The organism is Rhizobium sp. 05L419 (genome assembly GCF_056397845.1).
This window is the reverse complement of sequence record NZ_JBFTOF010000025.1, coordinates 1-81,698: the sequence shown is the minus strand read 5'-3', so window position 1 is coordinate 81,698 and position 81,698 is coordinate 1. Positions and strand designations below refer to the sequence as shown.

Genomic DNA, 81,698 nt, shown 5'->3' with positions numbered 1-81,698 from the left:
CTCGTCGGACTTCTGCACCGACAACGGACGGGCAATCAACAACGGGGCAACCAATTGGCCGGAAACGCTCCAGGGAAAGGCCAAGGAATTCTACGAGCGATTCGAGAAATTTGGCCGGCCCCAAGGGTACAAACTGAATGCTGCCGTCGTCACTTTTCCCAGCGGAATGCCTGGCGATGTGGGTTTTTTTCTGAGTTGGGAACCCGACAAGGCCCCTGACTAATACGTGCCGGCAATCAAGCGAACAGCCGGAGGCGACGTCGAACGACAGACTGCCGCCGAAATGTACGATCCACGGCAGTGCACTTTCACAAGGCCAACCATGTCCGCATGCGGCTGCGCAACGCTGTTATTGACCTGCTGGCCGAAACGCCCTGGTTCGTCCTGGAGGCCAGCGCAATTTTGACGCCGTCCACGCGGACCCTCCCGCGCGGGCATTACCTTTGGCGCGGCCGCTGAGACCTCGGTACGGCTAGGCGTTCCGTGGGAGAAGGTAAAGTTCAATGAACCCCACATTTGCAAGCCAGCGCGGCCAAATCACAGGCGGCGTCCTTGACGGCCCGCTCGCCATCGATAACGCGACAAGCCCGGAGGCTGCTCAAATCGAAGGGCTCACTTCGCCGGTGCCCGGCCACGAGGCTGGGAACATGTTGGCCAAGAGCCAGACTTTTCAAGCTCACGCCGACGCAGATGGCATCGTTCTTGGCGCGCGCATACCCATCGTCCTGACATCAAGGGCGGACTTGGTTCGCAGCCGTCTCGCTTCGTGCGCCTTCGCCGCCCTCTACGCATCCGGCCGGCGACGGCTGACGTCAGTGACGGGTTAAAGCATGGACGCAATCCTTGTGGTCAACGCGGGCTCGTCGAGCCTCAAATTCCAGATCTTCGGGGTCGTCGGCGATTGCCTGTCATGTCAGGTTCGCGGGCAGATTGGCGGCATCGGCACAAGGCCCCGTTTGCTGGCGAAAGGCGCTGACGGAGCAGTGATTGTCGATCAAACCTATGCGCCGGAAGCTGTCGGCGACCTGCCGACGGCAATAGCTAAAGCCCGTACCTGGCTGCAGTCGCTCGGCGGTTTCACGCTCTTGGCCATAGGCCACCGGGTTGTCCATGGCGGTCCGGACTATGCAACAGCGGTTCTGATAGATGATGACATCCTCGAAAAGCTCTCGATCTTCCAGGAGCTTGCGCCTTTGCACCAGCCGAACAACCTGGCTCCGATCCGCCTCGCCATGGACATCAATCCGGACATTCCACAGGTCGCCTGCTTCGATACAGCCTTCCATCGTGGCCACGCCCAGCATACGGACTGCTACGCCTTGCCGTTGTCCTTCTACGAGGAAGGGGTTCGGCGATACGGCTTTCATGGCCTGTCCTACGAATACGTCGCCGAGCGGTTGGCGGAAATCGCTCCCAGTATCGCTGGCGGACGTGTCATTGCTGCCCATCTCGGAAGCGGCGCGTCCATGTGCGCAATACGCGACGGGCGCAGTGTGGAGACGACGATGGGTTTCACTGCACTCGACGGCCTGCCGATGGGGACGCGGCCGGGCCAAATGGACCCCGGCGTCGTGCTTTACCTGATCGAGCACAAGGGCTTGAGCGTCGGGGAGGTTACCGATCTCCTTTATAGAGCCTCCGGCCTGAGAGGACTTTCCGGGATTTCGAGCGACATGCGAGAGCTTCTCGCTAGCGACGATCCGCGCGCTTCCTTCGCGATCGACCACTTCATCCATCGCTGTGCGCTGAGTTCCGGCATGCTTGCCGCCGCGCTCGGGGGTCTTGACGTGTTTGTCTTCACAGCTGGTGTGGGGGAAAACTCGGCCCCGATCCGCGCCCGCATCAGCGAGCGGCTTGCCTGGCTGGGCGCCGAACTCGACCCTGCGGCGAACGAAGCGGGCGAGGCTGTCATTTCCACTCCGACAAGCCGGGTTGCACTCTACGTTTTGCCGACGGATGAAGAGTTGATGATCGCGCGCCATACCCTTGCAGTCGTCACAGCGCCGTGACGCCAAGCTCACAGGGAACAGGCAATATCCATTCCGGCCATCTGTGCGCACAGTCTCATGGGCAAGGGCTGATCGTCGCCAACGATGGGTCGATTGTCAAAGCCACCCCCCTGAAAATCCCGCACGTCTCAATCCGGTCACGATGGGTTTGCATCGGCGCATGATGTTCCAGAGCAAGCCGGTCCGATAGTTTTCGATCATGAGCACCACCGGCCCCTGGTCGATGCCGAAGTGATAGGGACTCACCCACGATCCGGATTGACTGTTCTCGGCGGCACATGTCTGGTTGAACGACGGTTTGAAGCCGTAAAGCCGTGTCATCCCGAGGTTCAGTCGCGCAAAGTTGCGTACAGTTGGCACGACAATCTCCGGCGCGAACGGCAGCGAGGCAACAACGACCCATGGCGCGACAGTCCCATCGTCAGGTCCGAACGGGGCGCCACGGGCAATGTAGTCGAAGACCTCCCGCTCGACCCCATCGATCGTCCGCTTGCCCCAACCCGGTCCGTCGCACGCGGTGAACCCCCAACAATGTTCGCCATACCCTGCAAAATTCATCGGGTTGCGGATCGCATATTCTTGCTGGATATATGTCGCATGCCGGCTGTTTTCGAAATAGTCGCTGTCATGCTTGCGCATGAACGCATCGCGGATGCCTCGAAAGTCTATCCACATGTGCGACAGTTGATGGGTAAAAAGCGGGCCGGAATACAGTAGCTCGCGGCCGTAGATATTTCTCCATTCGTAGCTTTCGGTGTAGGCGGCATAGGATTGAGGGTGCAAAGGGTGAGTTGGGGATCCCAAACCAATGATGTAGAGCAACAGGCCTTCATCATAGCCACGCCACCGATAGGGAATGAAGCCGCTCTCCGGGCGCCACCCGTGCGTTAGAGTTGCACCGCCATCGCAGGCCCAATTCCAGTCAGCACGCTCGTAAAGCGCCATCGCGAGCTGGCGGATTTCGGCCTCGTCGGCCGTGTCGCCATCAAAGTATGTTGCAACGGTCAGGGCGCCTGCGAACAGAAAGGACGAGTCGATCGTCGACAACTCGCATTGCCAAACCCGGCGGCCCGTTTCGATGTCGAGGAAATGATAGAAAAAGCCTTTGTAGCCCGATGAATCCGGTTCCGGCCCCTGCGGACATGCCATCAAATATCTCAAGCGGGTGCGCGTAATCTTTGCCGCAAATTCGCGGATCAGGACGCCGCGTTCGACGATCACGGGGATGGTCGCCAACGCCATGCCGATCGCCGCGATGCTGGCCGGGGCGTTTGGTTCTGTCTTGTCGCGCACCAGGCCGTTATCCGGGTTCGTGCATTGGAGGTAGTACAACAATGTCGTGAATTGCAGCCGAGCGAGATCCTGGTCTGTTGGAAGGCGGTCGAGAGCGGCGCCGGTCGAGAGCGTTTCGGACATGACCGCTAACCGATTATGACGTGGACGTCGTGCGTCCGTGCGTCGTCAGCCAGAGGGACGCTTTTGTTGGCGGCAGGTTCACCGTCCAGCGTGACGGAGAGGACGCCTCGGCCGATGCCACCGGCGTTGTCGAAACGGACGCGGTAGGTCGCCGATCCATACCGATATGTAATCTCATAGGCTGCCCAGCTTGGCGGAACGCATGGTTCAAACCGCACAAATCGCCCTTGCTGGCGAAAGCCGAGKATCGCCTCGAGCGCGACGCGATAGAACCAACTGGCCGCTCCTGTGTACCAGCTCCATCCACCGCGCCCGATGTGTGGGTGCGCGCCATAGACATCGGCGCTGACCACATATGGTTCCACCTTGTAGCGTTCGACTTGTTCTCTCGTCACGCCATGACAAATCGGATTGATCAGGTTCCAAAGCTTCAAGGCGAGATCGCCGTCACCCTGCAAGGCTGTCGCCCAGACGACCCAGGTTGCCGCGTGGGTGTATTGGCCGCCATTTTCGCGGATGCCGGGGACGTAACCCTTGATATAGCCGGGCTGCAGCACGCCGTCGTCAAACGGCGGATCGAAGAGCTTGATAAGCTTTTCCTCGTGGCATGCGAGCCGGGCGTGAACCGCGCGCATTGCCTGCGTAGCGCGTTCCACATTGGCCTCGCCGGAAATGACCGCCCAGGCTTGCGGGATGGCGTCGATCTGGCATTCGTCGTTCTGGGACGACCCGAGTGGTGTGCCATCGTCAAAATAGGCCCTGCGATACCAGCCGCCGTCCCAAGCGTTTGCCTCAAGCGCTATGCGCAACGTCTCGGCCCGTTCGCGACACCAGGCGGCACGGCTTTGATCTCCGCGTGACGCTGAAATCGTAGCAAATGCTTTGAGGACCGTGAGAAAGAACCAGCCGTTCCAGACGCTCTCTCCCATGCCATCCGCGCCGACCTTGTTCATGCCGTCGTTCCAGTCACCTGTTCCCATCAGAGGAAGACCGTGCCTGCCCAAACGATAGCCATGCTCCAGCGCACGGACGCAATGCTCGTAGACCGTACCGGACTGCTTGCTGGTTGCCGGCTGGTTATATTCTTTCTCCTGGTCGTCTTTCAGCACCGGCGACGTGATGAAGGGTACGACTTCATCAAGCAGTTCATCGTCGCCTGTCGTAGTCACGTAGTGGTGAACGACGAGAGGCAGGAAATACAAGTCGTCGGTGATCCGGGTACGCACGCCGACGCCGGACGGTGGRTGCCACCAGTGCTGGACGTCCCCCTCCTCAAATTGGCGTGCTGCCGATCGCAGGATGTGGGATCGGGTCTCACCCGGTTTACTGTAGACCAGCGCCATCACGTCCTGGAGCTGATCCCTGAAACCGTATGCACCACCGGACTGGTAATTGGACGTGCGCGCCCAGACACGGCATGCCAAGACCTGGTACAGCAACCAGCGATTCATCATCAGGTTCATTCCGACGTCCGGCGTCGAGACTTGGATCGTGTTCAGAATGTCATCCCATTGGCGGGAAACAGCCGAAAGACTTGCTACTGCGCGTTCGGGGGCGGCATGCTCGTGAACTAACCTGCCGACCTCGTCGGAGCCGTCAGCCTCTCCAAGGACAAAGACGACTTCCCTGCTTTCGCCGGGTGGCAGAACAATATCCACCATCAGTGCGGCGCAGGGATCCAGCAATGGCCCGAAACGCTCTGCAAGATTTGTTTGGAGCAGGGCTGCCGGGTGAAACACCGAACCGTATTTGCCAAGAAACTCCATGCGGTCGGACGTAGATGACCTTACCGGCTGGCTGGCGGCTGCAAAAGCCAGCTTCCCGGCAAAGTCGCCGGCCCAGGGGTTCTTGGCGACGATGGCACCTGATCTGGCATCTCGCTCGCAGATGACCTGCGTTGCTGTCTCTTCGCGGTGGGTCCCAAGCACCAACTCGGCGAAATAGGTCGCCGTCACATGCTGAACTCGGGTGTCGTTGTTGCTGAGTTTGAGACGTATGATCTTGACCGGATCGTTTGTTGGAACGGTTACTGTCAGCTCTTGGCGGAGGTGACGGCTGTCGGTTTCGTACCGGCTGTAACCCTGGCCGTGACGAACAGTGACGACCGCACCGGGTCCGAGCGGTAGCGGCGTCGGCGTCCAAACGTCTCCGGTTTCTTCATCTCGCAAATAAAGAACCTCGCCTGGCGCATCCGTAACCGGATCGTTCGACCACGGCGTCAGCCGGTTCATTTGGCTGTTCTCGGACCAGGTGTAGCCAAGACCGGCTTCAGTCGTCAGGCAGCCAAAATCAGGGTTTGCGAGCACATTGGTCCACGGCGCCGGCGGCAGGGCGGGGGCTCGCGGTCTGGTCGCGTCCACGCGCACAACATACTCGCGTCCGCCGGGCGTGAAGCCCCCGAATTCGTTCCAGTACTGCAAATCCTCGATCGGGTCAGGACGGCGGGGTTCGGGTCGCCCGCCCCATGCGGCTAAAGTCTGCGCGGCAGGTGATAGGATGGAGGAGGGCTGGCCGAGCTGATCTGCGAGTTCGCCGTCGCTACCGAGCAGGACTATGCGCGCCGCCGCAGCGATGGCCGCCAAGTGATTGCCGGCATCGGGCTCGGAAAGGACAAATATTCCACCGGGTTTGCCAACTATGTCGGCTTGCGGTCCCAACTGCAGCTTTTTGGCCAGTCGCTTGGCGCTGCCTGCACCGCCCTCGTCAAGCAGGACGAGGTCAAATGCCAAGCCCCTCCGACGAGCGAAATCGTGGCTGCCCGCTACCTGACGAATGAGGGCATTGTGACTGTCACCATTGGCGCGGACCAGCACGATGGGGAGGTCGCCGGAGATACCATGGGCCCAGAGATCCGCCCGATCTATTCGATCACTCGTCAGCGCCGTCGCCTGTCGCATGGCCGGGTTCACCAATACGACGCTCCCGGCCAGCCGATTGAACAGCGAGATGTCGTCAGGCGTAAGGCCAAGCGTCCGGAGCTCGCTTTGATATCTTTCCGATGCATCGGAAAACGCTCGCTCGGCTGCATCCATCTTGGCGTATCTTTCGGCGATCACCTCCACGGTCGACTGATCGTCCGCAGCGCCTGTAACGAAGGCGACGCGCGCTTGGGCGCCCGGAGCCAGGCGAACCGGACGTCGCAAAGAGAAGAGCGGGTCGAGGACGGGGCCGGTCGTCCCGGTGAGGGATGCACCCGCGTCGAACACCACGGGGCTCGCCGCTGTCCGGCCGCGGCCAAGAAATCTCAGCCGATCAGTCTCAAAAGAGACCTCTGGGGGAGGGGTTAGGTCCGATGATGAAACGTGAACTGCCCAGGAGGCCTTTTCCCCTGCAGCACGTGGCCTGCGGCGTGCAAACAGAGCGCCTGTCGCCTCGTTATAGCGTGTTTCGACAAAAAGCTTGGCAAAACCCGGATGCGCCATGTCTGCACGGCGATTGTTCAGGCAGACTTCGGCATAGCTCGTTAGTTCGAGGGTTCGGTCCACTGAGCCATGGTTTTTTACCGTAACCATACGCACTTCCGCGTCCAGATTGGGGGCGACACAGATTTTCCAAAAGATTTCGATGTCACCCGCAATGCAACGGAATTCGGCCCTGTCTCCGTAAAAGGCATGCTCGTAGACATTCGAGGGCCGAAATAATGGCTGCTTTCCAATGGACCAGAGGTCGTTATCGGTCAGATCCCGAAGGTAGCAAAACTGGCCCCAGCAATCACGGGTACTGTCTTGGCGCCACCTTGTAATGTCGAGGCCCTGCCATGTCGCGCGCCCAGCCCCGGCGGCTGTGACCAGGACACTGTAGCGGTCGTTGGAAAGCAACGCGGCCGCGGAACTCGGATGCGCCAACTCCGCAACGCTATCATGTCGTGCCGACCTGGAAGCGCTCGTTGCCACTGGAACCTCCTTTAGATTGGACCATGCGAGCTCAAGCGTTGTCCCCTTCGGTTGAGGTTTTCTGGCGCGCGCCTGGCTGGCTTTTCAAGCCCCATTTCCAGCCGACTATTGATGGCATGTCGTCGCCGTACTTCTCGATGTACTGTCTGTGTTCGATCAGCTTCTCATGGATTGCCTGTTTGAAATAAGCAGCGCGCGCGCCAAGTTGCGGAAGCCGGTCGATGACGTCCTCGACCAGATGGAATCGATCCATTTCATTCAGCACCACCATGTCGAACGGCGTCGTTGTCGTTCCCTCTTCCTTGTAGCCGCGGACGTGAAGGTTGCCGTGGTTGGTGCGGCGATAGGTGAGCCGGTGGATGAGCCACGGATAACCATGGAAGGCGAAGATGATCGGCTTGTTCTTGGTGAACAGGGCATCAAAATCGCAATCCGACAGCCCGTGCGGATGCTCGGACGACTGTTGGAGCTTCATCAGGTTCACCACGTTGATAACGCGCACCTTCAGTTCCGGGAGGTGCTCCCGGATCAGTTCAACTGCAGCGAGCGTCTCGAGTGTTGGAACGTCGCCGCAACATGCCATGACGACGTCAGGCTCGGTGCCTTTGTCGTTGCTTGCCCATTCCCATATGCCAAGGCCTTCACTGCAATGCTTGATTGCCTGATCCATCGTGAGCCACTGCGGGGCAGGCTGCTTACCCGCCACAACGACATTGACGTAGTTGCGGCTGCGCAGGCAATGATCGGTAACCGAGAGAAGTGTATTGGCGTCCGGCGGCAGATATATCCGCACGACGTCTGCCTTCTTGTTGACCACATGATCGATGAATCCCGGATCTTGATGGCTAAAGCCATTGTGGTCCTGCCGCCATACATGCGAGCTCAGGAAGTAGTTAAGCGAAGCGATCGGTCGCCGCCATGGAATGTGGTTGCACACCTTCAGCCATTTGGCGTGCTGATTGAACATCGAGTCGATGATGTGGATGAAGGCTTCATAGCAGGAAAAGAAGCCATGCCGACCGGTTATCAGGTAGCCTTCCAGCCAGCCCTGGCATTGGTGCTCGCTGAGAACCTCCATCACTCTTCCGTCCGGCGAAAGATGGTCGTCTTCCGGATAGATCTCGGCCATGTAGCAGCGGTTGGTGACTTCCAGCACGTCCTGCCAGCGATTCGAGTTGTTTTCGTCAGGGCTAAAAAGGCGGAAGTTCTGGCCCTCCATGTTCATCTTCATGATGTCACGGAGAAAAGTGCCCATCATCCGCGCAGACTCGGCGATGGTTGCCCCAGGACTCGGCACGGATACGGCGTAATCCTGGAAGTCTGGCATCTTCAGGTCGCGCAGCAGCAATCCGCCGTTGGCATGCGGGTTGTCGCTCATTCGGCGATGCCCTGCCGGGGCAAGCGCTGCCAGCTCTGGCTTGAGCCGGCCACCGTCGTCAAACAGTTCCTCGGGGCGGTAGCCCTTCATCCATCCTTCGAGAATACGGATGTGCTCCGGCTTGTCCATGTCGCCCATCGGCACCTGATGGGACCGCCAATAGCCCTCGGACTTCTTGCCGTCTATCACAGGCGGGCAAGTCCAGCCCTTGGGTGTGCGGAAGACGATCATCGGCCACATAGGACGTTTCAGGTTGCCTTTGTCGCGGGCATCCGTCCAGATTTCCCGGATATCCGCCATTGCTATATCGAGGACGCCGGCCAGTTGCTGGTGAACGCTCGCGGGGTCGTCACCCTCGACGAAATACGGCGTGTAGCCCATCCCTTCGAAAAATTTCCTCAGCTCATCGCGGGGAATGCGGGCAAGGAAGCAGGGGTTGGCGATCTTGTAGCCATTTAGATGCAGGATAGGCAGCACGCAGCCGTCGCGCGCAGGATTTAAGAACTTATTGCCTTGCCAGCCTGTCGCAAGTGGTCCCGTTTCGGCTTCTCCGTCACCGACGACACAGGCGACAATCAGATCTGGGTTGTCGAACGCCGCCCCGTAGGCGTGGCTGAGGGCGTAGCCCAGTTCCCCGCCCTCGTGGATACTGCCGGGTGTTTCCGGAGCAACGTGGCTCGGGATGCCGCCGGGGAAGCTGAACTGCTTGAACAGCCGCTTCATGCCCGCCGTGTCCTGGCCAATATTGGGATAGACTTCGCTATAGGTGCCTTCGAGGTAGGCGTGTGCGACCAACGACGGTCCGCCATGTCCCGGTCCAATCACGTAGATCACGTTAAGATCATCGCGCTTGATGACACGATTGAGGTGGACGTAAAGCATGTTCAAACCGGGCGACGTCCCCCAGTGACCAAGGAGCCGTGGCTTTATGTGCTCCCGTCTCAGGGGCTCCTTCAGCAGCGGATTGTCGAGAAGGTAGATCTGGCCCACCGACAGATAGTTCGATGCGCGCCAATAGGCGTCCATCGATCGCAACTCTTCTGCCGAAAGCGGGCCGGTCGTTGCCATGTTCTCGTTTATGGCGACCTTTGTATTTCCTGCCGTTTTAAGCGAAACCATGGGTGCCTCCTGCTCTTAGCCCAGATTGCTACGGTAAGATCTTCCAAGGTGAGAATCGTCGAATTTTCTGGCTGTTTGCGACCTAAGCGCGTGTCGCTTCGTAACTTGAGATGCGACCGCGCGCCCACATTCAGCGGCGGTGAACCATCGTCTATGCCTGCAATTCAGCGCGTTGCCGTTCAGTGAAGAACGACTGGGTGCCAAGGTACGAGTATCGAATTATCCAGTATTAGCACAAAAGGCACTTAAGATGTAACCGAAGAGACAAGCCAATAGCGAAGAAACGGCAGCGTGGTCGAGTGTCCACCTTTAAAGGGTCACAGGAGGCTATGAACAACCGTATGGCGCCTGGACGAGGAATACGACGGTTCAGGTGAATAAGCGCAGACTTTCGAGCGTTCGATACCAGTGGCATTGACGCCCGTGGTTTTTGTTCATTAGACGCCGCCGGGCGATGTCGACCCGAGACGAGCGTCTCCACGCTTTTTCTATCCGCTTGGCACGATCAAGTGTGCGGGGTCTCCGCTCTTGGAGCCAGGACGCCCGCGACTTCGCCTGCCTTCGACCTAGATCGGGATGTCGACCGTTGGACGTGCGACGGCGTCGAGCTGTCTTGCGGCGGCGAGACCTACTTGACCGACTTCGTCGTACGAGCATCGATAACCAAACCTTCCTGGTCGACATCGCTCAAGGCCGCCAAGTCCGCCTACGGCTTCTATCGGGGCCGCGCTCGGCGACAGGATTCGTCTGTTGGCCGCTTCTTGAGGATATGGGAACGCTGACCATCGCGGAATCCATGTGTTGAGCCAGCTTTCGCCGAATACGCGCCACCGCTCTCTGCCCTCATCATGATCGTTGTCTTTGCGGTCCAATCGAAAGGTTCGACAAGGATCGATCATTGCGTGAAGACGCGGTGACCGCTTGCATGCATGGTTAAAAAAATTCGCGCGTCATCCGACAGACGGAAACACGGATCCCGGCGGTGTGGGAGGGGCCGTCACCGGATGTGCTCGGTCTTCTCACAGTCAATAGCGTTCATCTGGAGCTCGGGCGCTGGCGTATGTTCACGTATCATACGCCTCCAACGTTGCGGATCGGCGTATACTTCATGTTATGATGTTCTTGTCGGATTTGCAGCGGTCCTCGTGGACACTGGATGGTCTGCATTCGAACGTTGCCAGTCGAGCCACTTCAAACGAGGCCCATCGATATCAGTTTAAGCACCGAAGGAGGCCAATGCCGTGCAAAGATCTTTCAGGGTTCTCGTCGGGTTGTCGGTGCTGGCAATCATATCGGTACAGCCAGATCTGCCAGCATTTGCTCAGGTGCCCATGCCGACGGCCAAGCCGGCAGCCGCGACGCCGGCCGAGGAAGGCGATCTCCTCGGCGAAAAGGAGCTCGAAATCCTCGTCGCGCGAATAGCGCTTTATCCGGATGACCTTGTGGCGGCGATCTCTGCAGCCTCGCTTTTCCCACTGCAGATGGTGGAGGCGGCGCGCTTCTTGGAGGCCAGGAAAAAGGATGCTGATCTCAAGCCGAAGGATGACTGGGATGGAAGCGTCATCTCGCTCCTGAACTATCCTGATGTCGTCAAGATGATGAGCGATGACCTCGACTGGACACAGTCGCTCGCCGACGCCCTGACGAACCAGCAGAAGGACGTGCTGATCGCCATCCAGCAGTTGCGCGACGAAGCTGTGGCAAAGGACATTGTTAAGACCGACGACAAGCTTACCGTGGTGGTGGAAAACGAGAACGTCGTCATCCGACCAACCGACCCACAGAAGGTCTACATCCCCCAGTATCCGCCCGAAATGCTCTACGAGCCGGGCTATGCCGTCGAGCCGATCTCCTACTATCCTGACTACTACGACAACTACTATTATCCAGGAGCCGGGTTCTTCGCCGCGGCGGTCACCGGCGTTGCGTGGGCGGCAATCGTCAACTGGGACGACTGGGGCGTGTGGGGCGGTGACTGGGACGGCGATCTCGACATCGACTGCAACAATTGCTTCAACGACCGGAACTTCAATGGCAAGGTGAAATGGAACGACGTCGACTGGACCAAGGTAGACCGGAGCAAGATTAGCATCGGCAAGGATCAGCTTGCCAATCTCGATCGTACGGCCATCAAGTCCAGCCTGCAGTCTGACAACCGCAACCAGCTCAAGAACAAGGTCAGCGACCGTCAGGGCAGTGTCGGACCAGGGAGCAGGGAAAACATCGGGACCCGCGCCGCAGACATCCGCAAGGGAACGGTAGAGGGCTTGAAGGCCAAACCGAATTCGAAAATGGCAAACGCAGCCGCGAACCGGCCCGCAGCATCACGTCCGGATGTCCGCCCCGGCAATTCGGGAAATCGCCCAAGTAACGCGACGAACCGACCTTCAAAGGCGACAGCTAAAAACAGGAAGTCAAGCGCACCGAAGATGGCTGCGCGACCCGACAACCGTCCACGCCAGCCAAGCGCCCTCGGAAACGTCCAGTCCGGTCGCCGCGAGGCAGTTGCCTCCCAGCGCGGAGGGCAGAGCATGGGAGGCGGGCAGCGTGGCGGTCCCCGTGCATCTGCGCAGCGCTCGCGCCCGATGCCACACGGTGGCGGTCGCGGGGGCGGCGGTCGCGGGGGCGGCGGGGGTCGGGGCGGCGGCGGCCGGCGATAGGCGGACAGGTTAGGCTTCTCAGGTTACCGGAGAGATGTCATGAGACTACTGTTAAGACTGATCCCGCTGCTGCTCGAAACGGCACTTTCCGTGGCGATCGCAATCCCGTCCGTGGCCCAGATGCAAACGGACCTCTCGCAATTCGAGGCTGGAACCCCACCATCGTTCGATGACCCGTCGGCGGCCCTTGACCGGCTCAGGGCCGTGCTAAGCGCCAACGATGTGGACGGTTTGGCAGGTCTCCTTGGCCTGGACGCTGCCAAGCTGCGGTCCAGCAAGGAGGCCATGGAAAGCTACGATCTGATCCGGAAGGGCGCTGCCCGGCAGTTGCGCGTTCAGGATCTTGGTGGTCGTATGATCATCGCCGTGGGAGACGTGCTTTGGCCATTGCCATTCCCACTGGCCAGGGACAAGGAGGGCAAATGGGCATTCGACACCGAGGTTGGCCTTCAGGAGATCGTCAACCGCCGGGTGGGCCAAAACGAGCTTGCGACGATCCAAACGATGCATGACTACGTCAGCGCCCAGTACGAATACGCCCGGATCGACCAGGACGAAGACGGCCTCTACGAATTTGCACAGAAGCTGATCAGTAGCGCTGACCGGCGCGATGGTTTGTACTGGCAGCCCGGTCTCTTTGACGAGGATAGCCCGGTCGGGGATCTGTTACAGGCGGCGGCGTTCGACAAGGCTAAACGCGGCGAGGGATATTACGGCTATCGCTATCGAATCCTGACGGGTCAGGGTTCGAATGTGATCGGCGGAAAACAAAGCTACATCATCAACGGCAACATGACGGGTGGCTTTGCGCTGATCGCCTGGCCGGTAGCGTATCGGATGACGGGAGTGCAGACATTCATCGTCAACAACGCGGGTATCGTCTATGAGCGGGATCTGGGACCGCAGACGGAGCAGCGTGCTGGGGCGATCAAAGAGTTCAACCCCAACGACAGCTGGACGATCGTGCGCGACTAGCTCATGCTGTCTTGCCCAGACGATGCGTTCAGGGGAGCCTGAGGCGTATGCTACCGTATGATACCGACAGAGACTGAAGCTCGCTGAGATCGGCACGATGACGAGATCAGGGCCCGCGAAGCGAAGAGGCATTCCGAGTTTGTCGAAGATTTCTTTCGCAAAGCACATAGGCGACTTCGTGTATGCGATCATAAGACGCGTCGTGACAAAAGCGGCGGAGGACGAAGTTCAAGGCGATGGTCACGACAATGGCCAGAGCTTTCAACAGTAGTCTGCCGGGTTGGCAGAACACATTGCAGGGCAAGGACAAGGAAGTCTAAGAGCTGTTCGAAGCTGCGGGGAAGCCACAACGCTACACGCTGACAGCAATGGTCGTCAGTTTTCCGGTTGGCACCGCCTGTCGAGCGAGCAACTCGACCAACACTGCATAATCAATCGGGATGGGCGCCATGAAGACGATTGAGATCGAACGGAAGTTCCTGGTGCGCAATGACGACTGGCGTACGAGCGCGACGTCGGCTCATGTCTTTCGTCAGGGCTACCTCACCCGCGGCAGCAAGAACACATTTCGCGTCCGCACGATTGACGGCGTGTCGGCGCGCCTGGCCTTAAAGTTCGGCAAGCGAAGCCTGAGCCGCGAAGAATACGAGTACGACATACCCTACGAGGAAGCGGTCGAGCTCCTCTCCCATGCAACAGGTGGGGTCATCGAAAAGACGCGCTACACCGTCCCATATCGTGGATCGATATGGGAGGTTGATGTATTCGGTGGCAGGCACCATGGTCTGACGATCGCCGAGATCGAAATGAACAGCGAGTAAAGCAAGCCTTCGATCCCACCTTGGATCAGCAGGGAGGTCACTGGTGACAAACAGTACTCCAATCGATCTTTGGCGACGAGCAATATGGCAGCCGCGATGAGATGTACGCCACTCGCATCGAATGCTCGTCAGCGACCGTACGGTTCTTGTTAGGATTGAAGTCGCTAGCAGCGAGCGCTGTTTAGGCGGAACCCGTAAGCGAATAGGGAAAAGTGAAACGATGGTTCAGTCGCAGGGCGCTGACCAACCGATCCGGCCGCAGGACACAAGCCCCCGCTTGGATCTTGTCGCAGGTCTCACGGCGGCCGCAGTCGTCCTGCCGAAAGCGATGGCCTACGCAACAGTCGCCGGCCTGCCAGTGAGTGTCGGTCTCTACACCGCCTTCGTACCGATGATCGTCTATGCATTCTTGGGAACGTCGCGCGTGCTGAGCGTCAGTTCGACGACCACCCTCGCAATCCTGACTGCCACCGAACTCGCACTGGTCGCCCCGGATGGAGACGCCGGACGGCTGATCACCGCGACGGCAACACTTACAGCCCTCACGGGTCTGCTGCTGCTCACGGCCTCCGTCCTGCGGCTGGGGTTCGTTGCAAACTTCATTTCTTCACCGGTACTGACCGGCTTCAAGGCAGGCATCGGGCTGGTGATCGTGCTCGACCAAGTGCCGAAGCTGTTCGGCCTCCACATCGCGAAGGAAGGGTTCTTCCGGGATGTGCTGAGCCTTGTTCATCATCTTCCCGAAGCGTCTGTTGTGACGGCGGTGATCGGGGCCGCCGCACTGTTGCTGTTGCTCATCATGGAGCGGATCTGGCCCCATTCGCCGGCACCGCTCGCGATAGTGGGCGGCGGTATTGTCGTCTCATGGCTCTTTGAACTCGGTGCGGCTGGCGTCTCGACTGTGGGCCACATCCCGCAGGCGCTGCCGTCGTTGACGTTGCCGGACGTGGATATGGCCATCCAAATGCTGCCGGCGGCGATCGGTATCGCGCTGATGAGCTTTACCGAAACTATTGCCGCAGGGCGCGCCTTCGCGGCTCCAGCCGAGCCTCCGATCAGGGCCAATCGCGAACTTATAGCCATTGGCGCGGCCAACGTTTCCGGAGCACTTTTCGGTGCGATGCCTGCGGGCGGAGGCACGTCGCAGACTGCCGTTGTTCGGGCAGTCGGAGGACGGACACAGAAAGCCTCGCTTGTCACCGCATCCGTCTCTGCGGCAACGATGCTCGTTCTGGCCCCGCTGCTCGCGCTTTTGCCGCAAGCAATGCTCGCGGCCATCGTGATCGTCTATTCCGTCGGTCTGATCCAACCTGCCGAATTCCGCTCTATCCTCAAGGTTCGACGGATGGAGTTTCTATGGTCGCTTGCAGCCTTTTTCGGCGTGCTTGTCTTTGGCACGCTTCAGGGGATCATCGTTGCCATCATCCTGTCTCTTGTCGGTCTGTCCAGCCAGGCGGCACATCCCCAGATCCGCGTGATGGGCAGGAAGCGAGGCGAGGATGTCATGCGCCCGATGTCACCAGAGCATCCGGACGACGAGACCTTCGAGGGACTGCTGATCCTGCGGCCGGAGGGCAGGCTATTCTTTGCCAACGCCCAGCAGGTTGCAGACCGGATCGGCGGCTTGGTCGCCGAGGCGAAACCCACTGTTCTCCTGCTTGATCTCAGCGGGGTCTTCGATATCGAATATTCGGCGCTTCAGATGATGATGGAGTGCGACCAACGTCTCGCCGAGCAAGGGGTCGGTCTTTGGCTCGCGGCCCTCAATTCCGATGTGCTCGCATATGTCCGGGCGTCGGGATTTGCTGAACGGCTCGGCCGGGACCGCATGTTTACCACGACGGGCGCCAGCATCCGCCATTACCAGGACAAGGCCCAGGCTCAAACAACACCACGCGTCGAAATGATTTCGCCGCCGCCCGGAGGATGACATGGACGACAGTTCGTCTCCCGCCTCGACGGAACACAAGGTGGACAGTCACTCGGCCATCGAGCCCCGGATCACCGATCTCGTGCGGTTTGGCGTTATCGGCTTGTTTGCCTATTGGTCGTTCACCCTTGTCGCGCCCTTCCTCGTTATCGTCATCTGGGCAGCCATCCTGGTCGTTGCCTTGAACCCTGTCTATCAGGCGCTTCGCAGCTTCCTCGGTGGCAGAAGCACTCTTGCTGCAATCTTGGTGACGATCTTGTGTCTTGGTGTCATCATCGGTCCCCTCGCGGCGATTGCGCTCAATTTCGTTGATGCGGTACAATTGTTGTTGTTGAAGGCCCAGGACGGATCGCTTCACCTGCCTTTGCCCGGCGAAAGCGTACGCGACTGGCCGTTGATCGGGGAGCGTGTCTATGCGGCATGGAGCCTGGCATCCAGTAACCTTACGGAGTTGTTCCGTCGGTTCGAGCCGGCCCTCTTGGAAACAGGCGGGTTTGTTCTCGGCAAGGTCGCCAGAGTCGGTCTGGGGCTGGTGAGCTTCGTTGCGTCAGTGATCATCGCCGGGTTCTTGTTCGGACCGGCGCCACGCCTGGCAATCGGCGTCAGAACATTTGCGCACCGGGTGGCGGGAGAGCGGGGGGTAGGGTTTGTGGCTCTCGCGGGCGCGACGATCCGCAACGTCGCGCGTGGCGTCATCGGCGTCGCCTTGCTGCAGACACTGCTTGCCGGCCTTGTCCTTTCCATTTTTGGCATCCCGGCCGCCGGTGTCCTGACGTTTGTCGTGCTGATTTTGTGCATCGTCCAGATAGGTCCGGCGCTCGTCCTGTTTCCCGTCATAATCTGGGCGTGGGTGGCGAACGACCCTGTGTCGGCACTCATTCTGACGGCGCTTCTGGTGCCGATCGGACTGATCGACAATGTAATGAAGCCCATTCTGGTCGCGCGCGGTCTCTCGACGCCGATGCTGGTCATTCTGCTCGGCGTCCTCGGCGGCACGCTCTCCTACGGCCTGATAGGCCTGTTTCTCGGACCCATCGTCCTCAGCGTGTTCTACGACCTTCTCGTGGCCTGGATGCGCGTTTCGCCGCCATCGTCCGGAAATGCCAGCAGTACTGAACCACAGGCTCCAACCGCTGACATCTGAGGCACGATATGTCGTCGCTTACTCGCTTGGGCATCCAGTCAGATCACACGCGGCCTGCGTTTTATCCGACAAGCGACCTGTTACGCGGAACTCTCCATCGCCGGCGTTGTGCGTTGTGGGCGCATGCTGGGCGGTAGCGACGCCGTCGTCCTTTCCGCCAGAAACCTGTACTGTCGAGCGCTTTCTTGATGCCATTTTCGTTGAATGCCTAATGGATCATCCGCAGTACCCCAGATGTCGATACCCTGCATCTTCAGCGGCTCGACGGTGGTCGCCTTGAATTCCGGGTCCTCGAACAGCTCCAGACCAATCTTCTTGATGATCTTGCGGGCCTTCTCGATATCGGCGTCATAGGTTACGGTGATCGTCATCTTCTCGATTACCCAGTCGCGGCTCGTCGCCGCTCTGGATGTGTTATGATCGTCTGCACAACCTGCTAACCACGAGCCGGTATGATACCGTAGCATACTGCACAGTCTAACATCCTCCACGTACGTCTTGCGTGCGAACATCTGGAAGTGAAATATGGACGAAGGCTTTGACGCTTCTACGCGGCGGTTTCCATTCCGTACACAGGCGATCGAAGGCCTGGCAGCTCGGGATGAAACGTCCCGTAAGATCTGCGTGGACTACGGAGATGTCAAAGCAGAGCTCGCTAGGTGGGAGACCCCGATGGATCCGAAGCGGGACGAGCGATGTAGCGTCCAATCAAAAGAAATCGAAGAGGCGCCTGACGGGCCTGCCCAGCAAGCAAGACATACGACCTTCAACAGATTTGGGTGGTAGCAATGGAGCAATCAGTTCATCCAGCGGCAATCGAGCATTTGCCGATTTTCATCACGCCGCCCGGACAGACAGACTACCTTTTCGTCGTTGTCGTTGTCTTTCTGCTGGCGGCGGTGCTCGCAGTTGGAAATTTCTATTTCCAACTGCATGCGCTTCCCGAACGCAGGGCTCACCGTACGAGTAAGGTGCAGATGGAGATCGTGGCTCTCCTGGCGCTGATCTCGCTGTTCACCCACAACCATATCTTCTGGATTGCCGGGCTGCTGCTGGCCTTCATTCAAATTCCCGACTTCTCCACCCCGCTCTATTCCATTGCCCAGTCCCTCGCTAAGCTCTCTGGCCGCGAGGCTGGGACGACAGGTGATCCTGCTCTCATTACGGAGAATACTGGGGAAATGCAGCCAATACAGCCCCAGTCCAAGACCGACGCACATGGTGAGGATATCTGAATGTTCGAGCTCATGCTTTGCTCCATGCTGACGATCCTCCCCGACTATCTTTTTCGACGCTACGTTCAAGGAAAGCGGATTGGTCGGGACATTACGCTTTACACAGTGTGGTACGAGCTCAGGTGGGGCATTTCCGCCTGCTTGCTCCTCACTGTTTCGCTCATCACGATGATCTTCTACTTTCACCCTTCGACCAAGAACGTCACCGCGATATTTCGGACCGTCTCGATCTTGCCTGAAGCGAGCGGCCGCGTCGAAGAGGTGTTCATTGGGCTGAACCAGAAGGTTGAAGCCGGAGCGCCACTGTTCAGGCTCGATAGCTCCGAGCAGGAGGCAGCGCTGGAGACGGCGCGTCGGCGCATTGCCGAAGTCGAGGCCGAGATGAAGGTCACTCAGACCGAGCTTGCTGGCGTCGATGGCCAGATCAAGGAGGCTCAGGGTGCCTATCAGACGGCCGTCGAAGAATACGAGATGAAGGCGCAACTCCTGACTAAAGATGCTGTTGCCCGGCGTGAGGTCGAGCGCCTTGCAACAACTATTGATAGCCGCAAGGGAGCGCTTGACTCAACAGTTGCGGAAAAGAAGACCCTGGAGACACAGATTTCCACACTCTTGCCGGCTCAAAGAGCAAGCGCAGAAGCCGCATTGGCGCAGGCGCAGGTCGAACTCGACAAGACCATTGTCCGGGCAGGCGTCACGGGCACCGTGCAGCAGTTCACGCTGCGTCGCGGCGACGTCGTCAACGCGATGCTGCGGCCCGCTGGCATTCTCGTGCCGGAAGGCGCTGGACAAGGCACGCTAATCGCCGGCTTCGGGCAGATCGAAGCGCAGGTGATGAAAAAGGGGATGATCGCAGAGGCCACCTGCATCGGAAAGCCGTTTACGATCATTCCGATGGTCGTGACTGAAGTCCAGCAGGTTATCGCCGCCGGACAACTGCGCGTGACGGATCAACTCGTCGATGTTCAGCAGACGGCGCAGCCGGGAACCCTGACCGTCTTTCTACAACCCCTCTTTCCCGGAGGGCTCGATGGCATCCCGCCGGGCAGCAGTTGCATTGCCAACGCCTACACGAACAATCACGACGCGCTCGCCGACCCGAACATTGGCACGGTCAAGTGGTTTGCCCTGCATATGGTCGACACCGTCGGACTTGTGCATGCGATGATCCTGCGAATACAGGCGCTGCTCCTGCCAGTTCAGACGCTCGTTCTGACGGGTCATTGAAGCCGCTGCCGCGGTGGATATAGGGTGTTGCCCGTGCAGGCGCAGAGAAGGACATCCCATGCCTCGTGCAGGATGGATCAAGGCGTATGCTAAGGTATATTATGTTCGTCGCGGCTGCCGCCATATCCGCACATGGCGCCGAGACGACCGATGATTTCGTCGAGGTCTGGAAACACTGCGATCTTGCATATCCTTGGAGGGACCCGCCCGATCTCAAGGCCTTCAACAAGTGCATGAAACGGGCGCGCAATCGCCTTCGTCGCTTACCCACGTGCCAAACCATATGCCGAAGGGCGCAAAGCTACGAGCCGCAGCCCTAGGCTTTTACGCAAAGGATCATTCCGGAGCAGAGCTCGCGTGTGGAAGTGCGTGAACGACGAGGAAGGTCCCAAGCGTTCAGAAACGAAGCTTTCCGATCATCCAAGGGAGCGTGTGATGGGACAAAAAGAGACCAGACTGGCATTTTTCAGGGCGATGTTCCGCTTGTTGCAGGTGGTGTGGCCAATCCTGTCCGGGGTCTTGATGGTCATGATTGCGTGCGGGGTTCTCGCCGGACGAATAGAAGGCTGGTCACTGACCGACGCCCTCTATTTCACCTTCGTTACCGGCCTCACGATTGGCTACGGGGATTTCACGCCGCACTTCTTTTCATCGCGTGTTCTGACAGTCGTCATCGGCTTTTCCGGCATCGTTTTCACCGGGCTTGTCGCGGCCGTGAGCGTACAGGCGCTACGCGGGGCCGGGATCGGCCCTAACTCCTGAATTCGACTTCATTCGTGCTTTCCGCGGGAGGTCTTCTATGAGTTATGTATGGAGCGAAATCCGACAGAACCGGCTCCTGTGGCTCCTCGTCATGGTGCCGGTCGTAATTGCAGCACAGAAAATCAGCCCCGAGGCGCATACACTCCTTTTCGTGCTTGCGCTTCTAGCGGTGGTCCCTTTGGCCACTTTGCTCAGCAGCGCCACGGAGTCAGTGGCGGCCAAAACGGGCGATGCAGTTGGAGGTCTCCTCAACGCGACGCTTGGCAATCTCACAGAACTGATCATCGCACTAACCGCGCTGCGCCTCGGCCAATTCACCCTGGTGAAGGCGTCGGTGGCCGGAGCTATCGTCGCCAACACACTATTCCTGTTGGGCGCGTCGTTCCTGCTTGGCGGGTTGAAACACCACGTCCAGGACTACAACCGAGGCAATGCCCGTCTGCAGACAAGCCTACTGTTTCTGGCGACAGTCGCCTTGATCATCCCTTCGGCCGTTGGTTCGGCCGATTCGGAAGCCGCGCCCGAATTCCTGCAACAACTGAGTGTCGGCCTGTCGGTGCTCCTGATCCTAGCTTATGGGCTGGGCCTCCTCTTTTCGCTGAGGACCCACCGGGAACTCTTCGGCGCGACCGAGGTGACCACGGAGGAGCACGCTCCTTGGCCCCTTAGAGTGGCACTCGTTGCGCTGGCCGGAGTGACCGTTCTTGTCGGACTGGTCAGCGAAATATTCGTCGAGTCCGTTCAGGCGGCTGCCGAGACGTTTGGAATGACGCCGGCGTTTGTCGGTTTCGTCGTCGTGGCCCTGGTGGGCGGCGCGGCCGAAATGGCCTCGGTCTTTTCGGCGGCCCGCAAGAACAGACTGGATCTAAGTGTGGGGATTGCCCTCGGTAGCGCCGCCCAGATCGCCCTGTTCGTCGCTCCGGCTCTGGTGCTTCTCAGTTATGTGATCGGCCCGACCCCGATGAATCTCCAGTTTTGGCCAGGGGCAGTCATCATGATTTTAATAGCCACGATGACTGCGACGATCGTTACGAATAGTGGCCGTTCGACCTGGTTCGTAGGAGTGCTGATGCTGATAGTCTACCTCATCCTCGCAATGACGCTTTATTTGTTGCCTCCAAACAGCGCGTAGGCCGTGGCTGCTGGCCCCCTTGCGCCAGCCTTAAGAGGAGAATTCCAGATGAGAGGCATACATACAACTATACTGGCTGGAGCGCCGAAAGGTCTTGCGACAATCACATTGTGAATAGCCCCGAGTTTCGTAGACGCCCTCGGCTTGCGTTTTCTGCTGCTTTTCGAACTCGACGGGAGACAGCATGCCGTTTCAGACATGTTTGCGCTTCGGGTTGTAGAACATCTCGATGTAGTCGAACACATCCTGCCTGGCTTCGTCCCTTGAGCGGTAGATCTTTCGGCGTATCCGTTCTCGCTTCAACAGGTTGAAGAAGCTTTCAGCCACGGCATTGTCGTGGCATTTCCCGTGCCGGCTCATCGAGTTAATCAGATTGTGGTGCTTCAGGAACGATGTGAGCGCGACGAACGCCCCACGTTGCGGAAACGATGAAGATGGTGTTGGACCCCATTGGTGAGCGGCGCGGGTGATCGCGTCGAGCTGGGTGACTGCTGCTCGAATATGGTGATGAGCAGTCGCGCGAACTTTTCGCCTCTATTTCTTCTTTGATGCGCCGAAGCCAGCGAAACCGCATGTCTTGGGATCGTTTGCAAAGGCCGCTTCGCAAATACCTACCGCCATGTCGGCTGTTGCATCCGCATCCAGATTCTCGGTTCACCGTCAAAACATCCGATAGGAGCCGTATGCGGAAGTGCCGCGCGTACGGATCTGGCCGGGGGCGATGGGCAACCATCGTCCCTGCCGGGACCTGTTCAAGAACATCTACTCGACGACAAAAGGCTCGCTTCAGCGGGCCTTTTTACTGTCCGCTGAATCGTTGCCAAAATCGCTGATCTCGCTGATAACAAAATCGCTGATCTCGCTGATAATAAAATAAGCGCCCGTCGGATCGCTTTTCCGGCGAATGTTGGGGGAACACGGTTGATTAGACCTCGCACACTCTTGCTATTATGCGCTGCGCTGTATGTTGCCGTCGTATTTGTCGCCATCGTGTGAAGCAGTCCGCGATCCCGGCGGCGAGCAAAGGCTTTCCTGCCACAGGGGAATCCCGGTTTCGAAGGAAACGATCGGGTCTGATGTGAAGATCGGATTACCCGCCGCGAGCAATCGCTCTAAAATAATTCTGTCCATCTGAACGTGCAGCCTGGTCAATCCTGCGCTGTTATAGGCATGTCCAGATGAATTCGGATTGATGCCGGTGATGATCACCGCTGGGGCGCCGTGAAAAAGGGCGAAAAGAACCGCATTCACTCCATTCGAACACTTCGCCTCTGCGTCGACTTCCAATGAGCACAACCCTACCACCTTTTCGAGCAGCGCCATTCGTTCGTAGCGGTCCACGATATAGAGGTGCTCATACTCATAGCTAAAAGACCTCAACCCTCGCTCCAATCGCGAGAGGTCGTCCTTCCTCCAAAGGAGTACGTACAGCGCCTTGGTGCGTTGTCCGGACAAAACCCTTCTTACTTCCTGCGCGTTTTGCGTGGTGCCTTCAATTTGATTAAACATCATCAGCGTGATGTCAGGCGAGTTGCATCCCCAGTTCGACGTGACTGATTGCGAACCGTTTATCGTGATGAGAGAAAATTGATCATTGAACCCCGCCGGTCGGTGTGACACTGGCGCCGAACCGACGACAACGACGGGACCATTGAAGTCAAAATGCATAGGAGGAGGCATTGGACGGGAGATTTTATATTTTAGCCACCTGTACACACAAGTTCTAAAATCTGCAAATGAGTTTACCATAAGGTCGCCTTCGGTGAGCTTCGTTGCAGTTGCTCTACTAGACTTCCGGTATTACTATTGCCGTACGCTACGCCACATTTCCGATGTCAGAACCAGCTTAATCAATTCTGTGTGAGCTCGCAACTGCGGAGTTGATACGAATACTATACAAGTGGCAAGGGAATCGTCAGCCTACCCCCAATTKTCACTTTAGCTTTTTCGCATGTGTGGCATAGTTGCAATGCTCGAGTGTGCACGCCCAAACCTATTCTGGCCTTGACGTATTCATTGCCTAGACAACAACTGAAAGACGTGCGGCTTTCGCCAAGCGTGGGACGCGGCAATGAATGAAGATGACGCGAAAGCGAGCCGCAAAGAGCTGAAGGGATGGGACGGTTGCCCTTTCATCGGCAACGTCGTGCTGGCCGTCTCCGCGCTTTTTGCCGTTGCCTATCTTCTCGTTTTCTTATTTCAGATCTTGACGTGACGAGAGTGCTGGGGGGCCGAATTGCGGATTGCCCTTCGAAGTCGAATGGGCTTTGTCGAATCGCGATCCTTTAGTTGGTCGATCGGTGATCCACTCAAGGTAAAGGGCGACCAGTGCGACTGTCGAGCGGATGGTGGAGGGACGTTTCTCATGGAGGCAGCGAGCACTAAAAAACCATTCTCTCAGAAGATCCGCATCGGCGCGCTTTGGCTCGCAACGACGACCTTTATGGTACTCGTGTTCCTTACTCGTCCGCTGTATGCAGGAACAGCGTTGCACGAACTATTTGAGAACATCGGCGTGGTTTTCGTCATCGCGGGTGTCTTGGGCCGCCTTTGGTCAACCCTATATATCGGCCAACGCAAGAATCGACACCTGATCATCGCCGGTCCGTATTCGATAACGAGGAATCCGCTTTACGTGTCGTCGATGCTGGCGATCCTGGGCGTGGGTTTGATGATCGGTTCCGTATTGATCATAGCCATTTTCGTGCCAATTTACTTTTTTCTGTTCGCCTACGCAGCGCGGCGCGAAAGCGAATATCTGAGATCAAAATTCGGCTCTGCCTATGACGATTATGCGGCACGAACTCCATTCTTCGTGCCGAATCCGCTATTGATGAAGCTCGACGCAGAAGTCACCTTCCGCACTTCGGCTTTGTCTACCGCGTTCCGTGACGCTCTCTTCTTAGTAGCACTGATCCCCTTGTGTGAGCTGCTGGAGTTCCTGCACAACGAGGGATATCTCCGAGCGGTTTTCTATATTCCATGAGGCGATGCCGCCGGTTGCCAACGCCATCATCTAGAACTCCCGCCCATTCCGGCCAACAGGCTGAGCGTGCCATGACGTTGATATTCAAAATCGCGCGCAAAGGTCGTATCGACGCCTGGCACGGGGAAAATTCGGCGCCGTCGTCGCGATTGCCTGGATTCCAGGCTTCTCGTCGTAAGAGACGATCGCGACCCGCTTGGCCGATTTGGCTGCGGCCTATTTCAAGATCTGCACCTGCCGATAGACACACAAGACTTCCGCCATCTTCTGCTCGAACTCGCTGTCGCGACGTTCCAGATAGTAGCGCATCTTGTGGGGTTTGATTTCCTCCTGGCGAAGAAGCTTGCTCACCGTGCCCTGAACCAGACGGCCCAGACAGGGATGTCCGGCCTCCGGTCGGTGCTCGCGCGCATGGCGGGCCAGCAGCTGTGTCGTCCACAGTTCGTGCGGATAGCCATGCTCGCTGGACTTGTCGCATGCCAAAGACACCAACCAGGCTTCGGCCTCCGGCGTGATCACCGGCTCCTTGCCCGGCCGCGGCCGGTCGTCGAGTGCCGAAAGCGGGCCATAGCTCTCGGCCCGCTCAAGGCAGCGCCGGACGGTCTGATGATGTACGCCAAGTCTTCGTCCCACGGCAAAGAACGACGGGTTGTCACGGTAGGCCAGCAGCATAGCGGCCCGCGATACCCGGCTCGCAGGCTCGCTTCGAGACGGCGAAAGCGCCGCCAACGTTTCAATCTCTTGCTCGCTCATCGTCAGCTCGATTACGCGCCGCCTTGGTGCCATGATGAAATTCCCCGTTTGAATAATCTCAAACGAGGAATCCGCCAACACGTCGCTGGTTCCGAAACTGCCGCATTCATGGAATCGGTCGTCTAGAGTTCGACGCGGCATCGAGGTGCGAGCAAACCCGCCGGTTGATCTATACGCTGGCGGCTCCTTCAAAACGCCGCTATTGGTGGCCCATCTTGGACAATGCGACCCGCAGCGGATCATCTGAGACGTGGATCAGCCCGGCATAGGGATGGGCCATGTCGTTCACGATGAAAACCGCGCCGCCGACCGACACCGCGCAGATGATGATGATGGAGATGACCGTGGGATTGTGGGGCGACAGGAGCCCGAACGTCAGGAAGATCACCGTCAGCCAGAAGGTCAGAACGACCAGAAAGGCAGTGGGAAGGCCCTCATTTCCGCTTTCGAGCACCAGCCAATGGCCTTCGGCAATTGCGCTGCTCACCTCCAGCGCCCGGGTCCTCAGAAGCCTGTGGACTTCGTCCTGGGGCATCATCGCCCTCAACAGCTTCTGGACAGGCTCTATCCCCACATCATCCTGCAAAGCGCTTTTCGGGCTGTCGCCGCCCTTGCTGCCGAAGGTATCATTGATGCGCACCTTGACGAGGTCGGCAAGCCGCTCGCGGGCCTCGTCCATTTCGGGGCCGTACTGCGCCAGTACCCGATCGAGCAGGACGAGGCGGGCAGCCGACGTCTTGAGTTCCGTTTCGGCGTCGTCGAATGTCGTCTTGGCGGACGCAACCAGGAAGCCAAGCGCAAGCGCTGACAGCGTACCCACGACCGCCGTTGCAAGCTTGATCGCGTCCTTCGATTCGATCGAAAGATGATGGTGTGGCAGACGCTTGCTAATCCATGCGCCGAGCATGGTGGCCGCTGATAGAAGCAGCGCGATGATGCCGCCGGTTGCCAACGCCATCATCTAGACCCCCCATCCATTCCCGTCGGGATCGACCTTAATCGCGTTCGGGATATGCATCGGCGGTCGCCACGGCTTAAGGCAAAACGAAGCATCTGGGCCCAGTCCTCAGGTTTCGAAAATGAGCAGAAAATATGCAACGAACAAGACAAGGTGAACGGCGCCCTGCATGAGGTGCGTGCGACCGCTGGCGAACGTGATCACGCTGAGCGCAAGCGTCAATATCAGCATCACGGGATTGCTGTGGTCCAATCCAAGCACGATCGGATTGCCGCTGAGATGGCTGATCATCAGCATCGCGGGAACGGTCAATCCGATGGTCGAGAGCACGGAGCCCAGGAAGATGTTTACAGAACGCTGGAGATGATTTGCGACCGAAGCGCGTACGGCGCTGATAGCTTCGGGCGTGGCAACGAGCACTGCCATCACGACACCGCCGAGCGCTGCGGGTGCGTGCAGCGTCTCGATGAAATAGTCGATCGGCGGTGCCAGCTGTTCAACCAGGAACACAACCAGCGCCATGTAGGCGAAAAGCAGCACGACGGACAGCCACAGGGGGCCTGCGTGTATGGCGGTATGGGCGGGCGAAGCGCCTTCCTCGCCATCATCAATGAAGAAGCCGCGGTGCCGGCCTGTCTGTAGGACGAGGAACACGCTGTAGAGCCCGACGGAGATGAACGCCAGGACCGTCTGCTGGATGGTGGAATAGGCGGGTCCGGTTGGCCCGTGGGTGAAGTTCGGCATGATCATGCTGAGTACCGCCAAGGGCACGATGACCCCGAGATAGGCGTTGGCGCCCTGCAGGTTGTGTCGCTGCTCGTGCCGTCTCCAGGCGCCTACGAGCAGTGACAGGCCAACCATCCCGTTGAGGATGATCATGACCACGGCAAACAGGGTGTCGCGAACAAGGGTGGGGTTGTTTTCGCCATGAGACATGACGGCGGAAATGGCCATGACCTCGATCGAGGTGATCGCCAAGGTCAGGATAAGCGTACCGTAAGGTTCGCCCAGCCGCACCGCGAGGTGGTCGGCGTGGCGAACCACCGATAGTGCCGAACCGAGCACCACGGAGAATAGCCACAGGAAGATGACTGTCAGCCAGAAGGGATTTTCGAGCAGCCTGAAAAGGTCCGCGCCGTAGCCGAGGAACACGATACTCGTCAGCAAGCTGACGGCAAGAAACCATTCCTGACGCGCCAATCCTCCAGCGCCTGCGTGTCGTAGCATGCCTTTGCCCACCGTCACCTTACCGATCATTCACAGTCACTCGGCGAAAGGGGCGGGTAAAATTGCCCGGCACCGACTGCGCTTTGGCGTGGCCGTGTCGCGCCGATGAATGCGCGACTTCGCTTGCGCTCAATTCCACGTCGCCAGGAACGGAAGGGATACCGGGTGGATGGATTGGTGATCCGCGCATTGTCCTATTCGGTTTTGCAGCTGGTTGCGGCGCCGCTTCGGGTCAGCGTCGCATTCCTGCCTTTTATCCAGAACTCGGTATCGGCATTGGCGTATCTGCTGCCATCAGCCGATACGGCCAGAGGAAGCGCAACGCTATCGCCAGATCCTGCAAAGGTCAGCTGTGCCGTGCCCGAAGGATCGTCGGGCGGGCTGAAATGCGCCATGATGGCGGAACCGTCGGCACAGCGATACTTGACGTCTGTTGCAACCGCCGTCATCGGCGCCAGAGCAACCAGAATCGATGCTGCGCAAACCGTTGTCATGCGGCTCATCTCCATCGTCTCCTGGAATCGCCCCGGGCCCACAGCCAGACAGATTATTCGAGGTTATTGATACACTTGGCCGATCGTTCCGGCTACGTGAAATATCGTGGGTTTGCCTACTTACTTCGGGCTGCCGTCTGGTATCTGCGCATGGTCCGGCGCGGGGCAGCCATCCGTCAGCATGTGTCGACGCGAGACGGGTATCGTGCCTCGCGTCACGATCATGTCAGACGAGTTTGTCGCACGCCTCGCGAATGCGACGAAGTGCCTCCAGGAGGTCGGTCTCGGCGGAAGCGTAGGAAATCCGGAAAAACGGTGAGAGGCCGAATGCCGAGCCCGGCACGACGGCGACATGCGCCTCGTCGAGGAGGTAGGCACAGAAGTCGCTGTCCGTCGCAATCCTGCGTCCGTCCGGTGTCATGCGACCGAGAATGCCGCCGCATCCGGAGAAAGTGTAGAAGGCGCCCTCGGGAGCGCGGCAATCCAGACCGTCGATAGCGTTCAGCCCGCAAACGACGAGATCGCGCCGGCGCCGGAAGCTCTGCGCGCGTTCCGCCAGGAAATCCTGGGGGCCGTTGAGTGCGGCGACCGCTGCAGCCTGGCTGATGGAGGAGGGGCAGGACGTGGATTGGCTTTGCACCACTGACATTGCCTTGATGAGCGCCTTTGGACCGCCGGCATATCCGATCCGCCAACCCGTCATGGCGTAGGCCTTGGACACGCCGTTGACGGTGAGTGTCCGTTCGCGAAGCCGCGGCTCCATCTGCACCGGGGTCACGAACCGGAAGCCGTCATAGACGATGTGTTCGTACATGTCGTCGACCATCAGCCATACATGCGGGTGTCTGAGCAGCACGTCCAGGATCGGCCTGTAATCCTGAGCGCTGTAGGCAGCCCCCGATGGGTTCGACGGTGAATTCAGCATCAGCCAGCGCGTCCTGGGCGTGATTGCCGCCTCGAGCTGTTCTGCCCTTAGACGAAACCCGTTTGCGGCATCGCCGGCAACCAGTACTGGTTTTCCGCCACAGATCTCGACGATGTCGGAATATGAGGTCCAGTAAGGCGTCGGGATGATCACCTCGTCCTCCGGGTCGACGGTCGCCATCATGGCGTTGAAGAGAATTTGCTTGGCGCCGGTGGCGACGGTGATCTCGTCAATGCCGTAGGAAAGCTCGTTCTCCCGCGCGAACTTGGCGCGGATTGCCTCTTTCAGCGCCGGTGTGCCGTCCAGCGCTGTGTACCTCGTATCGCCACGCTGCATCGCCTCCCAGGCGGCCTGCTTGACGTGCTCCGGCGTTTCGAAATCGGGCTCGCCGGCGCCGAGAATGATCACGGGCTTGCCGGCCCGCTTCATGGCCGCAGCGCGCGCGCCGATCTGCAGGATTTCGGAGACGCCGATCGTGAAGATTCTGGAGGCAGGCCTGAACCCTGCCTCCTCGACCCGTGTGCTGATGGTCATGGCCGATCCTATTCGATCTCGAAGGACACGCCCTGAGCAAGCGGCAGCGCCCTGGAGTAGTTGATGGTGTTGGTGGAGCGGCGCATATAGGCTTTCCAGGAATCCGAGCCGGATTCGCGGCCCCCGCCGGTTTCCTTCTCGCCGCCAAAGGCGCCGCCTATTTCGGCGCCTGAGGTGCCGATGTTGACGTTGGCGATACCGCAATCGGAGCCGTCAGCGGCGAGGAAGCGTTCGGCTTCGCGCAGGTCGAGCGTGAAGATCGATGACGACAGGCCGGCGCCGACGGCATTGTGATCGTTCAGGACCTGATCGAAATCGCTGTATTTCATGACATAGAGGATCGGCGCGAAGGTCTCTTCGAACACTGGGCCCACCTGTGCCGGCATCTCGACAAGGGCAGGCTTGGCGTAAAAGGCTTTGTCGTGGGTCAGATCGACGCGCTCGCCGCCGACGACCACGCCGCCATGGGCACGAGCCTCACCGAGCGCTGTCTGCATGTTGTCAAAGGCGGACTTGTCGATCAGCGGACCGACCAGCGCTGTGCTGTCCAGCGGATTGCCGACCGATACGTTGGCATAGGCTTTTTTCAGCCGCGGTACGAGTTGATCGTAGACGCTCTCGTGCACGAAGAGGCGGCGAAGCGTCGTGCAGCGCTGGCCGGCGGTTCCCATGGCGCCGAAGGCGATGGCGCGAAGCGCCATGTCGAGATCGGCCGAGGGGCAGACGATGCCGGCATTGTTGCCGCCAAGTTCCAGGATGGCGCGCGCAAAACGGCGCGCAAGGCGTGGTCCGACGTCTCTTCCCATGCGTGTCGACCCCGTGGCGGAAACGACGGGAACCTTCGGGTGATCGACAAGCGCCTCGCCGACGACGCGATCGCCGACCAACACCTGGCTGAGGCCCTCTGGTGCATCACCAAAGCGCGCGATCGCGCGATCGAGGATGGCCTGGCAGGCCAACGCCGTCAGCGGTGTCTTCTCGGACGGTTTCCAGACGACGGCATTACCGCAGACAAGTGCGAGTGCTGCATTCCATGCCCAGACGGCGACCGGGAAGTTGAAGGCGGAGATGACCCCGACAACGCCGAGAGGATGCCAAGTTTCCATCATCCGGTGTCCGGGGCGCTCGGTTGCGATGGTCAGGCCGTAGAGCTGGCGCGAGAGACCGACTGCAAAGTCGCAGATGTCGATCATTTCCTGGACTTCGCCAAGACCTTCGGACGGGATCTTGCCGGCTTCGATCGACACCAGACGGCCAAGCTCGACCTTGAAGGCGCGCAGTTCCTCGCCGAGCAGCCGGACGAGCTCGCCGCGCTTTGGCGCAGGCACAAGTCGCCAGCTCTGGAAGGCGAGATCCGCCTTCTCGATCTTGGCCACGGCGGCCTGTTGACTGTCGCTCGGCAGGCGGCCAAGCTGTTCGCCGGTCACCGGGCTATAGGAAGCCATGTCGCCGCCGGTGTAGAGCGCCTTTTCGACACCCATTTTTTCAAGGAGCGCCGCGGCTTCCTGCACAATGTTGATCGTTCTTGTCGCTATGGTCATGTCACGACCCTTTCCTGTTCTGTTGAAACGTCAGCGATCCCGCAAGCGAATCTCGCAAAGGACCGCCACGCGGATCACCGTCATTTCTGTTTATTCGGCCGCCTCTGCGCGCACGAAACGAGCACGGCAATCGGCGATCGATGCCTGCTCGATGCCGGCGTAGTGATCGAATTCGTTGAGAACCGCTGCGCCGAGGTCGCGCTCGAAGCGTTGCTGGTTCGGACTTGCGGTGAACTCCTGCGCGGTCTCGCCGCCGAGATTGGACTGGAAGATGCCGGCCGCACTGACGGGAAGGAAATCTTCGTAAACGATGGGATCGAAGCGGACGAGGCCATCCTCGACCAGACGGTCGATGCTGGCATCTGCCGACGCCGTTGCCATCAAGCCTTTCTCCGTCAGTGAGTAGCGGAAAAAGCCGAGGCCTTCGTTGCGGATGCCGGCCCAGCTGTCGGGGAAGGGGGTAAAAGCATCGGCGAGCGCCTTTTCGTATGCGGCGGCATTGGATCCGTCGGCGGCGGGGCGGACGCGCTTGCGTGAACCCGAAAGCAGTACGTCGTAGAGCGCCCGGCCCTTCGGCGTCAGCGCGACACCGCGGCTTTCGATCTCGCCGAAACGCGCCGTATGGGTGCCCTCCTGCCAATGCCCGTCGGCATCCCTGAAGGACACGGCCTCCTCGAGCGCCTTGAATGATGTCTGCCGAAGCAGGATCGGGCACGCCCGGTTCGGGGGACCTTCGACGACTGCCTTCGGTGCAATGCCGTATTCGGGCATCAGTTGCTGCACCCTGTCTATATCGAGCGCGCGTGGCGTCAGGTGGTTGATGTGCGGTCCCTTGAACGAGACGACATCGGCAATCAGCCGGTGGGCGTCATGCAGGCGGTCGTACATCGCGAGATCGACATTGGCACGATCGTGCCAGCGGAATGTTTCCAGTACCTCCGCGACGAAACGCTGTGCGTCTTCCGCCTCCAGGCCGCCCTGCCGCTCGGCCTTGCCTGTCAGCTCGACGGCAGCAGGCGTGAAAATTGCGCGGTTCTGCAGGATCGCCTGAGCCTCCACACGAAGCGCGCCGTCGGCGATCAGGTCGAGGCGCAGAAGCGACGTGAAAACCCGAAACGGATTTCGCTTCAATGCCGCATCGCCAACCGGCCGGAACGCGGTGGAATGAACCGGCACGCCAGCCTCGCTGAGGTCATAGTAACCGACAGGGAACATTCCCATGACAGCGAAGACGCGTCGCATCGTCTTGAGCTCGTCTGCCGTGCCGAGCCGGATTGCGCCGTGGCGCTCCTGCGAGACGCGCTCCAGCGAACCCGTTTCCTCAAGCCTTGCATGCAGTGCGGGATCGGCTGCCAAGGTTTCGGCGTTTACTGTAGCGACGATATCCATCAAGGTCCCATATGCCGGGACCTCGGCGCGGTACATGGCGGACATCGCAGCCGAAAACGCAGAGCGGATGGAGCAGGAAGAGACAAAACTGCTGGTCGACATATCTTCTCTCGATTTCAAGGTTGTTCCGGGAGTTCATTCTGGATTGCGATCATATCGCGCCTGGAGTAGAGAAATAGCGACAATTAGAGCTGACATGATGCGGTTTCGGAATGATCATATCCCGACGGCTGATGCCTGACCTGACGACGTTGCAGTCGTTTGAAGCCGCCGCACGCCACGGCAGCTTCACGCGCGCCGCCCTTGAACTCAATCTGACGCAAAGCGCCATCAGCCGCCAGATCAAGGAGCTCGAGGGCCAGCTGGGCGTTCTTCTGTTCGAGCGCGTACGACAGCGGGCGATCCTGTCGGACGCCGGCAAACGCTTGCTGCCGGAGGCGAGGCGCTTGCTGCACCAGACGGAGGAGATGATGATCCGGGCGGCTGCCGGTGCCGACGCGACCGCCACTTTGTCGGTGGCGACACTGCCGACGTTCGGGAGCCGATGGCTGACACCGCGGMTGCCAGATTTCCTGTCGGCCAATCCGGGCGCACTGCTCGATATTTCGTCACGGTCGGAGCCATTCGATTTCGAGCTGGAAAGCTTTGATCTTGCCATCCACTATGGCCAACCGATCTGGGCGCGCGCCATTTGTACGTTTCTCTGTGGAGAGGTCGTTGTCCCCGTAGCCAGCCCGCGATTGCTGCAGGCGATGCCCGTTTTCGAGCCGGCTGAACTCGCTGGCAGGCCGCTCCTGCACCTTGCCACCAGGCCGCGCCTTTGGCCGAAATGGTTCGAAAGCTCAGGCATGGACAGCGCTCCGTCTTATCGGGGGAACCGCTTCGACCAGTTCTCCATGATCATCGAAGCCTCTGTCGCCGCCATGGGCTTTGCGCTTCTTCCGCTCTATCTGATCGAAGACGAGCTGAGTTCAGGCACGCTGCAAATTGTCTTCGATCGGCCGATGCCGACGGAAAACAGCTACTACGTGGTGACGCCGGACGGCAAGCGGGAGCATGCGCTCGGTCTCTCCTTCACGGCGTGGCTCTTGTCACAGGTCTCCCGCGACAAATCTGCCTGATCGGCAACGCGCCGCTTGGGCCTCGCGGCAGGTCATTCCTGTCCTTCACCACCGTCCCCCGAAATTTTTCGAATGCCTGATTGACCGCGTTCAAAAATCGTAGTTTGATTAAATCAAATTGATTGACTAAATAAAATCAAACACAAAACGGGAACATAATGACATGAAAACAATGCGTTATGCTACGATTACGCGTCGCAATCTGCTTTTGGCGGCCACAGGCGTCGCGGCGTCTCTAGCCTATAGCGGCGCCTTCGCCACGGCGGCGAGGGCGGAGGCGACGCTGTCGATGCACATCGAGGAACAGACGAGCTGGGTTCGGAATTTCAACCCCTTCGATCTCGCCGGGCGGCGCCAGAGCACGATGGATTTCATCTATGAGCCGCTGGTCATCTTCAACGGTGATGATGCGGGCAAGCCGATCTTCCGGCTGGCGACAAGCTACAAGTTTTCCGATGACTTGAAGTCGATCACCTACGTGCTGCGTKACGGCGTCAAGTGGTCGGACGGCAAGCCCTTCACGTCGGCGGACGTTAAATACACGCTCGAGCTGATGCTCAAGAATCCCGCGGTCGACACGGCTGGTGTCGGCGACACGATCGCTTCGGTCGAGGCGCCATCACTGAGTGAGGTCAAGATCAACCTCAAGGACGTCAACACCGAATTTCCAGAATCGCTGGCCGACCTGGCTGTCGTGCCCGAGCACGTCTGGAAGACCGTTGCCGATCCGGTTGCGTTCAAGAACGAAAATCCCGTCGGCTCGGGGCCGATGACCGAGATCCGCCGGTTTACGCCGCAGGTCTACGAGCAGTGCAGAAATCCGAACTATTGGGACGCGGCATCGCTCCACGTGGACTGCCTGAAGCTGCCACAGATATCGGGCAACGACCAGATGCTCGCTCTGTTGCCCGAAGGGACGATGGACTGGATCGGCTCATTCCTGCCGCAGATCGACAAGACCTTCGTGGCGCTCGACCCTGAACACAATGGCTACTGGCAGCCGCCAGCTGAAACCGTCGCGTTCCAGATGAACCTGAAGACCGAAAATGCCGCTAACGCCAAGGCCTTCAACGACCTCAACTTCCGCCGCGCCTTCAGCCTTTCGATGGACCGCACGGCCATGGTCGATGTCGCAGGCTTCGGCTACCCGGTGGCAAGCCAACATGCAAGCGGCCTGCCGCCGCGCTTTGAGGCCTGGCGCAACAAGTCGGCGGAAGGTGCTGCCGACGAATGGATGGCCTATGACGTCGACAAGGCCAACAAGATCCTCGACGATGCCGGGTACAAGAAGGGCGACGACGGTTTCAGGGCAAACCCCGCCGGCAAGCCGATCGCGTTTACGATCATCATCCCGAATGGCTGGACCGACTGGATCGACGACGCGCAGATCGCGGCTGAAGGATTGCGCGCCGCCGGCCTCAACGTCTCGGTGGCGACGCCGGAATACGAGCAGTGGCAAAAACAGCTGCTCGACGGCAGCTTCGACGTCGCCTTGAATTCGCGTGCTGACGGCTCGACGCCGTTCCGCGGCTACTACCAGTCGATGTCGACGGCCTTTGCCGGACGCATCACCAGTGCCGCGACGCGCTATTCCAATCCAAAGCTTGACGAGGCCTTCAATGCCTATCGCAAGGCAACGACGGATGAAGACCGCAGGAAGCTGTTCGATGAGGTCCAGGTGATTGTCGCCGCCGATTTCCCGATGGTGCCGGTGTTCAACGGCCCGACCTGGTACCAGTTCTCGACGAAGCGCTTCACCGGCTGGGTCACCGACAAGGAGCCGGTGATGAACCCCGAGAACCACGACAACAATCGCATGCGGTTGATGCATCTCCTGCGTCTGAAGCCCGTGCAATAGCACAAAGGCCGAAGGAAACGACGGAATGCGTATCTCCTCCCGACGCCTTAGCGTCTATGCGGTGGCATTGCTTTTTGCGATCGTCATGAACTTTACGGTTCCCCGGCTCATGCCGGGGACCCCAGTCGATGCGATGATCGCGCAACTGGGATCGCGTGCAACCCCTGCCGCGATCGAGGCGATCAAGGCCCGTTTCGGCGCAGTCGATGCGCCCCTTTCAACCCAGTTCATCGACTATCTGAAGGGATTGGCAACGCTCGACCTCGGCGTCTCGGTGAAATACTATCCACAGACCGTGGTCGAGGTCCTTGGCCGATCGACGCTCTGGACGGCGTTTCTGGTCATCACGGCCATCAGCTTCTCACTCGTTGTCGGCGTGACGCTTGGTGCGGTCGCTGCCTGGCGGCGCGGCGGGCGCTTCGACACCGTCGTTTCGCCACTCTCCGTCGTCATGATCGCGGTGCCGCCCGTCATCGTCGCACTGACCACGCTCTTCGTTTTCGGCGTGTCGCTGCGCTGGTTTCCGGTCGGCTATGCCTATGATCCGAGTATGGACCCCGGATTGAACTTTGCCTTCGTCGGCAGCGTGTTCTTTCATGCGATCATGCCCGTCCTCACGCTGTCGCCATACCTCATCGGCGAATTCCAGACGACGATGCGGTCTTCGATGATTTCGGTGCTCGGCGAAGACTACGTGACGATGGGCAGGGCAAAGGGCCTGCGCTCCATATCAGTCATGTTCGGCTACGGCGCACGAAACGCGATGCTGCCTGTGCTGACGAACCTGGCGCTGATGCTCGGTGCTGTTTTCGGTGGTTCGATCGTCACCGAGATCGTCTTCAACTATCCAGGTCTCGGCCTGACGCTGTTCACGGCGAGCGTCGCACGGGACTATCCCGTCATCCAGGGGCAGCTCCTTTTGATGACGCTTGCAACCCTCGGGGCAAACCTACTCGTCGACATCATTTATGGTCTGGTCGATCCCAGATTAAGGGAGGCCGGCGCATGAATGCCGCTCTGAAACTTATCCGTCAGCAGAAAAAAGCGCTCTTCGGGCTGGTGATCATCTGCACACTGTGCCTGATGGCCATCTTTGCCCCGATCATTGCACCGGGGGCGCCCGCCGCCCGTGTCGGCCGCTCGCACCAGGCGCCGACCATCGAGCACGTCCTCGGCACCACGAAGATGGGGCGCGACGTCTACACCCAGTTCGTCTGGGGCGCGCGCACCTCGATTGCGGTCGGTTTTGCGACAGGTATAGCGATCACCGTGGTCGGCACGGTCATCGGCCTGATCGCCGGCTATGTCGGCGGCAAGACGGATGCGGTGCTCGATCTCGCGACCAATGCCGTGCTCGTCATACCGAACATCCCACTGCTGATCCTGCTCGCCTCGTTTGCCGGTACGGTCGGACCGATGGCGATCATGACCATCATCACGCTGACCTCCTGGCCGTGGGGCGCGCGCATGACACGCTCACAGACGCTTGCCCTGCGCAGCCGCGATTTCGTCACGGCTGCCAAGATGATCGGCGAGCCGCGCTGGCGCATCATCTTCGTCGAGTTATTGCCGAACCTCCTGCCGCTGATCGGCATCAACCTCGTCGGCAGCATCATCTATGCGATCGTCGCCCAGACGACGCTCGAATATCTGGGCTTCGGCGATCCCCTTCAGGTGAGTTGGGGGACCATGCTCTACAACGCACAGAATTCGTCGGCGATCATCGTCGGTGCATGGTGGGACATCGCCACACCGGCCGCCGGCATCGCGCTGATCGGGCTGGGGCTGGCACTCGTCAACTTCACCTTTGACGAAATCGCCAATCCGCAGCTGAGATCCGGCCCGGCGCTCAGCCGCTGGCTCCGCCTCAATCGTGCGCGCAAGCGCCAGCTGGAGGCTGCCCGATGAGCAATCATCTGCTTGAGATCCGGAACCTAGACGTCGACTACCTCCTCGACAAGGGCGAGTTCAGAGCGGTCAAGAACGTGTCGTTCAACATCGGCCGCGGCGAACTGTTCGGTCTTGCCGGCGAATCCGGTTGCGGGAAGAGCACCATCGCCTACGCGATCACCCGCCTCTCGAAGGTGCCGGCCTGGGTCGCCGGTGGCGAGATCATGCTGGACGGACACGACCTGTTGAAACTGCCGGAAGGCGACATGCAGAAGATCCGCTGGAAGCGGGTCGGCATGGTCTTCCAGAGCGCCATGAACTCGCTCAACCCGCTGATGCGCATCGACGCGCAGTTTCACGACGTGCTCGCCAGGCACACAGGCTGCTCGAAGAGCCAGTCGCGCGAGCAGGCGGAGGCGATGTTCAAGCTGGTCGGCATTCCCGTCAGCCGGATCACCGACTACCCGCACCAGTTCAGCGGAGGCATGCGCCAGCGGATCGTGATTGCCATCTGCCTCGCTCTTCGTCCTGAACTCATCATCATGGACGAGCCGACGACGGCGCTCGATGTCGTGGTGCAGCGCGAGATCCTCGAGCAGGTGATCGATCTGCAGCGGACTTACGGGTTCTCGGTGCTGTTCATCACCCATGACCTGCATCTGATGGCCCAGCTCTGCCACCGGATCGGCGTCATGCTGAAAGGGGAACTCGTCGAGGTCGGGGACGTCAAAAAGGTCAGCCAGTCGCCGGAGCACGCCTACACGCGCAAACTGTGGAACGCCATACCGCAGCTTCCGGCCCATCGCCATCTGGCGGGAGAGACCGCATGAGCATTCATCCTCAGCCTTCCCCGGCACCATCCGAAGCGGTCATCCGGCTGGAAAGCATCGAACGCCGCTTTGGTCCGGTTCATGCGTTGCGCGGTATCTCGCTCGCCCTCAGTCCGGGCAAAGCGCTTGCCTTGGTCGGAGAATCCGGCTGCGGCAAGACGACCTGTGCCCGCATCATCGCGCGCATGGATCAACCCACTGCCGGCAAGCTCCGATTTCGCGAGCGCGATTTTACCGCAATCGGCACGGCACAAGACGAGCGCGCCTATCGCCGCGAGGTCCAGATGGTGTTTCAGGATCCGTTTTCGTCGCTCAACCCGGTGTTCTCGATCGATCATCACCTCGCAAGGCCGCTCATTTTGCACGGGCACGCTGCCGCCAAGGCAGCGCTCTCGAGCGCGGTATCGCAACTCCTGGCCGACGTCGGGCTCGATCCTGCTGTCACGAAACATAAGTTTCCCCACGAACTCTCAGGCGGACAGCGACAGCGCGTGAATATTGCGCGTGCGCTTGCCGTACAGCCAAGTGTGCTCGTGGCCGACGAACCGACATCGATGCTCGATGTATCGATCCGCATGGGGATCCTAGCGCTGCTTGCGCGCATCAAGCGTGAAAAGAACCTGGCGCTGCTCTACATCACCCACGATATCGCGACAGCGGCCCACGTGGCGGAGGAGGTCGTCGTCATGTTCGCCGGCCAGATGGTCGAATGGGGTGAGACCAACGCCGTCATCGGTGATCCGCGGCACCCGTATACGCAGCTTTTGCTTTCGGCGGTCCCCGATGGCAGTCGCCCTTTCGTCACAGGGGGCAGCGCGCGCTTTCTGGAGCAGGCCGAAAGGGTGCGCGCGCTCAGCCGACCGCCATCGACAGAGGTCGAAAAGGTCGGAGCGAACCATTTTGTCCGCTCGCTTGCGGCATCGAACTGAAGGAGGCCAGCCCTTGGACTATCTCGTCAATCTCTCGGTCCTGGAACCGAACGCCGTACTTGAAGCCAGGATGAAGGATGCCGGCGTAACCATCAGGCGCGTGCTCGCGCCGGAAGCAAAACTCGTCACCAAATGGGTCGCCGACGAATTCGGCGACGGATGGGCAAGCGAAACCGCCGTGGCGCTGGCGCGTCAGCCGCCGACTTGCTTCATCGCAACCCGCAATCAAGAGCTCGTCGGCTTTGCCTGCCACGAATCCATCGCACGCGGGTATTTCGGGCCAACGGGCGTTCAGACGGAAGCGCGCGGGCTTGGGATTGGCCACGCGCTGCTCGTCGCCTGTCTCTTTGATCTCAAAACTATGGGCTATGGCTATGCCATCATCGGAGATGTCGGCCCAGCAGCCTTCTACGAGAAAGCGGTCGGCGCAATACCGATCCCCAATTCCGCGCCCGGTGTCTACGCCGGGATGCTCAAGGTCTGACCTTCCAACACAATCAAGAGATAATCATGTCCAAATCACGCCAACCCGCCCTGCGGCTCGAAAGCTCATGGCTCCCCGCTTCGGACGAGAGAGCCCAGGCCTATACGCTCAGCCTGAAGAACCTATCTTCCAAGCCGATCTCCAAGTTTACGCTCTGCATCAGCGGCCCTGGCCGCGTCGACCCTGCCGTTCAGATCGAGGGCGGAACGATCGGTCGTAGGCTTTCGAACTTCACCGAGTTTCTGCCCCCCGAAGACTTCATGCTGGAGGCGGGCAAGACCTGGACGCTCTCGATTTCGGCGCTCAGCTGGGCATTCCAGCATTGGACGGATGGAGCGATCGGCGCCTACGTTGCATTTGCCGACGGCAGCACCTTGTCGCTGGCTGTGGAGCCGACACGCTCCCTTGCCAACAATGCGCCATTGAAGCGCGGTGCGGAAATCTATCCCGTGCCCGTCAACCCGCCGGTACCCGTTTCGATCGTGCCGTGGCCAAATCAGGTATCGGTGTCGGGCAGGCGTTCCCTGCCGCCGGGCTTTGCGATCAATGCGAGCGATCCGAGCGCGGTTGCGGCCGCAGAGGCCTTCACGGGTCTCGTTGACGATCTCTTCGCCGTCGAAGGTATCGTCCGTCCTGCATCCGAAGGCGGCATGCCGGTGATGCTGGAAGTCGTCGAGGGGCTTGCGCCCGAGGCTTATGCCGTTGCGTTTTCGAGCGACCGCGTGCGGATTTCAGCGACCACGCAGACCGGGCTGCTCTACGGCCTGATCACGCTCGGACAGATCTGGCGCGGCGCCCACCTCTACCCGCATGCATTCAAATTCCCGGCCGATGGAACCATCGCAGACGAGCCCTCGATGGGATGGCGTGGCCTGCATCTTGATGTCGCGCGGCAGTTCTACGGCAAGGCGGAGATCAAAAAACTCCTGAGCATCCTTGCGTGGAACAAGGTCAATCGCTTCCACTGGCACCTGTCGGACGATGAAGCGTGGCGCGTCGAGATCGACGCCTATCCAGCACTGACGGAGATCGGCGCATGGCGTGGGCATGGCCTTGCGGTTCCACCGCTGCTGGGATCGGGCCCAGCGCGGAGCGGAGGCTACTACACCAAGGCAGCCGTTCGCGAGATCGTCGCCCACGCCAAGGAGCTCGGCATCGAGGTCGTGCCGGAGATCGACGTGCCCGGACACTGCTTTGCCATGCAGCAGGCAATTCCTGAGCTCCGCGATCCGGCCGAAATCGGCAGCTATTTCTCCGTCCAGGGTTTCCCGGACAATTGCATCAACCCTGCCCGCGAAAAGACTTACGAGGTTCTGGAAACGATCTTCCGTGAGCTGATCGAGCTCTTCCCGTTCAAGACGATCCATATCGGTGCCGACGAGGTCCCGCTCGGAGCGTGGTCTGGTTCCCCGGAAGCGCTCGCCCGGTTGCGCGAAATTGCTGGCGACGCAACGGCCGAGACGCACGCCAAGCGCCTGAACGTCATCACCAATACCCACGGCGCCGACGACATTGACGGATCCGGCGCCGCCGTCCTGCAAGCCGTGTTCCTGGAGCGCGTCCAGAAGTTCCTGGCCGCGCAGGGCTGCATCACCGGTGGATGGGAAGAAGCGGCGCACGGCAATGTCATCGACAAGACGAAGAGCTATCTGTGCGGATGGCGCAGTGTCGAAGTCTCGGCAGCTCTTGCCGGGGAGGGTTACGAGATGGTCGTCTGCCCCGGTCAGGTCTACTATCTCGACATGGCCAACAGCCCCGACTGGGACGAGCCGGGCGCGAGCTGGGCGGGCTGGTCCGAACCCGAAAAGCTCTACAACTTCGATCCGGTGGAAGGCTGGACCGATGAACAGAAGAAGAAGCTGCGCGGCATTCAGGCCTGCATCTGGTCCGAGCCGATGACGGACCGTGCCGTCTTCGATCGCCTGGTTTTCCCGCGCATCTCAGCCCTTGCGGAAAGCGCCTGGACAAAGCCCTCCGACAAATCGTGGGAGCGTTTCAAGGCCGTCGCAGGACTGATGCCGATCCTCTATGCCTATCCGTGATGGTATCAGGCTAGAGGTTTCTGCAGGACGTCGAACTGTGGGTTCGTCTCCGAAAAGATCGGCAGTGCCGCGGCGCCCAGGATCGCCGTGTCCCTGCCGGTCGCGCCCACCATTATGCGGGGAATGGCGCGCTCGGCGGTCGGATTGACGGGCTCAGGCAGCGGCTCCAGCCGAAGCGCAAGCCGCCCCAAGAGGGAAGGGGGCATCGATCCGCCCAGGACGATGGTCTGCGGGTCGAAGGCAAGTTCCAGAAAGTCGATCGTCTGGCGCATTGGCTCGACCGCGGCGTCGAGCCATGCGTCGAGCGATGTCCCCGCATTTTCGATCAGTGTGTCCAGCTCTTCGAGCGAGCCGTTGTCCGGATTGCGAATGCCGAGATGCTCATAGGCCGTTCCGAGCGATACGTACTGATCCAGGCAGCCGCGCTTGCCGCATGTGCAGAGCCTGCCATTCGGAACCGCAATCATGTGGCCGATCTCTCCGGCATTGTTCCGGCTGCCCTTATAGAGATGACCGTCAAGAAACATTCCGGCGCCGATGCCGCCACCGAGGAAGAGATAGACAAAGCTGCTGAGACCGCGTGCAACGCCGTAAAGCCGCTCGCCGATCGCTGCAGCCGTCGCATCGTTTTCGACAAGAACCGGCACCCCTACGAGGCGATGAAGTTCTGACGCGACGGGAAAATTCTGCCATCCGGGGAGCGTAACCGGGCTCAAGGACGTTACCCCCTCGGAGGCATAGCGACCGGGCATGGCAATGCCGACACCCAGGAGGCGGCTTCGATCGAACCGGAAGCTTGTTTGCAGGTCCGCCGCAATACCGGCGAGGATGGGTATCGCCTCTTTTGGCGTCGGCCGGTCGACAGCACGCTCGATCCTCGCCCGGACGCTTCCCGACAGGTCCGTCAGGACCCCCACCGCGTGGTGGCGTTCCAGCTCCAGGCCCACCGAATAGCCACCGTTTGGATTGATGGAGTAGGGTGTGACCGGTTGGCCGCGCGCCGCCTTTTGCGGAGTTCCCGCCTTCAGAAGCTTCGAACCCTCGAGTTCTTCGACAATGTTGGACACTGTCTGCGTGCTCAACGCCGTCAGACGTGCCAGCGCTGCGCGCGACAGCGGGCCGTTCGTCCTGATCGCCTCGATCACCACACGCCGATTATGCGACTTTGCCTGCTCGAGATTTGTACCTGAAATTGCCTTCATATCTTCAACTTGCAGCGCCGGGCAAATTTGCGCGGACATGTGGAGGCCTTTGCCTGTTGCCTACCGCATACGGGCTTAGCGCGAGGATATCCAGTGGATTGCTTTGGGGCGACAACAGCGACATCACTGGCCTTCGTCCGGAATGTTAAGCAGGTGTCCGCACGCCTTGCAGTGCACCGCGTCCGCATCGTGGCGCTGTAGCCCGCACTGGGGACAGGCAAAGCGTACCTTGTAGGGGCGCACGACTGCCTGGGCGAGGCGCACGAAGAGTGAGATGCCGATGATCATCGTGACGATCGAGGTCAGCTTTCCCGCGGTTCCAGGCAGGGTGATATCGCCAAACCCGGTGGTCGTCACAGTGGCAACCGTAAAATAGAGCGCATCGACAAAGCCTACTGCGCCTTGCTGGCCGTAGAAGAAGAAGGTGTAGACGAAACCGGTGACGATAAACAGGAAGACAACGAGATTGAGACAAGCACGAACGACATCGAGCCACTGATTGTAGCCGAGCCTTCGCAATCCCTCTTTCAAAAGGCTGCTGTGCCCGATCGCCCAGATCCGCATGGCACGCAGGAAGGCAAAATTGAACAGCAGGTCCGGGAACAGCAAGGTCGCCAGTATGAAAACATCGACCCATGTCATGAACCTTTTTATGAAGGTTTTGGCATCGCCGGCGATGATGGCTTGGGCAACGAGCTCGATCCCGATCCAGACGGCGATCGTGAAATCGAGAACCAGATAGGAACGTCCCTCTCTCAGGTAAGGGCCGAATATGAAGAAGGCCAGGATCGCCAGATCGAAGACAGCAAGCACGCCCTGCAGACGAAGAGAGCGGATATCCTTTCCGCGCTGCAGCCAGAGCAGCCATTTTCTGAGGGTCTTCAGTCGTTCGGGCAGGGTACCTTGATCGAGGCGGGCGTTGCTCATTGCGGGAAAACTAGCGGTCGCAGACAGCGTTGCAATGAGGACGCACGCAATTCACGGCTGCGCGACGCCAATGGCGCACACAGTTCTGCGATCGAATGGAGAAGGCTTGCCTTTCCTCAAATCGCCTTGGGCCCTTCGACGCCTAGCCGTTCTGCGTGCTGCAGCAATGGTTGAAGTATGCCGGGAAACAGCACGACGCCCACGGCCTGCGCTTGGCGCCTGCGCGCAAGTCCATTTTCGCCGGGCAAGCGGACGCGCTCGACATCTGGGCGCGGCGGATTTTCATGGCAGGCACGGACCAGCCAGTCGGTCTGACGCAGGAACGCGTCACGTCCGCCGAAGGCATCAGGGTCGAAGACCTGTACGGTCACGGCTGCATTGGTTCCGTTGGGAGCGTCCGCTCGTCCGAAGCCGGCAAGGCCCTGTGTGAATGCCTCGACATGGAGCGCCATCCCGTAGCCCTTTTGCCCGTGGTCGACGCCTCCGGTTGGCAGCAGCGTGCCACCGCGTTCGATCACCCGAGGATCGCGGCTCGGCTTACCATCCTCGTCAAGCAGCCAGTCGTGATCATATTGCCGCCCCTCGCGGACCAGTCGCTGTGCCATGTTGACTGTGGTGATCGATGCGCTGATGTCGATCAGGATGGGATCACCTGTGGTCGGGATTCCGTGGGCCACCGGATTGGGGGTGTAGACACCCTTGCGCCCGCCGAAGGGCGCAACCTGCGCACCGGAAGGACTGGAGGATGCGATGCTGACCATATAACCGCGCTCGGTGGCGATTGGCAGGTAGGCGGCGAGGCAGCCGATATGATGGCTGTCGGCGATCGCAATCGTCACCGTCCCGTAAATCGCGGCACGGTCACAAGCAAGTTTGACGGCTTCAGACGTCAGCCAGGCACCCGGCAGGCGCTGTCCGCGCCAGGCAACGGAAGGGCCGCGATCGGAGACGACGTCTGGCCGTCCCTGGCGCTTCATCACACCGTCGGCAATGCTCTGAAGGTACCAGCCCGCCAAAGCAAGGCCGTGTGTGGTATGGCCCATCAAATCGGCTTCGACGAGATAATAGGCCACAGCAGCTGCCTTTTCGCTTTCGAGACCGGCGGCGACAAAAAGAGCGTTTGCAAAGTCGCGCAGCGCTTCAGGCAGATAGCGGATATCAGAGGCATCAGGCATGGATCTCTCCGTGGTTATGCCGACCGCTGCGCGGTCAGCGCGCAAGCAATCGCGGCGCAAGCGTTTGGCCGCTGAGCGCAGCCAGAACGTTCTGTGCTGACATGACGGAAACGGCGCGCTTGGCATCCAGCGTGACGCCGGCCACGTGCGGCGTTACGAGCGTGTTGGAGAGCTGAAGCAACGGGTTTGCGATGCCAGGCGGCTCGACCGCGAAACTGTCCAGTCCCGCACCTGCGAGATGGCCTTCCGCCAGTGCCGAGACGAGTGCTTTCTCATCGACGACTTCGCCCCTCGCGGTGTTGATCAGGAACGCGCCGGGTTTCATCAGCCGGATGCGTCGGGCATCGATCAGCCTGGTCGTTTCAGGGGTAAGCGGGCAATGCAGGCTGACGATGTCGGAAGTTGCAAGGAGCGTGTCGAGGTCGTTGGTCCGGCTGACGCCATCGGCAAATGCGCTGTCTGGGGCATGCGGATCGAAGGCGGATACGATCATGCCGATCGCGCCCGCCATTTTGCCTAGCGTCTGGCCGATGAAGCCGAAGCCGACCAGACCAAGGTGCTGACCGCGCAACTCTCGTCCTCTGTACTGGCCCTTGTCCCAGATGCCGTCACGGATCAGCGCATCCTGCCTCGGAAGCTCCTTGACCAGCGCCATCATCAGAGCGAGCGCGTGCTCGGCAACCGATTGCCCGTTGCTGCCTATCGTCATTGACACGGCAATGCCAAGCCCCCTCGCGGCGTCAACGTCGATGTCGTTCGTGCCGACGCCGTGCTTGGCAATATGGCGAAGCCTCCCTCCGGCCCGCATTTCCTCAGTTCCTAAGATGTCCGCAAGCAGACGCACGATCACGGCTTCGGGACGGTTGGCGTTCATGACCTCGATGACGGCTTGCCGGTCGAGATAGGGGGGCGTTGCCACGACTGTGACACCGGCTGCTTCCAGGAGCGCGCGTCCCTCGGGTGCGAGTTCTCCCCCGAGTATGACAACTGTCTCGTCCACCAGGCATCTCCTATGCAGGCACAGATTTTCGCCGGCGCAGGCGCGCACCGATGGCGAATGATAGTCTCCTTGCGAAGCGCTCAGGCCGCCTGGCGGCGCGGCGATCGGGCCATCAGCCGCGCATAGGCGATGGCCGACAGCATGTTGTGGTGATTGGCCTTGCCGGTTCCGGCGATGTCGAAGGCGGTGCCGTGATCGACGGATACACGGTCGATCGGCAGGCCAAGCGACACGTTGACGGCAGTCTCAAAGGCAACGAGCTTTATCGGGATGTGACCCTGATCGTGATACTGCGCGATCACCAGATCGAAGGCGCCATTGTAGGCGCGGGCAAACACGGTATCTGCCGAGATCGGCCCGACGACATCGATGCCTTTTGCCTGTGCCTGCTTTACGGCTGGCGCCAGGAATTCCATGTCCTCGGTACCGAACAGTCCGTTTTCGCCGCAATGTGGATTGAGACCGGCAACCGCAATGCGCGCCTTCTTGCCGAGCCGCATGAAATGATTGTGCCCGGCCTCGATGGTGGCGAGCACCCGCTCCGTCTTGGCTCGCTCGATCGCGCCCCTCAGCGAGATATGCGTCGAGACGTGAATGGTGTTCAAACGTTCGGAGGCGAGCAACATGAAGGAGCTCTTCGATCCCGTCAGATGCGCCAGCAGGCCGGTATGTCCGTCGAAATGATGCCCGGCAAGGTTCATCGCTTCCTTGTTGATCGGTGCAGTCACGATAACATCGGCCGCTCCGGACATGGCGAGATCGACTGCCCGCGTGATGTATCTTACGGAGGCGTCGCCCGCGACCGGGCTGACCTTGCCGATCTCGGGCAAGGGTGCGCCGAGGTCGACTTCGTCGACGGCGATCTTGCCGGCGTCGGGGGCATCGGCGGGCGCAAACATCAAGCCGGTGGAAGCGGCGCGGTTGGCCCTCTCCAGGGCTTCGGTGTTGCCGACGATCACGAAATCGCGGCGTTCGTCATCGGGCATCGCTGCCAGCGCCTTGACGATCACCTCAGGTCCGACGCCTGCCGGATCGCCCAGCGTCACTGCGACTTTCGCATTCCTGTCCATCAGTCACATTCCTTTTCGCGTGGCACGCGCCTAGTAGGCGGCCTCATAGATCGAGCGGATATCGGCGCGCGACAGATCGCGCGGATTATTGTCGAGCAGGCGACGGATGGCAAAGGCATCGTCGGCCATGGCGTCGAGATCGCTTTGCGGCACACCGAGGCCTGAGAGCTTCATTTCAATGCCGAGCTCGGCACAGAACGAATAGGCGGCATCGAAGACCGAACGGATATCCACCGACGCCCTGCGGCCGAGCGCATCCATGACCGCGCGGGTCTTCTCCGGAACCGACGGCGTGTTGAAGGCAAGTACATGCGGAAAGATCAGCGCGTTCGCCGCGCCGTGCGCCACATGCCAACGCGTGCCGAGCGGATAAGCCAGCGCATGGCCGCCGGCGGTATTGACCGGACCAAGGCAGAAACCGCCATAGAGCGATGCGAGCGACAGGCCGGCGCGCGCCTCGGCGTCGGAACCGTCCTTGACCGCCCGCGCCAGATATTTGCCGACCAGGCGCGTTCCTTCGATCGCATAGAGGTCGACCATCGGGTGCGCCTTGCGATTGGTGAAGGCTTCGACACAGTGCGCCATGGCATCGACACCGGTTGCAGCCGTCGTACCGGCCGGAACAGTGAAGGTCAGCGCTGGATCGATAACGGCGATGTCGGCGAGCATGTGAATGCTTTCGACAGCAAGTTTGGCCATCGTCGTCGGATCTGTGACGAGCGCGCGGATACCGGCTTCGCTGCCTGTTCCCGACGTGGTCGGCACCTGCGCCAGTGCGACGCGGCGGGGACCATGGACCTTGTTCGGGCCGACGACCTCATGCAGCGTCTGCGACGAGCCGGCAAGCACGGCAGCAAGCTTTGCAAGATCCATGGCGCTGCCGCCGCCGAACCCGACCACCAGCTGGGCATCGGCGGCATTGGCCGCGGCAAGAACCTTGTCGAGATTGGCCGTATCCGGCTCCGGTGTCACATCGGCAAAGACCGTGACGTCGCCCTTGAGCGCGAGCGTCTCGACGCGCCTGGCATTGAACGCATCGGAGATGACAAGAATGCGGGCATAGCCTTTTTCGCTCGCCCACTTGCCGAGCCGATCGGCGGTGCCGACACCGAACTCGATCAAATGCGGCCGGACTATTGTGATAGGCGAATCCAAGCTGACCACTGGACCACTCCTCCCTGCAAGATCACACGGCACCTGTAGCTGCCGTTAAGATGTAAAGTTGTTATACAAAGCTAGCTTGCTTGGCAAGCCGTACCATCGAATATGTCGAAGAATTCATCTGGATCGCTGCGGATGGGTATGCGATAGAGGTGAGGTATCGGCTTTAGTACCTTGTTATTGAATGCTTTAATGTTGCCACCCTTATCGTTGGCATGGACTGGATCGAACTGTCGCCAGTCGTCCAAAAGCAGAGCAGAAAATTGTCAACTCTTGGCTTGTCGATAGGCGAGCCGACGCGAGAATCTGTCAAAAGACCGCGCGTCAGCCCCCAAACGGTATCCCCAACTGACAAGCTGTCAGGCGTCAGCCGATCGCGTCTTGCGAAAGACGCACATATTTGATCGCCCGGCGATAGTAGGTGTAGGCAACGTGCACGACGCCATCCGGCCCTTCGACGATCGAAGGGTAGGAAAATTCACGATTGATCGCGTCCTTCGAGTTGTTGCTGAGGCAGTACCCGTCTCCTGTGTCTAGGTCGACGCGGCGCGGGAAGCTTGCGCCGCCATCATTGGAGAAGGCAAGACTGAGCGGTGCACGGGGAACGCCCCAGACGGCCTTCTGCCGCGCCGTCGCCGGTTCCAGTGCCGCTTCGACGCCTTCGTTGCCCCCGATCTCGTCGTAGAGCGAATGCCTTCTGGCATCGGATGTCAGCGCATTGGAATGGTTGTAAACCATTGCGATAACGCCATTTCTTAGCTTCACCGCCTGGATCGAGGAATTGTTGTTGGGCAGGTCGATGGGCTCGGGCGCGCTCCAGCGCCTGCCGCCATCCGTCGACCGGCTGGACAACACGGATTGCGAAAAGCGGTTGCGGTAGAACGCGACGAGACGATCACCGTCAAGCGGCACGATGTTCATGTGAACAGCGCCCAGACTGTCCGGTACGTCGGTCATCTCAAACGTCTTGCCCTGGTCGCTGGAGATCAAGACGCCAGCTGTGTCTGCGTCTCCGGTCCAGCGTTCTCCTGGCAATCCGACGCAGCGAAAAACGGGAAGAAGCCAGTCTCCGTGGCCATTGACGATGATCGGCTGCCGGACGAAGGTGCCGGGAAGATCGCAGAGAACGCCGACGTCTCCGAATGTCTTGCCGCCGTCGGCTGAAATTCGATATTTGACAATCGAGCCATCCTGATTTCCGGAGGTCTGAGACGTGTAGAGCAGCCACACATTTCCGTCAGGAGCCTTGAAAATCAATGGGTTCTGCTCGGATTTGACCGGATCGTCGGACATCTTTTCGGCCTGCGACCAGCGGGTGGCGCCAGGCGCGAGGCGCGACATGTAAATCGAAATGTCACCCATCCCCTCCATCGTGCCGCCAAACCAGACGCAGGTGAGCGTGCCATCCGGCAGAAAGGCGAGATTGGCGGCGTGGTTTTGGATGCATGGGGACGGCAGGTAGGCGTCCGCGCGTCCCTTTTTACGTCTGTTGGCGACAATGTCGCCCGTCATCAGTGGCGGAACCGCGTCCGGCTGCAAGCCCGTGAAGGTCATTGTCGTCATCCTTACAGCTTGGCATAGGCCTCGGAGAGGGCGGCATAATCAGCCTCGCTGATCGGCATCAGCGGCGCGCGGGTGCGTTTCCACGATGGGGTGCCGGTCTTCAGTCCCACCATCGCCTTGATCGTCGGGATCTGCACATAGGAATTGGACAGGGTGCGGAAGGCATTGATCCTGTTCTGGGCGACGTCGACGTCGGCGGTCCGCTCTGCGTCATGAACGTTGTCGTAGACGGTGCGCAGCGAGCCTGCGACGAGATTGGACGTGGCGGTGATGCAGCCGGCTCCACCGGCTTTTAAGAGCGGCAGCAGCAGCGGGTCGGCGCCAGCGAGAACGGAGAAGCCGGGATAGGCGGCGATGATCGCCTGCATGTTATTGAAATCCCCAGCGGATTCCTTGATGCCGACGACGGTCTCGGGGAAGGCTTCGATCAGCCGGCCGATCAGCGGCACGGAAAGCGGCACGCCGGAAACCTGCGGAATATGATAGAGAATGACCTGCAGGCGACTGTCTGCGACCTTTTCCAGGACCTGCGAATAGGCGGCAAACAGCCCGTCATCGGACACGCCCTTATAGTAGAACGGCGGAAGCATGACGACTTTGGTCACGCCAAGCGAAAGTGCGTGCTTGGTGAGTTCGACCGTTTCGGGAATGGCCACCACGCCGGTGCCCGGAAGCAGAGCGTCAGCAGGAATTCCCGCCTTCAGGGTTGCTTCGAGGATTGCGCGGCGTTCGCTCGACGAAAAGGAATTCGCTTCGCCCGTGGTGCCAAGAAGTGCCACCCCATGACAACCCTCATCAAGAAGCGTCCGGCAATGGGCCGTAAACAGACCGAGATCGGGGCTGCCATCGGCGTTCAGCGGCGTCGCCGCCGCACTGAATACGCCTGTAATCTTGTGATTGTTCATATCGTCCTCCTCGGATGAACGCCGCGACGGGCGGCAAAGGCGGGGCGTCAGGCCCGCAGGGTCGCGTTTTCTTCATCCTCGCAAACGTTGTTGTCAATATGACAATAGACGGAAGAGGAGCTTCGATTTTTTAAGCCATTGAAAAACCGTTATAAAATATTTTGTCGCATTGCTGAAGCCTGCATGAGATTAATTTTTGTTGACATATTTACATTATCGCGCGAGTGTCTGCGCCATACATGACGCACTTTCGGGATAGAGTGAGAGCGAGGGCGTCACGGATATTGTCATGGGAGGAACAGATGACTGATCGGAATGAACGGAATGCTGCGCAAAAGACGCAGATGTCGCGCCGCGATGCGCTGAAGCTCGGCCTTGCTGCCGGCGTCGGCCTTACGGTTTTCGGGATGAATGCCCGCATCGTGCTTGCCGATGAAGGCCAGGTCCTGAAGGTCGCCAACCCGGCTTTCAACCAGGACTGGTCCCCGTTGCGCGGTGGCGGCGTGCCCTACCGCTGGAACTCGATCTGGTGGGCGTCGCCCATGTATTTCGACAGCGAAGGCAAGATCAAGCCCTACGTCTTCACCAGCTGGGAATCGGCCGATAACAAGGTCTGGACCTTCAAGATCGACCCCAAGGCCGTCTTTTCCGACGGTAGCAAGATCACCGCGGCTGACGTCAAGGGATCGTGGGAAGTGGCCTCGATGCCCAACACCAAGAGCCAGCGCGCCGACCAGGTTCTGAGCAAGGTTCAAGGCTACAAGGACATCAGCGGCGGCTCGGCAACCGAACTTTCCGGCGTTGCAACGCCTGACGAGGGAACTGTCGTCGTCACACTGGCGGACGTCGATCCGATCTTCTTCATGCGCCTTGCCAACCACATCGCTCCGATCACCAAGGCGGCCCAGTCGCGCGGCAGCGACGGCGAGGAAATCGCCGACTGGTACAAGCCCGAAAGCGGCGCTGTCTTTTCCGGTCCGTTCAAGCTGACCAGCCTCGATATCGACGCTGGCAAGCTGGTGTTCGAGCCGAACGAGAATTTCTTTGGCCCCAAGCCGAAGCTGGCGCGCATCGAAATCACCTCGATCGAGGACAACGTCACCGCGACGTCGCTGATCAAGTCGGGCGAATTCAATGCCCACACCGAATTGGTGACATCGACGATCATCCAGGATCTCGGCCCCGAATTTTCAGCCGGCCCGATCATTCCGACGAGCCAGCACTTCTGGTTCAACGTCACGCGTGCACCGATGGATGATCCGAAGGTTCGCCAGGCGCTCATCATGGCAATCGACCGGGAYGGCCTCTTCAAGGCGTCTTATCCGGATGGTCCGCACAAGAAGGCCGATCAGATCCTAAATTCTGTGCCGGGTGCGGAAAACTCGGGGTTCGAACCCTATCCGTACGATCCGGCAGCGGCCAAGAAGCTGCTTGCCGAATCCACCTATGGTGGCCCGGACCGTCTGCCGAAGATCCTGTTCGTCGGCATTTCTGCGCCGGCGATCCAGGCAGCAGCCCAGTTCATCGCCGAGCAATGGCGCCAGAACCTCGGCATTACCGCCGTCGACATGAAGCCGCAGCAGGATTCCTATGCAGGCCCCGACCAGAATGCGGTCCAGATCTTCCGCGATGACGTCGGCACGCGCGTTCCCGATGCCGTTTCCTATCTCGCCGGCTGCATCGCGTCGACCTCGTCGAACGCGCAGAACAAGCTCGGCGGATACAAGAACGAGAAGGTGGATGCATCGCTTGCGCAAGCCGCGACCAAGGCTGCTGACGATCCCGAGCGCATCAAGCTTGCGCAGGATGCCCAGAAGGCATTCCGCGAGGATTGGGCCTTCATTCCGTGGTACTCTCAGGCGATGTCGCGCTGGGCTACCAAGGAGGTCAAGGGCATGGACAAGAACCTCGACTGGCAGGTCGTGGCGCCCTGGGACATTTCGATCGGCTGAGCCGAGCAAACGCTCCAAAGATAGCCCTTTGGCATCTCAACAACCGCGCGAAGACCGCAAGGCCTTCGCGCAAATTTCAAGAAGACATCGCATGTCCGCGCCAACGCGGAAACGTGTCTACCAACCGGTGGGAGGTGACCTTGTTACGCTATGTGCTAACCCGGTTTGCCATCTGGATTCCGTCCGTGCTGATCGTGATGCTGGCCGTTTACGCGCTGGCCTTCTACGGCGCCGGCGATCCGATCAAGCTGATCTTTCTGCGTGCACCCGGCGATGTCGCCTATAATCCGCAGCGCATCGAAGCCATTCGCGAAAGTGCCGGCCTCAACAAGCCGTTCATCGAGCAGTTCGGCCTTTACATCTGGAACCTGCTGCATGGCCAGTTCGGCAATTCGCTGACCTCGGGCCGATCGGTCTGGGCCATGGTGTCTGCTGCAGCACCCGTCTCCTTCAAGCTTGCGCTCTGTTCCATCATCCTGACGACGATCGTCGCCATTCCGCTTGGCATGATCGCCGCGATGAACCAGAACAGCCGCATCGACTATGCCATCCTCGGCTCGGCGCTGTTTCTCTGGGCGATCCCGGCCTATGTCGCCGGCCCGCTGTTGATGGTCGGTCTGATCGTTCTCCTGCCGCACGCCAATGTACCCTACGGCTGGGGCGGCGTGTTCGAGGTGCGCATCGTGCTGCCGCTTCTCGTCCTCTCCTTCCAGCCGATCGCGCTGATTGTGCGCCAGACGCGCGCCGCCGTCATCGAGGTGCTGTCGGAGGACTTCGTCCGTACCGCGCGCGCCAAGGGCGTACCGGAGATCGTCGTGGCGCTCCGCCACATCCTGCGCCCGGTGCTGACACCCGTCGTCACCCAGCTCGGCCTGATCATGATCACCATCGTCAACGGCGCGATCTTCGTCGAGCTGGTGTTCGGTCTGCCAGGCCTTGGCCGGTTGACGGTTCAGGCGCTGATCAACTCGGACTATCCCGTCATTCTCGCGATTACGCTCATCGGATCCTTCCTGGTCATGCTGTCGAACCTTCTGGTCGACGTGCTCTACCCGCTGCTTGATCCGCGCGCCAACGATGCAAGAAGGAGCCGCTGACCATGTCCGCCATCCCTCTCTCACCGACAGCACCGCTGGACGAAGCACCGGTCAGCCTGTGGCGCGATGCCTGGTATCGCCTGAAGCGCAACAGGCTCGCCGTCTTCGGCCTGATTGTCGTGCTCATCCTCGCCTTTGCTGCGATCTTCGGGCCTTACCTGACGCCCTACGATTATCTCAGCCAGGACCTTCAGGCACGAAATGCCGCGCCCTCGCTGCATCACCTCTTCGGGACCGATGATCTCGGCCGCGATGTCTTCAGCCGCGTGGTCTTTGGCACCCGCACAGCTTTCATGGTCGCCGTCGTCGTCACCTTAATCGCCGTTTTGATTGGCGTCGTGCTCGGCGCCATCGCGGGCTTCTTTGGCAATCCATTCGACCGCGTCATCATGTGGCTAACGGACATGACGATGTCTGTACCGAACCTACTGCTCGTCGTCGTCATCAACGCGTCGCTGAAGTCGCCGATCACGAAATGGATGGAAGCGCAGTACCTCGCGACGCTCAATCCGTTTTATCGCCAGACCATCTGGGTCGATTTCATGCTCGTTTTCGGCTCGATGGCGCTGATCTCCTGGCCGCCCTATGCGCGTCTCGTTCGCGCACAGGTGCTGTCGATCCGCGGCCGGCCCTACATCACCGCCGCCCAGGCGCTCGGTCTCTCCAACTGGATCATCATGAAGCGCTACGTCATTCCGAACGCACTCGGACCGCTGATCGTTTCCGTCAGCGCCGGCCTCGGCACCGCGATGGTTCTGGAAAGCGCCTTCAGCTTCCTCGGTGTCGGCGTCAACCCGCCGACGCCCAGCTGGGGCAACATGATCTCGGACGGTCTGCGTGTCTGGCAGCACTATCCCCACCTGCTTGCTGCTCCGGCAGCGGTACTCGGACTTGCCTCCGTTGCCTTCAGCTTCCTCGGCGATGGCCTTAACGACGCACTCAATCCTCGGGGGAACAAGTGATGACCGTCACCAAATCCAACGAACGACTTCTTGATGTTCGCGACCTGACGGTCGAGATCGACGGCCGAAACGGTCCGGCGGTGGTGGTCGATGGCATCGACCTCTACGTCAACAAGGGCGAAACGCTGGGCGTCGTCGGCGAATCGGGTTGCGGCAAAAGCCTGACGATGCTGAGCCTGATGCGGCTCCTGCCCAACAAGATCAAGGTTACGAAGGGCTCGGCGACGTTCGACGGAAAGGATCTGCAGACGATGTCGAACCGCGAGCTGCGCAAGGTGCGCGGTGGCGATATCGGCTTCGTTTTCCAGGATCCGATGACCTCGCTGAACCCGGTGATGCGTGTCGGCGACCAGATCTGCGAGCCGCTGATCTACCATCGCAACATGAAGAAATCGGAGGCACGCTTGCGCGCGGTCGAACTTCTGCGCCTTGTCGGCATTCCCGGTCCCGAGGAGCGTCTGCAGGCGTATCCGCACGAGCTCTCCGGCGGCATGCGCCAGCGTGTGATGATCGCGATCGGCCTTGCCTGCAATCCGAAGCTCCTGATCGCCGACGAGCCGACGACTGCACTCGACGTCACCATTCAGGCGCAGATCGTCGATCTCGTGAAGGACCTGCGCGCCAAGCTCGGCATGTCGGTGGTCTGGATCACCCACGATCTCGCCCTGATCGCTGGTCTTGTCGATCGAGTGGCTGTGCTTTATGCCGGCACCGTGGTCGAGGACGCACCGGTCGATGAGCTCTACGCTCGCCCGAGCCACCCCTATACGCGAGGTCTGCTTGCCTCGATCCCGAAGCTCTCGGACGCACCGGCAAGTCGGCTGAGCTCGATTGGCGGCACGCCGCCCGAACCCGGCCGCCGGCCGAAAGGATGTCCGTTTGCGCCGCGTTGTCCGCTGGCCGAGGCCATCTGTCATGAGAGCGTGCCGAAGCTGGAGCCGCTGAGCGGCGCCGGCAACCATCGCACCGCCTGTTTCGTCGTCCAGAAAATGCAGGAGGCCGCGTGATGGGTGCCCAACCGCTGCTGAAGATCGAAAACCTCGTCAAGCATTTCCATGTCAAGCTCGGCGCCTTCGGCGAGCGCTCGGCGACCGTCTATGCGCTCGACAACGTCAATCTGGATATCATGGAAGGCGAAACGCTGAGCCTCGTCGGCGAATCCGGTTGCGGCAAGTCGACCACCGGCTTCACCATCCTAAACCTCTACAAGGCGACCAGCGGCAAGGTCGTCTACAAGGGCCAGGATCTTGCGACGCTCGATGAGAAGCAGATGCGGCCCTTCCGCCGCGATCTGCAGATCGTCTTCCAGGATCCGTATTCGACGCTCAATCCGCGCATGACGATCGGCGAGGCGATCGGCGAGCCCATCCTGTTCCACAAGCTTTGTACAAAGGCAGAGCTCAAGGACAAGATCGCAACGCTGCTCACCGACGTCGGTCTGCCGACACGCTTTGCGCAACGCTATCCACACGAACTCTCCGGCGGTCAGCGCCAGCGCGTCGTCATCGCCCGGGCGCTCGCATGCCAGCCGAAGTTCATCGTCTGCGACGAAGCGATTTCCGCCCTCGACGTATCGATCCAGGCGCAGATCATCAACCTGCTGCTCGACCTGCAGGAAAAGTACGGCCTGACCTATCTTTTCATTGCCCACGATCTGGCCGTCGTCCGCCACATCAGCACCCGTGTCGGCGTCATGTATCTTGGTCGCCTGGCGGAGCTCGCAACGCGCGAAGAGCTGTTCGACAACCCGCTGCATCCCTACACAAAAGCGCTGCTGTCGGCCGTTCCGGAGACGGATCCGGAGCTGGAGCGCACCCGAACCCGCCAGATCCTGCAGGGCGACGTGCCGAGCCCTCTCAACCCGCCGAGCGGCTGCCGCTTCCACACAAGGTGTCCGATCGCCATGGATGTCTGCAGCAAAGTCATCCCGGAGTGGAAGGAAGCCCGGCCTGGCCATCTCGTCGCATGCCATGCCGTCAACACAGGTCAGACTGCATGACGCTGAAGGTCGCGATCATCGCCGACGATCTGACTGGCGCACTCGACACGGGCACGCCCTTCGTCGATGCTGGCCTTTCCGTCGCGGTTGCGATCGATATCGAAGCCATATCGCAGGCGCTTGCGTCAGGCGCTGACGTCGTCGTGGCCAACACGGCCTCTAGGGCACTTCCTGCGGAGGAAGCGGCAGGAAGGGTCGGCCTTGCGGCCAGCGCATTTCTTGCCGCCTCGCCGGACATCATCCTGAAGAAGATCGACTCGCGACTGAAGGGCAATGTGGCCGCAGAAAGTGCGGCACTCGCAGCCGTTTTCGGTCATCACCAGATCGTGCTCGCACCTGCCATTCCCGATCAGGAACGCTTCACCCGCAACGGGCATGTGGTCGGTCGCGGTGTCGATGAGCCACTACCGATCGCCGATCTCTTCAAGCCCCGTCGCGAGAAGGTGCTGATCGTCGATGCGGAGAGCGACGGTGATCTCGACCGACTGATTGAAGAGCACGATTGGAAGACGACGCTCGCCGTTGGCGCACGCGGCATCGGGAGCGCGTTTGCCCGCAGCATCGGCAAGGCGAACAAACCCGCAGGCGACTTCAAGGCAACGCTGAAGACCGTCTTTGCGTTTGGATCCCGCGATCCGATCACGGCGGCGCAGATGACAAGGCTCGAGGCTTCAGGGATGCTCCACGACAACATTGAAGCGCCGCTGGGATCAATAGAGTATGTCGATGGATTGGCCTTGCCGGTTCTCTTGCATTGTACAGGAGAAATCTCCGGTGAGGCGGAGGCTGTTGCCGATCGCTTTGCGCAAGGGGTGAAATCGGTGATAGAGGATACGCGGCCGGACATGGTGATGGTCGGCGGCGGCGATACCGCACTGGCAGTCTTCCGGGAACTCGGAATTCACGTTCTGATACCGAAGGGTGAGATCGAAGCGGGCATTCCCTGGTTTGACGTGATCGCGGCCGATGGTGCCGCCTTCAGATGCTCCGTCAAGTCCGGGGGCTTTGGGAATCCGGATAGTTTGCTAAGAGTGATACCGCAGAATCAGCTGGCATGAGACGATGCCGGCGGGGAGAATGAACGTGGATGAAGCAAACGGTGCATCGGCGAGCGGGCAACCTGCTCCAGTGGCCAAGCCGGAGCGCGGCAAGGCGGTGAAGCTGGTCGATCGCGTTTTCGACCAGCTGCTGGAGCGTATCCGCTCCGGAAACTACCCGCCGGATTCGCGTCTGCCGGGCGAGCACGAGCTTGCCTCGTTGCTTGGCGTGTCCCGCCCGATCGTGCGCGATGCATTGGCCAAGCTGCGCGACAAGGGCATAGTCTATGCCCGTCAGGGTGCGGGCACCTTCGTCAGCGCGCACGGTTCGTCCACCACGCAGCTTTCCTATTCTCCGGTCAAGACGATTGCCGATATTCAACGCTGCTACGAGTTCCGCCTGACGATTGAACCGGCGGCGGCCTATTTCGCGGCAAAGCGGCGCGATGACGCCGCCATCCAGAAAATTGCCTCAGCGCTCGCCGACCTTCGAGAAGCGACCAGCCATCAGCTCCACCGCACCGACGCAGATTTCAATTTTCACCGTTCTGTCACGGAGGCTGCAAACAATCACTACTACACGGCCTCGATCGATGCCCTGAAGGCACATATCGCGGTTGGCATGCATCTGCACGGGCTGTCGCTGCTGGGTCCACGGCCCGGGCTGGAACAGGTGTTCCAGGAGCACAATGCGATCTATAAGGCGATTGCCGAGGGCAGGGCAGAGGACGCGCGTGACCTGATGAAGGCTCACCTGGAGGGGTCAAGGGATCGACTGTTTGAGGGGCGCGCCCTGGACCTGTCGTTTTAGAGCAATTCCAGCAAAAATGCCCAGCGGTTTGCGTTAGGAATTGTGTGAAAACAAAAGGTTAGAGCGTTTTAGCGATTCGGAACTTTAACGGCCCACCACCGTCTCACGACACCAATATATTGGAGCGGCAGCGAAGCACGCTGCCGCCGTTCGCCATTCCGCCTAGACCAAGGACAGCTAGTTCGGCTGAGACCCGAGTGCATGGAGGATGCCGCGAAGCTCGGCCAGGCCACGTAGGCGTCMGATGGCGGGATAGCCGGGTGTCACCTGCTTGTTGAGATCGTCGAGCATGCGGTGGCCGTGGTCGGAGCGAAACACGATCGTCTCATTGGCCGTCCGGCGGCTATCTTCGGCAACGAGTTCCTTGAGCACTGCGACCATGTCGACATCGCCGTCCAGATGGGCGCTCTCATGGAAGCTTCGGCCATCCCCCTCACGCTTGGTGGCACGCAAATGCGCGAAATGGATGCGTGAGGCAAATTGCCGGGCAATCGCCGGAAGATCGTTGTCGGCGCGCACGCCAAGGCTGCCGGTGCAGTAGCACATTCCGTTTGCCTTGGACGGCACGGCGTCGAAAAGTGCCGCATAGTCCTCTGCCGTCGAGGCTATGCGCGGCAGGCCGAAGAGCGACCGCGGTGGGTCATCGGGGTGCAGTGTCAGCTTCACCCCCCGGGCTTCGGCGGCAGGCGTTACGGCCTGCAGGAATTCGATCAGATGCTGACGCAGTTTGGCGGCATCGATACCGGCATAGGCCGAGAGCTTGTCGCGAAACTCCGGTATGGTCAGCGGCTCGGTCGTCGAACCCGGCAGCGCAGAGGTGATGTTTCGCGTAATATCGGCGATGTCATCCTCAGACATCGCATCAAAGACGATCCGGGCGCGTGCCTTATCCTCGGCCGAGTATGCCTGCGCCGCTCCGTCGCGTTGCAGGATGAAGAGGTCGAATGCCGCAAACTTCTCGTGATCGAAGCGCATTGCGGTCGCACCCGTATCGATCTCATAGTCGAGATCCGTGCGGGTCCAGTCTACAACAGGCATGAAGTTGTAGCAGACGATTGGAATCCCGCAGGCGGCCACGGCTTCGAGGCTTGCAATCCACGCCTCGATTTCAGCCTTTGCCTGCCCGCCCTGGCGCTTGACGGCGTCAGGGATCGGAATGCTCTCGACGACCGACCAGGTGAGCGCCGAACGCCCGGGCGTCGTCGTCTCGATCATCGTCTGGCGCTCGCCGACCTCGGCCTGTGTCCAGGCACGGCCGATCGGCACATGATGCAGCGACGAGACGATATTCGTTGCCCCGGTCTGCCTGACCTCATCGAGTGTCACCGGTGCTTGAGGCCCGAACCATCTCCAACCCTGGCGCATCTGTCTCCTCCTTCATGCCTGCTTTTGTTTTTGGGTCTGCTGCCGTGGTCAGCAGAAATAGTCGGGATAGCGCGTACGAAGTTCAGCCACATCAGGTATGACCGCACTCAGGTGATGGGTCATTGCGTTGCGCGCTGCCTGAAGATCATGGGCGGCGATCGCGTCGCGGATCAAGATGTGTTCGCACACGACGTTGCTCATTCGTCCGAGTGCCGGAAGCGTCAGCCGCCGTGCGCGGTCAATCTGCACCTTGACGGTTTTCAGAATTGTCCAGATGCCGGGATAGCCGGCAATCTGCGTGATCGCTTCATGGAAAGCCTCATCCTCGCCATGGAAGCCGGACGTATCGTCAAGAGCCTCAAATGCCTTTTGTCTGGCAATGATGGCGTCCAGGCGGGCGAGATCAGATGACGTGGCGATCTCGGCTGCCCGCTCCACCGTCGTTCCCTCAAGCGCCTTGCGCACGACAACGGCTTCGGGGATGGCGCCGACCGACACCCTGGACACGACGGTGCCTGACTGCGGGTAGATCTCGACCAGTCCGCTTTCAGAGAGCCGCAGCAACGCTTCGCGGACGGGGGTTCGGCTGACACCGAAGGTCTCGGCAATGCGCTTCTCCTGCAGCAGCATTCCCGGTGGCATGCGAAGGGACAGGATATCCGCATAGAGCCGATCAAAGATTGCGTCTGCCGTCGTCACGCGCCGCAACTTCACCGGCCTTTCGGCAAGAGCCGAAAAGGAGGTCGCTGCGGAACCGGCTGATGACTGCATGACATATCCCAATTGTTGACTTGCTCAATCATACTAGTATATCAATTTAATTCCGCTGCCAAGACGCACCGAGGAGGAACGGTACTTTTGGCAATATATTCAGGAGGTTCTGCAAAGCGAGCGACAGGACGCTTTAACCCTGGTCGACGGGTCAGTACGTGCCGACGCGCAAGGAACGCTTCGGCCGGCTGATGTCCCTACAAGAGAGCAAGAGGAGGAGAGAACAGCATGAAAATCACCCGCAGGACATTTGTCAGCACCGCCGCGAGCGCTGCCGTCGTCGGCATGCTTCCGGTCAGGGTCTGGGCGCAGGCAAAGAAGCCAGCAAGCCCGGTCGCAATCACCATTGCAGATGTGGCCGGCAACCTGGCGCTGACGCAAGGCATGTTCGAGGCCTATGCAGCCGAAAAAGCCGACTGGGTTTCAGGCTTTGCCTTTACCAAGGCGCCGGCTCCCGAGCTGCCGGGAAAGATCAAGGCGCAGCAGGCTGCCGGCAAGGTCGATATCGATCTTGTCCTGACGGGCACCGATGCGCTGTCTGCCGGTCTCGATCAAGGGTTGTGGATCGATCTGTCCGGGCACAAGGCAGAGCTTCCCAATCTTGAGGCAATCCTGCAGCCGCAGGCCTTCAAGATGCAGGCGCTGGCCAAGGATCAGGGCGTCGTCATCACCTATTATCCCTCCGGCCCGCTTATCGAATACATGCCGGACAAGGTCGCAACCCCTCCGAAGTCGGCGCAGGAACTCTTGGCCTGGACGAAGGCCAACAAGAACCGCTTCATTTACGCAAGACCTGCAAATTCGGGTCCCGGCCGTACCTTCCTGATGGGTCTGCCTTACCTGCTCGGCGATAGCGATCCGCGCGATCCGGTCAATGGCTGGGCCAAGACCTGGGCTTACCTTGCCGAACTCGGCGAGAACATCGAATACTATCCGACTGGCACGGGACAGGTGATGAAGGAGCTGGGCGAGGGGACCCGCGACATCGTCGTGTCCACCACAGGCTGGGACATCAATCCACGCGCGCTGGGCATTGTTCCCGCTGAGGCCAAGGTGCAGAAGCTCGAGGGCTTCCATTGGGTCACCGACGCTCACTACGCGGTGATCCCGAAGGGCGTCTCCGATGAGAAGATCGCGGTTCTGATCGACATTCTCAATTACATCCTGCAGCCGAAGCAGCAGGCGATTGCCTACGATGCCGGTTATTTCTATCCGGGCCCTGCCGTCAAGGACGTGACGATCGACATGGCGCCGCAGGAAAGCCAGGATACGATCAAAGAGTTCGGCCGACCCGAATATGCCGACTGGATTGCCAACAATCCGCTGGAAGTGCCGCTTGAACCGAAGCTGCTCGTCCAGGCATTCCGCATCTGGGACGAAAAGATAGGCGCCAAGAAGGGCTGATCTTGAAGAACGCCCGCTGCGGTCGCGACGATCGGAGCGGGCCCTTTCCGTCAGTGAATGGAGATTGGCTTGAATTCGGTTCCAAATGCAACGGTTTCCGCGCGTAGCACCGCGCGCCTCGAACTCAATGGACTGTCCCGATCCTTCGGCGCCTACAATGCGTTGGACGCCATCGACCTTGCGATCGAGCCGGGCGAGTTTGTGGCGCTTCTTGGCCCGTCCGGTTGCGGCAAGTCGACGGCGTTGAACTGCATTGCCGGCCTTCTGGCACTGTCGGGCGGCGAAATCCGGCTCGGTGGCAATCGTATCGACCAGCTGGAACCAGAACGACGCGGTTTCGGCATGGTCTTCCAGAGCTATGCGCTGTTTCCCCATATGAGTGTGCGCAAGAATGTCGGCTTCGGCTTGGCCATGCAGGGCATCAAGGGGCCGGAGGCCGACAAGCGTATCAACGATGCGTTGGCGCTGGTGCGCCTTGAAAGCCAGGCGGAGAAGCTTCCCGGTCAGCTGTCTGGCGGGCAGCAGCAACGCGTGGCGATTGCGCGCGCCATCGTCATCCGTCCACCTGTCGTGCTTATGGACGAACCGCTTTCCAACCTTGACGCAAAACTGCGCCTGGAGATGCGCGCCGAAATTCGGGGCATCCATGACCAGATCGGCTCGACGACCATCTATGTGACCCACGATCAGGACGAGGCGCTGTCGCTGGCTGACCGCATCGTCGTCATGAGCCAGGGGCATATCGAGCAGATCGGTTCGCCGGAGGATCTCTACCAGCGGCCGGTGAATGTCGATGTCGCCGACTTCATGGGATTTCGAACCCGCATTGCGGGCCGGATCATCGCCCTCTCCGGCGACGAAGCCGAGATAGACATCGCCGGCGCACGCATATCAGGCGCCATGCGTACGCCTCTTAAGATCGGCGATGCTGCCATCCTGTCGGTTCGGCCAGAAGATCTGGTCGCATCGGAAGGCGAGGGCATCCCGGCGAGCGTTGCCAGCATGGAATATCGCGGCCGGGCATTCTTTGGCCTGGCGCGTGCGCGCGATGGCTCCGAACTCTATTTCCGCGCCGACCAGATGTTGCCGCGCGGTGCACCGACCCGACTGCATCCGGTTGCAGGACGAGCACTGCTCTTCAAGGACGCGACACGATGAGCGGCCAGTTGCTGAAGACGCGGCTTGCGGCGCGCGGGCTTGACGGCACCACGATGCTGCTGCTGCCCGGCCTTGCGTTCATGATAGCGCTCTTTGTTTATCCGTTTCTCTATGGCGTTGCCGACTCGCTGATGCCGAAGGACGGTGCATGGTACGCCAACTACGCGAAGTTCTTCGGCGATCCCTTTCAGTACAACACCATTGCCGCCACCTTGTGGCTGGCGTTGCCGGTGACGATCATCAATCTCGCCCTTGCCGTGCCGATTGCCTTTCGCGTCCGGTTGCTGCAAAGGCAACGCCTGCTGACCACCATTCTTGTCCTGCCGATCACGCTCGGCACCGTCTTTGTGGCAGATGGTCTTTTGACGTTTCTCGGGCCGCGCGGCTGGTTCAACCATACGCTTCTCCTGCTCGGCATTCTCGACACTCCGGTCAAGCTGACGAACAACTACTGGGGCGTCTTCGCCTCGCTCCTGATCACCGGCTTTCCCTTCGCGTTCCTGTTGACCCTTTCCTACATCACCGGGATCGATCCGGCGATCGAGCAGGCCGCGGCAACACTGGGGGCCGGGCCACGCCAGCGCTTTTTCCGGGTCTTTCTGCCGCTACTGGTTCCCGGGCTTGCGGTGACCTTCTGCCTTGCCTTCGTCCAGGCCTTTGCGGTCTTCCCCTCGGCTGTGCTGCTTGGCGCGCCAGCAGGCCCGACGCGGGTGATCTCGATTGCTGCCTATCAGGCAGCGTTTGAGCAGTATGACCATTCGCTGGGGTCTGCGATCGCTCTGATCATGGGCGGCGTCGAGCTCGCCGTGGTGCTTGCGGTGCTTGGCGCCCGGTCGTTCTTCTATCGCGGCCCCGCCGGCGGCACGAAAGGCTAGTCATGATCCGTGATCAAGGTCTCACCTCAAAGTTATGGCGTGTCTCCATCTGGGCGCTTGCCACGCTCTTCATCCTCAATCTTCTTGCGGTCATTGCAGCTGTTGTCGTCAATTCCTTCGCCACGCGCTGGCTCGGCACATGGCTGCCGGCAGGCTGGACGACCAAGTGGTATTTCAGTGCCTGGAAGGAGTTTCAGCTTTCGAGCGTCGTGCTCGTGACCTTCGAGATCGTCTTTACGGTCGTCATCATATCCGGCATTCTCGGCGTCATGACGGCCTATGCGCTGGCGCGCCGGGACTTTCCTGGCAAGCGACTGGTGATCCTTCTGTTTTTGTTGCCCCTTCTCATCCCGCCGCTGACCTATGGCATTCCGCTTGCAACCGTCCTTTATCAGCTGGGGCTGGGGGGCACATTCTGGGGCGTGGTCCTGATCAATATCGTGCCCTCGCTGCCTTTCGTCGTTCTGGTGATGATCCCTTTCATCGAGCAGATCGATCCCCGCATCGAAGCGGCCGCCCGCGTCTTTGGCGCCGGAACGACAAGCCTGTTCGTGCGCATCCTGCTGCCGTTGCTTTTGCCTGGCATGCTGGCAGCCCTGCTTTTGGTGCTCGTTCGCACGATTGCCATGTTCGAACTGACATTCCTGATCGCCGGTCCGACCACGCAGACCCTGGTGGTGTCGCTCTACTACGCGGTGTTTGCTTCCGGCGTCCGCGCAGGCCAGTCGATCGACGCCATGGCCGTCGTCTACATGGTGACGACCCTCTTCTGGCTGGTTATCGCGCTGCAGTTCGTCAATCCGACGCAGATCGTGGCAAGGGCGAAACAGCAACCGGTGCACTGATCACCCGTCGGCGCGCCTATAGCAGTGAACCGAGTTGATCACGTCCGTTTGCCACGAATTTAAGGATTGTGTCCCGCGTATGCCATATTGCGCACATGCGTTTCCATCTCCTCGTGTGCGCGGGCCGGAAGCCTGCATGCGGGTGGGCTCGGCGATGGCAATGGGCTGGCGCTCCGTTTCGGTAATCTGGTCGCGAACGGTCTGGTCGAGCGCCCGCATCATGGCGCCGACTGCACGCCCCAAGAGGGGTTGGAGGTCATGGGTGGCGCGTGCGCGTCATGCTCCGAGGCAAGACCGTCGCCGATGGGCCGACGTTTACCGGTAAGCAGGGCGCGGGGTGCATTTAAAAAGAGAGCGGACATTCCGTCCCGCCCAATGAGGGCGGAGGCGGGATCCGCATCGCCCATCATGGTCAGCGCCTTCGACCTTGGCGCGAACGGCACCATCGTTGTAAAATCGGTGTTCGGTGTTCGCACGAGTCACATGCAATAAGTTTTTCTCGAGAGATGTTGTCTAGGTTGACTCGACTCAACCCGGAATGGCAGACACGCGCGGACCCAATAAAGCGTTTCTTATTTCAGCCGAGCCCCCATTGCGTATCATTTCGCTCTCCACCATCCCTCCTCGTTTCCCCGCACTTGCGCCGACACTTAACAGCCTTGTAGAGCAGAACGGGCCAATAGATGAAATCCGGCTGTACATTCCCAAACGGTAYCGGCGGTTTCCCGATTACGGCGGTTCTCTACCGGAGGTACCCAAGGGCATCACGATTGTTCGGCCCGAGGAAGATTTGGGGCCAGCGACCAAGGTACTGTTTGCTGCGCGCGACCTTCGCGGCCAACGGGCACAGATCCTGTTTTGCGACGATGACAAGGTGTTTTCACCAAATTGGGCCTCCCAGCTATTTGCGGCGCAGGACGAGCGGCCGGGAGAGTGCGTCGCGCTGATTGGCAAGGATGTCCCCGCAAGCATCGGCAAGCCCTCAGCCTTCTTGCCGAAGGCGGTCCGGCGGCGGAAAACAGACCTGAAGCTTCGTGCGCGTCGCCTTCAACACAAGCTCGGCTCGATAGTCCTGCGCCTGGATCGACCGAAACCAATGCCCAACCTAATAGCCAGGGGCGGCTATGTGGATATTCTTCAAGGCCTCGGGGGTGTCGTGGTGAGACCGGAGTTCTTCGACGACGTCGCCTATGACATCCCCGAGGTGATATGGGCGGTCGATGATGTCTGGCTGTCGGGCATGCTTGCCTTGAAAGGTATCCCGATCTGGCTTCCATCCGGGATCGAAGAGCCGAGGACAACCGAGGCGCACAACCTCGCGTCACTCTTCCTTGCGACCATCGAAGGCACTGGTCGCCTCGAAGCAAATCGGCGGTGCATCGAACACATGCAGAGCCGGTTCAACGTCTGGCGCTAGGCATTCTAGCGCGCCAGTATAGCGCTCCAGCGATTCTCCGAGCGACGCAGCGAATTCATGGCCGACGACGACGCGCATTCCGACATTCCCACCGCACGCATGCTGAGCTGGGCGAGAAACTCGACCATCTACCGCCTCGAGCGAAGGATGATGACGGAGAGGCAGCTCTCCGACGCGATTGCCAGGAAGGCAAGGCAGAAGTTCGAGAGCATCACGGACGCGCAGGCCAGGGTTGTCGCAGACGCCGCAGTCAAGTTCGCCTATGAGCTCGGCGGTCTAAATGACGTCGCCTACGCGGAAATCAGCGCGCGCTCCGGCGTGCGCAACGGGCGATCGAAGCGATTAATCGCACAGAAGCTGTCGGCGAAGGGCATCGATCGCGAAACGGTTGTTGCCACGCTGGAGGAGACCGATGATCTGCCGGCTGCCGTGATATTTGCCCGCAAGCGTGGATTTGGTCCGTTTCGTCGCGACGGAGCCGCGGGCGATCGCCAGGCAAAGGAAATTGCGGCGTTCGCCCGCAACGGTTTCGGTTTTGCTCTTGCAAAGACCGTTATCGGCATGAGCCGGGACGAGGCCGATGACGTACTCGCGGCCCGTCCGTTATAGTTGTATGATTGGCATCTGATTGCCGCCGGCCTTCTCTGCTTTGACCCCAAACAGAGCGATATCTAAATCAATCAGCCAAACGTTCCGCGCAAATTTCGGAGACGATATCCTTCAGGGTTTTGACGCGGGCAACAAGCCATTCGAGCTCTTCATCGCTGATCGAATACTTGGGTGAGTACCTCGCCTCAACATAGGCGCGCGACAGCAGCTCAAAACAGCGCCGGGCAAAGCGCGTGTCGCGCGGCCAAGCGGCAATGAGCCGTGCGTCGAGATCCTCGGCCTTTGAGCGGAGCAATTTGATGCGATGCGACTTTGGGCTGTACAGCGTTAAGGTAAGCAGAAGGCAGTGGTACAGGCGTTCTGTGGCCTGATGCAGGTCAAATGCCGCGTAATTTCGCATTTGGTCGGCAAGCGCCACTTCTGCTCGCTTCACGCCATAAGAAGCGTCCAGAAACAAACGGTCGAAGTATTGCTGTGCTTCGGCCTTTGTTTGGTCCCTCGTTAGCTCCTTCGGTTGAGCTAGAGGATGGCCCGGCTTTTCGTAGAGTGTGATTCCGTCCCTGGCGATATCGACGAAGAACGGTCGTCCGCGTGCGAGCTGGTCGTTGACTTCCATAAGGCTGTGAACAATTGGGATAATCGGCGTCTCGATATAATGGCTGATTTGTTCCTGAAGCAGCCGTTCCTCGAGCGCTTCCCAAAGGTCATACTCCTCGACGAAACTTTGTTTGTTGACCACGATGAGAAGGTCGTAGTCGGATCGATAGCCGCTTGACCGGTCCTCTACCCAAGTGCCGCGCGCGTAGGATCCGTAGAGAACTACCCTGAGAACCTTGCCGTCGGCCTTTTTGCTAGAAAGCTTGGTCGATTTGAACTGCTCGATTTCACGAAACAATATCTCGAGAAAACGGGCCAGCTCCCGCCGTTTCTTGTCCGGCAAGTGGTTGAGGTGATCAGTCAAGGTTAGTGCCGCGTCGAAGCCTTCGGTTGGAATCGCATCCATGGTAGCGGCTCATCGTCTGTTGCGCATACAAACTCTTTACGAGTGCAAACTGACTTATGCAACCAAAATATGGTGATGAGTCCCATTCCTCCATCACCCGTGTCCGTTAGTGCCGCGCGCAGCAATCGTTCTCCGCTTTTTGTCCCGGACGTGCCATCAGCGTTGAAGCAGTTACTAGATATGCGCCAGGGCATCTCTCAAAATTCTTTGCTTCCTACTGCAAGAACGTCCGCGGCAGCGCGGTGAATTCCTGGCACGTCGAAACTTGCTTTGAACACAATCAACGGGCAACATTCAGCTGTCGAAATTGCTAGTCGAGCTTTGTTTCACGCCCTTGGCGTTCAAGCTGACCTTTTCTCTCAAAATCGATTTACACGTCATCTGGCCAGGCGCCGGAGACGATCATTTATGCGATCGAAGGGACTATCCGATGAGCAAGACCAATGCGGCTGAGATTCAGCGCAGAACAGAGCGCCACGTTGCCAATTCGAGTGGTGGAGGCCATCTCGGAGGAACCAACTTCGGCCAAGCCAATGACGCCAAGACCTCAGGCGGCAGTGGTCAGGGGGGCAAGGGCCGTCCAAGCGGCGGCCGCAAGTAAGGGGGCCCTCTTCCCGCCCCAAACCCTGTAGATAGGTATGGGCCCCGCCACCGCATCGGTCGACGGGTTTCATGCTTCTCGGTGGGCCAACAGCAAGCGCACACCTTGAGTTGGCGCACGGGCGCCCGCCGATCAGATGTGCAGGGCATGGCCGAGTGCCCTAAGGGCCGCCTCCTGGATGGCTTCGCTGCGGGTTGGATGGGCATGTATCGTGCCGGCGACGTCCTCAAGCCGAGCGCCCATCTCAATCGCAACCGAAAAAGCGGCGGAGAGCTCCGAGACACCTTGCCCGACAGCTTGCAGGCCAAGCACCAGGTTGGTGTCGGCGCGGGCCACGATCCGCACGAATCCCTCCTCCGATTGCATCGTCATCGCACGCCCGTTGGCGCTGAAGGGGAATTGGCCGACGCGGGTGTCGTAACCCTGAGCGCGAGCCTCGTCGGGCGACAGGCCGGCAGCCACAATCTCCGGATCGGTGAAGCAGATCGCTGGAATGCAGCGCTTGTCCCAGGCGCGCTTTCGGCCGGCGATAATCTCGGCCACCATCTCGCCTTGTGCCATGGCGCGGTGAGCAAGCATCGGCTCTCCGGTGACGTCGCCAATCGCATAGACGCCGCGCATAGACGTCCGGCAACGATCATCGACCCGGATGAAGCGACCGGACCGGTCGAGATCGAGTTGCTCCAGTCCGGAACCTGATGTGTTCGGCTCACGTCCGACGGTCACGAGAATCCGGTCGGCTGCAAGGTGTTCCTGCTTTCCATCCGCGGTTTCGACGAGGAGCCCGCTGCCGTCGCTCGAAAGGGCTTTTGTCTCAGTCTGCACGCGAATATTGCGCTCAGCGAGCTTTCTTTGCACCGGACGGACCAGTTCGGCATCATATTGCGGCAGGATCTGCGCGGTGGCCTCGACGATCGCCACCTCTGAGCCAAGCTTGGAAAAAGCGGTACCAAGCTCCAGTCCGATGTATCCGCCTCCGACCACCACAAGCTTCTTCGGCAGCTGTTTCAACGCCAGGGCTTCGGTCGAGGATATGATTGCCCCGCCGAAGGGAAGGGAAGGAAGCTCGATCGGCTGCGAGCCTGTGGCAATCACCACATTCTCGGCTCGGATGATCTGTGCGCCGGTTTCCGTCTCAACCTCCACCATCTTGCCGTCGAGAAAGGCCGCCCGGCCGTGGACAATCTTCACCCTCGCCTTTTGCAGCAATGCCGTCACGCCGGTGGTCAGCCGACCAACAATGCCATCCTTCCAGGCCATGGTCCTGGCGAGATCGATGGTGGCACCTTCCACGCGAATGCCGGCCGGGTGCTTGCCGACCCCCATCAGCCTTATGGCATCGAATTCATCCGCCGCGTGGATCAGCGCCTTGGAGGGAATGCAGCCGACGTTCAGGCAGGTGCCGCCGGGCTTCTTGTCCTCAATGACGACGGTGTCGATGCCTAGCTGGCCCGCCCGGATGGCACAGACATAGCCAGCGGGTCCGGCACCGATCACAAGCAGCTTGCAGACGATCTCTTTCATGGATTTCAGCCTTCAATGAAAATGAGTGCCGGCGTCTCTAAGAGGACCCGGATCCGCTGGATGAAGGTCGCCGCATCCCATCCGTCGACGATACGGTGGTCGAAGCTGGAAGAGAGGTTCATCATCTTGCGCGGCACAAACTGCGTACCGTCCCAGACAGGCCGCACGGCGATCTTGTTGACCCCGATGATGGCGACTTCCGGGTGATTGATAACCGGTGTGGAGACGATGCCGCCAAGCGCGCCGAGCGAGCTGATGGTGATGGTCGAGCCGCTCAATTCGTCACGCGTTGCCGTACCTGTGCGCGCTGCCTGCGCCAAGCGCGCAATCTCGCCGGCGCAATCCCATATGCCTCGAGCCTCGGCGTGGCGCACCACGGGGACGACGAGCCCGGACGGCGTCTGGGCAGCAACGCCGACATGCACGGCTGCGTGCCGGGTGACAACACCAGCGTCGTCATCGAACGTGGCGTTGACGTCAGGCTGTTCAGCCACCGCCTTCACCAGTGCCCGCATCAGGAAGGGCAGCACGGTGAGCTTTGCCTGTTCCACCTTGCGATCGCGGTTCATGGTCGCGCGAAGCTCCTCGAGCGCCGTCATGTCGATTTCCTCGACATAGGTGATGTGCGGAATCCGCGATGCCGAGAGCGACATCTTTTCGGCAATGCGTCGTCTGAGGCCGGTGAGCTTGATCTCCTCGGTTGCCGTCTTGCGAGCGGTGCCCGGCTGCGTGGCCAGGGGCAGTGCGCCACGCGCAAGAAACTGCTCGATGTCTTCCCGAAGTATACGCCCAGCCGGACCGCTCGCCGGTACCTGCCTGAGGTCGACGCCGTGTTCGCGTGCATACAGCCGTGCAGAGGGCGACGCGAGGGGCTTTTCCCACGGCCCGTTGAAGGGCCTTTCGACGGGCTGGCCAGCTGGACCACCGAAGGGCTTGGATGGAGCGCTCGCCGCAGCACGCGGGGAGGCAATCGTTGGTTGGGGCACAGGGATAGGTGGCTCGGGCGCTTGAACGAGGCTGCGAGCTCGCGTAGGCGCCACCTGCGCCCCGCCGTCATCAGCCGTTTCGATGCGCAAGAGGGGGGCCTTGACCGCAATCGTATCGCCAACCTCTCCGCCAAGCCAGACGACTGTGCCGCTGACCGGCGAGGGGATCTCGACCGTTGCCTTGTCGGTCATGACGGCTGCGACCACCATGTCCTCCAAAACGGGGTCACCCGCCTTGACGTGCCATTCGACCAGTTCTGCCTCGGCAACGCCTTCGCCGACATCGGGCATCTTGATGACGAATTCGCCCATATCTCAGGCCTCCATGACATCGATCAGGGCGCGCCCAACGCGCGCGGGGCCGGGGAAGTAGTCCCATTCCTGGGCATGCGGATAGGGCGTGTCCCACCCGGCAACACGCACCACGGCCGCCTCCAGGTGGTAGAAGCAATGCTCCTGGACGAGCGCTGCCACCTCCGCGCCGAAACCGGAGGTGAGCGTCGCCTCGTGGACGATGACGCATCGGCCGGTCTTCGCCACCGATTGAATGATCGTATCAAGGTCGAGCGGCAGAAGGCTGCGCAGATCGATCACTTCGGCGTCGATACCGGTATCCTCGGCGGCTGCAAGCGCCACGTGAACCATCGTGCCGTAGGCGATCACCGTGACTGCAGATCCCGCCCGCCGGACCTCGGCCTTGCCGATTGGGATCGTGTAGTGGCCGTCGGGCACTTCGCCGAGCTCGTGCTTCGACCAGGGCGTGACGGGCCGCTCGTGGTGCCCGTCAAAAGGACCATTGTAGAGCCGCTTCGGCTCCAGAAACATGACCGGGTCCGGATCCTCGATCGCCGATATGAGAAGCCCCTTGGCATCATGGGGATTGGAGGGCACCACGACCTTCAAGCCGCAGACGTGTGTAAAGAGCGCCTCCGGGCTCTGGCTGTGCGTTTGCCCCCCGAAAATGCCGCCGCCCGTCGGCATGCGCAGCACGATCGGGCAGGTGAAATCGCCGTTGGAGCGGTAGCGGATGCGCGCCGCTTCCTGGGTGATCTGGTCGTAGGCCGGGTACATGTAGTCGGCGAACTGGATCTCGACGCAGGGCTTGAGCCCGTAGGCCGCCATGCCGATCGCCGTGCCGACAATGCCGGATTCGTTGATCGGCGTATCGAAGCAGCGTGTCTTACCGTATTTGGCCTGCAGCCCTTGAGTGCAGCGAAAGACGCCGCCGAAATAGCCGACATCCTCGCCGAAGACCACGACATTGTCGTCGCGCGCCATCGACACGTCCATGGCACTGCGCACGGCCTCGATCATCGTCATCCTGGCCATCTCAGTACCCCGCCTTCTGCCGTTGGCGGCGGATGTGCGGCGGCATTTCGGCATAGACACCCTCGAAGATGTCGCGCACCGATGGCCTGCCGCCGGCGTGCAGAGTACCGTGCTCCTCAGCCTGCTTCTGCGCACCCATGACGTCGTCCATGATCTCGGCTTCCGCCTGGATGTGACGCTCTTCGGACCACGCTCCTTTGAGAACCAGGTGCTTTTTGAGCCGCAGCACCGGATCTCCAAGGGGCCATGCTTCGGACTCGGTCTTCGGCCGGTAGGCGCTCGGATCATCAGACGTCGAGTGTGCGCCGACACGGTAGGTAACATACTCGATCAGCGTCGGACCGAGATTGCGGCGCGCGCGCTCGGCAGCCCACCGGGCAACCGCATAGACGGCGAGGTAGTCATTGCCGTCGACGCGCAATGCCGGGATGCCGAAGCCAAGCCCTCGTGCCGCAAACGTACCGGACCCGCCGCGAGCAATGCCCTGGAAGGTCGAGATCGCCCACTGATTGTTGACGATGTTGAGGATGACAGGTGCCTTGTAGGTCGAGGCAAAGACGAGTGCTGAGTGAAAGTCGGATTCGGCCGTCGAGCCGTCGCCGATCCAGGCAGCTGCAATCTTGTGGTCGTTCTTGATCGCCGAGGCCATGGCCCAGCCGACAGCCTGCACGTATTGGGTGGCAAGATTGCCCGAGATCGTGAAGAAGCCATGCTCTTTCGACGAATACATGATCGGCAGCTGGCGACCACGCAGCGGATCGCTTTCGTTGGAAAAGATCTGGTTCATCATCTCGACCATCGGATAGTCGTCGGCAATCAATAGGCCGGCCTGCCGATAGGTCGGAAAGTTCATGTCGCCCCTGTTGAGCGCCTTGCGGAACGCACAGCTGACAGCCTCTTCGCCGAGATGCTGCATGTAGAAGGAGGTCTTGCCCTGCCGCTGCGCCATCAGCATGCGGGCGTCGAAGGCGCGCAGCTTCATCATGTTGCGAAGGCCGGCAAGCAACTCCACGTCAGACAGCATTCCCGCCCACGGCCCGACTGCCTCGCCGTCCCGATTGAGGACGCGGATGATGGAATAGGCGAGATCGCGGATCTCTTCTGAGGCGACATCGACCTCAGGGCGCGGCACGGCCCCCGCCTTTGCTATTTTGACGTTGGAAAAATCGGGCTGGCCGCCCGGACGGACGGCGGGTTCAGGGACATGCAGGCTCAATTGAGCGTGTTCCGTCATGTCGTATCATTCCTCCCTTTGCCAGTGCCGCTCCTCCTCCAGGAACGGGACGGCCTATGTCATTTTGCACTATAGATTACGGGCTATGACCATGCGCTGCACGTCGCTTGTTCCCTCATAGATCTGGCAGATACGCACGTCTCGGTAGATACGCTCGACGGGATAGTCGGCGACGTAGCCATACCCGCCGTGGATCTGGATCGCATCGGAGCAGACGCGTTCGGCCATCTCGGACGAAAAAAGCTTGGCCATCGAGGCTTCCGACAGGCAGGGAAGGCCGCTTTCCCTCAGCAGGGCCGCATGGAAGACGAGCTGGCGTGCCGCCTCGATCTGCATCGCCATATCGGCAAGGCGAAAGGCGACGGCCTGATGTTCGATGATCGGTTTGCCGAAACTGATGCGTTCGCGGGCATAGTCGCGCGCCGCTTCGAAGGCGGCGCGCGCCATCCCGACTGCCTGTGCGCCAATGCCGATCCGTCCGCCCTCGAGATTGGCAAGGGCGATGCGGTAGCCATCCCCCTCGGCGCCGAGCCGGAGTTCTATCGGAATGCGCATGTCGTTGAAGGCAATCTGGCAGGTGTCGGACGCGTGCAGGCCGAGCTTGTCCTCGACGCGGATCACCTCGTAGCCCGGCGTATCGGTCGGCACGATGAAAGCGGTGATACCCTTCTTGCCGGCGGAGGGATCGGTGACGGCGAAGACGATTATCATCTGGCCGTTCTTGCCCGAGGTGATGAACTGCTTGGCGCCGTCGAGCACGTAGTGATCGCCGTTGCGACGAGCGCGGCTGCGAAGGTTCGAGGCGTCGGAGCCGGCCTGCGGCTCGGTCAGCGCAAAACCGCCAATCCATTCGCCGGTCGAAAGTTTCGGCAGGAAGCGCTGCTTCTGCGCGTTGGTTCCAAATTTCAGGATCGGCACGCATCCGACCGAACTGTGGACGCTCATGATTGTCGAGCAGGCGCCGTCGCCAGCCGCGATCTCCTCAAGTGCCGCGGCATAGGCAACCGTGCCGGTGTCCGAGCCGCCGTAGTCTTCTGGAACCAGCATGCCCAGCATGCCGAGCTCACCCATCTCTTTCAGCTCATCGCGCGGAAAGGCGTGCGAGCGGTCACGCGCGGCAGCACCTGGCGCCAGGCGCTCGCGCGCGAAGTCGCGGGCGAGATCGCGTATCTGCTGCTGCACGTCGGATAGGATCATCGTTGCGTTCCTCAAAGTTTGCGTCAGTGCCGCTCGACAGCGATCGCCGTTGCCTCGCCACCGCCGATGCACAATGCTGCCATCCCGCGCCTCAGATCGTATTTATCAAGTGCGGCCAGAAGCGTTACGATGATACGGGCACCCGATGCCCCGATCGGGTGGCCGAGCGCACAGGCGCCACCATGGATGTTGACCTTGTCGTGCGGCAGGTCGAGATCGCGCATGGCAGCCATCGCAACGACCGCGAAAGCCTCGTTGATCTCGAAAAGGTCGACGCTTGAAAGAGCCCAGCCGGTGCGATCTGACAGCGTCTGCAAGGCGCCGATCGGGGCGGTGGCAAACAGGTTGGGTGCCTGCGAATGCGTGGCATGGCCGACAATAGTCGCAAGCGGCCGCACGCCGCGGCGTTCGGCCTCGGAGCGCCGCATCATGACGAGTGCGGCCGCACCATCGGAAATCGAGCTGGAATTGGCCGCAGTCACCGTACCGCCATCGCGAAACGCGGGCTTCAGGACCGGGATTTTTTCGGGCCGTGCCTTGCCCGGCTGTTCGTCGAGGCCGACGGTCTCTTCGCTCTTGCCGGACCTGACCAGAACCGGTGTGATCTCGGCCTCAAAGGAACCCGCCCTTATTGCCGCCTGAGCCCGCGTCAGCGAGGCGACCGCATAGGCGTCCTGAGCCTCCCGCGTGAACTGGTAGGCTTCGGCGCAATCTTCGGCGAAGGTCCCCATCAAGCGCCCCCTGTCATAAGCATCTTCCAGGCCGTCAAGGAACATGTGATCGATCATGCGTCCGTGGCCGAGCCGGTAGCCGCTGCGGGCACGATCAAGAAGATAGGGCGCATTCGTCATGCTTTCCATGCCGCCGGCGACAACCACCGATGCGCTTGCCGCTGCAATGGCGTCATGGCCGATCATCGCAGCTTTCATGCCCGAACCGCACATCTTGTTGACGGTGCTGGCCGACGTGGAGAAGGGCAGGCCGGCACCGATCGCCGCCTGCCTTGCAGGCGCCTGGCCCTGACCGGCGGCAAGGACGCAACCGAAGACCACCTCATCGACGGCCTCGGCCGCAACCCCGCTGCGCTGGAGTGCCGCCCTGATGGCTGCCGATCCGAGATCGGGCGCTGCCGCGTCGCGAAGAGCCCCCTGAAAACCGCCGATCGGGGTGCGGGCCGCGCCGACAATCACGATGGGATCTTGTTTTGTCATTCCGTCTCCTCCTGGACGCAGCGTCAGCGCGCACCCATCCGCAAGGCCCCGTCGAGCCTGATGACTTCGCCGTTCAGCATGCTGTTTTCACATATGTGGCGGACCATGGCGGCAAATTCAGCGGGGCGGCCGAGCCGCGGCGGGAAGGGAACGCTCTTGCCGAGTGCCTCCTGAACCTCGTGCGGCATGCCTGCCATCATGGGCGTCTCGAAGATGCCGGGCGCAATTGCCATGACGCGAATGCCGTAGCGGGCCAACTCGCGGGCGATCGGCAGCGTCATGGCAACAACCCCACCCTTGGAGGCGGAATAGGCGGCCTGACCGATCTGCCCGTCGAAGGCTGCAGCCGAGGCGGTGCTGACGATGACGCCGCGCTCGCCGTCCGCATCCGGCTCCTGCTGCTGGATCGCGGCCGCCGCAAGCCGGATCATGTTGAAGGTCCCGACCAGATTGATGCTGATCGCCCGTGCGAAGCTATCCAGATGATGCAGACCGTCGCGGCCGATGACCTTTTCGGCCGGTGCAATACCGGCGCAGTTGACCAGTCCACGAAGGCCGCCAAACGCTTTCAGTGCCAGCGCCGTGACGCGGGCTCCATCCTCAGCGCTGGCGACATCAGCATGGATGTAGCGAACGACCTCGGCGCCGAGTTCCCGGACGATACTTTGTCCTGCCTCGTCGTTGAGGTCGGCGACGACTACGCGACCGCCGTTCTCGACCAGCATCCGCACGGTTGCTGCGCCGAGACCGGATCCGCCGCCGGTGACGATAAAGCTTCCTCCACGGATCTGCATGGTTCTCTCCCACAGTCCTGCAATTGCTCTTCGCCGCTGCCGCCAGACGCTCCTCGCCGCGGTAGGCCAAGGCCACAATGTCACGGAGTCTACGTCGCAGCCCTATTGCAGGCGATGACAGAACTGCTTCAATATATCGGCCAGTTTTACCACTGATGGGAGGACCGATGACAGAGACCGATAGGCGCATGATTGCTCCAGGATTCGTCGACGAGGCGCTTGAAAGCCTGCGGCGTTTTGGAAAGTCGACGACCCTGCTGCTTGAAGATGTTGGTCTGGCGTCAACGGTCGATCAGCCGATCTCGGCAGAGCGCTACGGAGCGCTTTGGCTGGCAATTGCAGCCGAGCTCGACGACGAATTCTTCGGCATGGGCGCGCGACCGATGCGCAGGGGCAGTTTCACCCTGCTGTGCCATTGCGTGCTGCATGCCCCGACGCTGGGCCATGCGTTGCGCCGGGCTTTGCGTTTCCTCGATCTCGTGCTGGACGATCCGAGCGGTCAGCTCGTCGTTCGCGATGGTCTGGCGCAAATCGAGCTCATGGATGCAGGCGCTCCCCGTTCTGCATTTGCCTATCGAACCTACTGGATCATCCTGCATGGGATCGCATGCTGGCTCGTGGGGCGGCGCATCCCTATTCGATTGGTCGATTTTCGATGCGCCGAACCGAAGCAGGGGGCAGACTATCGGCTTTTCTTCGGCGCGCCGGTCCGCTTTTCCCAGAAGACCAGCCGCCTCGGCTTTGACAGTGCCATGTTGAACCTGCCGATTTCACGAACGGAGCAGGCGCTGAAACAGTTCCTGCGCGCCGCACCCGCAAACATCCTTGTCCGCTACCGCTACGATGCCGGCATCGCTGCCAATGTGCGCCGCCGTCTCGCAGATGTGTCCCCGTCCGCCTGGTCGACCTTCGAGGAACTGGCGGCGTCGATGCGTATGCCACCATCGACGCTGCGCCATCGCCTGCATGACGAGGGGCAGAGCTACGCGGCCATCAAGGATGATATCCGCCGCGACCTTGCGGTGGATCTGCTGATCAACACATCAAAGACGATCGCAGACATCGCCGCCCAGCTCGGTTATTCCGAGCCCAGCGCCTTTTTCCGCGCATTCCGCAAATGGACGAAGAAAACGCCTGATGCTTTCCGACGGGAGAACAAGGATCGAGCACAATGACGGTCGTCCAGGGCTCGGGATTGGACGCATCGGTCGAGGCTGCGCAACGCACAGTCGTTGTCCGAGGTGTGTTCGCTGGTCATGGACTTCTTCCCAAGGTGCAAATAGCGTAGGCGCAATGCCACCTCCTCGGGTATATTGCCCAATGGCCGAAGAACGCGTCCAACGCCGTCTTGCAGCAATCGTCGTCGCGGACGTCGTTGGTTATTCGCGTCTGATGGAGGAAGACGAGGTCGCAACACTGACCGCGCTGAAGGCGCGACGGTCGACAATTCTCCAGCCTGTCGTGCGCGCACATGGGGGACGCATCGTCAAAGTGATGGGAGACGGGGTTCTCCTGGAGTTCCCAAGTGCCGTCGACGCCATGTCAGGAGCGATCGAGTTGCAGCGGAAGATGGAGGAGGCAAACGATACGTTGCCGGAGGCGCGTCGCATCGTCCTGCGGATCGGGATCAATCTCGGCGACGTCGTCATAGACGGTAGTGATCTCTACGGCGATGGCGTCAACATCGCCGCACGGTTGCAAAGCCTGGCCGAACCGGGCGCCATCTACGTGTCGGCGGGCATCCGTGATCAAGTCAAACGAAAGCTGGCGTTTGACTTTGACGATCTTGGACCGAAATCTCTGAAGAACATTGCCGAACCGGTTCATGTCTATCGTGTCCTCTATCAATCCGGCGCCAAGATTTGGCAGGAGGGACAAGCGGCGTTGCCGCTACCTGCCAAGGCATCCATCGCCGTGTTGCCGTTCACCAATATGGGCGGGGAAGCGGAGCAGAACGTGTTCACAGACGGGCTGACCGAAGACTTGATTACCGATCTTTCAAGAAATGCCAGCCTGTTTGTGATCGCCCGTCACTCAACCTTTGCTTACAAGGGAAAGTCGGTCGACGTTCGATTGATCGCACGCGATTTGGGAGTTCGCTACATCGTCGAAGGTAGTGCACGCCGCGTCGCCAGTCGTGTGCGCATCAGCGTTCAGCTCATCGATGCCGTTGGGGGAGATCACCTGTGGGCGGAGCGCTTCGACCGAGACATCGAAGACATCTTCGGCGTTCAGGACGAAGTCACGGGCAAGATCGTCGAGGCCCTGGTCGGACGGTTGGGGGCGTTGCCGGCGCGCTATCGTCCAAAGAGCCTGGAGGCTTACGACATCTGTGTTCGCGGGCGAAGTCTAATCACCATGTTCACCAGCTTTCCGGACGCGATCCGCGAGGCTCAGATATTGCTGAGCCGGGCAGTTTCGATCGATCCCGAATATGCGGAGGCGTTTCGCTGGCTGGCCTTCGTTCACTGGCAATTGTGGGCACACAGCATCGAACCTACGGCAGAGAACCGATCGCGAGCCCTGGAACTCGCCCGCAGAGCGGTGGCATTGGACGAGAACGACGCTGCAAGTCACTGGATTCTCGGATATTTGCTTGCCTATGAAAAGCTCTGGAGCGAGTCCGATCAAGAGTTTGCAGTTGCCTTCACGTTGGAACCAAATCAGCCGGATGCCCTGGTGATGACGTCGGAGATTGCAGCGTTCGCTGGTCGCGCGTCAGACGCCATCGAACTGATCCAAAGGGCGCTTCGACTGAATCCGCGTCCGGCGGGCTGGTATTATTGGGAGCTTGGGCTCGCTCACTATTCGGCCCGCCAGTATGAGGAAGCCATCAAGGTTTTGCGGATGGAGGCGACTTACCGCAGCGCCTCGCGCCGGATACTTGCTGCCAGTCTAGCGCAGCTCGGACGCTGGGACGAGGCGAAGCGAGAAGCCGCTCTTTTCATGGTGTCGACGCCAAATTTCACGATTACGCACTGGGCAGCCGCTCAACCCGCCCGCATCGCAGAGACAGTCCAGCACTTCGTCGAAGGCTACCGTATGGCGGGATTGCCTGAATAAATGGGAAGGCAGTGTTCGCTCCAGAAGCTCTCTGTTCAGCATTGAGTGCCGCCTACGTTCACCAGGATTCACCTTCCATTTTTCGAGAAACCGGACAGCGACCGCAAATGGAAGACCAAACGCCGGAGGCGTTTCGAAGAGAGAACTTGGATCGAGTATTGTGACGCTCGTCGACGGTTCGGGGCAAAACGGCTCAGCCCGCGGCTCCCGGATTGGAAAAATGAAACTGCGGCTTGAGCAGCATTTGCAGATTGGCCGTTTCCTCACCGGCGATACGGGCTAGAAGCAGCCGGCCCATCTGTTCTCCGGTATCTGTCAAGTCCTCGTAGATCGTCTCGACCTTGGGCTGGATCTGGCTGAGCAGTTGCGATGTGCGCTTGGCGACCACGTCGTATTCGCGCCCGAGCGTCAGCCCGTGATCGCTCATGCCGGTAATGGTAGCCAGTGCGCAGACCTCGCCGCCGCAGGCAAAGCCATCGGGCGCCTCCGGTTCTCCGGCGCGCCAGCTCATATAGCTTCGGATGCGCTCGACGGGACAATCAAGGTCGATTTCCTCGGGGATCTCGTAGGCGACACCTGCTTCCCTGACAGCGGTCATGAAACCGTGCAGCAGATGCTGCGAGAAGGTCAAACGTTTTGGGGGCAAGATGATCGTTGGCTTGCGCCGACCCCGGGCAATCAGCCACCTTGTTGCCTCGTAGGCGAAGCTGAAATTGTCGTAGTCGACATAGGGATGTTCGGTCGAGAACTCGGTGCGGCCATGGCAGACGAAAGGAAAGCCGTTTTCGAGCAGCAGGCGCACACGCGGGTCGAAAGGCTCGGTTCGCGAAAAAATCAGCCCATCGGCCATGCCGTTGCGCACGATATGGCGTACCGCGTCGATGTTGCTGCCGTTGACGAGGTTCGGAGTGATGATCAGGTGGTAGGGCGTATCCTTCAAGGCCTTGGCAAGCCCATGCATGATCGAAATGCCGTAGCCGAGGATTTCCTCGTGCGGGTCCAAGAGAACGCTGATGACGTTGGTTCTGCCTGTCTTCAGGCGCTGGGCGGCCCGATCTGGCAGATATCCGATGTTGGCGGCTACCTCGTGGACACGCCTGCGCGTTTCGAGCGAAATCTGTGGTGCGTTGCTGAGCGCCCGCGATACGGTGGTCACGGCAAATCCGGTGATCTCGGATATGGTGCGCAGGGTAGGCTTGCCGCTCTTTGGAATGGTTTGCGGAACCATTCCCCTGGGGGTGTCGGCCACGTGGTTCCTCCCATCGATGATGACAAGACTTTCTAACCTCAGTCACGCTGATAGGCAATGCGCTTGTGAAAACGTTTATGGCGCAGTGTTTGCAAGTCTACTTTGACTATGCGCGCGCCCTAAAACGTAAATCTATCCTTTCATTTCAATATTTTACTGCTGCGTTTCAAACGACGCCGTGCGATGCTTGACTCTGTTCAATTTATAACGTTTTAAATATCCATGCGGTGTAGACGCCGCAGAGGAATTGCTTGACCCCAGGGATGGCGGGAGGGCATTCAACGGCGGAGGGAGGAGCTTCCGTCTCGACTTGCAACCGGGAGGAATACGATGCGCAAGTTTATGATGACGACTGCTATTGCAGCGCTGATGGTAGCGGGCTGCGGTGCAGCGCGCGCGGATGATGTGAAGGAAGTCCAGATGCTCCATTGGTGGACGTCTGGGGGTGAGGCGGCGGCCCTCAACGTGCTGAAGGGCGATCTGGCCAAGGAAGGTTATGCCTGGAAGGACGTGCCGGTCGCCGGCGGCGGCGGCGATGTG

Annotated in this window: 66 protein-coding genes and 5 pseudogenes; 39 read left to right on the top strand and 32 right to left on the bottom strand. The window is 60.2% G+C overall.

Annotated elements, in window-relative coordinates:
- From AC1DMK_RS25100 to AC1DMK_RS25090, 3 genes and pseudogenes are all read left to right on the top strand, one after another.
- Nucleotides 1–223, top strand: a pseudogene (locus AC1DMK_RS25100) (histidine kinase); the annotation flags it as partial.
- Nucleotides 224–521: 298 nt separating this feature from the next.
- Nucleotides 522–827, top strand: a pseudogene (locus AC1DMK_RS25095) (phosphate acetyltransferase); the annotation flags it as partial.
- A 3-nt stretch (nt 828–830) separates the two neighbouring features.
- Nucleotides 831–2,009 (top strand): acetate/propionate family kinase, encoded by a 1,179-nt coding sequence (locus AC1DMK_RS25090; protein WP_477862928.1) that lies wholly within the window; start codon nt 831–833, stop codon nt 2,007–2,009.
- Nucleotides 2,010–2,105: 96 nt separating this feature from the next.
- On the opposite strand, the gene AC1DMK_RS25085 is transcribed toward AC1DMK_RS25090, so the two are convergent.
- Genes AC1DMK_RS25085 through AC1DMK_RS25075 form a run of 3 tightly spaced genes read right to left on the bottom strand, consistent with a single transcriptional unit; the run spans nt 2,106 to nt 9,815 of the window.
- Nucleotides 2,106–3,425 (bottom strand): glucoamylase family protein, encoded by a 1,320-nt coding sequence (locus AC1DMK_RS25085; RefSeq protein WP_477862926.1) that lies wholly within the window; start codon nt 3,423–3,425, stop codon nt 2,106–2,108.
- Nucleotides 3,426–3,430: 5 nt separating this feature from the next.
- Nucleotides 3,431–7,318 (bottom strand): GH36-type glycosyl hydrolase domain-containing protein, encoded by a 3,888-nt coding sequence (locus AC1DMK_RS25080; RefSeq protein ID WP_477862924.1) that lies wholly within the window; start codon nt 7,316–7,318, stop codon nt 3,431–3,433.
- Nucleotides 7,319–7,349: 31 nt separating this feature from the next.
- Complete coding sequence (locus tag AC1DMK_RS25075) at nt 7,350–9,815, bottom strand: phosphoketolase family protein (RefSeq protein ID WP_477862922.1); 2,466 nt, start codon at nt 9,813–9,815, stop codon at nt 7,350–7,352.
- 1,271 nt (nt 9,816–11,086) lie between these two features.
- Here AC1DMK_RS25075 and AC1DMK_RS25070 point away from each other — a divergent pair.
- The 5 genes from AC1DMK_RS25070 to AC1DMK_RS25050 all read left to right on the top strand — a co-directional run bounded on the left by AC1DMK_RS25070 (nt 11,087) and on the right by AC1DMK_RS25050 (nt 17,345).
- On the top strand, nt 11,087–12,475 hold the full coding sequence (locus AC1DMK_RS25070; protein WP_477862934.1) for a DUF3300 domain-containing protein: 1,389 nt from the start codon (nt 11,087–11,089) through the stop codon (nt 12,473–12,475).
- A 39-nt stretch (nt 12,476–12,514) separates the two neighbouring features.
- Nucleotides 12,515–13,450: a DUF2950 family protein gene (locus AC1DMK_RS25065; protein WP_477862920.1), complete on the top strand. Its 936-nt coding sequence runs from the start codon at nt 12,515–12,517 to the stop codon at nt 13,448–13,450.
- Nucleotides 13,451–13,899: 449 nt separating this feature from the next.
- On the top strand, nt 13,900–14,271 hold the full coding sequence (locus AC1DMK_RS25060; RefSeq protein ID WP_477862918.1) for a CYTH domain-containing protein: 372 nt from the start codon (nt 13,900–13,902) through the stop codon (nt 14,269–14,271).
- 220 nt (nt 14,272–14,491) lie between these two features.
- The gene (locus AC1DMK_RS25055; protein ID WP_477862916.1) at nt 14,492–16,201 is read left to right on the top strand and encodes a SulP family inorganic anion transporter; all 1,710 of its coding nucleotides are present in this window, start codon (nt 14,492–14,494) and stop codon (nt 16,199–16,201) included.
- Between the two features lies 1 nt (nt 16,202).
- The gene (locus tag AC1DMK_RS25050; protein WP_477862914.1) at nt 16,203–17,345 is read left to right on the top strand and encodes an AI-2E family transporter; all 1,143 of its coding nucleotides are present in this window, start codon (nt 16,203–16,205) and stop codon (nt 17,343–17,345) included.
- An 18-nt stretch (nt 17,346–17,363) separates the two neighbouring features.
- Here AC1DMK_RS25050 and AC1DMK_RS25045 read toward each other — a convergent pair.
- A pseudogene (locus AC1DMK_RS25045) lies at nt 17,364–17,740 on the bottom strand (hypothetical protein); the annotation flags it as partial.
- Nucleotides 17,741–18,133: 393 nt separating this feature from the next.
- On the opposite strand from AC1DMK_RS25045, the gene AC1DMK_RS25040 reads away from it, so the two are divergent.
- The 4 genes from AC1DMK_RS25040 to cax all read left to right on the top strand — a co-directional run bounded on the left by AC1DMK_RS25040 (nt 18,134) and on the right by cax (nt 21,701).
- Nucleotides 18,134–18,580: a hypothetical protein gene (locus AC1DMK_RS25040; protein ID WP_477862913.1), complete on the top strand. Its 447-nt coding sequence runs from the start codon at nt 18,134–18,136 to the stop codon at nt 18,578–18,580.
- A complete protein-coding gene (locus AC1DMK_RS25035) occupies nt 18,581–19,807 on the top strand; it encodes an HlyD family secretion protein (protein WP_477862911.1) in 1,227 nt (408 codons plus the stop codon).
- 369 nt (nt 19,808–20,176) lie between these two features.
- On the top strand, nt 20,177–20,569 hold the full coding sequence (locus AC1DMK_RS25030; protein WP_477862909.1) for a potassium channel family protein: 393 nt from the start codon (nt 20,177–20,179) through the stop codon (nt 20,567–20,569).
- 37 nt (nt 20,570–20,606) lie between these two features.
- Entirely contained in the window at nt 20,607–21,701 is a 1,095-nt protein-coding gene (gene cax, locus AC1DMK_RS25025; RefSeq protein ID WP_477862907.1) for a calcium/proton exchanger, read from the top strand.
- A gap of 132 nt (nt 21,702–21,833) precedes the next feature.
- Here the strand turns inward: cax and AC1DMK_RS25020 are convergent.
- Nucleotides 21,834–22,094 (bottom strand): annotated as a pseudogene (locus AC1DMK_RS25020) (IS3 family transposase); the annotation flags it as partial.
- 555 nt (nt 22,095–22,649) lie between these two features.
- Nucleotides 22,650–23,450 (bottom strand): membrane-anchored protein, encoded by an 801-nt coding sequence (locus AC1DMK_RS25015; RefSeq protein ID WP_477862905.1) that lies wholly within the window; start codon nt 23,448–23,450, stop codon nt 22,650–22,652.
- Between the two features lie 322 nt (nt 23,451–23,772).
- On the opposite strand from AC1DMK_RS25015, the gene AC1DMK_RS25010 reads away from it, so the two are divergent.
- A complete protein-coding gene (locus AC1DMK_RS25010; protein ID WP_477862903.1) occupies nt 23,773–23,916 on the top strand; it encodes a hypothetical protein in 144 nt (47 codons plus the stop codon).
- A gap of 45 nt (nt 23,917–23,961) precedes the next feature.
- Entirely contained in the window at nt 23,962–24,687 is a 726-nt protein-coding gene (locus AC1DMK_RS25005) for a methyltransferase family protein (protein ID WP_477862902.1), read from the top strand.
- A gap of 216 nt (nt 24,688–24,903) precedes the next feature.
- Here AC1DMK_RS25005 and AC1DMK_RS25000 read toward each other — a convergent pair whose 3' ends face one another.
- The 7 genes from AC1DMK_RS25000 to hglS form a co-directional block, all read right to left on the bottom strand.
- A complete protein-coding gene (locus tag AC1DMK_RS25000) occupies nt 24,904–25,521 on the bottom strand; it encodes a helix-turn-helix domain-containing protein (RefSeq protein ID WP_477862900.1) in 618 nt (205 codons plus the stop codon).
- Nucleotides 25,522–25,639: 118 nt separating this feature from the next.
- Nucleotides 25,640–26,401: a bestrophin-like domain gene (locus tag AC1DMK_RS24995; RefSeq protein WP_477862898.1), complete on the bottom strand. Its 762-nt coding sequence runs from the start codon at nt 26,399–26,401 to the stop codon at nt 25,640–25,642.
- Nucleotides 26,402–26,506: 105 nt separating this feature from the next.
- Entirely contained in the window at nt 26,507–27,625 is a 1,119-nt protein-coding gene (locus AC1DMK_RS24990; protein ID WP_477862932.1) for a calcium:cation antiporter, read from the bottom strand.
- Nucleotides 27,626–27,819: 194 nt separating this feature from the next.
- Nucleotides 27,820–28,128 carry an MliC family protein gene (locus tag AC1DMK_RS24985; protein WP_477862896.1) on the bottom strand — a complete coding sequence of 103 codons (309 nt, stop codon included), beginning with the start codon at nt 28,126–28,128 and terminating at the stop codon, nt 27,820–27,822.
- Nucleotides 28,129–28,345: 217 nt separating this feature from the next.
- Nucleotides 28,346–29,578 (bottom strand): pyridoxal phosphate-dependent aminotransferase, encoded by a 1,233-nt coding sequence (locus tag AC1DMK_RS24980; RefSeq protein ID WP_477862894.1) that lies wholly within the window; start codon nt 29,576–29,578, stop codon nt 28,346–28,348.
- Between the two features lie 8 nt (nt 29,579–29,586).
- Nucleotides 29,587–31,119 (bottom strand): L-piperidine-6-carboxylate dehydrogenase, encoded by a 1,533-nt coding sequence (amaB, locus tag AC1DMK_RS24975; protein ID WP_477862892.1) that lies wholly within the window; start codon nt 31,117–31,119, stop codon nt 29,587–29,589.
- A gap of 90 nt (nt 31,120–31,209) precedes the next feature.
- Nucleotides 31,210–32,610: a 2-oxoadipate dioxygenase/decarboxylase HglS gene (gene hglS / locus AC1DMK_RS24970; RefSeq protein ID WP_477862890.1), complete on the bottom strand. Its 1,401-nt coding sequence runs from the start codon at nt 32,608–32,610 to the stop codon at nt 31,210–31,212.
- Between the two features lie 110 nt (nt 32,611–32,720).
- On the opposite strand from hglS, the gene AC1DMK_RS24965 reads away from it, so the two are divergent.
- From AC1DMK_RS24965 to AC1DMK_RS24930, 8 genes are all read left to right on the top strand, one after another.
- Nucleotides 32,721–33,629, top strand: a complete 909-nt coding sequence (locus tag AC1DMK_RS24965) for a LysR family transcriptional regulator (RefSeq protein ID WP_477862888.1) — start codon at nt 32,721–32,723, stop codon at nt 33,627–33,629.
- A 163-nt stretch (nt 33,630–33,792) separates the two neighbouring features.
- Nucleotides 33,793–35,487, top strand: coding sequence for an ABC transporter substrate-binding protein (locus AC1DMK_RS24960; RefSeq protein WP_477862886.1), 1,695 nt, complete (start codon nt 33,793–33,795; stop codon nt 35,485–35,487).
- A 25-nt stretch (nt 35,488–35,512) separates the two neighbouring features.
- A complete protein-coding gene (locus AC1DMK_RS24955) occupies nt 35,513–36,496 on the top strand; it encodes an ABC transporter permease (RefSeq protein WP_477862884.1) in 984 nt (327 codons plus the stop codon).
- On the top strand, nt 36,493–37,395 hold the full coding sequence (locus AC1DMK_RS24950) for an ABC transporter permease (protein WP_477862882.1): 903 nt from the start codon (nt 36,493–36,495) through the stop codon (nt 37,393–37,395). Before AC1DMK_RS24955 ends, AC1DMK_RS24950 begins: the two co-directional genes overlap by 4 nt.
- Complete coding sequence (locus AC1DMK_RS24945) at nt 37,392–38,207, top strand: ABC transporter ATP-binding protein (RefSeq protein WP_477862880.1); 816 nt, start codon at nt 37,392–37,394, stop codon at nt 38,205–38,207. The genes AC1DMK_RS24950 and AC1DMK_RS24945 overlap by 4 nt, the downstream gene beginning before the upstream one ends.
- Nucleotides 38,204–39,136, top strand: a complete 933-nt coding sequence (locus tag AC1DMK_RS24940) for an ABC transporter ATP-binding protein (protein ID WP_477862878.1) — start codon at nt 38,204–38,206, stop codon at nt 39,134–39,136. Before AC1DMK_RS24945 ends, AC1DMK_RS24940 begins: the two co-directional genes overlap by 4 nt.
- Before the next feature lie 13 nt (nt 39,137–39,149).
- Nucleotides 39,150–39,620, top strand: coding sequence for a GNAT family N-acetyltransferase (locus AC1DMK_RS24935; RefSeq protein ID WP_477862876.1), 471 nt, complete (start codon nt 39,150–39,152; stop codon nt 39,618–39,620).
- Between the two features lie 26 nt (nt 39,621–39,646).
- Nucleotides 39,647–41,662: a beta-N-acetylhexosaminidase gene (locus AC1DMK_RS24930; protein ID WP_477862874.1), complete on the top strand. Its 2,016-nt coding sequence runs from the start codon at nt 39,647–39,649 to the stop codon at nt 41,660–41,662.
- A gap of 5 nt (nt 41,663–41,667) precedes the next feature.
- On the opposite strand, the gene AC1DMK_RS24925 is transcribed toward AC1DMK_RS24930, so the two are convergent.
- From AC1DMK_RS24925 to AC1DMK_RS24890, 8 genes are all read right to left on the bottom strand, one after another.
- Nucleotides 41,668–42,864 (bottom strand): ROK family transcriptional regulator, encoded by a 1,197-nt coding sequence (locus AC1DMK_RS24925; RefSeq protein WP_477862872.1) that lies wholly within the window; start codon nt 42,862–42,864, stop codon nt 41,668–41,670.
- Nucleotides 42,865–42,987: 123 nt separating this feature from the next.
- Nucleotides 42,988–43,791 carry a potassium channel family protein gene (locus AC1DMK_RS24920; RefSeq protein WP_477862870.1) on the bottom strand — a complete coding sequence of 268 codons (804 nt, stop codon included), beginning with the start codon at nt 43,789–43,791 and terminating at the stop codon, nt 42,988–42,990.
- Between the two features lie 116 nt (nt 43,792–43,907).
- Nucleotides 43,908–44,966, bottom strand: coding sequence for an Ldh family oxidoreductase (locus tag AC1DMK_RS24915; protein WP_477862868.1), 1,059 nt, complete (start codon nt 44,964–44,966; stop codon nt 43,908–43,910).
- A gap of 34 nt (nt 44,967–45,000) precedes the next feature.
- Nucleotides 45,001–45,966, bottom strand: a complete 966-nt coding sequence (locus AC1DMK_RS24910) for a hydroxyacid dehydrogenase (protein ID WP_477862866.1) — start codon at nt 45,964–45,966, stop codon at nt 45,001–45,003.
- A gap of 80 nt (nt 45,967–46,046) precedes the next feature.
- Nucleotides 46,047–47,036, bottom strand: coding sequence for a 4-hydroxythreonine-4-phosphate dehydrogenase PdxA (gene pdxA, locus AC1DMK_RS24905; RefSeq protein ID WP_477862864.1), 990 nt, complete (start codon nt 47,034–47,036; stop codon nt 46,047–46,049).
- A 30-nt stretch (nt 47,037–47,066) separates the two neighbouring features.
- Nucleotides 47,067–48,200 (bottom strand): iron-containing alcohol dehydrogenase, encoded by a 1,134-nt coding sequence (locus AC1DMK_RS24900; RefSeq protein WP_477862863.1) that lies wholly within the window; start codon nt 48,198–48,200, stop codon nt 47,067–47,069.
- Between the two features lie 363 nt (nt 48,201–48,563).
- Nucleotides 48,564–49,751 (bottom strand): sialidase family protein, encoded by a 1,188-nt coding sequence (locus AC1DMK_RS24895; RefSeq protein WP_477862861.1) that lies wholly within the window; start codon nt 49,749–49,751, stop codon nt 48,564–48,566.
- 11 nt (nt 49,752–49,762) lie between these two features.
- Nucleotides 49,763–50,665, bottom strand: coding sequence for a dihydrodipicolinate synthase family protein (locus tag AC1DMK_RS24890; RefSeq protein ID WP_477862859.1), 903 nt, complete (start codon nt 50,663–50,665; stop codon nt 49,763–49,765).
- A gap of 302 nt (nt 50,666–50,967) precedes the next feature.
- On the opposite strand from AC1DMK_RS24890, the gene AC1DMK_RS24885 reads away from it, so the two are divergent.
- From AC1DMK_RS24885 to AC1DMK_RS24855, 7 genes are all read left to right on the top strand, one after another.
- On the top strand, nt 50,968–52,617 hold the full coding sequence (locus tag AC1DMK_RS24885; protein WP_477862857.1) for an ABC transporter substrate-binding protein: 1,650 nt from the start codon (nt 50,968–50,970) through the stop codon (nt 52,615–52,617).
- A gap of 140 nt (nt 52,618–52,757) precedes the next feature.
- Entirely contained in the window at nt 52,758–53,714 is a 957-nt protein-coding gene (locus AC1DMK_RS24880; RefSeq protein WP_477862855.1) for an ABC transporter permease, read from the top strand.
- 2 nt (nt 53,715–53,716) lie between these two features.
- A complete protein-coding gene (locus tag AC1DMK_RS24875; protein ID WP_477862853.1) occupies nt 53,717–54,676 on the top strand; it encodes an ABC transporter permease in 960 nt (319 codons plus the stop codon).
- The gene (locus AC1DMK_RS24870) at nt 54,676–55,683 is read left to right on the top strand and encodes an ABC transporter ATP-binding protein (protein WP_477862851.1); all 1,008 of its coding nucleotides are present in this window, start codon (nt 54,676–54,678) and stop codon (nt 55,681–55,683) included. The genes AC1DMK_RS24875 and AC1DMK_RS24870 overlap by 1 nt, the downstream gene beginning before the upstream one ends.
- Complete coding sequence (locus AC1DMK_RS24865) at nt 55,683–56,675, top strand: oligopeptide/dipeptide ABC transporter ATP-binding protein (RefSeq protein WP_037065941.1); 993 nt, start codon at nt 55,683–55,685, stop codon at nt 56,673–56,675. The genes AC1DMK_RS24870 and AC1DMK_RS24865 overlap by 1 nt, the downstream gene beginning before the upstream one ends.
- Nucleotides 56,672–57,733: a four-carbon acid sugar kinase family protein gene (locus AC1DMK_RS24860; protein WP_477862849.1), complete on the top strand. Its 1,062-nt coding sequence runs from the start codon at nt 56,672–56,674 to the stop codon at nt 57,731–57,733. The genes AC1DMK_RS24865 and AC1DMK_RS24860 overlap by 4 nt, the downstream gene beginning before the upstream one ends.
- 25 nt (nt 57,734–57,758) lie before the next feature.
- Complete coding sequence (locus AC1DMK_RS24855; RefSeq protein WP_477862847.1) at nt 57,759–58,523, top strand: FadR/GntR family transcriptional regulator; 765 nt, start codon at nt 57,759–57,761, stop codon at nt 58,521–58,523.
- A gap of 177 nt (nt 58,524–58,700) precedes the next feature.
- Here AC1DMK_RS24855 and uxuA read toward each other — a convergent pair whose 3' ends face one another.
- Together uxuA and AC1DMK_RS24845 are read right to left on the bottom strand one after the other, a co-directional pair.
- On the bottom strand, nt 58,701–59,888 hold the full coding sequence (uxuA, locus tag AC1DMK_RS24850) for a mannonate dehydratase (RefSeq protein ID WP_477862845.1): 1,188 nt from the start codon (nt 59,886–59,888) through the stop codon (nt 58,701–58,703).
- Between the two features lie 48 nt (nt 59,889–59,936).
- Complete coding sequence (locus tag AC1DMK_RS24845; RefSeq protein WP_477862843.1) at nt 59,937–60,659, bottom strand: GntR family transcriptional regulator; 723 nt, start codon at nt 60,657–60,659, stop codon at nt 59,937–59,939.
- A 228-nt stretch (nt 60,660–60,887) separates the two neighbouring features.
- On the opposite strand from AC1DMK_RS24845, the gene AC1DMK_RS24840 reads away from it, so the two are divergent.
- The 6 genes from AC1DMK_RS24840 to recX all read left to right on the top strand — a co-directional run bounded on the left by AC1DMK_RS24840 (nt 60,888) and on the right by recX (nt 66,967).
- Nucleotides 60,888–62,063, top strand: coding sequence for an extracellular solute-binding protein (locus AC1DMK_RS24840; protein ID WP_477862841.1), 1,176 nt, complete (start codon nt 60,888–60,890; stop codon nt 62,061–62,063).
- A 57-nt stretch (nt 62,064–62,120) separates the two neighbouring features.
- Nucleotides 62,121–63,221, top strand: coding sequence for an ABC transporter ATP-binding protein (locus AC1DMK_RS24835; RefSeq protein ID WP_477862839.1), 1,101 nt, complete (start codon nt 62,121–62,123; stop codon nt 63,219–63,221).
- Nucleotides 63,218–64,096, top strand: coding sequence for an ABC transporter permease (locus tag AC1DMK_RS24830; RefSeq protein ID WP_477862837.1), 879 nt, complete (start codon nt 63,218–63,220; stop codon nt 64,094–64,096). Before AC1DMK_RS24835 ends, AC1DMK_RS24830 begins: the two co-directional genes overlap by 4 nt.
- Before the next feature lie 2 nt (nt 64,097–64,098).
- Nucleotides 64,099–64,941 (top strand): ABC transporter permease, encoded by an 843-nt coding sequence (locus AC1DMK_RS24825; RefSeq protein ID WP_037065952.1) that lies wholly within the window; start codon nt 64,099–64,101, stop codon nt 64,939–64,941.
- A gap of 538 nt (nt 64,942–65,479) precedes the next feature.
- Entirely contained in the window at nt 65,480–66,358 is an 879-nt protein-coding gene (locus tag AC1DMK_RS24820; RefSeq protein ID WP_477862835.1) for a glycosyltransferase family A protein, read from the top strand.
- Between the two features lie 57 nt (nt 66,359–66,415).
- Nucleotides 66,416–66,967 (top strand): recombination regulator RecX, encoded by a 552-nt coding sequence (gene recX / locus AC1DMK_RS24815; protein WP_477862833.1) that lies wholly within the window; start codon nt 66,416–66,418, stop codon nt 66,965–66,967.
- A gap of 67 nt (nt 66,968–67,034) precedes the next feature.
- On the opposite strand, the gene AC1DMK_RS24810 is transcribed toward recX, so the two are convergent.
- The gene (locus AC1DMK_RS24810; RefSeq protein WP_477862831.1) at nt 67,035–67,970 is read right to left on the bottom strand and encodes a HEPN domain-containing protein; all 936 of its coding nucleotides are present in this window, start codon (nt 67,968–67,970) and stop codon (nt 67,035–67,037) included.
- Nucleotides 67,971–68,400: 430 nt separating this feature from the next.
- Between AC1DMK_RS24810 and AC1DMK_RS24805 the strand changes: the two genes are divergently transcribed.
- The gene (locus AC1DMK_RS24805; RefSeq protein WP_200959531.1) at nt 68,401–68,571 is read left to right on the top strand and encodes a hypothetical protein; all 171 of its coding nucleotides are present in this window, start codon (nt 68,401–68,403) and stop codon (nt 68,569–68,571) included.
- Between the two features lie 132 nt (nt 68,572–68,703).
- On the opposite strand, the gene lpdA is transcribed toward AC1DMK_RS24805, so the two are convergent.
- From lpdA to AC1DMK_RS24770, 7 genes are all read right to left on the bottom strand, one after another.
- Nucleotides 68,704–70,095 carry a dihydrolipoyl dehydrogenase gene (lpdA, locus tag AC1DMK_RS24800; RefSeq protein ID WP_477862828.1) on the bottom strand — a complete coding sequence of 464 codons (1,392 nt, stop codon included), beginning with the start codon at nt 70,093–70,095 and terminating at the stop codon, nt 68,704–68,706.
- Between the two features lie 5 nt (nt 70,096–70,100).
- Nucleotides 70,101–71,393: a dihydrolipoamide acetyltransferase family protein gene (locus AC1DMK_RS24795; RefSeq protein WP_477862826.1), complete on the bottom strand. Its 1,293-nt coding sequence runs from the start codon at nt 71,391–71,393 to the stop codon at nt 70,101–70,103.
- Between the two features lie 3 nt (nt 71,394–71,396).
- Nucleotides 71,397–72,410, bottom strand: coding sequence for an alpha-ketoacid dehydrogenase subunit beta (locus AC1DMK_RS24790; protein ID WP_477862824.1), 1,014 nt, complete (start codon nt 72,408–72,410; stop codon nt 71,397–71,399).
- Nucleotide 72,411: 1 nt separating this feature from the next.
- Nucleotides 72,412–73,644, bottom strand: coding sequence for a thiamine pyrophosphate-dependent enzyme (locus AC1DMK_RS24785; RefSeq protein WP_477862822.1), 1,233 nt, complete (start codon nt 73,642–73,644; stop codon nt 72,412–72,414).
- A 69-nt stretch (nt 73,645–73,713) separates the two neighbouring features.
- On the bottom strand, nt 73,714–74,841 hold the full coding sequence (locus AC1DMK_RS24780; protein WP_477862820.1) for an acyl-CoA dehydrogenase family protein: 1,128 nt from the start codon (nt 74,839–74,841) through the stop codon (nt 73,714–73,716).
- A 23-nt stretch (nt 74,842–74,864) separates the two neighbouring features.
- A complete protein-coding gene (locus AC1DMK_RS24775) occupies nt 74,865–76,052 on the bottom strand; it encodes an acetyl-CoA C-acyltransferase (protein ID WP_477862818.1) in 1,188 nt (395 codons plus the stop codon).
- A gap of 23 nt (nt 76,053–76,075) precedes the next feature.
- Nucleotides 76,076–76,846 (bottom strand): 3-hydroxyacyl-CoA dehydrogenase, encoded by a 771-nt coding sequence (locus tag AC1DMK_RS24770; RefSeq protein WP_477862816.1) that lies wholly within the window; start codon nt 76,844–76,846, stop codon nt 76,076–76,078.
- A gap of 167 nt (nt 76,847–77,013) precedes the next feature.
- Here AC1DMK_RS24770 and AC1DMK_RS24765 point away from each other — a divergent pair, with 167 nt between their 5' ends.
- Both AC1DMK_RS24765 and AC1DMK_RS24760 read left to right on the top strand, forming a co-directional pair.
- The gene (locus tag AC1DMK_RS24765) at nt 77,014–78,021 is read left to right on the top strand and encodes an AraC family transcriptional regulator (RefSeq protein ID WP_477862814.1); all 1,008 of its coding nucleotides are present in this window, start codon (nt 77,014–77,016) and stop codon (nt 78,019–78,021) included.
- 145 nt (nt 78,022–78,166) lie between these two features.
- Nucleotides 78,167–79,909 (top strand): adenylate/guanylate cyclase domain-containing protein, encoded by a 1,743-nt coding sequence (locus AC1DMK_RS24760; RefSeq protein ID WP_477862812.1) that lies wholly within the window; start codon nt 78,167–78,169, stop codon nt 79,907–79,909.
- Between the two features lie 193 nt (nt 79,910–80,102).
- Here AC1DMK_RS24760 and AC1DMK_RS24755 read toward each other — a convergent pair whose 3' ends face one another.
- Complete coding sequence (locus tag AC1DMK_RS24755) at nt 80,103–81,137, bottom strand: LacI family transcriptional regulator (RefSeq protein ID WP_477862930.1); 1,035 nt, start codon at nt 81,135–81,137, stop codon at nt 80,103–80,105.
- A 351-nt stretch (nt 81,138–81,488) separates the two neighbouring features.
- Here AC1DMK_RS24755 and AC1DMK_RS24750 point away from each other — a divergent pair.
- Nucleotides 81,489–81,698 (top strand): annotated as a pseudogene (locus AC1DMK_RS24750) (sugar ABC transporter substrate-binding protein); the annotation flags it as partial.

What these genes read in the sequence shown, in the direction of transcription:
- AC1DMK_RS25090 (WP_477862928.1), top strand. Translation starts at nt 831, where the DNA reads ATGGACGCAATCCTTGTGGTCAACGCGGGCTCGTCGAGCCTCAAATTC.
- AC1DMK_RS25085 (WP_477862926.1), bottom strand. Translation starts at nt 3,425, where the DNA reads ATGTCCGAAACGCTCTCGACCGGCGCCGCTCTCGACCGCCTTCCAACA.
- AC1DMK_RS25075 (WP_477862922.1), bottom strand. Translation starts at nt 9,815, where the DNA reads ATGGTTTCGCTTAAAACGGCAGGAAATACAAAGGTCGCCATAAACGAG.
- AC1DMK_RS25065 (WP_477862920.1), top strand. Translation starts at nt 12,515, where the DNA reads ATGAGACTACTGTTAAGACTGATCCCGCTGCTGCTCGAAACGGCACTT.
- AC1DMK_RS25060 (WP_477862918.1), top strand. Translation starts at nt 13,900, where the DNA reads ATGAAGACGATTGAGATCGAACGGAAGTTCCTGGTGCGCAATGACGAC.
- AC1DMK_RS25055 (WP_477862916.1), top strand. Translation starts at nt 14,492, where the DNA reads ATGGTTCAGTCGCAGGGCGCTGACCAACCGATCCGGCCGCAGGACACA.
- AC1DMK_RS25050 (WP_477862914.1), top strand. Translation starts at nt 16,203, where the DNA reads ATGGACGACAGTTCGTCTCCCGCCTCGACGGAACACAAGGTGGACAGT.
- AC1DMK_RS25040 (WP_477862913.1), top strand. Translation starts at nt 18,134, where the DNA reads ATGGAGCAATCAGTTCATCCAGCGGCAATCGAGCATTTGCCGATTTTC.
- AC1DMK_RS25035 (WP_477862911.1), top strand. Translation starts at nt 18,581, where the DNA reads ATGTTCGAGCTCATGCTTTGCTCCATGCTGACGATCCTCCCCGACTAT.
- cax (WP_477862907.1), top strand. Translation starts at nt 20,607, where the DNA reads ATGAGTTATGTATGGAGCGAAATCCGACAGAACCGGCTCCTGTGGCTC.
- AC1DMK_RS25015 (WP_477862905.1), bottom strand. Translation starts at nt 23,450, where the DNA reads ATGGTAAACTCATTTGCAGATTTTAGAACTTGTGTGTACAGGTGGCTA.
- AC1DMK_RS25010 (WP_477862903.1), top strand. Translation starts at nt 23,773, where the DNA reads ATGAATGAAGATGACGCGAAAGCGAGCCGCAAAGAGCTGAAGGGATGG.
- AC1DMK_RS25005 (WP_477862902.1), top strand. Translation starts at nt 23,962, where the DNA reads ATGGGCTTTGTCGAATCGCGATCCTTTAGTTGGTCGATCGGTGATCCA.
- AC1DMK_RS24995 (WP_477862898.1), bottom strand. Translation starts at nt 26,401, where the DNA reads ATGATGGCGTTGGCAACCGGCGGCATCATCGCGCTGCTTCTATCAGCG.
- AC1DMK_RS24990 (WP_477862932.1), bottom strand. Translation starts at nt 27,625, where the DNA reads ATGCTACGACACGCAGGCGCTGGAGGATTGGCGCGTCAGGAATGGTTT.
- AC1DMK_RS24985 (WP_477862896.1), bottom strand. Translation starts at nt 28,128, where the DNA reads ATGAGCCGCATGACAACGGTTTGCGCAGCATCGATTCTGGTTGCTCTG.
- AC1DMK_RS24980 (WP_477862894.1), bottom strand. Translation starts at nt 29,578, where the DNA reads ATGACCATCAGCACACGGGTCGAGGAGGCAGGGTTCAGGCCTGCCTCC.
- amaB (WP_477862892.1), bottom strand. Translation starts at nt 31,119, where the DNA reads ATGACCATAGCGACAAGAACGATCAACATTGTGCAGGAAGCCGCGGCG.
- hglS (WP_477862890.1), bottom strand. Translation starts at nt 32,610, where the DNA reads ATGTCGACCAGCAGTTTTGTCTCTTCCTGCTCCATCCGCTCTGCGTTT.
- AC1DMK_RS24955 (WP_477862884.1), top strand. Translation starts at nt 35,513, where the DNA reads ATGCGTATCTCCTCCCGACGCCTTAGCGTCTATGCGGTGGCATTGCTT.
- AC1DMK_RS24950 (WP_477862882.1), top strand. Translation starts at nt 36,493, where the DNA reads ATGAATGCCGCTCTGAAACTTATCCGTCAGCAGAAAAAAGCGCTCTTC.
- AC1DMK_RS24945 (WP_477862880.1), top strand. Translation starts at nt 37,392, where the DNA reads ATGAGCAATCATCTGCTTGAGATCCGGAACCTAGACGTCGACTACCTC.
- AC1DMK_RS24940 (WP_477862878.1), top strand. Translation starts at nt 38,204, where the DNA reads ATGAGCATTCATCCTCAGCCTTCCCCGGCACCATCCGAAGCGGTCATC.
- AC1DMK_RS24930 (WP_477862874.1), top strand. Translation starts at nt 39,647, where the DNA reads ATGTCCAAATCACGCCAACCCGCCCTGCGGCTCGAAAGCTCATGGCTC.
- AC1DMK_RS24925 (WP_477862872.1), bottom strand. Translation starts at nt 42,864, where the DNA reads ATGAAGGCAATTTCAGGTACAAATCTCGAGCAGGCAAAGTCGCATAAT.
- AC1DMK_RS24920 (WP_477862870.1), bottom strand. Translation starts at nt 43,791, where the DNA reads ATGAGCAACGCCCGCCTCGATCAAGGTACCCTGCCCGAACGACTGAAG.
- AC1DMK_RS24915 (WP_477862868.1), bottom strand. Translation starts at nt 44,966, where the DNA reads ATGCCTGATGCCTCTGATATCCGCTATCTGCCTGAAGCGCTGCGCGAC.
- pdxA (WP_477862864.1), bottom strand. Translation starts at nt 47,036, where the DNA reads ATGGACAGGAATGCGAAAGTCGCAGTGACGCTGGGCGATCCGGCAGGC.
- AC1DMK_RS24895 (WP_477862861.1), bottom strand. Translation starts at nt 49,751, where the DNA reads ATGACCTTCACGGGCTTGCAGCCGGACGCGGTTCCGCCACTGATGACG.
- AC1DMK_RS24890 (WP_477862859.1), bottom strand. Translation starts at nt 50,665, where the DNA reads ATGAACAATCACAAGATTACAGGCGTATTCAGTGCGGCGGCGACGCCG.
- AC1DMK_RS24875 (WP_477862853.1), top strand. Translation starts at nt 53,717, where the DNA reads ATGTCCGCCATCCCTCTCTCACCGACAGCACCGCTGGACGAAGCACCG.
- AC1DMK_RS24870 (WP_477862851.1), top strand. Translation starts at nt 54,676, where the DNA reads ATGACCGTCACCAAATCCAACGAACGACTTCTTGATGTTCGCGACCTG.
- AC1DMK_RS24865 (WP_037065941.1), top strand. Translation starts at nt 55,683, where the DNA reads ATGGGTGCCCAACCGCTGCTGAAGATCGAAAACCTCGTCAAGCATTTC.
- AC1DMK_RS24860 (WP_477862849.1), top strand. Translation starts at nt 56,672, where the DNA reads ATGACGCTGAAGGTCGCGATCATCGCCGACGATCTGACTGGCGCACTC.
- AC1DMK_RS24845 (WP_477862843.1), bottom strand. Translation starts at nt 60,659, where the DNA reads ATGCAGTCATCAGCCGGTTCCGCAGCGACCTCCTTTTCGGCTCTTGCC.
- AC1DMK_RS24840 (WP_477862841.1), top strand. Translation starts at nt 60,888, where the DNA reads ATGAAAATCACCCGCAGGACATTTGTCAGCACCGCCGCGAGCGCTGCC.
- AC1DMK_RS24835 (WP_477862839.1), top strand. Translation starts at nt 62,121, where the DNA reads ATGGAGATTGGCTTGAATTCGGTTCCAAATGCAACGGTTTCCGCGCGT.
- AC1DMK_RS24830 (WP_477862837.1), top strand. Translation starts at nt 63,218, where the DNA reads ATGAGCGGCCAGTTGCTGAAGACGCGGCTTGCGGCGCGCGGGCTTGAC.
- AC1DMK_RS24825 (WP_037065952.1), top strand. Translation starts at nt 64,099, where the DNA reads ATGATCCGTGATCAAGGTCTCACCTCAAAGTTATGGCGTGTCTCCATC.
- recX (WP_477862833.1), top strand. Translation starts at nt 66,416, where the DNA reads ATGGCCGACGACGACGCGCATTCCGACATTCCCACCGCACGCATGCTG.
- AC1DMK_RS24810 (WP_477862831.1), bottom strand. Translation starts at nt 67,970, where the DNA reads ATGGATGCGATTCCAACCGAAGGCTTCGACGCGGCACTAACCTTGACT.
- AC1DMK_RS24805 (WP_200959531.1), top strand. Translation starts at nt 68,401, where the DNA reads ATGAGCAAGACCAATGCGGCTGAGATTCAGCGCAGAACAGAGCGCCAC.
- lpdA (WP_477862828.1), bottom strand. Translation starts at nt 70,095, where the DNA reads ATGAAAGAGATCGTCTGCAAGCTGCTTGTGATCGGTGCCGGACCCGCT.
- AC1DMK_RS24795 (WP_477862826.1), bottom strand. Translation starts at nt 71,393, where the DNA reads ATGGGCGAATTCGTCATCAAGATGCCCGATGTCGGCGAAGGCGTTGCC.
- AC1DMK_RS24790 (WP_477862824.1), bottom strand. Translation starts at nt 72,410, where the DNA reads ATGGCCAGGATGACGATGATCGAGGCCGTGCGCAGTGCCATGGACGTG.
- AC1DMK_RS24785 (WP_477862822.1), bottom strand. Translation starts at nt 73,644, where the DNA reads ATGACGGAACACGCTCAATTGAGCCTGCATGTCCCTGAACCCGCCGTC.
- AC1DMK_RS24780 (WP_477862820.1), bottom strand. Translation starts at nt 74,841, where the DNA reads ATGATCCTATCCGACGTGCAGCAGCAGATACGCGATCTCGCCCGCGAC.
- AC1DMK_RS24775 (WP_477862818.1), bottom strand. Translation starts at nt 76,052, where the DNA reads ATGACAAAACAAGATCCCATCGTGATTGTCGGCGCGGCCCGCACCCCG.
- AC1DMK_RS24770 (WP_477862816.1), bottom strand. Translation starts at nt 76,846, where the DNA reads ATGCAGATCCGTGGAGGAAGCTTTATCGTCACCGGCGGCGGATCCGGT.
- AC1DMK_RS24765 (WP_477862814.1), top strand. Translation starts at nt 77,014, where the DNA reads ATGACAGAGACCGATAGGCGCATGATTGCTCCAGGATTCGTCGACGAG.
- AC1DMK_RS24760 (WP_477862812.1), top strand. Translation starts at nt 78,167, where the DNA reads ATGGCCGAAGAACGCGTCCAACGCCGTCTTGCAGCAATCGTCGTCGCG.
- AC1DMK_RS24755 (WP_477862930.1), bottom strand. Translation starts at nt 81,137, where the DNA reads ATGGTTCCGCAAACCATTCCAAAGAGCGGCAAGCCTACCCTGCGCACC.